This window comes from Sediminibacterium sp., assembly GCF_051861365.1.
Lineage (GTDB): Bacteria > Bacteroidota > Bacteroidia > Chitinophagales > Chitinophagaceae > Sediminibacterium.
In genome coordinates this window covers 1-108,573 of the sequence record NZ_JBHYCW010000010.1, presented here as the reverse complement: position 1 = coordinate 108,573, position 108,573 = coordinate 1, and the positions used below count along the sequence as shown (strand labels likewise).

105 protein-coding genes and 1 pseudogene are annotated in these 108,573 nt (G+C 39.8%); 75 read left to right on the top strand and 31 right to left on the bottom strand.

Going from position 1 to position 108,573, the window contains the following annotated elements; all coding sequences use genetic code 11:
- The 4 genes from ACTIEV_RS06690 to fusA form a co-directional block, all read left to right on the top strand.
- On the top strand, positions 1-2,446 hold a 2,446-nt coding region (locus ACTIEV_RS06690), incomplete at its 5' end, for a beta strand repeat-containing protein (protein ID WP_439516263.1).
- 118 nt (positions 2,447-2,564) lie between these two features.
- On the top strand, positions 2,565-3,260 hold the full coding sequence (locus tag ACTIEV_RS06685) for an FKBP-type peptidyl-prolyl cis-trans isomerase (RefSeq protein WP_322195708.1): 696 nt from the start codon (positions 2,565-2,567) through the stop codon (positions 3,258-3,260).
- Positions 3,261-3,329: 69 nt separating this feature from the next.
- The gene (locus ACTIEV_RS06680; protein WP_322195709.1) at positions 3,330-4,019 is read left to right on the top strand and encodes an FKBP-type peptidyl-prolyl cis-trans isomerase; all 690 of its coding nucleotides are present in this window, start codon (positions 3,330-3,332) and stop codon (positions 4,017-4,019) included.
- 211 nt (positions 4,020-4,230) lie between these two features.
- Positions 4,231-6,381, top strand: a complete 2,151-nt coding sequence (gene fusA / locus ACTIEV_RS06675) for an elongation factor G (RefSeq protein ID WP_250685056.1) — start codon at positions 4,231-4,233, stop codon at positions 6,379-6,381.
- An 86-nt stretch (positions 6,382-6,467) separates the two neighbouring features.
- On the opposite strand, the gene ACTIEV_RS06670 is transcribed toward fusA, so the two are convergent.
- Positions 6,468-8,960: an O-antigen ligase family protein gene (locus ACTIEV_RS06670; RefSeq protein WP_322195710.1), complete on the bottom strand. Its 2,493-nt coding sequence runs from the start codon at positions 8,958-8,960 to the stop codon at positions 6,468-6,470.
- Between the two features lie 424 nt (positions 8,961-9,384).
- Here ACTIEV_RS06670 and rpsJ point away from each other — a divergent pair, with 424 nt between their 5' ends.
- The 27 genes from rpsJ to ACTIEV_RS06535 all read left to right on the top strand — a co-directional run bounded on the left by rpsJ (position 9,385) and on the right by ACTIEV_RS06535 (position 28,704).
- A complete protein-coding gene (gene rpsJ / locus ACTIEV_RS06665) occupies positions 9,385-9,690 on the top strand; it encodes a 30S ribosomal protein S10 (RefSeq protein WP_026770720.1) in 306 nt (101 codons plus the stop codon).
- 383 nt (positions 9,691-10,073) lie between these two features.
- Positions 10,074-10,691, top strand: a complete 618-nt coding sequence (gene rplC, locus ACTIEV_RS06660) for a 50S ribosomal protein L3 (RefSeq protein WP_178889634.1) — start codon at positions 10,074-10,076, stop codon at positions 10,689-10,691.
- Positions 10,692-10,706: 15 nt separating this feature from the next.
- Positions 10,707-11,345, top strand: coding sequence for a 50S ribosomal protein L4 (gene rplD, locus ACTIEV_RS06655; protein WP_439516262.1), 639 nt, complete (start codon positions 10,707-10,709; stop codon positions 11,343-11,345).
- A 29-nt stretch (positions 11,346-11,374) separates the two neighbouring features.
- Entirely contained in the window at positions 11,375-11,674 is a 300-nt protein-coding gene (gene rplW, locus ACTIEV_RS06650) for a 50S ribosomal protein L23 (protein WP_322195711.1), read from the top strand.
- 124 nt (positions 11,675-11,798) lie between these two features.
- Positions 11,799-12,638, top strand: coding sequence for a 50S ribosomal protein L2 (rplB, locus tag ACTIEV_RS06645; RefSeq protein WP_178889635.1), 840 nt, complete (start codon positions 11,799-11,801; stop codon positions 12,636-12,638).
- A 112-nt stretch (positions 12,639-12,750) separates the two neighbouring features.
- The gene (rpsS, locus tag ACTIEV_RS06640; RefSeq protein WP_133475589.1) at positions 12,751-13,020 is read left to right on the top strand and encodes a 30S ribosomal protein S19; all 270 of its coding nucleotides are present in this window, start codon (positions 12,751-12,753) and stop codon (positions 13,018-13,020) included.
- A gap of 71 nt (positions 13,021-13,091) precedes the next feature.
- The gene (rplV, locus tag ACTIEV_RS06635; protein WP_133475588.1) at positions 13,092-13,436 is read left to right on the top strand and encodes a 50S ribosomal protein L22; all 345 of its coding nucleotides are present in this window, start codon (positions 13,092-13,094) and stop codon (positions 13,434-13,436) included.
- Between the two features lie 15 nt (positions 13,437-13,451).
- Complete coding sequence (rpsC, locus tag ACTIEV_RS06630) at positions 13,452-14,252, top strand: 30S ribosomal protein S3 (protein ID WP_322195712.1); 801 nt, start codon at positions 13,452-13,454, stop codon at positions 14,250-14,252.
- Between the two features lie 121 nt (positions 14,253-14,373).
- Positions 14,374-14,793, top strand: coding sequence for a 50S ribosomal protein L16 (gene rplP / locus ACTIEV_RS06625; protein ID WP_178889638.1), 420 nt, complete (start codon positions 14,374-14,376; stop codon positions 14,791-14,793).
- Between the two features lie 43 nt (positions 14,794-14,836).
- Positions 14,837-15,049: a 50S ribosomal protein L29 gene (rpmC, locus tag ACTIEV_RS06620; protein ID WP_178889639.1), complete on the top strand. Its 213-nt coding sequence runs from the start codon at positions 14,837-14,839 to the stop codon at positions 15,047-15,049.
- Between the two features lie 93 nt (positions 15,050-15,142).
- Positions 15,143-15,403: a 30S ribosomal protein S17 gene (gene rpsQ / locus ACTIEV_RS06615; protein ID WP_133475584.1), complete on the top strand. Its 261-nt coding sequence runs from the start codon at positions 15,143-15,145 to the stop codon at positions 15,401-15,403.
- A gap of 123 nt (positions 15,404-15,526) precedes the next feature.
- Positions 15,527-15,895 carry a 50S ribosomal protein L14 gene (gene rplN, locus ACTIEV_RS06610; RefSeq protein WP_133475583.1) on the top strand — a complete coding sequence of 123 codons (369 nt, stop codon included), beginning with the start codon at positions 15,527-15,529 and terminating at the stop codon, positions 15,893-15,895.
- Between the two features lie 122 nt (positions 15,896-16,017).
- Complete coding sequence (gene rplX, locus ACTIEV_RS06605) at positions 16,018-16,356, top strand: 50S ribosomal protein L24 (RefSeq protein ID WP_178889640.1); 339 nt, start codon at positions 16,018-16,020, stop codon at positions 16,354-16,356.
- Complete coding sequence (rplE, locus tag ACTIEV_RS06600; protein WP_178889641.1) at positions 16,356-16,931, top strand: 50S ribosomal protein L5; 576 nt, start codon at positions 16,356-16,358, stop codon at positions 16,929-16,931. Before rplX ends, rplE begins: the two co-directional genes overlap by 1 nt.
- 68 nt (positions 16,932-16,999) lie before the next feature.
- Positions 17,000-17,269 (top strand): 30S ribosomal protein S14, encoded by a 270-nt coding sequence (gene rpsN / locus ACTIEV_RS06595; protein ID WP_026770706.1) that lies wholly within the window; start codon positions 17,000-17,002, stop codon positions 17,267-17,269.
- A 69-nt stretch (positions 17,270-17,338) separates the two neighbouring features.
- On the top strand, positions 17,339-17,737 hold the full coding sequence (gene rpsH / locus ACTIEV_RS06590) for a 30S ribosomal protein S8 (protein ID WP_178889642.1): 399 nt from the start codon (positions 17,339-17,341) through the stop codon (positions 17,735-17,737).
- A gap of 88 nt (positions 17,738-17,825) precedes the next feature.
- A complete protein-coding gene (rplF, locus tag ACTIEV_RS06585) occupies positions 17,826-18,380 on the top strand; it encodes a 50S ribosomal protein L6 (RefSeq protein WP_322195714.1) in 555 nt (184 codons plus the stop codon).
- Between the two features lie 93 nt (positions 18,381-18,473).
- Positions 18,474-18,824, top strand: a complete 351-nt coding sequence (gene rplR, locus ACTIEV_RS06580; protein WP_178889644.1) for a 50S ribosomal protein L18 — start codon at positions 18,474-18,476, stop codon at positions 18,822-18,824.
- A 29-nt stretch (positions 18,825-18,853) separates the two neighbouring features.
- Positions 18,854-19,375: a 30S ribosomal protein S5 gene (rpsE, locus tag ACTIEV_RS06575; RefSeq protein ID WP_178889645.1), complete on the top strand. Its 522-nt coding sequence runs from the start codon at positions 18,854-18,856 to the stop codon at positions 19,373-19,375.
- Positions 19,376-19,444: 69 nt separating this feature from the next.
- Entirely contained in the window at positions 19,445-19,627 is a 183-nt protein-coding gene (rpmD, locus tag ACTIEV_RS06570) for a 50S ribosomal protein L30 (RefSeq protein ID WP_178889646.1), read from the top strand.
- Between the two features lie 167 nt (positions 19,628-19,794).
- Complete coding sequence (rplO, locus tag ACTIEV_RS06565; RefSeq protein ID WP_322195715.1) at positions 19,795-20,244, top strand: 50S ribosomal protein L15; 450 nt, start codon at positions 19,795-19,797, stop codon at positions 20,242-20,244.
- A gap of 77 nt (positions 20,245-20,321) precedes the next feature.
- Positions 20,322-21,671, top strand: coding sequence for a preprotein translocase subunit SecY (gene secY / locus ACTIEV_RS06560; RefSeq protein WP_322195716.1), 1,350 nt, complete (start codon positions 20,322-20,324; stop codon positions 21,669-21,671).
- Between the two features lie 102 nt (positions 21,672-21,773).
- A complete protein-coding gene (gene map, locus ACTIEV_RS06555) occupies positions 21,774-22,595 on the top strand; it encodes a type I methionyl aminopeptidase (RefSeq protein ID WP_322195717.1) in 822 nt (273 codons plus the stop codon).
- A gap of 30 nt (positions 22,596-22,625) precedes the next feature.
- A complete protein-coding gene (locus tag ACTIEV_RS06550; protein ID WP_322195718.1) occupies positions 22,626-24,158 on the top strand; it encodes a M20/M25/M40 family metallo-hydrolase in 1,533 nt (510 codons plus the stop codon).
- A 4-nt stretch (positions 24,159-24,162) separates the two neighbouring features.
- Entirely contained in the window at positions 24,163-25,389 is a 1,227-nt protein-coding gene (locus tag ACTIEV_RS06545) for an NAD(P)/FAD-dependent oxidoreductase (protein WP_322195719.1), read from the top strand.
- 131 nt (positions 25,390-25,520) lie between these two features.
- Positions 25,521-28,112, top strand: coding sequence for a zinc-dependent metalloprotease (locus ACTIEV_RS06540; RefSeq protein ID WP_322195720.1), 2,592 nt, complete (start codon positions 25,521-25,523; stop codon positions 28,110-28,112).
- Positions 28,113-28,275: 163 nt separating this feature from the next.
- Entirely contained in the window at positions 28,276-28,704 is a 429-nt protein-coding gene (locus tag ACTIEV_RS06535; protein WP_322195721.1) for a CBS domain-containing protein, read from the top strand.
- 13 nt (positions 28,705-28,717) lie between these two features.
- On the opposite strand, the gene ACTIEV_RS06530 is transcribed toward ACTIEV_RS06535, so the two are convergent.
- The 4 genes from ACTIEV_RS06530 to ACTIEV_RS06515 all read right to left on the bottom strand — a co-directional run bounded on the left by ACTIEV_RS06530 (position 28,718) and on the right by ACTIEV_RS06515 (position 31,254).
- Complete coding sequence (locus ACTIEV_RS06530; protein ID WP_322195722.1) at positions 28,718-29,353, bottom strand: Abi family protein; 636 nt, start codon at positions 29,351-29,353, stop codon at positions 28,718-28,720.
- 375 nt (positions 29,354-29,728) lie between these two features.
- Positions 29,729-30,064 (bottom strand): type II toxin-antitoxin system PemK/MazF family toxin, encoded by a 336-nt coding sequence (locus ACTIEV_RS06525; RefSeq protein WP_322195723.1) that lies wholly within the window; start codon positions 30,062-30,064, stop codon positions 29,729-29,731.
- Complete coding sequence (locus ACTIEV_RS06520) at positions 30,054-30,284, bottom strand: hypothetical protein (protein ID WP_322195724.1); 231 nt, start codon at positions 30,282-30,284, stop codon at positions 30,054-30,056. The genes ACTIEV_RS06525 and ACTIEV_RS06520 overlap by 11 nt, the downstream gene beginning before the upstream one ends.
- A 154-nt stretch (positions 30,285-30,438) precedes the next feature.
- Complete coding sequence (locus tag ACTIEV_RS06515; protein WP_322195725.1) at positions 30,439-31,254, bottom strand: KilA-N domain-containing protein; 816 nt, start codon at positions 31,252-31,254, stop codon at positions 30,439-30,441.
- A gap of 716 nt (positions 31,255-31,970) precedes the next feature.
- On the opposite strand from ACTIEV_RS06515, the gene ACTIEV_RS06510 reads away from it, so the two are divergent.
- Positions 31,971-32,393, top strand: coding sequence for a hypothetical protein (locus ACTIEV_RS06510; protein WP_439516261.1), 423 nt, complete (start codon positions 31,971-31,973; stop codon positions 32,391-32,393).
- Between the two features lie 140 nt (positions 32,394-32,533).
- Here ACTIEV_RS06510 and ACTIEV_RS06505 read toward each other — a convergent pair whose 3' ends face one another.
- Positions 32,534-33,301, bottom strand: a complete 768-nt coding sequence (locus ACTIEV_RS06505) for a hypothetical protein (RefSeq protein WP_439516260.1) — start codon at positions 33,299-33,301, stop codon at positions 32,534-32,536.
- A gap of 265 nt (positions 33,302-33,566) precedes the next feature.
- On the opposite strand from ACTIEV_RS06505, the gene rpsA reads away from it, so the two are divergent.
- Entirely contained in the window at positions 33,567-35,468 is a 1,902-nt protein-coding gene (gene rpsA / locus ACTIEV_RS06500) for a 30S ribosomal protein S1 (RefSeq protein ID WP_322195727.1), read from the top strand.
- 155 nt (positions 35,469-35,623) lie between these two features.
- Here the strand turns inward: rpsA and ACTIEV_RS06495 are convergent, their stop codons facing one another.
- Complete coding sequence (locus tag ACTIEV_RS06495) at positions 35,624-36,007, bottom strand: four helix bundle protein (protein ID WP_322195728.1); 384 nt, start codon at positions 36,005-36,007, stop codon at positions 35,624-35,626.
- 232 nt (positions 36,008-36,239) lie between these two features.
- Between ACTIEV_RS06495 and ACTIEV_RS06490 the strand changes: the two genes are divergently transcribed.
- The 10 genes from ACTIEV_RS06490 to ACTIEV_RS06445 all read left to right on the top strand — a co-directional run bounded on the left by ACTIEV_RS06490 (position 36,240) and on the right by ACTIEV_RS06445 (position 45,948).
- Positions 36,240-37,064, top strand: a complete 825-nt coding sequence (locus ACTIEV_RS06490) for an outer membrane protein assembly factor BamD (RefSeq protein ID WP_439516259.1) — start codon at positions 36,240-36,242, stop codon at positions 37,062-37,064.
- Entirely contained in the window at positions 37,033-37,377 is a 345-nt protein-coding gene (locus ACTIEV_RS06485; RefSeq protein WP_322195730.1) for a DNA-directed RNA polymerase subunit omega, read from the top strand. Before ACTIEV_RS06490 ends, ACTIEV_RS06485 begins: the two co-directional genes overlap by 32 nt.
- 228 nt (positions 37,378-37,605) lie before the next feature.
- Positions 37,606-38,802: a bifunctional phosphopantothenoylcysteine decarboxylase/phosphopantothenate--cysteine ligase CoaBC gene (gene coaBC / locus ACTIEV_RS06480; protein WP_322195731.1), complete on the top strand. Its 1,197-nt coding sequence runs from the start codon at positions 37,606-37,608 to the stop codon at positions 38,800-38,802.
- Positions 38,795-39,715, top strand: coding sequence for a DUF4835 family protein (locus ACTIEV_RS06475; protein ID WP_322195732.1), 921 nt, complete (start codon positions 38,795-38,797; stop codon positions 39,713-39,715). Before coaBC ends, ACTIEV_RS06475 begins: the two co-directional genes overlap by 8 nt.
- A complete protein-coding gene (locus tag ACTIEV_RS06470) occupies positions 39,712-40,071 on the top strand; it encodes a DUF4296 domain-containing protein (RefSeq protein ID WP_439516258.1) in 360 nt (119 codons plus the stop codon). The genes ACTIEV_RS06475 and ACTIEV_RS06470 overlap by 4 nt, the downstream gene beginning before the upstream one ends.
- 11 nt (positions 40,072-40,082) lie before the next feature.
- Entirely contained in the window at positions 40,083-40,784 is a 702-nt protein-coding gene (locus tag ACTIEV_RS06465) for a CoA transferase subunit A (RefSeq protein ID WP_322195734.1), read from the top strand.
- Positions 40,785-40,865: 81 nt separating this feature from the next.
- Complete coding sequence (locus ACTIEV_RS06460) at positions 40,866-41,522, top strand: 3-oxoacid CoA-transferase subunit B (protein ID WP_322195735.1); 657 nt, start codon at positions 40,866-40,868, stop codon at positions 41,520-41,522.
- Between the two features lie 81 nt (positions 41,523-41,603).
- Complete coding sequence (locus ACTIEV_RS06455) at positions 41,604-42,077, top strand: redoxin domain-containing protein (protein WP_439516257.1); 474 nt, start codon at positions 41,604-41,606, stop codon at positions 42,075-42,077.
- Positions 42,078-42,227: 150 nt separating this feature from the next.
- On the top strand, positions 42,228-42,590 hold the full coding sequence (locus tag ACTIEV_RS06450) for a T9SS type A sorting domain-containing protein (RefSeq protein ID WP_322194653.1): 363 nt from the start codon (positions 42,228-42,230) through the stop codon (positions 42,588-42,590).
- 79 nt (positions 42,591-42,669) lie between these two features.
- The gene (locus tag ACTIEV_RS06445; RefSeq protein ID WP_439516256.1) at positions 42,670-45,948 is read left to right on the top strand and encodes a WD40/YVTN/BNR-like repeat-containing protein; all 3,279 of its coding nucleotides are present in this window, start codon (positions 42,670-42,672) and stop codon (positions 45,946-45,948) included.
- 73 nt (positions 45,949-46,021) lie between these two features.
- Here ACTIEV_RS06445 and ACTIEV_RS06440 read toward each other — a convergent pair whose 3' ends face one another.
- Positions 46,022-47,197, bottom strand: coding sequence for a class I SAM-dependent rRNA methyltransferase (locus ACTIEV_RS06440; RefSeq protein ID WP_322194657.1), 1,176 nt, complete (start codon positions 47,195-47,197; stop codon positions 46,022-46,024).
- Positions 47,198-47,376: 179 nt separating this feature from the next.
- Here ACTIEV_RS06440 and ACTIEV_RS06435 point away from each other — a divergent pair, with 179 nt between their 5' ends.
- Together ACTIEV_RS06435 and dnaJ are read left to right on the top strand one after the other, a co-directional pair.
- Complete coding sequence (locus tag ACTIEV_RS06435) at positions 47,377-47,946, top strand: nucleotide exchange factor GrpE (RefSeq protein ID WP_178888018.1); 570 nt, start codon at positions 47,377-47,379, stop codon at positions 47,944-47,946.
- A 94-nt stretch (positions 47,947-48,040) separates the two neighbouring features.
- A complete protein-coding gene (gene dnaJ, locus ACTIEV_RS06430; RefSeq protein ID WP_322194660.1) occupies positions 48,041-49,204 on the top strand; it encodes a molecular chaperone DnaJ in 1,164 nt (387 codons plus the stop codon).
- Here dnaJ and ACTIEV_RS06425 read toward each other — a convergent pair.
- The 4 genes from ACTIEV_RS06425 to ACTIEV_RS06410 all read right to left on the bottom strand — a co-directional run bounded on the left by ACTIEV_RS06425 (position 49,201) and on the right by ACTIEV_RS06410 (position 53,406).
- Positions 49,201-50,961 (bottom strand): vWA domain-containing protein, encoded by a 1,761-nt coding sequence (locus tag ACTIEV_RS06425; RefSeq protein ID WP_322194662.1) that lies wholly within the window; start codon positions 50,959-50,961, stop codon positions 49,201-49,203. The two genes, dnaJ and ACTIEV_RS06425, sit on opposite strands and share 4 nt — an antisense overlap.
- A 72-nt stretch (positions 50,962-51,033) precedes the next feature.
- A complete protein-coding gene (gene hpt, locus ACTIEV_RS06420) occupies positions 51,034-51,576 on the bottom strand; it encodes a hypoxanthine phosphoribosyltransferase (RefSeq protein ID WP_322194664.1) in 543 nt (180 codons plus the stop codon).
- A gap of 7 nt (positions 51,577-51,583) precedes the next feature.
- Entirely contained in the window at positions 51,584-52,756 is a 1,173-nt protein-coding gene (locus ACTIEV_RS06415) for a glucosaminidase domain-containing protein (protein ID WP_322194667.1), read from the bottom strand.
- Positions 52,753-53,406 carry an O-methyltransferase gene (locus ACTIEV_RS06410; RefSeq protein WP_322194669.1) on the bottom strand — a complete coding sequence of 218 codons (654 nt, stop codon included), beginning with the start codon at positions 53,404-53,406 and terminating at the stop codon, positions 52,753-52,755. Before ACTIEV_RS06410 ends, ACTIEV_RS06415 begins: the two co-directional genes overlap by 4 nt.
- 348 nt (positions 53,407-53,754) lie before the next feature.
- Between ACTIEV_RS06410 and ACTIEV_RS06405 the strand changes: the two genes are divergently transcribed.
- Positions 53,755-54,312: a hypothetical protein gene (locus ACTIEV_RS06405; RefSeq protein WP_322194671.1), complete on the top strand. Its 558-nt coding sequence runs from the start codon at positions 53,755-53,757 to the stop codon at positions 54,310-54,312.
- A 38-nt stretch (positions 54,313-54,350) separates the two neighbouring features.
- Positions 54,351-55,775 carry an AAA family ATPase gene (locus ACTIEV_RS06400; RefSeq protein WP_322194674.1) on the top strand — a complete coding sequence of 475 codons (1,425 nt, stop codon included), beginning with the start codon at positions 54,351-54,353 and terminating at the stop codon, positions 55,773-55,775.
- A 36-nt stretch (positions 55,776-55,811) separates the two neighbouring features.
- Here the strand turns inward: ACTIEV_RS06400 and ACTIEV_RS06395 are convergent, their stop codons facing one another.
- Entirely contained in the window at positions 55,812-57,266 is a 1,455-nt protein-coding gene (locus ACTIEV_RS06395) for a sodium:solute symporter (RefSeq protein WP_439516255.1), read from the bottom strand.
- Between the two features lie 159 nt (positions 57,267-57,425).
- Between ACTIEV_RS06395 and ACTIEV_RS06390 the strand changes: the two genes are divergently transcribed.
- On the top strand, positions 57,426-57,965 hold the full coding sequence (locus ACTIEV_RS06390) for a TIGR00730 family Rossman fold protein (RefSeq protein WP_322194753.1): 540 nt from the start codon (positions 57,426-57,428) through the stop codon (positions 57,963-57,965).
- Here ACTIEV_RS06390 and ACTIEV_RS06385 read toward each other — a convergent pair.
- Positions 57,949-58,545: a hypothetical protein gene (locus ACTIEV_RS06385; protein ID WP_178888026.1), complete on the bottom strand. Its 597-nt coding sequence runs from the start codon at positions 58,543-58,545 to the stop codon at positions 57,949-57,951. The two genes, ACTIEV_RS06390 and ACTIEV_RS06385, sit on opposite strands and share 17 nt — an antisense overlap.
- Positions 58,546-58,575: 30 nt before the next feature.
- A complete protein-coding gene (locus tag ACTIEV_RS06380) occupies positions 58,576-59,997 on the bottom strand; it encodes an FAD-binding oxidoreductase (protein WP_322194677.1) in 1,422 nt (473 codons plus the stop codon).
- Positions 59,998-60,257: 260 nt separating this feature from the next.
- On the opposite strand from ACTIEV_RS06380, the gene pckA reads away from it, so the two are divergent.
- Positions 60,258-61,862: a phosphoenolpyruvate carboxykinase (ATP) gene (pckA, locus tag ACTIEV_RS06375; RefSeq protein ID WP_439516254.1), complete on the top strand. Its 1,605-nt coding sequence runs from the start codon at positions 60,258-60,260 to the stop codon at positions 61,860-61,862.
- Positions 61,863-62,072: 210 nt separating this feature from the next.
- On the opposite strand, the gene ACTIEV_RS06370 is transcribed toward pckA, so the two are convergent.
- The 3 genes from ACTIEV_RS06370 to trpS all read right to left on the bottom strand — a co-directional run bounded on the left by ACTIEV_RS06370 (position 62,073) and on the right by trpS (position 65,296).
- Positions 62,073-63,341 (bottom strand): hypothetical protein, encoded by a 1,269-nt coding sequence (locus tag ACTIEV_RS06370; RefSeq protein WP_439516253.1) that lies wholly within the window; start codon positions 63,339-63,341, stop codon positions 62,073-62,075.
- 211 nt (positions 63,342-63,552) lie between these two features.
- Complete coding sequence (locus ACTIEV_RS06365) at positions 63,553-64,275, bottom strand: deoxynucleoside kinase (RefSeq protein ID WP_439516252.1); 723 nt, start codon at positions 64,273-64,275, stop codon at positions 63,553-63,555.
- Positions 64,276-64,285: 10 nt separating this feature from the next.
- On the bottom strand, positions 64,286-65,296 hold the full coding sequence (gene trpS, locus ACTIEV_RS06360) for a tryptophan--tRNA ligase (RefSeq protein WP_439516251.1): 1,011 nt from the start codon (positions 65,294-65,296) through the stop codon (positions 64,286-64,288).
- Between the two features lie 255 nt (positions 65,297-65,551).
- On the opposite strand from trpS, the pseudogene recG reads away from it, so the two are divergent.
- The 3 genes and pseudogenes from recG to ACTIEV_RS06345 all read left to right on the top strand — a co-directional run.
- A pseudogene (recG, locus tag ACTIEV_RS06355) lies at positions 65,552-67,669 on the top strand (ATP-dependent DNA helicase RecG); the annotation flags it as partial.
- A 58-nt stretch (positions 67,670-67,727) separates the two neighbouring features.
- Positions 67,728-71,432 carry a PKD domain-containing protein gene (locus ACTIEV_RS06350; RefSeq protein ID WP_439516250.1) on the top strand — a complete coding sequence of 1,235 codons (3,705 nt, stop codon included), beginning with the start codon at positions 67,728-67,730 and terminating at the stop codon, positions 71,430-71,432.
- A gap of 8 nt (positions 71,433-71,440) precedes the next feature.
- Positions 71,441-72,463 (top strand): PorP/SprF family type IX secretion system membrane protein, encoded by a 1,023-nt coding sequence (locus tag ACTIEV_RS06345; RefSeq protein WP_439516249.1) that lies wholly within the window; start codon positions 71,441-71,443, stop codon positions 72,461-72,463.
- A gap of 82 nt (positions 72,464-72,545) precedes the next feature.
- Here the strand turns inward: ACTIEV_RS06345 and ACTIEV_RS06340 are convergent, their stop codons facing one another.
- Complete coding sequence (locus tag ACTIEV_RS06340; RefSeq protein ID WP_322194690.1) at positions 72,546-73,295, bottom strand: hypothetical protein; 750 nt, start codon at positions 73,293-73,295, stop codon at positions 72,546-72,548.
- Positions 73,296-73,468: 173 nt separating this feature from the next.
- Here ACTIEV_RS06340 and ACTIEV_RS06335 point away from each other — a divergent pair, with 173 nt between their 5' ends.
- From ACTIEV_RS06335 to ACTIEV_RS06315, 5 genes are all read left to right on the top strand, one after another.
- On the top strand, positions 73,469-74,764 hold the full coding sequence (locus ACTIEV_RS06335; RefSeq protein WP_322194692.1) for an aminopeptidase P family protein: 1,296 nt from the start codon (positions 73,469-73,471) through the stop codon (positions 74,762-74,764).
- Positions 74,765-74,829: 65 nt separating this feature from the next.
- Positions 74,830-75,594, top strand: a complete 765-nt coding sequence (locus ACTIEV_RS06330; RefSeq protein WP_322194694.1) for a CDP-alcohol phosphatidyltransferase family protein — start codon at positions 74,830-74,832, stop codon at positions 75,592-75,594.
- A complete protein-coding gene (purS, locus tag ACTIEV_RS06325; RefSeq protein WP_178888036.1) occupies positions 75,591-75,839 on the top strand; it encodes a phosphoribosylformylglycinamidine synthase subunit PurS in 249 nt (82 codons plus the stop codon). Before ACTIEV_RS06330 ends, purS begins: the two co-directional genes overlap by 4 nt.
- Positions 75,840-75,914: 75 nt before the next feature.
- Positions 75,915-76,586 carry a 16S rRNA (cytidine(1402)-2'-O)-methyltransferase gene (rsmI, locus tag ACTIEV_RS06320; protein ID WP_322194696.1) on the top strand — a complete coding sequence of 224 codons (672 nt, stop codon included), beginning with the start codon at positions 75,915-75,917 and terminating at the stop codon, positions 76,584-76,586.
- A gap of 134 nt (positions 76,587-76,720) precedes the next feature.
- The gene (locus ACTIEV_RS06315; protein WP_322194698.1) at positions 76,721-78,604 is read left to right on the top strand and encodes a M1 family metallopeptidase; all 1,884 of its coding nucleotides are present in this window, start codon (positions 76,721-76,723) and stop codon (positions 78,602-78,604) included.
- An 84-nt stretch (positions 78,605-78,688) separates the two neighbouring features.
- On the opposite strand, the gene ACTIEV_RS06310 is transcribed toward ACTIEV_RS06315, so the two are convergent.
- The 3 genes from ACTIEV_RS06310 to folK are packed head-to-tail and all read right to left on the bottom strand — an operon-like array spanning position 78,689 to position 81,111.
- Positions 78,689-79,930 carry an MFS transporter gene (locus ACTIEV_RS06310; RefSeq protein WP_322194700.1) on the bottom strand — a complete coding sequence of 414 codons (1,242 nt, stop codon included), beginning with the start codon at positions 79,928-79,930 and terminating at the stop codon, positions 78,689-78,691.
- A 19-nt stretch (positions 79,931-79,949) separates the two neighbouring features.
- The gene (locus ACTIEV_RS06305; RefSeq protein ID WP_178888041.1) at positions 79,950-80,582 is read right to left on the bottom strand and encodes a deoxynucleoside kinase; all 633 of its coding nucleotides are present in this window, start codon (positions 80,580-80,582) and stop codon (positions 79,950-79,952) included.
- Positions 80,583-80,631: 49 nt separating this feature from the next.
- The gene (gene folK, locus ACTIEV_RS06300; protein ID WP_322194702.1) at positions 80,632-81,111 is read right to left on the bottom strand and encodes a 2-amino-4-hydroxy-6-hydroxymethyldihydropteridine diphosphokinase; all 480 of its coding nucleotides are present in this window, start codon (positions 81,109-81,111) and stop codon (positions 80,632-80,634) included.
- Positions 81,112-81,220: 109 nt separating this feature from the next.
- Here folK and sppA point away from each other — a divergent pair, with 109 nt between their 5' ends.
- Positions 81,221-82,978 (top strand): signal peptide peptidase SppA, encoded by a 1,758-nt coding sequence (sppA, locus tag ACTIEV_RS06295; protein WP_322194704.1) that lies wholly within the window; start codon positions 81,221-81,223, stop codon positions 82,976-82,978.
- Here sppA and ACTIEV_RS06290 read toward each other — a convergent pair.
- Both ACTIEV_RS06290 and parS read right to left on the bottom strand, forming a co-directional pair.
- Complete coding sequence (locus tag ACTIEV_RS06290) at positions 82,964-83,428, bottom strand: RES family NAD+ phosphorylase (RefSeq protein WP_322194706.1); 465 nt, start codon at positions 83,426-83,428, stop codon at positions 82,964-82,966. The genes sppA and ACTIEV_RS06290 overlap by 15 nt on opposite strands.
- Positions 83,425-83,871, bottom strand: a complete 447-nt coding sequence (parS, locus tag ACTIEV_RS06285; protein ID WP_322194709.1) for a type II RES/Xre toxin-antitoxin system antitoxin — start codon at positions 83,869-83,871, stop codon at positions 83,425-83,427. The genes ACTIEV_RS06290 and parS overlap by 4 nt, the downstream gene beginning before the upstream one ends.
- 109 nt (positions 83,872-83,980) lie before the next feature.
- Between parS and ACTIEV_RS06280 the strand changes: the two genes are divergently transcribed.
- The gene (locus ACTIEV_RS06280) at positions 83,981-85,087 is read left to right on the top strand and encodes an ABC transporter permease (RefSeq protein ID WP_322194711.1); all 1,107 of its coding nucleotides are present in this window, start codon (positions 83,981-83,983) and stop codon (positions 85,085-85,087) included.
- 1 nt (position 85,088) lies between these two features.
- The gene (locus tag ACTIEV_RS06275; protein ID WP_322194713.1) at positions 85,089-85,592 is read left to right on the top strand and encodes a hypothetical protein; all 504 of its coding nucleotides are present in this window, start codon (positions 85,089-85,091) and stop codon (positions 85,590-85,592) included.
- Positions 85,593-85,824: 232 nt separating this feature from the next.
- On the opposite strand, the gene queA is transcribed toward ACTIEV_RS06275, so the two are convergent.
- Positions 85,825-86,874, bottom strand: a complete 1,050-nt coding sequence (gene queA, locus ACTIEV_RS06270; protein WP_178888048.1) for a tRNA preQ1(34) S-adenosylmethionine ribosyltransferase-isomerase QueA — start codon at positions 86,872-86,874, stop codon at positions 85,825-85,827.
- A gap of 187 nt (positions 86,875-87,061) precedes the next feature.
- On the opposite strand from queA, the gene ccsA reads away from it, so the two are divergent.
- The 3 genes from ccsA to ACTIEV_RS06255 all read left to right on the top strand — a co-directional run bounded on the left by ccsA (position 87,062) and on the right by ACTIEV_RS06255 (position 89,441).
- Positions 87,062-87,742 carry a cytochrome c biogenesis protein CcsA gene (gene ccsA / locus ACTIEV_RS06265; protein ID WP_250685111.1) on the top strand — a complete coding sequence of 227 codons (681 nt, stop codon included), beginning with the start codon at positions 87,062-87,064 and terminating at the stop codon, positions 87,740-87,742.
- A complete protein-coding gene (locus tag ACTIEV_RS06260) occupies positions 87,735-87,950 on the top strand; it encodes a CcmD family protein (RefSeq protein WP_322194717.1) in 216 nt (71 codons plus the stop codon). The genes ccsA and ACTIEV_RS06260 overlap by 8 nt, the downstream gene beginning before the upstream one ends.
- A gap of 69 nt (positions 87,951-88,019) precedes the next feature.
- Positions 88,020-89,441 carry a Glu/Leu/Phe/Val family dehydrogenase gene (locus tag ACTIEV_RS06255; protein ID WP_250685113.1) on the top strand — a complete coding sequence of 474 codons (1,422 nt, stop codon included), beginning with the start codon at positions 88,020-88,022 and terminating at the stop codon, positions 89,439-89,441.
- 84 nt (positions 89,442-89,525) lie between these two features.
- Here the strand turns inward: ACTIEV_RS06255 and ACTIEV_RS06250 are convergent, their stop codons facing one another.
- The gene (locus ACTIEV_RS06250) at positions 89,526-89,960 is read right to left on the bottom strand and encodes a type I restriction enzyme HsdR N-terminal domain-containing protein (RefSeq protein WP_322194721.1); all 435 of its coding nucleotides are present in this window, start codon (positions 89,958-89,960) and stop codon (positions 89,526-89,528) included.
- 86 nt (positions 89,961-90,046) lie between these two features.
- Between ACTIEV_RS06250 and ACTIEV_RS06245 the strand changes: the two genes are divergently transcribed.
- On the top strand, positions 90,047-90,817 hold the full coding sequence (locus tag ACTIEV_RS06245; protein WP_322194723.1) for an AMP nucleosidase: 771 nt from the start codon (positions 90,047-90,049) through the stop codon (positions 90,815-90,817).
- A gap of 70 nt (positions 90,818-90,887) precedes the next feature.
- Here the strand turns inward: ACTIEV_RS06245 and ACTIEV_RS06240 are convergent, their stop codons facing one another.
- Entirely contained in the window at positions 90,888-91,547 is a 660-nt protein-coding gene (locus ACTIEV_RS06240; RefSeq protein WP_178888052.1) for a heme exporter protein CcmB, read from the bottom strand.
- Complete coding sequence (locus tag ACTIEV_RS06235; protein WP_322194726.1) at positions 91,537-92,103, bottom strand: thymidine kinase; 567 nt, start codon at positions 92,101-92,103, stop codon at positions 91,537-91,539. The genes ACTIEV_RS06240 and ACTIEV_RS06235 overlap by 11 nt, the downstream gene beginning before the upstream one ends.
- 112 nt (positions 92,104-92,215) lie before the next feature.
- On the opposite strand from ACTIEV_RS06235, the gene ACTIEV_RS06230 reads away from it, so the two are divergent.
- From ACTIEV_RS06230 to ACTIEV_RS06210, 5 genes are all read left to right on the top strand, one after another.
- On the top strand, positions 92,216-92,626 hold the full coding sequence (locus ACTIEV_RS06230) for a hypothetical protein (RefSeq protein ID WP_322194728.1): 411 nt from the start codon (positions 92,216-92,218) through the stop codon (positions 92,624-92,626).
- An 88-nt stretch (positions 92,627-92,714) separates the two neighbouring features.
- Positions 92,715-93,833: an efflux RND transporter periplasmic adaptor subunit gene (locus ACTIEV_RS06225; RefSeq protein WP_322194730.1), complete on the top strand. Its 1,119-nt coding sequence runs from the start codon at positions 92,715-92,717 to the stop codon at positions 93,831-93,833.
- Positions 93,834-93,841: 8 nt separating this feature from the next.
- Complete coding sequence (locus ACTIEV_RS06220; protein WP_439516248.1) at positions 93,842-97,015, top strand: efflux RND transporter permease subunit; 3,174 nt, start codon at positions 93,842-93,844, stop codon at positions 97,013-97,015.
- A gap of 13 nt (positions 97,016-97,028) precedes the next feature.
- Positions 97,029-98,471, top strand: a complete 1,443-nt coding sequence (locus ACTIEV_RS06215; protein ID WP_322194735.1) for a TolC family protein — start codon at positions 97,029-97,031, stop codon at positions 98,469-98,471.
- A gap of 75 nt (positions 98,472-98,546) precedes the next feature.
- Positions 98,547-99,254 carry a hypothetical protein gene (locus tag ACTIEV_RS06210; protein WP_322194737.1) on the top strand — a complete coding sequence of 236 codons (708 nt, stop codon included), beginning with the start codon at positions 98,547-98,549 and terminating at the stop codon, positions 99,252-99,254.
- Here the strand turns inward: ACTIEV_RS06210 and ACTIEV_RS06205 are convergent.
- Positions 99,227-100,483 carry a 3-deoxy-D-manno-octulosonic acid transferase gene (locus tag ACTIEV_RS06205; RefSeq protein WP_322194739.1) on the bottom strand — a complete coding sequence of 419 codons (1,257 nt, stop codon included), beginning with the start codon at positions 100,481-100,483 and terminating at the stop codon, positions 99,227-99,229. The genes ACTIEV_RS06210 and ACTIEV_RS06205 overlap by 28 nt on opposite strands.
- A 111-nt stretch (positions 100,484-100,594) precedes the next feature.
- Here ACTIEV_RS06205 and ACTIEV_RS06200 point away from each other — a divergent pair, with 111 nt between their 5' ends.
- The 5 genes from ACTIEV_RS06200 to ACTIEV_RS06180 all read left to right on the top strand — a co-directional run bounded on the left by ACTIEV_RS06200 (position 100,595) and on the right by ACTIEV_RS06180 (position 105,657).
- Positions 100,595-101,725 (top strand): DegT/DnrJ/EryC1/StrS family aminotransferase, encoded by a 1,131-nt coding sequence (locus tag ACTIEV_RS06200; RefSeq protein WP_322194742.1) that lies wholly within the window; start codon positions 100,595-100,597, stop codon positions 101,723-101,725.
- A 3-nt stretch (positions 101,726-101,728) separates the two neighbouring features.
- A complete protein-coding gene (locus ACTIEV_RS06195) occupies positions 101,729-103,030 on the top strand; it encodes a UDP-glucose dehydrogenase family protein (protein WP_322194745.1) in 1,302 nt (433 codons plus the stop codon).
- A gap of 97 nt (positions 103,031-103,127) precedes the next feature.
- A complete protein-coding gene (locus ACTIEV_RS06190) occupies positions 103,128-104,105 on the top strand; it encodes a UDP-glucuronic acid decarboxylase family protein (RefSeq protein WP_322194747.1) in 978 nt (325 codons plus the stop codon).
- Positions 104,106-104,110: 5 nt separating this feature from the next.
- Complete coding sequence (rfbD, locus tag ACTIEV_RS06185) at positions 104,111-104,998, top strand: dTDP-4-dehydrorhamnose reductase (protein ID WP_322194749.1); 888 nt, start codon at positions 104,111-104,113, stop codon at positions 104,996-104,998.
- A 149-nt stretch (positions 104,999-105,147) separates the two neighbouring features.
- Entirely contained in the window at positions 105,148-105,657 is a 510-nt protein-coding gene (locus ACTIEV_RS06180; protein ID WP_322195548.1) for a GNAT family N-acetyltransferase, read from the top strand.
- Between the two features lie 3 nt (positions 105,658-105,660).
- Here ACTIEV_RS06180 and ACTIEV_RS06175 read toward each other — a convergent pair whose 3' ends face one another.
- Both ACTIEV_RS06175 and ACTIEV_RS06170 read right to left on the bottom strand, forming a co-directional pair.
- Entirely contained in the window at positions 105,661-106,122 is a 462-nt protein-coding gene (locus ACTIEV_RS06175; protein WP_322195547.1) for a nuclear transport factor 2 family protein, read from the bottom strand.
- 68 nt (positions 106,123-106,190) lie between these two features.
- Positions 106,191-106,751 (bottom strand): DUF4256 domain-containing protein, encoded by a 561-nt coding sequence (locus ACTIEV_RS06170; RefSeq protein ID WP_322195546.1) that lies wholly within the window; start codon positions 106,749-106,751, stop codon positions 106,191-106,193.
- A gap of 366 nt (positions 106,752-107,117) precedes the next feature.
- On the opposite strand from ACTIEV_RS06170, the gene ACTIEV_RS06165 reads away from it, so the two are divergent.
- Positions 107,118-108,317, top strand: a complete 1,200-nt coding sequence (locus ACTIEV_RS06165; protein ID WP_322195545.1) for an exo-beta-N-acetylmuramidase NamZ family protein — start codon at positions 107,118-107,120, stop codon at positions 108,315-108,317.
- Positions 108,318-108,573: the final 256 nt, after the last annotated feature.

The following is a 108,573-nucleotide window of genomic DNA, read 5'->3' as shown; positions in this document are numbered from 1 at the left end:
CACAGCGAACATTACAAACCTAGCTGGACTGACCAACTTGAGTGTAACGAATACGATTCAAGCTGCGACCGTAAGTGGAACGACGGGTAACTTTACGAATATCAATGCAACGGGTACGATCACCGGAGGAACCTTCAGTGGTACTTTAAGTGCAAGTGCGCAGAACTCTATTACGAGTCTGGCGAATATCAGTTCGATTACAGCAACTGGTACCATCAGTGCAGCAACGCTGAGTGCAACGACTGGTAACTTCACAACAGCGAACATTACGAACCTAGCTGGTTTAACCAACTTAAGTGTTACGAATACGATTCAAGCTGCGACCGTAAGTGCAACGACGGGTAACTTTACGAATATCAATGCAACGGGTACGATCACTGGAGGAACCTTCAGTGGTACTTTAAGTGCAGGAACATTGAATAGTATCACTAGTCTTGCAAATCTGTCTAGTATCACTGTTACAACAGCAGCAATTACAAACGGTACTATTACTAACGCGAATATTACTAACCTAACTGGTTTAACTAATTTAAGTGTAACTGGTACTTTACAGGCAGGTACAGTAAGTGCTACGACCGGTAATTTTACTACAGTAAATGCTTCTTCTATTGCAGGTTTAACAAATTTGAGTGTAACAGGTACTTTACAGGCAGGTACAGTAAGTGCAACGACCGGTAATTTTAGTAATGCAACAGTTACCGGAACTATTAGTGCAAATACATTGAGTGGTGCATTGGCAAACGCATTGAGTGTTTCGAATGGTTTATTGGCTAATAACCTTACCAGCACCACTTATAATGGATCAGCAGCTGTTACCCTACGAGTAGATACTTCAATAGTGGGCACAAGGGCTAGAATGGATAGTGTTGCCATGAGGAAATTCAATATTTCCGATACCCTTCAGTTTAGTAGCCGAATTAAAACATCCGATACTGCGGCTATGCTGGGAGGTAGCGCATATTATGCTGGTCTGGATCCAAATACAGGCTATGCCCGTTACGGACAAGTATTGAAATACAAAGACGTCGACTCTGTCATGTCTCCGATCTATCTGAAAAAAATAGATACTAGTGCAATGCTGACGCCTTATCTTGATAGGCTGAATACCTTTCAAGCAGATTCATTCCCGGCAGTACAAAGTCGTATACAAACCAAATCTCCTTTGGCTGGCTCGAGTGCCTTGATAACAGTGGGCACCATCACTACGGGTACATGGAGTGCTACTATAATAGACCCATCCAAAGGGGGTACCGGTGTGAATAATGGTTCCAGAACCATAACTTTAGGAGGTAATCTGACAACTCTTGGTGCATTCAATACCACATTCAATGTTTCCGGTGCGACCAATATAACCTTGCCAACTGCTGGTACGCTAGCTACATTAACAGGTACGGAAATATTGACCAATAAAACCATCAGTGGAGCCTCGAATACATTGACCAATATCGCTACATCATCTTTAACAGGTACATTGGCGGCTGGTCAGTTCCCTGCATTGACAGGTGATGTTACTACTACTGCAGGAAGCCTTGCTACTACCTTGGCAACAGTGAACAGTAATGTGGGCACATTCGGATCATCCACGGCTATTCCAACGATCACTGTCAATGGTAAAGGCTTGGTAACAGGTGTAACAACCAATGCAGTAGTTGCTCCGGCGGGCACCCTAACAGGTACTACTTTAGCTTCGGGAGTTGTAAACTCTTCATTGACGTCAGTAGGTACCTTAGGTAGCTTGAATGTATCAGGAACAGGAACTTTTGGAACAGTGAGTGCAACCACTTTTAATGGTGTTGCGGCAGCTCAAAATATTCAAATTTATACCTCAGGCTCAGGTAATTACATTGTCCCAGCAGGCATTTACTCGATTATAGTAGAAGTTGTGGGTGGTGGTGGTGCTGGAGGCGGAACTATTAGTTCAGGTACAAGTGGTATTCAAGCTTCTAGTGGTGGTGGTGCTGGTGGTTACGCACGTTCAGTTATTGCAGTTACTCCTGGACAAAGCATAAGTTACTCAGTAGGTGCTGCAGGTACTCCAGCAAGTGGAGCAGCTGGGGGAGCGGGAGGTAATACTACTTTCGGCGCACTAACAGCTAATGGAGGCGGAGGAGGGGCTGTCCAAGCAAACGGTGCAACCGTACTTAGAACTGCAGGTGGCACAGGTGGTACAGCTTCAGGTGGAAATTTGAATATTCAAGGTGGTGATGGAGATCCGGGTATGAGGTTTTCCGCAACTGTAGGCTACTCTGGTAAAGGAGGTAATTCTAGACTTGGTTTTGGAGGCCAATCAGTAATTATAGCTAACTCTTCTATTGCCGGTTTGGTAGGTGATGGATTCGGAGCGGGAGGTAGTGGCGCATTCTTCCTACGCACTGGAGGTACACCGGCAGCACAATCTGGTGGTGCAGGTCTTGCCGGTGTTATTATCATTCACGAGTTTAAATAATGGTTGTTTTATTTATTGACGAAAAATAATACTTATTAGTGTCAATTGGTTACTGATATCATTAACTTTATCGACATTTTTTTAAATATGAAGCGTTTACTTTAGACTATTTCAATAGATGAGAAAATTACTCAGCATACTATCTGTTTTTTTTACAACCATCTGTTTTGGACAAAAAGCTACTACAAAAACGCCCGTTACAAATAATACGATAAAATTGGTTTCCATCAATGATTCCATTCAATACGCTATCGGCGCATTTGTAGCACAATGGATCAATAACAATAGTTTTATTATCAGCAATCCTACATTGTATATCAAGGGTATGGATGATGTATTTCAAAATAAACCCCGTTTGATTCCTGATTCTGTAGTGCCTGTAATGATCACCGCTTATCAGCAGGTTACTCAAAAAGATCGTTCCTTAAAACTAGAACAACAACTCTTTACCAATATCAAACAAAGACCGGGTTTGGGAATACTACCCAATGGCGTACATTATTTTATTTTGAAATCTGCTCAAGGACAACGACCCTTGCCCTCTGATACGGTTACCATTCAATTGAGAGGTACATTAGCAGATGGTACCGTTTTTGAAGATACTTATCGTAAGTCGCCGGTGAAAATAACACCTGCTGAAATGGTTCCCGGTGTGAGTGAGGCCATACAAATGATGCCGGTAGGATCTAAATGGCAGATTTATGTACCCGCCATGTTAGCTTACGCTGATAAAGGAACTGCTGTAATTCCCCCAAACAGTGCATTAGTAGTAGAAATAGAATTATTGAATATCACCAGTCCCAAAAAAGATTAATTGAACATTGTTCGTGTAATATACATTCTATATATTTATAATATCTTATCGCTTAATAAATCACAAAACATGAAAACTTTATTACTCTTTGTTCTTTCCGCTGTAATGAGTGTGAGTCTACTTGCTCAAACCAAAACTCCTGCACAAATCGCTAAAGAAAAAGCAGATGCAGATACACTTCAGTATGCTTTGGGTGTATACATGGTAAAATCATTGCAAAAAAACGGAGTGATCATTACTAACCCGACCATGTTCCAAAAAGCAGTAGATGATGTACTGGCCAAAAAGAAACTCATGATCAGTGAAGCAAGTGCTGAGTCCAAAATCAATAACTTTCAAAATGCCATCAATTCAGAAAAAGGATTGTTGATGGAACAAATGCTCTTTGCAGAACTCAATAAACAATCAGGTGTTGTTCGCATGCCCAGTGGTGTGAACTATGCAGTGATCACAAAAGGAACCGGAAGAAATCCGGAGCCTGAAGATACCGTTGTAATTAACATCGTTGGTAAATTACCCGACGGTACTGTATTTATCGACTCAGACAAAAACAAAGAATCTTTTCTAATTCTAGTGAAAGACCTGGTGTTAGGATTACAAGACGCAGTACTGAGAATGAAAGAAGGTTCTGTTTGGCGCGTATTTATTCCCGCAACATTGGGTTTTGGCGCATCCGGTAATGGTTCTTCAGTTCCTCCTTACACACCATTGATATATGATATTGGATTGATTTCTGTACGTTCGGCCAAAGCTAAGTAAGCTATCCTTGATTCTTATGATGGCAAAAATCCATCTAATAATTTGATTATCAATTTTTTAAGAAAAGCCTTGGGATTTTACCCAAGGCTTTTTTTTCGGGGATAATTTAATCTGACTGCTATTATTAGGGAATTGGTATTATTCCTACCTTTGCCGCCTTGAAAATGGGAGCGTATGCTTCCTGCAAAAAAATATTTAAACAAGCACTTTTATGGCTGACTTGAAATTTCAACGCAACTTTGGTATTGCCGCACACATCGATGCCGGTAAAACCACTACTACCGAGCGTATCCTGCGCTACACCGGTATGATTCACAAAATTGGTGAGGTACATGATGGTGCCGCTACTACTGACTGGATGGAGCAGGAAAAAGAAAGAGGTATCACCATTACTTCTGCTGCTGTTAGCTGTCAGTGGAATTTCCCAACTGTAAAAGGGAAAGCTGATGCCAATACAAAGAGCTATTACTTTAATATCATTGATACTCCGGGTCACGTGGATTTTACCGTAGAGGTAGAACGTTCTATGCGTGTACTGGATGGCTTGATTGCCCTTTTCTCTGCTGTGGATGGTGTTGAGCCTCAATCTGAGACAGTATGGCGTCAGGCGAACCGTTACAAAGTTCCTCGTATCGGTTTCGTAAATAAAATGGACCGTTCCGGTGCCGACTTCCTGAATGTAGTCAATCAGGTAAAGGAAATGTTGGGTGCAAAAGCTGTTCCTTTACAATTACCGATTGGTGCTGAAGATAATTTCAAAGGTGTAGTTGACCTGATCAAAATGAAAGGGATCATCTGGCACATGGAAACAGAAGGAATGACTTTCGATGAGATCGATGTTCCGGCTGATATGAAAGAAGATGTAGAATTCTGGAGACAGAATTTAATTGAAGCAGTAGCTGAATATGATGATACATTGATGGAGAAATTCTTCGATGATCCAAACAGCATTTCTGAAGATGAAGTTCATGAAGCAATTCGTAAAGCTTGTATCGATTTGAGCATCGTTCCTATGATGTGCGGATCCTCATTCAAGAATAAGGGTGTACAAACTGCACTGGATGCTGTTTGTCGCTACCTGCCTTCTCCCGTTGATATCGAAGATACCGTAGGTACTGATCCTGACACAGGTGAAACCATTACTCGTAAACCTAGTGCAAAAGAACCATTTGCGGCACTGGCATTTAAGATCATGACAGATCCTTTCGTAGGTCGTCTGGCCTTCTTCCGTTGTTACAGTGGTCACCTCGATGCGGGTTCTTATGTGTTGAACGTAAGAAGTGGAAAGAAAGAGCGTATCAGCCGTATCATGAAGATGTTTGCCAACAAACAAAACCCAATCGACTTCATCGAAGCGGGTGATATTGCAGCAGCTGTAGGGTTCAAAGAAATTAAAACCGGTGATACCCTTTGTGATGAGAATCATCCAATTACTCTTGAGAACATGTTCATCCCTGAGCCTGTAATCGCGATCGCTGTTGAGCCTAAAACACAGGCCGATGTAGATAAAATGGGTATGGCTATCGCTAAACTGGTAGAAGAAGATCCAACACTGCGTGTAAATACGGATGAAGATACAGGTCAAACCATCCTTCGTGGCATGGGTGAATTGCACCTTGAGATCATCGTAGATCGTATGCGTCGTGAATTCAAAGTAGAAGTAAACCAGGGTGCGCCTCAGGTTGCTTATAAAGAAGCATTCGGAACCACTATCGAACACCGTGAAGTGCTGAAGAAGCAGTCTGGTGGTCGTGGTAAGTTCGCGGATATCCAATTCTCAATCGGTCCTGCTGATGAAGAATGGCTGAAAGAAAACGAAGGAAAGCATTTCCAATTCGTGAATGATATCTTCGGTGGATCGATCCCCAAAGAATTCATCCCTGCTATTCAGAAAGGTTTTGAAACCGCAATGACTACAGGTGTTCTGGCAGGTTATCCGGTGAACAATATGAAGGTTCGTGTATTCGACGGTAGCTACCATGATGTGGATTCTGATTCAATGTCATTTGAATTGTGTGCGAAGTCTGGTTTCCGTGAAGCAGGACGTAAGGCAAAACCAACATTGTTGGAGCCGATCATGAAAGTAGAAGTATTGACTCCGGATCAGTACATGGGTGATGTAACAGGTGACTTGAACCGTCGTCGTGGTATGTTGGAAGGTATGGATAGCCGTGCTAACCTGCAAGTGATCAAGGCGAAAGTTCCTTTGAGCGAAATGTTTGGTTATGTAACCCAACTGCGTTCATTGTCTTCTGGTCGTGCCACTTCAACCATGGAGTTCTCACACTATTCTCCTGCACCCAACAATATTGCAGAAGAAGTGATGGCAAAGAACAAAGGAAAAGTAAAGATCGAGGAATAAGATTCCTTGCTCACATAGAAAAAGCCCCGGCAGTGATGTTGGGGCTTTTTAGTATAGTCCATAGACCATGGTCCATGGGCTATGGTCTACTTACAATACTGCACAATGATATTATTCGCATCCGCATAGTTTTTGGATTTAGAAATCTGAAGGGTTTGACAACCCACTTCTTTTTCTCCGAGGTTGATATGACTCACGCCTTTAAAAAATTCAGATTTGCCATCATTGGTGATTTTTAAAGCGATTACTTTATCAAAATAGTAGATGGCTCTTCTATATTGTTTCATGTTAAAATAACTGACACCTGCGTTCTCATAAATAGCATAGTTGAATGCATTGATCTCTGCTGCACGAACAAATTTTGCAGCGGCTGTTTGATAATCTTGTTTAGCAAAAGCAGCAACGCCTTCATTATAGATCTGAGTTGCTTTTTGTAGGGCGGCGGCATTTTGTTCTACACTATTCCCAACTGCACCCGAAAAATTCAGGTTGCTGGTGATCTCCTGTTTTCTTTTCAGTAAATTGGCATAATCAGCTTCACTGGCAGGTCTGTTTCCTTTTCGATCAAACAGCGTGAGTGCACTGTCAGCCAGTTTCAATAATTCAGGAGTAGCTCTTTGTTGCGCGTTTAACATGCCCATCAAATATAAATTCCAGGCAAAGGGCTCATTGCGGTATTTTGTATAGGTTCTGAATGCTTTGGCAACACCGGCAGTATCTCTTCTTTTTGCATGCACAGCCACCAATGTTTGATAATAGGTATTAGCCCTTGGTTTATTATAGTAGGCCAGCTCCGCGTAATACTTGGCACTATCCATTTGATTGGTGTTGAAAAATACATTCGCCATCAAAAACTGACTATAATAAATATGCGGATTATGGGGAATAGATTTCCTCAGCAAACGAAGCGCTTCATCATACTGTTGGTTTTCAGAATAATACCTTCCTAAAATGGCTTCAATGGGTTGAGAAGAAGAAGTAAGATTGGGAATAGGAGGAAACATGGTTTTTACTTCTGCCAGCGGAATGCTCATTGGCTCATTCTTTAGATCAGGAACCACGCGAAGTTGTCCTTTCAATGAAATGTAGGTGAGATAGGTAATGTAAGTGGCAGGCAATAACATTAATATCGTGATCATTCCATATAAGGGATGGGCAAGGGTAAAGGTTTTATTAGCAGGTTTTGTATCGCCAACCTGTACTTCTTCTCGCCCTTTGATATAAGTACCAAGATTGATGGCTGTTACACAAGCAAAAAATACCTGCATGATGGCTCTTTCAATAGGAAAGTTGAATCCTGCATCCACAGCATATACAATCAATGCCATGAAGGAAAACAAAGCGATCAGTTTTGTTTCTTCGGAAGCAGCAGATCGTAAGGTTTTAATTGTGCAAAAGAAAAGACAGACATACAGTGATAAGTATAATAATCCACCCAGCAAACCTAATTCAGCTGCATGTTCTAAAAAATCATTGTGAGCATGTGCAGGTACATTCAGGTCATCAATGTATTCTTTCTCATAAGGAATAGAAGCCAGTTTCCAATTACCATAACCGCAACCCATTAAGGGGTTTTCAGCAATATAATCGAATGCATGTTCCCATAATTTAAAACGATAACTCGAAGCGTCGTTTGTAAGTGCAATGGAACTGATATTTGCAATCACACTACCATAACGACCACTGTTGCTTTCTTGTAAGGTAGTTACTTGTGTATTGATAGCTTGGGTAATAAAAAAAGCAGATACCAGGGGTAATAACAAATAAGCTGATTGCAATAACAATTGATCTGCTTTTTTATGTTGACGGAATTTCACCAACACAAATCCTAAGAATACAATCGATACTAAAATTAAGCTAACATAAGAAGCACGTGCACTGGCCATGAAAATGGTGGCGATACCCAGTGTTAGGGCGAGAATATGGAAAATACGTTCTGCCAGTTTTGCATGATAGAGCGCATACAGTACAAACGGTATTTTAATAACCAGACTAGCCGCGAAAATATTTTTATTACCCGTATTGCCATTGAGTGAGTTGACCAAGGCGCCTAGTGAGGTTTCGGCGATACCATCAAAAAATTTATCAAAGTATTGGATGGATTCTACCAATAAAACAGCAGATAATAGTCGACATATCAGGGTGAAGGATCCTTGTTGATGAACAAACAGTACTGCCAGATTAAAAAAGGCAATGATGGTAATGATAAACCTTACGAAGCAAACCCAGGCTTCCACCTGATTCATGGCAAAGAAAATCGACAAACCCGCGAGTAAGAAAAGCGATAAATAGAGTTTTGAATAAAGTTGTCTGAAAATGGTAATGATTACATCCTTGTACAGGTCTTTTCTGGCCCAGGTATACACCACCACAAGAATGTCTAATAAAGCTAAATACAGCCATTGAGGTCCCATTACATCAATGGAGTTCATATTATTGATAAAATGAACAGCCATATACAGCCCCATGATGACCATGGGTATCCAGGAACTCTTATGCTCAGTTTTAAAATTTGTAGAACCTTGTTTATCAGCAATTTGCTTATCAGAAAAGGGGGAAACGGGTTTCTTTCTGGCCATAGTTGGGTTATTGCCGTGAAATTAAGGATTTTGCTATGAGTTCACTATGGATTCACTATGGTTTCTCTATGGTTTTCCTATCATTTCACTATGATTCTCTTATGACTCTCTTATGAAGCTCTTATCACTGTCGTATCTCTGCCATAACCCTTACTTAACCCATTACCGACCTTCTCAGTTATCTGTCAATATCCGGTCAGTTCCCTGTCATAAGACTATCTATACATTCCAATAACCCTCAAAAAACGCGCTCTAACCATCGAAAATTCGTATAACCCAGTACCTCGTACCCAGTACCTAGCACCCAATTGCTTCAAAATCCCGTAGAACTTCCGTTTTTTCTTAAAAATATTTACAAATTTCTTGACCATTCCATTACAGTCCCTTACCTTTGCAACCCCAATCAGAAAATTGGGTTTCGACTATGTCTCAACGTATCAGAATCAAATTACAATCTTACGATCACAATCTGGTAGATAAATCTGCTGAGAAAATCGTAAAAACAGTGCGCAGCACTGGTGCCGTAGTAACTGGTCCAATTCCCTTGCCTACACACAAGAGAATCTTCACTGTACTGCGTTCACCACACGTGAATAAGAAGAGTCGTGAGCAGTTTCAACTGGCTACTCACAAGCGTTTGCTGGATATCTATACTTCTTCTTCTAGAACAGTAGATGCCCTAAGCAAATTGGATCTGCCTTCTGGTGTTGAGGTAGAGATCAAAGCCTGATAAATAGGCTACAAGTTTCAAGCTACAAGCTGCAATTGAAACAAAAGTTCTTAAAAATAAATTACTCATCTGCCAACTCTCTACTCAAAATAGAGAAGAAAGCAGCTCTGAATAAATAAACGGTCTCAGATTTTTGATTTTCAATCAAGAAATCAAAAAATCAAAGATCATACATATAAACAGGCCCTTCGAGGTTTGTTTACTTCCGGTACTTCCTCGATCACCATAGCTTTAGCAACGGTGATCCAGCTTAGAAAAAGCATCCACTTTCGCCAAGGCTACGGTGGATAGAAAAGGGAAAAGGTCGGCAGCGAACAAGGATTGAATCCCGCTTCATCGGTGGGATGTCCTCTTTAACCTTGCGGGGCATAAACCGCAAAACGATGAAAGGTATTATTGGTAAAAAAATCGGGATGACCAGCATCTTCTCGGCAGATGGTAAGCAAACAGCTTGCACCATCATCGAAGCTGGTCCATGTACCGTAACACAGGTGAAGACCCAGGATACTGATGGTTACACCGCACTACAATTGGCATTTGGCGACAAAAAAGAAAAGCACTCCACGAAAGCTGAGCTGAATCACTTCGCAAAAGCTCAAACAGCCGCCAAAAAATTCGTAAAAGAATTCCGTAATTATTCCATAGAGAAAGCATTGGGAGAAACTGTTACTGTTGACATTTTCGCTGAAGGCGAAAGCGTTGAAGTAGTAGGTACTACCAAGGGTAAGGGTTTCCAGGGTGTTGTAAAGCGCCACGGTTTCTCCGGTGTGGGTGAGCAATCACACGGTCAACACGATCGTCAGCGTGCTCCGGGTTCTATCGGTGGTTCTTCTTATCCTTCACGCGTATTCAAGGGCATGAGAATGGCCGGACGTATGGGTGGTGACAGAGTAAAAATGAAGGGATTGAAAGTAGTGAAGATCTTCCCTGAAAAGAACTATATCCTGATCAGCGGTTCTGTTCCTGGTCATAACGGTTCAATCGTTTTAATCCAGAAGTAATCACAACTTAATTGAATGACCATGCAAGTAGATGTATTAAATATAAAAGGACAGAAAACCGGCAGAACGGTTGAATTACCGGCTGAGGTTTTCGGTATCGAGCCAAATGATCATGTGATCTACCTGGCTGTAAAACAGTACCTGGCTGCAGGCCGTCAGGGTACACACAAAGTAAAAACCCGTGCTGAAGTGCAGGGTGCTAGCCGTAAGCTGCACAAGCAAAAAGGTACCGGTGGTTCTCGTAAAGGTAATATCCGTAACCCTTTGTACAAGGGTGGTGGTACGATCTTCGGACCAAAACCTCACGCTTACGATTTCAAATTGAATCGTAAAGTGAAAGACCTCGCTAAGATCTCTGCACTGAGCTATAAAGCAAAGGAAAGCGCGATCGTAGTGGTGGAAGATATTCAGATGGACGCACCTAAAACCAAACAATTGGTGGAAGTGATGAAGAACCTGAACATCGCCGATAAGAAAACACTGGTTGTATTACCGGAGTACAATGATAATCTGTACCTGAGCACTCGTAACGTGCCAAATGTTGCCAGCACTTTATTGGCCGACATCAACACTTATGAGATCATGAATGCAGATGTACTCGTAATCACAGAAAACACTGCTAAAATCTTCGCAGAAGAAGAGGCAGTAGCTTAACCAATTAGAAACGTTTCAACCGAAATACAATGAAACTGAGTGAAGTATTAGTAAAGCCTATTTTAACGGAGAAAGCAAATGCTCAACAAGAAAAGTTGAGAAGATATGCTTTCAAAGTAAATCGTAAGGCGAACAAACTCGAGATCAAAAAAGCAGTAGAAGAATTTTATGGTGTGAATGTGATCGATGTGAACACTGCTGTTGCTCCCGGTAAAAACAAAACCCGCTATACCAAAGCCGGTTTTATTCAGGGTGCGAAACCTGCTTATAAAAAAGCATTCGTAACCGTAGCCGAAGGAGAAACCATTGATCTGTACGCTAACATTTAATTCCCCCGCCCTGAAGGGAGCCGGAGGAAACAGAATGATAAAGTATGGTAGTTCAACTACCGCAAAAGTTGATTAAAAAACAAGACCTAGCACCCCTTTAGGGGCTGGGGGTAAAACAAAGAAAATGGCACTGAAGAAGTACAAACCGATGACAGCAGGAACACGCTGGAGAATCGGAAATGCTTATGCTGAGATCACTACCAACAAGCCTGAAAAAAGCCTGTTGGAGCCACAAAAGAAAACCGCAGGTCGTAACTCACAAGGTCGTCGTGCAATGCGTTATATGGGTGGTGGTAGCAAGCAGCATTATCGTATCATCGATTTCAAAAGAAACAAGAGAGATATTGCTGCAACAGTAGTATCTATCGAATACGATCCGAACCGTACTGCGTTTATCGCATTGGTTCAATATACGGATGGAGAGAAAAGATACATCATCGCTCCTCAAGGAATTCAGGTGGGTGCAAACATCATCGCTGGTGATGAAGTAGCTCCTGAGATCGGAAATGCCTTGATGATGAAAAATATGCCATTGGGTACTATGATTCACAACATTGAATTGCAGCCCGGACAAGGTGGTAAAATGGTAAGAAGTGCCGGTGCATCTGCTCAGCTGGCGAACAAAGAAGAGAAATACGCAGTATTGAAAATGCCTTCTGGCGAATTGCGTAAAGTATTGATCAATTGTTACGCAACTGTAGGTGTGGTTTCTAATAGCGACCATAACTTGGAAACAGCAGGTAAAGCAGGTAAGAATCGTTGGAAAGGTATTCGTCCACGTGTGCGTGGTGTTGCGATGAACCCGGTAGATCACCCAATGGGTGGTGGTGAAGGTAAAGCTTCAGGTGGTCACCCACGTAGCAGAACCGGTAAGTATGCAAAAGGTGAGAAAACACGTACAAAAGGAAAAGGCAGTGATAAACTGATCATCCAGAGAAGAGACGGTAAAAAATTAGCAAAGTAATTTGAAAGTGTGGCGATTTGAAAATTTGAAAATGAAAACCTCAAATTCTCAAAGCCCCGAAACAAACACTTTCAATTTTCAAATTTTCAAATTTTCAAATTAACTCATTACTATGGGTCGTTCGATTAAAAAAGGTCCTTACGTTGATGCCAACTTAGAAGGTAAAGTTGAAGGTATGAATGATGGCAAAACCAAGAAAGGTGTGATCAAAACTTGGAGCCGTCGCAGTACAATCACTCCTGATTTTGTTGGACACACTTTTGCAGTGCACAACGGTAACAAGTTCATCCCAGTTTATGTAACCGAATTCATGGTAGGTCACAAACTTGGTGAATTTGCTCCAACTCGCAACTTCAGAGGACACGCAGGAACTAAAAAGTAATCACTTGGCGTATGGTTGATGGTTGATAGCGAATAGCAGAACCGGATGCAATACCCTAAACAAATAAAGAAATGGAAGCAGTAGCTAAACTGAACAATTATCCTACAGGGCCACGCAAAATGCGTTTGCTGGCTGATGTGATCCGTGGAATGGAGGTAGAGAAGGCATTGGCTATTCTCGAGCACCACCCACAGCACAATGCAGTGCCTTTGGCAAAATTGCTGAAGAGTGCGATCAGCAACTGGGAGCAAAAAAATAATGGCGCCAGTGCTGCAGACAGCAGTCTGGTGGTAAAAACTGTATTCGTTGACGGAGGTCGTGTACTGAAGCGTATGCGCCCTGCACCTCAAGGCCGTGGCTACAGGGTACGTAAGCGCAGTAACCATGTAACATTAATCGTAGATTCTAAAAACTAATTGTAAAACCACTATATGGGTCAGAAAGCAAATCCAATTGGTAACAGGTTAGGTATCATCCGCGGATGGGAAAGTAACTGGTATGGTAGTAAGAAAGACTATGCTACCAAGTTAATCGAGGATCATAAGATCCGTACTTACCTGAACGCCCGTATCAACAAGGGCGGTATTGCCAAAATTGTAATAGAGCGTACCCTGGGTAAGCTGATCGTTACAATCCACACCTCTAAACCAGGTATCATCATCGGTAAAGGTGGCGGAGAAGTAGACCGTATCAAAGAAGAGTTGAAAAAATTAACCGGTAAGGATGATGTTCAGATCAATATTCTCGAGATCCGTCGTCCTGAACTGGATGCCAATATTGTAGGCGATACCATCGCTCGTCAGATCGAGAACCGTATCAACTTCAAACGTGCTACTAAAATGGCGATCGCTTCTACACTCAGAATGGGTGCTGAAGGTATCAAGATCAAGTTAAGTGGTCGTTTGGGTGGTGCTGAGATCGCTCGTAGCGAAGAGTTCAAACAGGGTCGTGTGCCTTTGCATACTTTCCGTATGGACATCGACTATGCGAACGTATACGCTCAAACCGTTTACGGTAAGATCGGTATTAAAGTATGGATCTGTAAAGGTGAAGTACTTGGAAAGCGTGAACTGAATCCAAACTTCGTAGGTGGTAAGAATGATATGAGTGAAAGAAGAGGTGGTGAAGAAAGAGGTGGCGGACGCGGAGACAGAAGAGATGATCGCGGCGGCGGTCGTGGTGGAGATAGAAGAGATAACCGCGGCGGAGGCGGAAGAGACAATAGAAGATAATTTGAAAATGTGGCAATTTGAAAATTTGAAAATGTAAAAAACAAATTTTCACTACGCCAGGAATAAACTACTTCCACTCATTTTCAAATTTTCAAATTTTCAAATTTTCAAATTGTAATAAATGTTACAGCCTAAAAGAAGTAAACACAGGAAACAGCAGAAAGGCCGCATTCGTGAAGTGGCTAAGCGTGGTACTTCCATTTCATTTGGTTCATTTGCTTTGAAAGCGATGGAACCCATCTGGTTAACCAACCGCCAGATCGAGTCTGCCCGTCAGGCAATGACCCGTGCCATGAAGCGTGAAGGTAATGTGTGGATCCGTGTATTTCCTGATAAGATCATTACCCGTAAGCCTCTTGAGGTAAGGATGGGTAAAGGTAAAGGTAACCCTGAATTCTGGGCTGCTGTAGTAGAACCAGGACGTATCATCTTCGAATGCGATGGTGTATCTCAGCAGGTAGCTCAGGAAGCGATGGAACTCGCTGCTCAGAAATTACCGATCAAAACCAAATTCATCGTAAGAAGAGACTTACAAGCATAATTTTATCTCGCCTTAGGCGAGACAAATTTTCAAATTGAAGAAAATGGCAAATAAAAAAGTTGAATTCAATAAAGGTCTGAAAGACATGAATGTCGCAGATCTGCAGGCAAGAATTCAGGAAGATCAGTTAAGACTGAAAAAATTAGAATTCGCACATGCAATTTCTCCATTGGAGAACCCGATGACTGTTCGTGGTTTGCGCAGAGATATTGCTCGTCTGAAGACTGAGTTGAAGAAAAAACAATTAGGAATTTAAAGCTTCAAGCTTCAAGTTCCAAGCGACAAGCTTATCAAAAAAAACTTTGCTCACAGCTCATAGCTCGGAGCTCATAGCTTAAAAAAATAAACAATGGCTGAAGTAAGAAATTTACGCAAAACAAGGATCGGGGTTGTTACCAGCGATAAGATGGACAAGACCATCACTGTTGCGGTTGAAAGAAAAGTAAAACACCCTATCTACGGAAAGTTCGTAAAGAAAACCACGAAGTTCCATGCTCATGATGAAAAAAGTGAGTGCGGTATCGGTGATGTGGTAAAGATCATGGAAACTCGTCCGCTGAGCAAAACAAAGCGTTGGAGACTGGTTGAGATCGTAGAAAAAGCAAAATAATAATCGTCCGCCTCAGGCGGACACAAGCTGCAAGCTGCAAGAATTTGAGCTGTAGCCTCTGTAAAAATTGATAAAATTTAACGAAGAGAGAAATCTCTAAGTTATAAGCTAAAAGCTAAAACAATGATTCAGCAAGAAAGTAGATTGAATGTAGCTGATAACAGTGGTGCTAAGGAAGTGCTTTGTATCAAAGTACTCGGTAATAGCGGTCAGGATTATGCCAAAATTGGTGACAAGATCGTTGTAACTGTTAAAGATGCGATTCCTGCAGGCGGTATCAAAAAAGGTACTGTATCAAAAGCGGTAATCGTTCGTACCAAAAACAAATTGCGTCGTAAGGATGGTTCTTATATCCGTTTCGATGACAACGCAGTGGTATTACTGAACAACTCTGATGAGCCTCGTGGTACCCGTATCTTCGGACCAGTAGCAAGAGAACTTCGTGATAAAGGTTACATGAAGATCATCTCTTTGGCTCCGGAAGTATTATAAGCCCCTGCCCCTAAAGGGGTATGGTTTAGCAATAAACGACTTAGAAAATCACAACCGAACCTATAAGTTAGGTTAAAACATAAAAAACAAAACTCTCCCTTCAGGGAGACGGAGGGACAAAAATGAGTACAAGATTTAAACCCAAATTCAACATCAAAAAAGGAGACACCGTAGTGGTGATCGCCGGTGATGATAAGGACTTGAAAAAGCCCCGCAAGGTGTTGGAAGTTATCGTGGATAAAGGTCGTGTGGTAGTAGAAGGTGTTAATATCGTAACAAAACATACCAAGCCTTCTGCACAGAATACAAAGGGTGGTATCGTTAAGATCGAAGCACCAATCAACATCAGCAATGTGATGTTATGGGATGCTAAAACGAGCAGCGCTACCAAAGTAAAGCGTAATCGTGAAGAAGGTAAATTAGTTCGTATATCTAAAAAATCAGGGGAGGTAATCAAGTAATGAGTACTACAAAATACACTCCGAGATTAGCAGACAAGTACACCAAAGAGGTAGTACCTGCTTTAATGAAAAAGTTTGCTTACAAAACTGTAATGCAAGCTCCTAAGTTGGAAAAAATCTGTATCAACCGTGGCGTGAATGGCGCGGTGAATGATAAGAAATTGGTAGACATCGCTGTTGATGAGCTGAACATGATCACAGGTCAGAAGGCAGTTCCTACTATGTCTAAAAAAGATATCTCCAACTTCAAACTACGTAAAGGAATGCCAATTGGTGCGCGTGTAACACTGAGAGGAGAGAAGATGTATGAATTCTTAGACAGATTGGTATCTGTTGCGTTACCTCGTGTACGTGACTTCAAAGGTATCAGCGATAAGGCTTTCGATGGTCGTGGTAACTACACATTAGGTGTTACCGAGCAGATCATCTTCCCTGAGATCGATATCGATAAAGTGAACAAGATCACCGGTATGGATATTACTTTCGTAACTACTGCTCAAACCAATGAAGAAGCATATGAGTTACTGAAAGAACTGGGAATGCCTTTCAAAGGAGCAAAAAAAGACAATAACTAAAAAGTAACTGGTAGCAGCCGGTTTGTAAACATCAAATCCGGAACCTACTCAAATCTAAACATAAAACAATGGCAAAAGAATCAGTAAAAGCCAGACAAAGAAAGCGTGAAGCCCTGGTAGCCCAGTATGCAGAGAAGCGTGCAGCCCTAAAAGCAGCAGGTGATTATGCAGCATTGGATAAACTTCCTAAGAATGCGTCACCTGTTCGTTTAAAGAACCGTTGTCAGCTTACCGGACGTCCGAAAGGTTATATGAGATACTTTGGTCTCTCAAGGGTAATCTTCCGTGATATGGCCCTGAATGGTAAAATTCCAGGTGTTAAAAAAGCAAGCTGGTAAAACTACCCTGCCCCGATCAAGATCGGGAAATTGGTACAAAATTTTGAACACGAATTAATTCTAATAAAAATGGTAACTGATCCTATAGCAGACTTCTTAACCAGAATCCGTAACGCACAGATGGCTGGTCACAGACTGGTAGAAATTCCTGCTTCTAATCTGAAAAAGCGTATGACAGAGATCCTGTACGAACAGGGTTATATCCTGAAATACAAATTTGAAGATGATAACAAACAAGGACTGATCAAGATCGCGTTGAAATACGATCCTTCTACTAAACAACCTGCGATCCGCTCTCTGGAAAGAGTGAGCCGTCCGGGTCTGCGTCAATATGCTAAACCTGCTGAAATCAAAAGAGTAATCAATGGTTTGGGTGTGGCTATCTTAAGTACTTCTAAAGGTGTACTGACTGATAAGCAAGCAAAAGCGCAGAATGTAGGTGGTGAAGTTCTTTGCTACATCTCTTAATTAAGTTATTGTCCTGTCTGACAATTAAGCTTTTAGTCGGAGCTGAACACGGTCAGGATTTTAGTTGAACAATAAAAAAGAAACGACTATGTCTCGTATTGGAAAAAAACCGGTAACCATTCCAGCAGGTGTAACCATCACTGTTAGCAAGGAGAATGAAATTACTGTAAAAGGCCCTAAGGGTGAATTGAAGCAGCAGATCGATAGAGATATCACTGTTACTATCAAAGACAATGAAGTAGTATTTGAACGTCCTACTGATCAGATCCGTCACCGCGCTATGCATGGCTTATACCGTGCATTGGTAAGTAACATGGTAAAAGGTGTTACAGAAGGTATCAAAAGAGAATTGGAACTGGTGGGTGTGGGTTTTAAAGCCGCTAATACCGGAAACATTTTGGATCTGGCATTGGGTTACTCTCACAATATCATTTTCGAAGTTCCTAAAGAACTGAAAGTAGCAACTGTTACTGAAAAAGGTCAGAACCCAAAGATCCTGTTAGAAGGTATCGACAAACAATTGATCGGTCAGGTAGCTGCTAAATTGAGAAGCTTACGTAAGCCAGAACCATACAAAGGTAAGGGTGTGAAATACGCCGGTGAGATCCTGAGAAGAAAAGCAGGTAAAGCAGCAGGTAAATAAGCCCCTAGCCCCTAAAGGGGTATAAAGTGGGTGTTTAAATATTTTAAAAATTTCCCTAGCCCCCTTCAGGGGGTTGGGGGTAAATAAAGCAAAATGGGTAAATTAATTCAAAGGCAAAAAATCAGATACCGCATTCGTAAGAAAGTGGCTGGTACAGCTGTTAAGCCACGCTTATCTGTATTCAGAAGCAATGCTGATATTTATGCACAGTTAATCGATGATGATAATGGTCAAACACTGGCAGCAGCTTCATCTCGCGATAAAGATATCGCTGCTCAGAAAGTAACCAAGATCGAAAAAGCGAAACTGGTTGGTGCGGCAATCGCACGTAAAGCCACTGAACTGGGATTGAATACCGTAGTATTCGATCGTGGTGGTAACCTGTATCACGGCCGTGTTAAATCCGTAGCCGACGGTGCAAGAGAAGGTGGTCTGCAATTCTAATCTGCTAACAACAATTAATCGTTAGATAAATGTCTAAAGTAAACGTAAATAAGGTAAAAGCCGGTGGCGACATGGAACTGAAAGAGAAAGTAGTTGCCATTAACCGTGTGGTGAAAACCACTAAAGGTGGACGTACCTTCAGCTTCTCAGCACTGGTAGTAGTGGGTAATGAAAGTGGTGTGGTTGGACAAGGTCTGGGTAAAGCAAAAGAAGTTCAGGAAGCTATCACAAAAGGTATCGAAGATGCCAAGAAGAACCTGGTAAAAGTACCTGTAATGCATGGAACCGTTCCTCACGAGCAGTGGGCGAAAGATGGTGCTGCGAAAGTCTTGATCAAACCAGCCGCTCATGGTGCGGGTGTGATCGCGGGAGGTAGCATGCGTGCCGTTCTGGAAAGTGCAGGTGTAACAGATGTACTGGCGAAAAGCCTGGGTTCTGCCAACCCTCACAACGTGGTAAAAGCTACTATCAAGGCCTTGAGCCTGTTGCGTGAACCCGTTCAGGTGGCTAAAACCCGTACGATCAAGCTGAGCAAAGTATTTAATGGATAATCATTGGTTGTTAGTCCATAGTCCATGGTCCATGGTCTATGGACTATAGACTAACTCAATAAAGTAGTTATGAAAAAGATCAAGATCACACAGATTAAAAGCGGTATCGACAGATCTGAGCGTCAAAAACAAACTTTGATCGCTTTAGGTTTGAAGAAGTTAAATGCTTCAAGAGAAGTAGAAGCTACTCCTCAGATCCTGGGTATGGTGAATAAAGTAAGCCACCTGGTGAAGGTTGAAGAGATCGCTTAATCCAATCAGATAAGATAGAATTTGTTCCGTGTCATACGGGATGAAAATGAGTCAATTTACTTGATTCATTTTCTGTTTATAAAAATCAAAATTCTCTCTGTCACTGACAACACATTTTCAAATCATTTGCGAGGGGTGATTCCCCGAAAGTTCAAAATCAATACAACATGAAACTACACAATCTGAAACCTGCAGAAGGTTCTACACACAAGCAAAAACGTTTAGGTCGTGGTGAAGCATCCGGTAAGGGTGGTACATCTACAAAAGGTAACAAGGGTGGACAAAGCCGCGCCGGTTACAAGAGCAAGATGGCTCACGAAGGTGGTCAGATGCCTATTCAGCGTCGTATCCCTAAGCGTGGATTCAAGAACAACAACCGTGTTGAATTCGTCGTATTTAACCTGGGTCAAATCGACCAATTGGTAGAGAAATATGGCTTCACTGAATTCAGCCTTGAGAATTTATACATCAATGGTTTGATCAGCCGTACCGATAAAGTAAAAGTATTGGCCAACGGTGAACTGAAAGCCAAAGTAACTTTCAAAGTGAATGCAGCCAGCGAAAAAGCAAAAACTGCTATCGAAGCTGCAGGTGGTAGCGTTGAAATTATCAAGTAATTTTATCGTAACTTGCCAGACGCACAACGTGCGTCTTTTTTTGGTTTAAGACTATTAACGCTTACAATTGCATTCAAGTGAAAAAACTAGTTCAGACATTAAGGAATATTTGGACGATAGAGGAGCTTCGTAACAAGATCATTATTACACTTGCACTGGTTCTTACGTATCGTTTTGGTACCCACATCGTATTACCGGGTATCGATCCTAATAAAATTGAAGAAGCACAGAAATCTGCCCAAAGTGGTGGAGGTCTCTTAGGCATCTTCGATATGTTCGCAGGTGGAGCCTTTTCTCAGGCTTCTATCCTTGCATTGGGTATCATGCCCTATATCTCTGCTTCTATCTTCATGCAGCTGATGACCATCTTGGTTCCTCAGTTACAGAAAGTACAAAAAGAAGGAGATAGCGGACGTAAAAAAATCAATCAGTGGACACGTTACCTCACCGTAATCGTTACTGCGTTTCAGGCGGGTGCATATGTTGCCTACCTGAACAGTCCGGGTTATGCTGAAGCAATTATGCCTGCTTATGCACCTTACTTCTGGTTCTCTACTGTTATTACATTAACAGCAGGTACCATGTTTGTTATGTGGTTGGGTGAAAAGATCCAAGACAAAGGATTGGGTAATGGTACATCTATCATCATCATGGTAGGTATCTTGGCTCGTCTTCCTCAATCATTGATCCAGGAATTCAGTGCGAAAGGTGAAAGAGCCGGTGGTGGTTTGTTGATCTTCTTGATCGAGATCGCTATCCTGATTGCTATCATCCTTGGATTGATCGTGCTGGTACAAGGTGTTCGTAAAATACCTGTTAACTATGCAAAGCAGATCATTGGCAACCGTCAGTTTGGTGGTGCTCGTCAGTTCTTGCCGATCAAAGTAAACAGCGCCGGTGTAATGCCGATCATCTTCGCTCAAGCGATCATGTTCCTGCCTACACTCGTATCATTTACCAATCTTGATTCTGCTCAAGGTATCGTAAAGATCTTCAATGATCATAGCAATACCTGGTATATGGTGATTTACTCAATCATGGTAATCGGATTTACTTTCCTTTACACTGCATTGATATTTAACCCTAAACAAATTGCAGAAGACCTGAAACGTAACAACGGTTTTATTCCAGGTGTAAAGCCCGGACAACCCACTGCTGATTATATCGGATCTGTAATGGACAGAATTACTTTACCGGGTGCTATCTTCTTAGCATTGGTAGGTATTATGCCAGGATTCGCTCAGCGTTTGGGTGTTACACAAGGATTCAGCACTTTCTTTGGTGGTACTTCATTACTCATCATGGTAGGTGTGGTATTGGATACACTACAGCAAATTGAAACTTACCTGTTGATGCGTCAATACGATGGATTGATGAAAGGTGGTCGTATACAAGGCAGACAGACTGTTTCTACTTCAACAATTTAGTCGATTAGTCCATAGACCATGGTCCATGGACTATGGACAGAAAATACGATATTTGCAAACCTGTCGTCTCGCTGATAGCGACGACAGGTTTCTTTTTTTATCATGTCGAGAAGAATAAATATGATCATCTATAAAACAGAAGCGGAAATAGCCCTGATGAAAGAAGCGGCGCTTTTAGTAAGTAAAACACTTACCGAAGTGGCCAAGGTATTGAAACCGGGTATGACAACGATCCAAATCGATAAACTTTGTGGTGACTTTGTCAAAGACCATAAAGCAGTTCCTTCTTTTTATAATTATAGAGGATATCCTTTCAATGTATGTGCTTCTGTGAATGATGTGGTTGTTCATGGATTTCCCAATGATATCCCTCTCAAAGATGGTGATGTGGTTTCTATTGATATGGGAGTGATTCTCAATGGATGGCATGGTGATCATGCTTATACATTTATGATAGGTGAAACTGATCCGGAGATCATTCAATTAGTAAAAGTTACGAAAGAGTCTTTGTACAAAGGCATTGAGAAAGCCATCGTAAATAATAGAGTCGGAGACATCTCTTTTGCCATTCAAGAGCATGCTGAAAAAAAACATGGCTATGGAGTAGTAAGAGAGTTGGTTGGGCATGGGTTAGGTCGCAGCTTACATGAAGACCCGCAGGTTCCCAATTATGGTAAACGTGGAAATGGTCCGAAGATGAAAGAAAATTTGGTGTTAGCTATTGAACCCATGATGAATCTGGGTGCAAGGGAAGTATATACCGATGATGATGGATGGACAGTGCGTACACAAGACGGGAAAGCAGCTTGCCACTTTGAACATGATGTATGCGTAAAGCGTGGACAAGCATTGGTACTTTCTGATTATAGCATTATTGAGGCAGCGGAGAAAGCGAACGCAAACCTCAATACCTCTTATTATTAGACAATTCAGTCTACTATAAAACTGCTGTCGATGAAAACATTATTGTTGCTTCTCGCGCTGTGTACACAGCCTTTTTTGTTGCTATCACAGGTAACTGATATCGAAAAAGTGAGAACGCTCAGACAGCAAAAAGAACACGCATGGTTACAAGAATTCATGCAGTTATTGTCTATTCCCAATGTAGCTTCCGATACCTACAATATTCAACGCAATGCATCGATGATTATGGAATTGATGCGTAAGCGTAATATCCAAGATGTAAAACTACTCACACCTGAAACTAAAAATGCGCCACCGGCTATTTATGGAGAGATTAAAGTGCCCGGTGCTGTTAAAACCATCATCTTTTATGCGCATTATGATGGACAACCGGTAGATCCTTCCAAATGGGCAAAAGGCTTTCAGCCCTTTGTACCGGTATTGGTGAATGGAACAACTGCTGATGCAGAAAAAATCATTCCGCTTCCTTCATCTAGTAATAATATCAACGAAGACTGGAGAATTTTTGCCAGAGGTGCTTCTGATGATAAGGGTGGTGTAATGGCTATTTTATGGGCGTATGAAGCCATTGTGCAGTCAGGACAGTTACCGAAGTGTAACATCAAATTCTTTTTCGAAGGTGAAGAAGAAGCGGGTTCACCACATTTGCAGGAAATTTTACTCAAGTATCCAACGGAATTACAATCAGATATCTGGGTTATCTGTGATGGCCCTGTTCATCAGTCGGGAAATAAACTGGTTTGTTTCGGCGTAAGAGGGGATGCGAATATGGATGTAACGGTATATGGTCCTTTGAGACCATTACACAGTGGTCATTATGGTAACTGGGTACCGAACCCCGCATTAATGATGGCGAAGTTATTGGCATCTATGAAAGATGAAAATGGTAAAGTAACCATTAAGGGTTTTTATGATGATGTAACACCTTTATCACCCACAGAGAAAGCCGCTATTGCCAGTATACCCATGGCAGATGAACAGATGAAAAAAGAATTGGGATTCATCAAGCCGGAAATGGATGGGTATACTTTACAGGAGTCGTTGATGTTGCCATCGCTCAATATCAATGGTATACAAAGTGCCAATGCCGGTAAATTGGCTGCCAACGTAATTCCTACTACTGCCATTGCAACACTGGATCTTCGTTTGGTGAAAGGAAACGATTATCAGCTTCAGCAGCAACGTGTAGTAGATCATATCAAAGCTCAGGGTTATTATGTAATAGATAGAGATCCGACCATCGAAGAGAGAAATCAATATCAAAAAATAGCTAAAGTCATAAAACACGATGGTTACAACGCGCAACGTACACCGATGGATTTGCCCATTGCACAGGAAATAGTAGCCGCTGTTAAAAAAACAACCAATGGGACATTGGTAATAGTTCCTTCTCTTGGGGGTAGTTTACCACTGTATAAGTTTGAGAAATTTTTAAAAGCCAATACCATCAGTGTACCTATTGCTAATCATGATAATAACCAACACGCAGAAAATGAAAATATCCGTATCCGTAATTTATGGAATGGGGTAGAAACAATGGCTGCGATTATGTTGATGAAATAAGTGTATGCAAAAAACACTCGTTGTAATAGGAGGTGGGGCTGCCGGATTTTTCTGCGCAGTGAATGCATCAAGAATAAACTCTTCGTTAAAGGTATTGTTGCTCGAGAAATCCAATAAACTGCTATCGAAAGTAAAAGTAAGCGGTGGCGGGAGATGCAATACAACACATGCATGTTTTGAGATTCCGGAGTTGGTGAAAAAATATCCACGCGGACAAAACTTTTTAAAAAAATCATTTCATCAGTTTTATACGCAGGATACGATTCAATGGTTTGAAGAAAGAGGAGTGCAGTTGAAAACAGAAGAAGATGGTAGAATGTTTCCGGTTACAGATAATTCTCAAACCATCATTGATTGTTTATTGAAAGAAGCAGACAAATATAAAGTAGCAGTACAATTACAAACAGGTGTTACTTCCATTCAGAAAAAAGAAAACAAATTTGAACTTCAATTAAGCAATGGTGATATTATTTCGGCAGACTTTGTATGCGTTGCTACAGGAGGTTTCCCCAAAGCCAATATGTTTGATTGGCTGACTACCACAGGACATACCATTGCTACACCGGTGCCATCACTTTTCACATTCAATATGCCGGGTAATCCTATCACTTCTTTGATGGGGGTTAGTGTGGAACGTGCGATCGTTAAAGTAGCAGGTACCAAACTGCAAGAAGAAGGTCCGTTACTGATTACGCATTGGGGTATGAGTGGTCCGGTGATTTTAAGAACTTCTGCATGGGGGGCAAGAGAATTGGCAGATAAAAATTATCATTTCAGCATTCTTGTGAACTGGATACCCCATTACACTGAACATATGTTACGAGATGAGTGGCAAGAGATCCGAGAACGATCAGGCGCTCAAAAAATAAGCAATAAAAATCCGTTTGCATTACCCAATCGTTTATGGTCATACCTCTTACAAGTATCAGAGATCGATCCGGAATGCAGGTGGTCAGATCTTCCGGCAAAGCAACAAAACAAACTTATCAAACATCTAACAGCGCAGGAGTTTATTGTACAAGGTAAAACAACATTCAAAGATGAGTTTGTGACGGCAGGCGGTATTCTGCTTAGTGAAATTGACCCCCAAACCATGCAAAGCAGAAAGCTGCCCGGATTGTTCTTTGTGGGGGAAGTCATGGATGTGGATGGCATTACCGGTGGGTTTAATTTTCAGCATGCATGGACCAGTGGGTTTATTGCTGCGAAAGCCATTGCCGCCATCGTATAAAGACGAGGTTTTTTACCATCTATTTTATCGCTAAGTCAAGACCGGTTGTTAAAAAATTGCCACTTATCCATTCTGCTGTAAAATCCTGATACAGATTAGCTATTTTGATCGTCAACTAAATGAAACGCTCTATGAGAAGACTCTTGCTTGCCGCATCTGCGTGTGCGGTATTTATGGGCTCAGCCCTATATGCCCAACAACCTCCGGCCGGAATGCCAGCCGGTACTCGTCCACCGGGCGATTCCTCTAAAACGCCTCCAGCACCCAAAAAACCGACAGTTGCTGAAAAAACAAAAGGCAATAAAAAGATCGAAGGCTTATTTACCCTGTATCAGGATACTGCTACCGGTAGTCTTCAGATGTATATCAGAAAAGACCAGCTTGATAAAGAATTCATTTATCAGAGTTTTTCCATCAATGGACTTACTTCATTGTTCTTACATCAAAGTATGCACCGTGCAACAGCCGTGTTTAAAATGAAGAGAGCATTTGATAAAATCGAATTCTCTCAAGTGAATACCGGCTTTTTCTATGATAAGAATAATCCTGTGAGTAAGACCGCAGATGTAGATAAACCCGAGGCGGTTTTTTACAACGATAAATTCAGTATCGAAGATTCATTGGGTTATTTGGTGAGTGTAGATCAGTTATTCCTGAGTGAAAAACTGGATCCTGTAAAACCCATCATACCACCAAGCCCATTGGCAATGTTCACTTTTAATTTGGGTGGATTGAATCCTACCAAATCGAAATATGCCAATATCCGTTCCTTCCCGAATAATACGGATGTGGTAGTGGATCTATCTTATGATAATCCAAGTACACTTGCAAGCGGAGGCCCTGATGTAACAGATCCTCGTTATGTACGTGTACGTATGCAACATAGCTTTATTGAAATGCCTAAGAACGATTTCCGTTCACGCAGAGACGATCAGCGTGTGGGATATTTCTTGGATCAGCGTAATAACCAAACCAGTACCAGTCCTGTTCCGTATAAGGACATGATCAATCGCTGGAATTTGGTGAAGAAAGATCCATCTGCAGCCATCAGCGAACCTGTTGAGCCAATTGTATTCTGGGTAGAAAATACCACTCCACATGAGTATCGTCAAACCATTATCGACGCTGGAGTGAAATGGAATGAAGCATTTGAAAAAGCAGGATTTAGAAATGCTGTTCAAATGAAGATCATGCCCGATGATGCAACCTGGGATCCCGCAGATATTCGTTACAATGTAATTCGTTGGGTATCTTCTGCAAACCCTCCTTATGGAGCCATTGGACCCAGTTTTACCAATCCACGTACCGGACAAATACTCGGAGCTGATATTACTGTAGAATGGTTCTCAGGAAGTGCTACGCCACTTTTTGATGAGTTGGTTAACGGTCCGTCTATGCAAAGTGCAGCGGATTTACAGTTCCCGGGCATGCCAATGAAAAATCATACTGCTTGTACATTGGCAGGAGAGTTGAAAGCTCAGTTCATGACCGGACATACCACCCTCGAAGCCATGGATGCACCGGAAGGAGAGATCAAAGAAATGCATAAGCAATTCCTGATTTATTTGATCATGCATGAAATGGGACATACACTCGGATTGAACCACAATATGAAAGCCAGTCAGATGTTATCGCCTGCAGATATCAACAACACTTCGATTACACGTTCTATCGGATTGATTGGTTCTGTAATGGATTATCCTGCGATCAATGTGTCATCAGACAGAAGCAAGCAAGGTGATTATTATACTACCAAAGCAGGTCCTTATGATCTGTGGGCAATTGAATATGGTTACACACCATTCTCTGAATCACAGGAAGAAGCAGGACTTACCAAAATATTATCACGCAGTACGGATCCTAAATTAGCATTCGGTAATGATGGTGATGATATGAGAGCTCCGGGTAAAGCCATCGATCCTCGTGTGAATGTGAATGATCTTACCAATGATGCTATTGGTTATGCAGAAGATCGTTTCAAACTGGTAAATAATTTGATGGGTAAATTGGTACAGAAATATACCAAGCCCGGACAATCCTATGTAGAAGTACGTGCACGTTATGGGGTGTTGAATGGACAACGTAATAGCATGATCAATGCCGTAAGCCGTTATGTAGGTGGCGTGTATATTGATAGAAGCAATCCGGAGCAAAACTCAGGTAACAAGCCTTACACACCTGTACCGTTGGCTACTCAAAAGAAGGCAATGGATGTGTTGAGTAAATATGTATTTGCACCGAATGCTTTTGATGCAGATGCACAAGTATATCCATATCTCGCATTCCAGCGTAGAGGATTTAATCAGCCGGGTAATGGTGAGGATTTTAAACTTACCAATAATGTACTGGGTCTTCAGGCAGGTGGTGCATTGGGACATATCCTGCATCCGATAACCTTACAGCGTATTACCAATACTCGTTTGTATGGTAATCAGTATAGTGTAGCCGATGTAATGGGTGATTTGGTGAAAGGAATTTTTGATGCTGATATCAACGGTAATGTGAATGTTCACAGACAATACCTGCAAACTACCTTTGTAAAGGGTGCTGCTAATTTGTTGAACCCACAAGCACCGATTGATGATGTATCTAAAGCTGCAGCGTTGTACACCATCAAGAAATTGAAAACCAAACTGGCAGCTGCCGTTTCAACCAACGAAGAAACCAAAGCGCATAGAGCCAATCTGATTTTCTTGATTGATAAGGCGCTGAAAACAGACTAAGGAAGAGGAACAGAGAAATAAGAAACAGAGGAATAAGGAATGAGAAAGTAGTGGTGAGAATCAACTACTTTCTCATTCCTTATTTTTTATTCGATATTTCTTATTCTCCTCCACTTGCACAATTCAAAACCAAGTATTATATTAAGGAATTAAAACGCTTGTCATGAGAAAAGTAAGTAATGTATTGCAACGCAAAGGAAACAGAGTAGCTACCGTTCCACCTGAAATGACGGTGATTGATGCCTTGAAGTTGATGGCTGAACAGAATATTGGTTCAGTAGTGGTGATGAAAGATGAAAAATTTGCCGGTATTATGACAGAGCGCGATTATTCGCGAAAAGTGATATTGAAAGGACGCCATTCCAGTGAAACAAAAGTAGGAGAGATCATGTCTACCGATTTTCCTTATGTATCCATGAATGATACCGTAGAATCTTGCATGCAATTAATGACTTCTCATCGTTTGAGATATTTACCGGTGATTGAAAATGAACAATTGGTGGGCATTATTTCCATCAATGATCTGGTTACAGAAACCATATTAACACAGGCAGAAACCATTAGTCAGTTGCAGAGTTATATACAGTCCTGATAATTTTGTTTGTTTACCAATGGGTTTTCACTTTCATTAGAATATATTCAAATCGATCTATTTTGTTTAAAATAGAGGGTAGCAAATGGTGTAACCAGAAAAGGAATGATCTGATTTCTTTGTAAACGGATTCTAAATAGTTGAAGTTGCGAAAGATGGGTTCGTAGTGGTACACTCGGTTACGAATGTTTCGAATGCGATGGAGAGATTCGTCGATGTTTTTTCTTTGTTTTTCTTGTTTGGGAAGATGTACAAAAATGGTACGCAAAGGTTTCCAAAGTAATTTGGCATGATACCGATTAAAGAGCCGATTCCAAAAGCCAAAGTTTAATTCTGCTATAATGCCATCTGCAGTAACAGTTTTTTGCTGAAACTGAATTTTTTGTTCAGCCCTTTGTATGGCAGTTTGAAATTCTTTAGGAAGCTTATTTTTAAACCAAAAATCATCTTTGAAATATGCTTTCAGCTTTTGATGAATAGCATTTCTCAATGAAATTTCCAACAAAGACAAAGCCGGATACAACGCTTCGGATAGTTCGATGTTTGTCAGGTATAATTGATATGCAGCGTTGGTATTATAATTGGCTTCTTCTAAATAAATATTGAATCGGGGATGTGAAATAAATGACTTAATTTCTTCCGTAATCATTTTTTTTGTTTTAAGTTAAAAATAATTATACCTTTACCTCATGATGCCAGTTACTCCTCTCCCGGCTCTTTTACCGGTGATGAAACTGGTTTTTTTATTTTTAGGGCTACCTTATTTTTTTTTCTTTAGCAAGTATTGATCCTAAAATTGCACAGTTCTACAATCGTATTTCCCGCAAATTTGATGAACAGTTAATTGACTTCGTTTCAAGTGAAATGAGAGGAGCATTGATCACGCAACTGATCATCTGCGACGAAGGATCTGACTATTAGTGTGAGTTTTATGGTATAAGAGAGAAGCAAAACAAAATGTTACATCTCAGCTGTGCAACATGCAGAGTTCCCTCATATCTAGGGAGACATCTGCGACGAATTTTTACAGATCCAAAACGATCAGTAAATTCTTTTTTAGTAATTGGATTTGATCTTGATTGAGTTTGCCAATTCTTTGTATCAGTCTTTTATTATCAATGGCCCTAATTTGGTCAATGAGAATGTCACTCTGTTGATCCAATTGCGATTTTTTTAAATGCACACGTAGAATATTCATGTCAGGTTGAATATTGGTAGTAATGGGACAAACAATCGTTGACAAATGGGTATCATTCAATAGATCCGTTTGTACAATAACAACAGGTCTGGTTTTACCCGGCTCAGTTCCTTTACCGGGATTCAGATTGGCTAGCCATATATCATACTGCTTAATCTTCATCAGCCAATTTTTCAAACTCACGTAAGATGTTCATGGACTCTCTTCTCGTAAGGGCAGATTCTTTTGCGAGAGCATGCTTCAATAACTTTCTCTGATGATAACGATTGTAGAGATCTACCGCTTCATTGATATAGCGATTACGGGCTATGTTCAATTGAGCTGTTATAGACTCAGCCTCTTCAAATGTATGATCATCCAGTTTGAGTGATAAAGTTTTCATACCATTACTTTTTGTAAAGGTATATACTTTTGGTGTATACTCTGAGAAAATTGGCTCTTGCATAGCTTTTTTTTAAGCGTGACATTCAGTAGTTCCGAAAATAGTAATATGCCACATCGTATTTCCCGCAAATTTGATGTGCGTATTATAAATGTTACTGGAGTGCTTTTGTGGCTTTCCTGTTTAACAAAGTTTGCATTTGCTGAATCGCCACTTTATTTAATAATAGTAGTCTCTCGCTGAATGAGATTCCTTGATGTATAAGAACGGCATTCAAGCTTTCTAAATTGGAAAGTATGACCAGTTGCTCTAGTGTGGCATAGTCTCTGATATTACCGGTAGTATTTGGGTTTTCTTTTCTCCATTGTGTTGCTGTTTTGCCGAACAATGCCATATTCAATAAGTCGGCTTCTGTTGCATATTGTCTAACACTTTCAGTAGCGGATAATAATTTGGGTATCAGGGTTTCTTTAATGGCATCTGTAAGAATATGATAATTGATTTTTGATAAAGTCCCTTGTAGACTCCATCCGGATTGTAAATGTTTTTCATCGGCTGACTTTAGTCGCTGAAATTCTTTGATAAGGTAGACTTTGAACTCCGGTGAAATCCACATGCCAAATTCAAGAGCTATATCCACATGTGCAAAAGTGCCGCCATATCGACCTGCTCTAGATCTGATACCAATTGCATTGGTTTTTTCTATCCATTCTTTGGCACTCAGTTTATAGCTATTTAAACCGGCCTGTGTTTTAATTATGGCGAATTCGCCATAATTAAAATGGGGGTTATTAACGGTTTCCCAAATGCCAAGAAATTCAATGGTATTTCTGTTTCTAAGCCAATCGGAAATAAAGAAATCACCGTCTTTTGCTTTGAGCATATCTGTTAATGAGATATAGTCAGCCTCTTGTTCTTTGAACATGGAAATGGCAACGCCCTTTACCTCGATACTTGTATTCTTTTTCATGCAAGCAACATCGTAAAGAATACAATCGTATTTCCCGCAAATATGATGAACAACTGTTTGACTTCGTTTCAAGTGAAGTGAGAGAAAAGTGAACCGTCTTATCACCTCCTTCGTCGTAATGCTTCCTTCATTACATTCAGGATAAACCTCAGAATGACGGAGCAAGTCGACAAAAAAGCAGTGTTGGCAAAGCCAACACTGCTTGAACACCACACCACGAAAATGTCATCCTGTCCCAAGGACTCCCACGGAGAGGAGCATTGATCACGCAAGTGATCATCTGCGACGAAGGATCTGACCATTATGGGGAGTTTTATGTCTATCGTAGAGAAACAAAACGAACTAGTACACCTTAGCTGTGTAACAAGCAGAGTACCCTGTACTTCGGACTATATCTGTGGTAAGCTTTTTATTATCAACTCTATAGAAAAGAACAAGATAAAGCAGTAAGTATGAGATGTCTAGTACTTCTATTAACCGGAGATATGCTCGTATGGTATGGGGAGTATAGAAGGGGGGCTGAAAGAAAGGAAAAAGGATACTAAATGAGACTAGGATCTACAACGCACTTGAAACGGACTTATAACGGACTTATAACGGAGTTGAAACGCAGATAAACCTTTTCCTGAGGAGTTGTATGGCTATAGGGAGAAGTAAAATTCTAAGAGATGCAATTATTGTTTTTTCGTATGTTTAATGACATCAAATATTTCAATATGAAGTTTTTGTTTTCATTGTTACTTGCATTTACTATGGTGAATGGAGTAGCAGCTCAGGATTCTATACCGTATTGTACAATTTATATCTATCGGCCTCAAAGGTTTGAAGGATCATTACTCGGCTATGATCTTAATTTTTCAAATGCAATCATTAAAGAGGGTATACTAGTTGCTAAAATCAGGAATAACACCAAAACAATTCTAAAACTCAATCAGGAAGGAGAAGGAGAATTTTGGGCAAACATTGGGGTAACTAGATCAGTAAAAGTAAAACTAGAATATGGTAAATCATATTATCTTAAATGTGAACTAGAACCTGGAATTTCTATTGGTCGTCCTGTTCTGACATTAATGACTGAGGAGCAAGGAAAGAATGAATTTGAGCAGGTTAAGAAAGTTAAAAAACCAGAAGTTGAATAACACAGTTAAAAGAATTAGTAATCATTTTATGATTAAATATTGCTCATTAAATCACTTTCATAAAGAATTGATTAGCAAAATAGCTCACATCCGGTAATTTATTATATAGATATAAGAGAAGCCCCCCAGGGAGAATGTAATTATCTTTGCTTGTTGTTGCTATTACTAGTTGTGCTATCCTTTTTTTGTACTTGTTGTTGGAAATTTTCCTTTATCATCTGGGGACTAGACGGCTTTACATCATTAACATTTACTCCCGGTAACTGCGATGTTGTTTGTTGTGGCGTTGTTGTCGATGTATTATCATCCTTCGGCATGATCGGAATTTTATTAAAGGTACTGATTTTATTATAATTGATTATTTCTACTTTTTGGGTATCTTCCGCTTTGTATGAAAAATGAAAAATAAGGCAGATAACATATGGTACACAACAAATTAGGCCACTAATTAAGGCGCGATAATAGAAAAACCCTTTTCGTTTAAACAGCGAATTATTTATTGATACCGCTTTTTCTAGTTCATTTATATAAGAAGCTTTAACTAAAAGATCAGCTTCATTCTTATTTTTCCCTTCAGCCTCATACTCAAGTCTAAAATCTACGTAATACGTTTTAGGCTCAATTAAATATGCGACTTCAACTGGGATTAAAAGTTTTATAGTATAGAATAAAGAATAAAGGAAAAGTGATGTAAAAAGTGAAAAGCAAACATAATTTAACCAAATTCTTTCACTACCAAAAAAGAGAGACTGTGTAAGTGGAACTATAAAAACAGCAATTGCGGAATAAATAATTAAGATATTAGTAAACTTGTTTAAGTTCTTTTGATATGCGTCTGAAAATTGCGATAAGCGTTTTTCGTTAAGTTCTATTATATAATCTAGATTGTAAAATGAATTTTTGTCCATTAATGTGAATTTTATTACATGGTATTTAAAAATATTACCCTATAAAGTCGTCAGCTTATTTAACTAAATAAAGAGAATGAACTCAGTTAAATACAGATAAGTAAACCTACAAAATCATTGTCATATGTAAAAATATTCTAACTTAATAGCATTATGTCTACTACAAAATAGAATTCTCCTAATTCTTCCTATTACAAAAAGACCAAATTCCCCCAATTTTCCCTACTTTTGCACCCCCGATTCATTAAACCATCGGGACTATTTTATGAACATTTTTCGTAAACAATTAAACGCAGATGCTCAGGACAACGCGGGTACACCCGAAGTTGCTACTGCGACAACAAAAGCACCTGAAGCAGTCTCGCCTAAGGTCGAGATTGTAGAAACTGCGCATGATGATTTTGACTGGAGCATTGACAAGCGTAATGTGAGTCACTATGCAGAAGCTGAAAGAGTGAAGTATGACAAAGTGTATGATAACACTTTCGTACAGATCGAAGACGGCGAGATCGTTCGTGGTGGTGTGGTTGCCCTCACCAAAACAGATGTGGTTGTAAACATCGGTTTCAAAAGCGATGGTCTGGTTTCACTGAACGAATTCCGTGATGTACAGGGATTGAAAATTGGTGACGAAGTAGAAGTAATGGTTGTTGAGAAAGAAGACCGCAATGGTAATCTGCACCTCAGCCGTAAGTCTGCCCGCATCTTCCGTGCATGGGAGCGTATCGTGGAAGTACACAAAACTGGTGAAGTGATCACCGGTACTGTTACCAGCAAAACAAAAGGTGGTTTGATCGTGGATGTATTCGGTATGGAAACATTCTTACCGGGTTCTCAAATCGACGTGAAGCCTGTAACTGATTACGATCAGTTCGTAGGTAAGACCATGGAATTTAAAGTTGTGAAGATCAACGAAGCCATCAAGAATGCCGTTGTATCTCACAAAGCACTGATCGAAAGCGATATCGAAGCACAGCGTGCAGAGATCATGAGCAAACTCGAGAAGGGCCAGGTATTGGAAGGTGTGGTGAAAAACATCACAGATTTCGGTGCTTTCATGGACCTCGGTGGTTTGGATGGTCTGTTGTACATCACCGATATTTCATGGGGTCGTATCTCTCACCCAAGCGAAGTGGTGAAGATGGATCAGAAATTGCAAGTGGTGGTATTGGATTTCGACGACGACAAAAAGCGTATCAGCTTAGGTCTCAAGCAACTGACGCCACATCCATGGGATGTGCTGCCTGAAGGTTTATCTGAAGGATCAGTTGTGAAAGGTAAAGTAGTAAATATTGAAGATTACGGTGCATTCCTGGAAATTCAGCCGGGTGTTGAAGGACTGGTACACGTATCTGAGATCACTTGGGCAAATACTCCGATCAACGCGAAGGAATTCTTCAAGTTGGGCGATGAGTACGAAGCAAAAGTGGTAACCTTAGATAAAGATGCACGTAAGATGAGTCTGAGCATCAAACAAATGAGCGAAGACCCATGGAGCACCATCGAGAACAAGTTCCCTGAAAACAGTAAGCACAAAGGTTTGGTGAAAAACATCACTCCATATGGCGTATTCGTTGAATTGGAGCCGGGTATCGGTGGTATGATCCACATCAGCGATCTGAGCTGGTTGAAGCGTTTCAATCACCCAACTGATTATACCAAAGTAGGTGAGCACATCGATATCATCATCCTCAGCATCGACAAAGAAAACCGTAAACTGCAATTAGGACACAAACAGTTGGAAGAAGATCCTTGGAATGCCCTGGAAGAAACTTTCGCTATTGGTAGTCTGCACGAAGGAACCGTTACCCGTAAGGATGACAAAGGTGCCTTGGTACAATTGCCTTATGGTTTAGAAGGTTTTGCACCTAACCGTCACCTGAACAAGGAAGATGGTTCTCAGGTGAAAGCTGATGAAACTGCACAGTTCATGGTGATCGAATTCGATCGCAATGAAAAGCGCATTGTTCTGAGCCATGCCCGTATCTGGGAGAAAGTAGTTGCTGAAGAAAAGGAAATTGCGAAGAAAGAAGCGAAAGCAGAATCTGACAATACCAAGAAAGCAGTGAAAAACATCCAGGCGAAGGTAGAAAAAGCAACCTTGGGTGACCTGGGAGCTTTAGCTGAGATCAAAGCCAAACTGAAGGAAGGAGAAGGCGAGAACTAATAACGCCTTCGTTTGAATAGGTAAAGAAAAAAGCTGTTCTGCTCCGCAGGGCAGCTTTTTCTTTAACAGAGGAATAAGAAATAGGAAATAGGAAATAAGAAATAAGGAAATAAGAAATAGGAAATGAAAATGAAAAATGAGGAGGAAGTAGGGGGTTAGTCAGAGGATGAGGGGCGTTTATTATTTTTTCTGGCAGTATCGATGCTTTTGAGGAAAATATAGATAAGCTCTGTACACTCTTTTCTAATTTCTGATAGATTGATAGAAATATCCCAATTCAATTTTTCAATGATAGCTAAACAATTCCTGGTTTCACGTAACTCTTTGAGTGCTATTTTCATTTTATGGATAAAGTCTGTTCTGGATTCTGCCGATTGAGCTTCACCATATTGTAAAGCTGGTGAAGATCCGCTTCTTGTTAATTGACCTCCTAAATGGTTTCCGGCAAATGTTCTGGGAAGTTTCTCAGCTATCTGAATACAGTTCACCGCAAATAGTATAAGTCTTTCTTCAAGATAAAATTTTTGTTTAGGCTCCATGTCATTTCTTTATGCTACAAATTAAAACCTTACAATAATCTAAAAATCAGGTATTTATACCAGCTATTTATACGCGTTTTTGAACCTTTTTATAGTTTCAATTCTCTTCATTTCCTATTTCTTGTTTCTTATTTCTTATTTCTCTGTTTTATGCTTTTCTTAACTCCCTGATAATCAATTCCTCAATTCAAGTTTCTAAATTGCCCATAATTAACTAATTTTGCCAACTTGTATGAAGAGGATCGTTGTCTTTTTATTGGCTGCTGTTTTACTGGTATCGTGCTCGAATAAGTTCTCAAAGGTTTTGAAGAGCAAGGATTACGAGTACAAATACAAAATGGCAGAACAGTATTATGCTAAGAAAGATTATACGAAAGCACAAGTGCTCTTTGAAGACATTTTTCCTTATGTAAAAGGTACTGCTCGTTACGAAGACATGTATTACAAGTTCGCCTATTCCTACTATTACCAGAACGATTTCATGAATGCTGAGAATCTGTTCAAGAGTTTTGTAGAGAATTTTCCGAACAGTACCAAAGGTGAGGAGTGCGATTACATGCGAGCGTATTGTTATTTCAGACAATCGCCCAAGATTGATTTGGATCAGACCAGTACGAATAAGACCATGCAGTTGATGCAGGCTTTTATCAATACACACCCTACTTCTACTCGTGTACAGGAAGCAACGGATATTATTGATAAGTGCAGAGAGAAACTGGAAGCAAAAGAATTCAAAAGCGCGCAATTGTACTACAACTTAGGTTTTTACAAAGCTGCGGCCATTGCTTTTGGAAATGTATCCGATAATTTTCCGGATTCAAAGAAAGCAGATGAATACAAACTGCAGGTGATCAAATCATATTTCCGTTATGCGGAGATGAGTTATGAAGAAAAGCAGATCGAACGTTTCCAGAAAGTGATCGAAGAATGTCAGGATTTTTCAGACCGATATGCAGATAGTAAGTATCTGGAAGAAGTCAATAAATTGAAATTACAATCAACAAATTATATTAAAAACCAGAAAAATGAGCAAGCTAAGAAGGCAAATGAGCGCTAATACCGCTAGTGTGGTTGAAACCAAAAGCCTGATTTCTATTAAAGGAAAAACAGGTAACCTGTATGAATCAATCGCCATTATTGCGCGCAGAGCTAATCAAATCAATGTTTCATTGAGAGAAGAGCTGCACAATAAACTGGAAGAGTTTGCAAGTCATACAGACAGTCTGGAAGAAATCCATGAGAACAAAGAGCAGATCGAGATCTCAAGAGCTTACGAGAAAATGCCAAACCCGGCTATCCTCGCTACGCAGGAATTCATGGAAGACAAAATCTACCACAGAAAGAACAACGATAACGATCTGTTCAGATAAGATCGTATCCCCGTATAATTTTATGAAAAACGACAGTTATTGAACTGTCGTTTTTTGTTACTTTGAGGGGAGATAGGTGAAATGTCAATGGTGAATTGTGAATTGTGAATGGTGAATGAGGGGAGAGATTCATAAATCCCAATCATCATTGGTAAGGCAGTATAATTTTTGCCGTCATTATGTATGAAATAAAAAACATTCACCATTCACAATTGACCATTCACAAACATGCTTAAAGGAAAAAAAATACTCGTTGGCATCACTGGAAGTATCGCTGCTTATAAGACCATCACATTGGTTCGCTTACTCATCAAAGCAGGTGCTGAAGTAAAAGTGGTGATGACCAACGCCGCACGTGAGTTTGCTTCACCGGTTGTACTCTCTACACTATCTAAAAATAAAGTCATCAATGACCTGGTAGAAGGCGATGAATGGTCTAACCATGTCATGCTCGGACGTTGGGCAGATGTATTTGTCATCGCTCCACTCAGTTGCAATACCATGGCTAAAATGGCGAATGGATTATGTGATAATGTTTTATTGGCTGTGTATTTATCTGCTACTTGTCCGGTAGTGATAGCACCCGCCATGGATGAAGACATGTGGCACCATCCTTCCACCAAAAGAAACCTTGATCAGTTGGAGAAAGATGGTAATCAAGTCATCAGGGTAGGGAATGGTGAACTGGCGAGTGGCTTATTTGGAGAAGGAAGAATGGCAGAGCCGGAAGAAATTTGTCAGTACCTGATCGAACATTTTTTTCGTACCGAAGAATTGAAAGGTAAAAAAGCCATTGTTACTGCCGGACCCACTTATGAAGCGATAGATCCCGTTCGATTTATTGGTAATCACTCTTCCGGTAAAATGGGTTTTGCTATTGCGGAAGAATTATACCTGCGTGGTGCGGAAGTACTGTTGATCGCAGGCCCTACCCATCAAAAGACCAATTACAAAGGAATACAAGTACGCGCAGTGGTATCGGGTGATCAGATGTATGAAGTAGCTACCCAAGAGTTTAGTGATGCGCATATCGCAGTGATGTCTGCAGCAGTTGCAGATTATAAACCTGTTAGTGCAGCAACCGATAAGATCAAAAAGAAACAAGATGCATGGGAAATTGCATTGGTGAAGAATAAAGACATCTTATTGCAACTGGGGAAAGATAAAAAGCAAGGTCAGTTTTTAATGGGCTTTGCATTGGAAACAAGCAATGAAAAAGAAAATGCATTGAGTAAGCTGCAGTCTAAGAATGCAGATGCTATTGTGCTCAATTCACTGAATGATAAAGATGCCGGATTTGGTATTGATACCAATGACGTCACTATTTTTCATAGCAATGGAATCGAAGTAAAGACCGGCATAAAATCAAAGAAAGCAGTAGCAACCGATATTGTTTCATTCATCATAAAACACCTACATGCGTAAGAATTGGATGATCATGATTTTGTTTGCTTGTTTGGGTCTTGGCGTAAAAGCGCAGGAACTGCAGGCAAGGGTTACTGTATTATCAAATAGAGTAACCACGAATATTGATCGTAAAATATTCACCACGTTGCAAAATCAATTAACCAATCTGTTGAATAATCGTAAGTGGACAACGGATGCATACAAGCAAAATGAAAAAATTGAATGTAGTTTTATCTTGAATATTGAGAGTGTAGTGGACCCCAATATTTATAAAGCAACTTTGAATATTCAAGCAGCCCGTCCGGTGTATCATTCTTCCTACCAGGCAGCTTTGGTGAATTTTCAAGATCCGGATGTCACATTCAAGTACCTAGAATTTCAGCCGGTAGAATTCAATGAAAACAGAGTGCAGGGCACTGATGCAACAGTGGCAAATCTGACAGCTGTCTTCGCTTTTTATGTGTATACAATTCTAGGATTGGATTATGATTCTTTTTCACCCAAGGCCGGAGATTCTTATTTCAGAAAAGCACAAAATATTGTTGTCAATGCACCGGAGGGAAGGGGTATTTCCGGATGGAGAATTTTTGATGGATTGCGCAACCGATATTGGTTGAATGAAAACTTAATTAATACTCGCTATAACAGAATACATGATGTGATTTATGGTTATTATAGAAATGGGTTGGATAATTTGTATGATAAAGAAGCCGAGGCTAGAAAAGGTATTTTAGATGCATTGATTCAATTGCAGTCTTTTGGCAAAGAGAATCCGAATACCATGATCCAACAGTTTTTTATGCAGGGGAAGTATCAGGAATTGGTAGGTATCTTTAAAAAAGCACCATCAGTAGAAAAAGCAAAAGCTGTAGAACTATTGAGTGAGTTGGATGTGATCAATGCGGCAAAATATAAAGAGGAGTTGAGATGATGAAGAAATTATTGCTTTGTTGTTTAATGGGTACTATCATCGGATGCTCAAATGATGTTGATGGTCGTATTATTCCCATGGATAGCATGCAGGTGATCATGTGGGATATGATGAAGGCAGACGAAGTTTTTATTAGAAAGTTAGTTGCTGATACCAATGCAACAAAAAATAAAGAAGATGTGAAGCTGTATGAAACCGTTTTTCGTATTCATAAAATAAGCAAGGATCGTTTTTTTGAGAGTTATCGGTATTATGAAGCGCATCCAATCTTAATGAAAGAGATCATTGATTCAATTGATTCCAAGTCAAATCGTGAGCGTATTGAACGCTACAGTGGTAAAAGAAACAAACTTTAATATTGCAAGCTATGAATAAAGTATTTGCAAGTGCAGAAGCAGCGATACAAGATATACATGATGGAGCAACGCTGATGCTGGGCGGATTTGGATTGAATGGGATCCCTGAAAATACCATTGCTGCATTGGTAAAAAAAGGTGTGAAAGACCTTACTTGTATTTCCAATAATGCAGGTGTGGATGATTTTGGTCTGGGTTTACTCTTGAAGACCCGACAGATCAAAAAAATGATGAGTAGTTATGTGGGAGAGAATGCAGAGTTTGAGAGACAGCTCTTAAGTGGAGAATTGGAAGTTGATCTGATTCCACAAGGCACTTTGGCAACACGTATTCAGATGGCGGGAATGGGTATCCCTGCATTTTTTACACCCGCAGGCTATGGAACGGAGATCGCAGAAGGAAAAGAAGTACGTGTATTCAACGGGAAGCCGCATCTCATGGAAATGGCATTACATGCAGATTTCGCCATTGTGAAAGCATGGAAGGGCGATACTTTAGGAAATCTGGTATTCAGAAAAACGACCAGAAATTTTTCTACTTCCATGGCAAAAGCAGGAAACATCACCATTGCAGAAGTAGAACAGCTCGTTCAACCCGGAGAATTAGATCCTGATGAAATTCATGTTGGAGGTGTATACGTGCATCGCATCTTTGAAGGCAAGGGATATGAGAAGCGAGTAGAAAGAAAAACAGTTAAATTAAGTGAAAAGTGAAAGGTGAAAAGTGAAACGGTTGTAAAAGATAATTTCTTCTTTTCACCTTTCACTTTTCACGTTTCACAAAAAAAATCTCCTATGGCTTTAGATAAATTCGGAATTGCGAAAAGAATCGCGCAAGAATTGCGGGATGGTATGTATGTGAATTTGGGGATCGGTATTCCTACCTTGGTATCCAATTTTATACCCGAGGGAATGACAGTGATTTTTCAGAGTGAGAATGGTATTCTTGGCATGGGACCTTATCCCACAGATGATCAAGTAGATGCAGATCTGATCAATGCCGGTAAAGAAACAGTAACCGTGATACCCGGCGGTGCATTTTTTGATAGTGCAGAAAGTTTTGGAATGATACGTGCAGGCAAAATTGATTTAACAGTATTGGGTGCCATGGAAGTGAGTGAGAAAGGCGATATCGCCAATTGGAAAATACCCGGTAAAATGGTGAAAGGAATGGGTGGAGCCATGGATCTGGTCGCCAGTGCCAGGAATATCATTGTTGCCATGATGCATACCAATCCGAAAGGAGAAAGTAAACTACTTCCTGCTTGTTCACTTCCTTTAACGGGTGTGGGTTGTGTTAAAAAAGTAGTGACAGAACTGGCAGTACTGGATATCACAGGGGAGGGATTTGTCTTATTGGAAAGAGCGCCGGGTGTTACCGTTGAGGAAATCATCGCTAAAACAGCCGGAAAACTTATCGTACCTGATCATGTACCGGAGATGCAATTATAATAACGGTTTATTTGTCTTGCAACTTTTATCTTTGAATCTTGTTTGTCTATTTATCTAATCATCATCAATAAAATACAACTTATGAGTATTCAGGCTGGTGCAGTAGCACCTCAGTTCTCTCTTTTTGATACCGATAAAAACAAAGTATCACTGGCTGATCAGAAAGGAAAAAATGTAGTCGTGCTGTTTTTCCCGTTAGCATTCACCGGTGTGTGTACAGCGGAACTTTGTAATGTAAGGGATAATATCGCTCTTTATAACAATACCAACGCCATTGTATTTGGTATATCAGTGGATTCATTGTTCTCTTTGGGTAAATTCCGTGATGAGCAAAAATTGAATTTCCGGTTGCTGAGTGATTTCAACAAAGAAGCTGCGAGTGCTTATGGTGTGCTTTATGAAACTTTCCCTGCTTTTGATATGCTAGGTGTAAGCAAACGTGCGGCATTTGTGATTGATAAAGAAGGAGTGGTTCGCTATGCAGAAGTATGTCCAACCCCTGGTGATCTTCCCAATTTCGAAGCCATCCAGCAAACACTCAATAGTCTGAATTAAGCTGTTTTGATCTGTTGATAAGTCCGCTGTCTATGAAGTTTAGCTTAAAAAAGTAGCTTCCAGACAGCGGATTTTGTATTTCCGGGGTCATTTTAACGTAGGTTTTTGCATAAATCGACGTCTTTGACTATTTTAGAGTATTATTAACCTATGGGAAATCGTTACACAGTCATCTTATTGATTTGTATGATCCTCGGAAGCAGTTATGCTCCCGACACAGTTTCCTATACCAACAACGAAATTCCTTTCGGAGAAACCGCTTCAAAAGTTACCCGTTTCTATCCCAACCCCGCTACTACTGTCATTAATTTTGAGTTTGACAAAACTGTTGATAGAACCTATACTTTATTGATCACCAATTTTCTAGGAAAGCGTATGACCGAGCTGAGGATCAATGAGTCAAAAATCACGGTGTCTTTGGATGATCAGTACTATCGTGGACTGTATATCTATCAACTAAGAGACCAAAGCAATCGCATTATTGAATCCGGACGTTTTCAAGTGGTGAAATAACCACTTCGGGCTTCTCTTTTTATTTTCCTTATATTTAATCTTAACCTACGGGTTATTTTTTTATTAATACCAAAGCCATATGAAAATGCTGCTACGTAGCGTACTGCTATCGCTTACTTATTTTCTGTTCTTATCTGCATTTGCACAAAACAAAACTTCAGGAGTGGAGTGGAATGCAGGAACCTTTTCCAATCTAAAATTCAGATCCATCGGTCCGGCAGTGACTTCCGGACGAATTGCTGATTTTGCTGTAAATCCTGCCAATACCAGTGAGTATTATGTTGCTACGGCAGCCGGCGGTGTTTGGAAAACAACCAATCACGGTGTTACTTTTCAACCTGTATTTGATGCACAAGGATCTTATTCTATTGGTTGTGTTACCATTGATCCTAATAATAGTAATGTGGTGTGGGTGGGTTCAGGAGAAAATAATAACCAGCGCTCCGTTTCTTATGGCGATGGCGTTTATAAGTCTGAAGATGGCGGTAAGACCTGGAAAAATATGGGTTTGAAAAACGCTGAGCATATTGCTGAAATCATTGTAGATCCTACGAATTCCAACATCATTTATGTGGCCGCTTATGGACCGGTTTGGAATGAAGGAGGAGATCGCGGTGTGTATAAATCAGTGGATGGCGGACAAACATGGAACCTCATCAAATCAATCAGTGCTTATACCGGTTGTAATGATTTGGTAATGGATCCTCGTAATCCGAATGTGTTGTATGCTGCTTTTCATCAGCGAATGAGAAAAGTGTTCACGTATATCGGTGGTGGACCTGAATCAGCACTCTATAAAACAACAGATGGTGGTACTACCTGGAAAAAAATGGAAGGTGGATTTCCGGGTGGAGAACTGGGGAGAATCGGATTGGCGATCAGTCCTGTGAATCCGGATGTATTGTATACTGTTATAGAAGCAAAAGACAACAAAGGCGGTATTTATTTATCAAGAGATAAAGGTGTGAGTTGGGAAAAAAGAAGTGGTTATGCAACTTCAGGTAATTACTATCAAGAAATTACTTGCGATCCTGTGGATGTAAATCGCATTTTTATTACAGACGTATATTATAAAGTGAGTGATGATGCAGGTAAATCTGTATACAATCTCGGAGAAATCAATAAACATATCGATAACCATGCTATCTGGATCGATCCTACTGATACCGATCATTTGATGGTAGGTTGTGATGGGGGTATTTATGAAACCTGGGATTTTGCGAAGAGTTGGGATTTCAAATCAAATTTACCGGTTACACAGTTTTATAAAGTAGCTACTGATAATGCATATCCATTTTATAGTGTACATGGCGGTACACAAGATAATTTGAGTTTAGGTGGACCCAGTCGCACCACATCTGCAAATGGTATTGTAAATGCAGATTGGTATATCACGTCTATTGGTGATGGTTTTGAAACACAGGTAGATCAATCCAATCCTGATATCATCTATGCCCAAAGTCAATATGGTGGACTCGTTCGTTTTGATCGTAAAAGTGGAGAATATCTTTCCATCAAACCATCGGAAGGAGAGAATGAACCTGCGTATCGTTGGAATTGGGATGCACCATTACTCATTAGTCAGCACGACAATGCTCGCTTATACTTTGGAGCCAATAAATTATTCAGAACAGATGATAGAGGCAATAGCTGGAAAGTGATCAGTCCTGATCTTACACGTCAGGTAGATAGAAATAAATTTGAAGTGATGGGCAAAGTATGGTCGGTAGATGCCATCGCAAAAAACGGTAGTACAGATATATACGGACAGCTCACGACTGTTGCAGAATCCAAATTGAATCAGAATATGATCTGGGTGGGTACTGATGATGGCTTGATTCAACTGACGACAGATGGTGGTGCCAATTGGACAAAATTTGATAATCTTCCGGGTGTACCACCGATGAGTTATGTACACCAGATCATCGCATCATTGCATGATGTGAATACGGCATATGTTTGTTTCAATCAGCATCGTAATGGTGATTTTAAACCTTATGTACTCAAGACGACCGATGCAGGTAAGACATGGAAACCCATTCAATCGAATTTGCCACAAAGAGGAAGTGTATATACCATTGCAGAAGATCATGTTGATCGCGATCTGTTATTTGTAGGAACTGAATTTGGTGTATTCTTCTCAAATAATGGCGGACAAGAATGGACGCAATTAAAAGGCGGCTTACCGGTAGCGGCTGTACGTGATATGGAAATTCAGCGTCGAGAGAATGACCTGGTGATTGCAACATTTGGTCGTGGGTTTTATATTTTGGATGATTATAGTGTATTGAGAAATTTCAAAAAAGAAACACTCAATAAAGACGCTGTGATTTTCCCTGTGAAAGAAAGCTTGATGTTCATTGAAAGATATCCATTAGGCTTACGTGATAAGGGACATTTGGGTAGTAGTTATTTCAGTACACCCAATCCCTCTGTAGGTGCAGTATTTACTTACTACGTAAAAGAAGACAGTAAAAAGTTACGTGATCTTCGATTGGAACAAGAAAAGGCGAAAGGAGAGAAGGGAGAGAAAATATATTATCCATCCATGGATAGTTTACGAATGGAAGACAATCAACCTGAACCCTATTTGTTATTTACGATTCGAGATAAAGCCGGAGATGTGGTTCGTCATTTAAAAGCACCGGCGAAAAAAGGGTTACAAAAAATTGTTTGGGATTTCCGTTACGCTACACCGGCACCTGTACTGGGTAGAGTAACACTTGCTCCTGATCAATTATTTGGGGGAGAAGAAAAGGGACATCTGGCTATGCCGGGAGAATACACTGTTTCATTATCAAAGTATGAAGACGGCAAACTCACTGAACTTACAAGTCCGGTAAGCTTCACTTGCAAATTGTTACAGCAAAGCAGCTTACCGGTGAATATGGAAGAGAATGTGAAGTTCTATAAACAAGTTGCTGCACTCAGAAAAGCTGCAAGTGCTACGTCAGATCTCTTTAATAATATGCGTAATCGATTGAACAATATCAATACTGCTACGAATGATATGTTAGCAGCGCCAAAATCAATACTGGAAAGAGCGTATGCATTGACGCAAGAATTGAATACGATTGGTATTCAGCTCAATGGTGATCAATCAGTTGCAAGAAGAGAATTTGAAACCGCTCCATCTATCAATGGAAGAATAGGTGATGTTGAGGGGGGTATTTGGAATTCTACGTCTGTGATTACAGAAACATTTAAAAAAGATTATGCAATTGCTTCTAAAGGATTAACCGCTGTGCTTACAGCCATGCGTAAACTTGATACGGCCATAACAGCATTGGAAAAAGAACTGGACCTGAATAAAGCACCTTACACACCGGGCAGATGGCCTGAGTGGGGGGAGAGGTGAAAAGTGAAAAGTGAAAACTCTGTGGTAAAATAAACCACAGAGTTTTTTATAAATCAGACATCCGACATTCTCTCTATCTATCCGTAACCTCCACAATCAAAAATTTCAAATAGTTGGTGTTCTCCAACCCCCAAATGATCGGATGATCACTGGCTTGTGCTTGGAATGTAACCTGTCTAATCTTTTTACGGGCATCTTTCGCGGCCATTTCGATGGTCTGTAAAAACAGTTCGGGTTGAACGAGATTGGTACAACTGGAAGTCACTAAAAATCCTCCATTGCGAATCAGTTTCATACCTCTGAGGTTGATCTCTTTATAACCTGTAATGGCTTTTTGAATATTTTCCCTGCTCTTGGTAAAGGCAGGTGGGTCTAACATTACCACATCATATTGTCTGCCATCCTTACCCCATTGTTTCAATACATCAAATGCATTCATGGCTTCAAACTTGCAAATGTTTTCAAGTCCGTTGAGTGCTGCATTTCTATTAGCTTGAGTCACTGCATTTTCAGAAATATCCAAACCTAAAACAGATTTTGCTCCGTAATGTGCGGCATGAATTTCAAAAGTGCCGGTATAGGTGAAAGCACCTAATACTTCTGCACCTTTTACAATATGCTGAATGGCTCTTCTGTTATCTTGTTGATCTAAGAAGTAACCTGTTTTTTGTCCGTTCTCAATATCTACATGAAACTTTAATCCATTTTCTTGGATGATGATATTGGTATCGAATGATGCAGATAAAAATCCTTTCTGCTGTGTTAATCCCTCCAGTTCACGAACGGGTACATCATTTCTTTCATAGATGCCTTTTGGGGAGAATATAGATTCCAGCGCTTTTACAATGGCAGGTTTCCATTGATCCATTCCATATGACAAGGTTTGTAAAACAAAATAGTCATTGAATTTATCGATGATGAGTGCAGGCATTTGATCGGCTTCTCCAAAAATCAAACGGCAATTTTCTGTATACCCGATTTTTTGTCGGTACTGCCAAGCATTGGCAATACGGTCATGAAAAAACTGGTCATTGATCTCTTCCTGTTTGCGGGTGAGCAGCCTGACCATGATCTGCGATTTTGGGTTTGCATATCCTCTGCCGGCGTATTTCCCATCTGCATAATAGACATCCACAATCTCTCCGGCTTCAACAGGTCCGGTTACCCTCTCTACCTCATTTCCAAATATCCAAGGGTGCCCGTTGGCAATACGCTGGGCGATTTTTTTTCTAAGATATACTTTCGTCATGCCGCGAAGATAATCCACACCCTCCAAGCCCTGTTCTTTGGCAGCTAAAAACCTGAAAAACAGGGCATTTGACTGACAGGAAGCCTTGATTTATCAGGCAGACTGTCAATTTTTCCCGTTTCTTTGCATCGGCAAAATTTTTGACAGTCTTGCCCCGAAAAGTATTCAACAAAATAATTATGGAAGAGCAGGCAACAACACAGACACCCGTGAACGAAGAAACACAAGCCAATATTGATATCAATGCGGATGAGAATGCAGCTGGTACTTCTCATTTGAATGAGCCGGTAGCAGAGGAAAATCAGTTGGAAAAACTGCAGGCTGAGTTACAAGAGCAGAAGGATAAATACCTCCGTCTCATGGCTGAGTTCGATAATTTCAGACGTCGTACTGCCAAAGAGCGTATTGAATTGATTCAAACAGCTGGGAAAGATGTGATTGTTTCATTGCTGGATGTGTTGGATGATTGTGATCGTGCAGAGAAACAATTGCAAAGCAATGATGATATTGCCGTACAAAAAGAAGGCATTCAATTGGTCTTTAATAAACTTCGTTCTAACCTTCAATCAAAAGGAGTGAAAGCCATGGAAAGTATCCATGCAGAGTTTGATGTAGAGAAACACGAAGCCATCACAGAAATTCCGGCTCCCACTGAAGAGTTAAAAGGAAAAGTACTGGATGAAGTCATGAAAGGATACTACCTCAATGATAAGATCATTCGTTTTGCAAAAGTGGTGGTAGGGAAATAAAGTTTGAATTTTTGATTTCTTGATTTTTCGATTCAATTAGTTAGGTCAAGAAAAACAAATCAAAAAATCAAACATCAAAAAATCAAAGATCAAAATGGCTAAAAGAGATTTTTACGAAATATTGGGTGTGGGCAAATCAGCTTCTGCCGATGAGATTAAAAAAGCTTATCGTAAGGTAGCTATGCAATACCATCCTGATCGTAACCCGAATGATAAAGAGGCAGAAGAAAAATTTAAGGAAGCTGCCGAAGCCTATGAAGTGCTGAGTGATGCGGATAAGAAAGCCAAATATGACCGATATGGACATGCAGCTTTTGGTCCGGGTACCGGCGGTGGTGCAGGTGGTTATAGTAATATGGATGATATCTTCAGCCAGTTTGGAGATATTTTCGGTGATGATATGTTCGGAAGTTTCTTTGGTGGCGGCGGAAGAAGAAGTAGTGGTGGTGGTGGAAGAGCCCGTGGACAAAGAGGAAGCAACCTGCGCATCAAACTGAAATTGAATTTTGAAGAAATTGCGAAAGGAGTCACCAAGAATGTAAAAGTGAAAAAACATGTCTTGTGCAATACCTGTGGCGGTAATGGTGCAAAAGATAAAAATAGTGTTCAGAATTGTGGAACCTGTGGTGGTAGCGGACAAGTGAGAAGAGTGACCAATACTTTTCTTGGACAAATGCAAACCGTAACTACCTGTCCAACTTGTAATGGTGAAGGTTCCACTGTAACTGCTAAATGTGGTGCTTGTAAAGGAGAGGGTAGAATGTATGGAGAAGAAACTATTGGCATTGATATTCCGGCAGGTGTTTCTGAAGGAATGCAGTTAAGTATGAGTGGAAAAGGAAATGCAGGAGAGCGCGGTGGATTTGCAGGAGATTTAATCATTCAAATTGAAGAAGAAACACATCCTGAATTACAGCGCGACGGATTGAATGTTGCTTATGACCTTCATATCTCTTTTCCGGATGCTGTTTTCGGAACACAAGTAGAAGTGCCTACCATTGATGGGAGAGCAAAAATTAAAATTCCTGCTGGTACACAGAGTGGTAAAATATTTAGACTCAAAGGCAAAGGATTTCCGGAAGTACAAGGGTACAATAAAGGAGATCAATTGATTTATGTCAATGTTTGGACACCACAGCAAGTGAGCGATGAAGAGAAACAGATATTGGAGAAACTAAGTCATAGTCCTAATTTTAAACCTCAACCTACGAAGAGCGATAAGAGTTTTTTTGATCGTGTAAAAGAAGCATTCAGTTAGTCTGATTTTCTTTTTTTCTTTGATGGGTTGTAAAGTTGCATGGCTTTCTCCAGCAGATGTTGAAATTCCTGTTGGAGGATATTGTTGGGTGAGACAGTATGTTTACTGAATAAAGCCACATCTTCCAACTGGAATCCCTGCGTGAACTTTGATTTTCGTAAAATATTGCCAAACATTGCAACAGCGGCGGCAAAACGATAGATACTATCTGTTTGTTCAATTTTTCGTCCGCGATACGGTGCTGTAAAATATTGTTCTTTTTGATTACCACTGAAAGGATCTTTAAAACGTAGTATTACTTCCGCTAAAGGTGAATTCGCGGAAGTACTGCTGTCTTTTGCAGGAATGATTTCAGCAATCGCCATGATGGCGTGTCCGCTGCCTATTTCTCCCCCTTCTAATGTACTACTGCTATCTTCTAATGCAGTTTTTTTATTGTCAAATCCTACCAGCCGATATGCTGCAACAGTTTCCGGATTGAATTGAAGTGTAATGGATGCATCATTGGCAACAGTAAAAATATTTTTGGTAAACTCTGTTACCAATACTTTTTCTGCCTCTCTGATTTGATCGATATATGCAAAATTACCATTGCCTTTTTTAGATAATGTTTCCAATTTGCTGTCTTTGTAATTACCCATTCCTACACCTAAGCAGGTAAGATATATACCACTCATTTGATAACGCGTAATGAGTTCTTCCAGTTCCTTTTCTGATGATTGTCCCACATTGAAATCTCCATCAGTCGCCAGTATCACCCTATTGTTTCCCCCTTTGATAAAATTTTTCTTCGCAGTTTCATAAGCCAACTGAATGGCTCCAGCGCCTGGTGTATCACCTCCGGCAGATAAGGAATCAATGACTTTTTTGATCAGATCTTTATGTTGTCCACCCGTAGGTGCCAATACCATCGCTACGCCGCCACCATATGTAATAATAGAAACAGTGTCGATAGGTCTCAGATTATTAATGAGTAAACGAAATCCGGATTGTAATAAGGGCAATCGATTGGGCTTATCCATCGAGCCGGAAATATCAATTAGAAAAACCAGATTGGAAGGCGGGACTTCATGGAGTGGAATGGTAGGTGCTTGTAATTGTAAGAACAATAGTTGGTGTTGAGGGTTCCATGGACAACTACTATGTTCATACGCATATGAAAATCTTTTTTCTGTCTGTAGGCTATTGGGTGGAAGTGGTAAACTGAAATAGTTCAGCATTTCTTCAATACGTACTGCATCTTGTGGAATCATCATTCCATTATTGATGAATCTTCTGATATTGCTGTAAGAGGCATTGTCGATATTCAAAGAAAATCCTGTTTCAGGAAATGTTTTAGTTTTCATCAACTCATTCTCGATGATGCTGGTATAACTTTCTCCCAAACCCAGACTATTGATGACAGCGCCTGTAGAGAAATTTTTTACAATAGAAGTTTTATAGTTTTTATACACTTTCGAAGTGCCCGAACTTGATTTCATCTGTAGTAGTTGAAACTGTCGGCTGTCAACATATATACTTAATGGATCATAGCCTTCAAAGCTTAAGTGGATACTATCTTTCACAGAAGGTATCGGGATACCAAAGGATCCACTTCCTCCCGAAAAAAAAATGAGACTGGGTTTGGAACTGATTTTTATTTTGACACCACTCAATAAAACACCTTGCTCATTTCTGATCTCACCGCGTAAATAATATTGAGCGTGTGCAGCATGGGTCAGCGATAGCAATAGCAATATCCAAATGAATGAGCGCATTTGGCAGGGGTTTACATAACAAGTTAACGTAAAAATGCTGCTACTCTGTATGTATAAGGCGTTAAAGCCTTGTTATGCTTCGTCTTTGAGCTGATAGATTTCTCGAATATTCCTACCCAAACCATCATAATCCAGTCCGTAGCCAAGTACAAAACGGTTGGGGATGGTAAAACAGCAATAATCAATCTGTACCGGATACTTCATGGCATCGGGCTTATGTAGTAGTACCGCCACTTTTAAAGAGAGTGGTTGTTGATTGACAAGTTGCGGCAGAAATTCACTGAGTGTTTTACCGGTATCAATAATGTCTTCCAATATTACAACATGTCGGTTATTGATCTCTGTATCTAATCCAATGGCAGTAATAACATGTCCGGTAGATTTGGTACCCTTGTATGAAGCCAATTTAATAAAGCAAATTTCAGCTTCAATCGATAACTCTTTGAACAAATCAGCAGAAAACATGAACGATCCATTCAAGATAGAAATGAACAAAGGTTTTTTACCCTGATAATCTTTATCTAATTGAGCTGCCAGTTCTTTGATCTTTTTATGGATCAATGTTTCCGGTAAATAGGGAATGAATTCTTTGTCATGAACTTTGATTACCTGCATGGATCTATTATTTTGTAGATTTCTTTTTTGTTCCTTTATTGATCTCAGTAGGGGAGCGTAAAAATAATTTTTGTCCGGCAGAAAGCTGACTGTCTTTCTTTAACTTATTATACTCTAATAAACTCTCCATTCTAATACCTTCTTTCTGACAAACATCATGTAAGTTTTCACCCGCGGTTACTTCATGAAAATCAGAAGCACCTCTTTTTTGTTTTTTCTCAATGAAGAGTACCCGATCGATATCGAGTATGTCGATCTCAGATAATTCATTGAACTCAAAAAGTTTGCTTAAGCTAATATCATATTGATGTGCCAATGCTAACAAAGAAGTGCCCTCTTTAGCATGTACAGCTTTTGTATGATTGATGGTAAATACGCCTTCCGGATAAGCAACTATTTTCTTTTCTTCAGCAACAGTGCTTGTTTTTTTATCTGTCTCTTCTGTTGGTTTTATTTTTTTAACACTTGTATTAGCTGTTTGAAGCTCTGTTTGCGGGGCATCTGTTTCCTCTTTTACTACAGCTGTTTTTTGGGTATCATTTTTAATGGCAGCTTCATTTTTGATGGCAGGTACAGATACTTGCTCTGTAGTTACATGGGGGGCCGTTGTATTTTGTACTGATACTGTAATGGGAGCAGTTTTATTTTCCATCATAGCAATGCCCTGAATCGTATATTGATTCAAATGATAGTCTTCAATGACGCGTAATAATTTTTCAGGATAGGTTTTATTCGTGGCATAACCTGCTCTTTTTAATCCGTATGCCCAACCTGTAATATCGGTTAGTTCTAATTTAAAGAGGAAAGAATAGTGTGGACGTGTCTTTAAAAAATCAGAATGATCGCGGTAAGATTCTTCCGGTGATTTATATACACGGAAACATTCTCCTTTTGCATCATCATCCTGGAATATTTTATCTCCGGTCCATTCAGTTTTACATTTTATACCGAAATGATTATTGGCATTTTTTGCCAGTGTGCTTTCTCCAAACTGTGATTCCAGAATACCTTGCGCCAACTTGATGGAAGCAGGTACGCCTGTGCGTATCATTTCCTGAATGGCAAGGTCTTTATAGCTATTGATATAAGCTTCTGTTCTTTCTTTCACACTGTTACTCTGTGCAACTGAAGTTATCAGTGCAGCGTTGAGTAGTGTGATCAATAAGAAGATTTTTTTCATGTCGTTTTCTTTTTTACCATCAGTAATCCGTCTCTGATGGTGAGTAAAACCTGTTCAGTTCTAGGGTCTTGTTTCACATGTTCATTGAATGCATGTATGGCTTTGGCATTCTTTCCACTAATAGGGTCTTCCAATACCTGTCCGTGAAACAGCACATTGTCTGCAAGAATGATACCATTTTCGGCTATACGTGGAATCAATTGTTCATAGTAGCCTATATACCCCGTCTTATCCGCATCAATGAAAACCAGATCCCATGGATGATTCAGCGTAGGAATGATTTCCCCCGCATTTCCGATGTGCAAATGTATTTGATCCTTTCTGTAGCTTTTGCTAAAATAGTTCCGGGCTATTTGGGCATCTTCCTCCCTGCATTCGATGGTATGAAGTTCTCCATCGTTCTGTAGACCTTCTACCAGACAAAGCGCACTGTATCCGGTAAAAGTTCCTATTTCTAAAACGTATTTTGGACGTAGAATAGTACTTAGGAAAGCAAGGAATTTTCCCTGAACCTGTCCACTCAGCATATGGGCATGGGGGTGATGGGCTTTTGTATACTCCTCAATCTCGGTCAACAACGCATCATCAGCCGAGGTAAATAGCTGTGCATAGGCTTCTGCCTCAGGGGAAACGATCAGGGGGGTAGACATGGGGCAAAGATAGGGATAGGTGGTGGTTCATGGCTAATGGTTCATAGTCCATGGTTTTAGTGAGTAGGTAATAAAAAATTTTAAAATTATTTGTGAAACTGACTATGATTTACGATTTATCAATGTGTATGAAAAATTATTTTCTCTACATATTGATTACTTGAATTGCGGCAAATTATATCCAATGATAATAGTGTCTTTTGCGATTTTTTAAATCTCATATAATTACTTGTCTAATCATGAAGATAATTTATTGATTTGAAATGATTTATAAATATTTTATATATATTCCAATAGTTATCTATATTGCATATAGATAATAAAATATTCATAAATAAAATATGAAAGATGTTGCTTAAAATAGCTTTTGCTTTGATATCATGTAGTTTCTTATATACCTCCTTTTCTCAGGATGTGAAAAAGGATTCACAAAAGACTGAAACTAAAATGGATGTATTGGCATCTAAAACTGGTGTAATAGTTAAGTTTATTGATTATAAATTACCTGACTTAAAATTGTCTTATGGTTCGGTAGCTGAAACAAGAATAAGAAAGATTATAAGTGGTACTGAGATAAAATTTTTTTATCAAATCGAAAGTCAAGGAAAATATAGTAGCAGTACTGCATCTATCGACTATACCGATTTAATTGATATTATTAATGCTTTAAAAGCTTTAAAAAGTGAAGTTGATAAAGATGTTTTACTTAACCCAGACTATTTAGAAAATAAATTTTCTACGCTTGATGGATTTCAAGTTGGCTATTATGTAAGTAAAAATAAGGTTAGCTGGTATTTAAGACTTGAAAAGTATGGATCTGACGCAACGATTTTTATTAAAGACGGTGAAGTCATTGAAAATGCTTTTAATGACGCGAGAATAAAAATAGAAGAATTGAAGAAATGAGTTTTTATTTCAGATTACAACTCTAAAAAAAATCTATAATGAGTTTTCATTCACAATCATCAGCTTTAAAAAGGTATATTAAAGATACTTTTGAACAGTTTGTTTCACCAATAGAAACTGTGCAATGGTCAACATGGGAAACCAATGATGATATGCCTGACGGGAAACATATCATTTGGGTAGGTTTTTATACTCTTTCTATGGCATTATCAAATATTGACAATCATTTTTCTATAGATGAAGTTGACTTTTTTCGTGATATAAAAAATATATTCGATGTAGAAGATTCTAACGTCGCAGCTTTACCATCAGAAAAGCTTTTACATATTTACAAAGATAATTTTGAAGAAAATCGTCATTTGTTTGGAGAGATTAAGGTGCCAATTGCAGTAGAATATTTGGATATCTACGATAATGCTTACGGAACTGACTTTGGACAAAGTGCAAGAACTATGTATTTCCGATTTGCTAATGCCTTTGTAAAAGCTGACGGGACTGTGAATGAAGCTGAAGTTGAAGCGCTTGAAAAATTAAAAAGTTTATTATATCCATTAGAAAATGATACAGTTGAAGTTTCAAGTATTTCGTTTGGTTCCCCAAAAAATGAAGAAACAAGCCCTCGTTCTTTTGATGAATTAATGGCTGAGCTAGATAACTTAATCGGATTAAATAATGTGAAGAGAGATGTTCTTGAAATGATTAACTTTCTCAAAGTTCAACAATTAAGGGAAGCTAAAGGGTTGTCGGTTACGCCTACTACAAAACATCTAGTTTTTTATGGAAATCCCGGAACAGGGAAAACTATGATAGCAAGACTTTTAGCAGAAATTTACAAAGAGTTGAATGTCATAAATAAAGGACATTTAGTGGAAACAGATAGAGCTGGTTTAGTAGCAGGTTATGTAGGTCAAACTGCTTTAAAAGTTCATGAAGTTGTTAATAGGGCATTAGGAGGGGTTTTATTTATTGATGAAGCTTATACTTTGAAAAGTGATAGTGGTGATTTTGGAGCAGAAGCAATTGATACTTTATTGAAACTAATGGAAGATAATAGAAATAATCTTATTGTTATTGTAGCGGGTTATACTGAAAAAATGAAGGCGTTTCTTTCAGCAAATCCTGGATTAAAATCGAGATTTAATAAATATCTTTTTTTTGAAGATTATTCTCCTGAAGAGTTAAAAAATATTTTTCTTAAGCTGTGCCAAGATGCTAGTTTTCATGTAACAGACACTGCTAAAGAAAAAATATTTGGAATATTTAATATTCTCTCCAAACATAAAGATGAATCTTTTGGAAATGCACGATTGGCAAGAAATATCTTTGAAAAAGCAGTGAATAATCAGGCTAATCGAATTATTGTTATTAGTGAAATAACAGAAACGATCTTATCAACAATAGAAGTATCAGATATTCCTGACGAATTAGAGATTCAGTTGTCTATATCATCAATTTACAAGTAAAAAAATAGTATGTGAATTTGTCGTAGTTCAGAAAAGCTAATTGTGTAAATTTTTTTTCTTCGAAATCAGCATCAATCCTGAGAAAGTAATAGCTCCATTGATAATCAGGAGTTCCAATCCAATTTCGAAGGAGCCGAATATTTGTTTTTGGAATTTATCCAACATCAGACAGATCAATGGCGAGGCAATACAAACGATGGGAACCAGTGTATCATTTACTGAACGTTTCAATAAAATACCAAAAGTAAAAAGACCTAATAATGGTCCATAAGTATAAGCAGCCACTTTCAATATAACACCGATCATACTGCTGCTATCGATCCATTTATACACCATTACAAATAACAAGAATATTCCGGCAAATACGAGGTGTACTCTTTGTCTGATTTTTTTCTTTTGTGCGTCTGTCCAGTCATCTCTTCTTTGTAAACCAATGATATCAATACAAAATGATGAGGTCAATGCTGTAATGGCCCCATCGGCACTCGGGAATAATGCGGAGATCAGGGCGATGATGAATATCACAGATACCAAACTTGGCATATGGTTGAGTGCAATCGTAGGGAAGAGTTTATCGCCTGTTGCAGCTATTCCTTGTGCATCGGCATACAAGTGTAAGAGTCCACCTAGGAATAAGAACAAACCGATTACCGCCAACATGATAAATCCTAAAGTCACTACATTCTTTTGTGAGTCTTTCAAAGTCTTCACAGAAATGTTTTTTTGCATCATCTCCTGATCCATTCCTGTCATGGTGATGGTTACAAAAGCACCTGCAAGAATTTGTTTCAGGAAAAAGAAACGGCTTTCAGGTTCAGTAAAGAATATTTTGGAATATCCTTTATCACCCATGGCAGCAAAGCTTTCAGAGATACCCATATCCAGCTGACTCAAAATATACACCACGCAAATCACTAGTCCAATTAACATACAGGAAGTCTGTAATGTATCGGTCCATACGATTGTTTTTACACCTCCTTCATACGTATACAATAAGATCATCGCCAGAATGATGAGTGTGGTTGCCCAGAAAGGCACATGAAAACTTTCCAGGATTGCATCTTGTAAAATACGCACCACCAAATAAAGACGTGCAGTGGCACCCAGTGTTCGGGATAAGATAAAAAAGGATGAGCCCGTTTTATAGGAGTTCACTCCCAAGCGAGAGCTTAGATAGTTGTAGATGGAAGTGAGGTTCAATTTATAATACAGAGGTAATAATACAAATGCAATTACCATATAACCAATCAGGTATCCCAATGTAATTTGCATGTACGCAAATGATTCTTTGGCAACAGCTCCCGGCACACTTACAAAAGTGACACCACTCAATGAAGTGCCGATCATACCAAATGCCACCAGCATCCAGTTACTATTTCTGTTACCGATAAAGAAAGAATCGTTGTTACTGTTTCTTCCGGTATACCAGGCAACTACCAATAAGATTAAAAAGTAAATGATCACAAAGGAGAACAACAGGAGTGGAGACATATCCAAAGGGTTTATGGCGTTAATACGATCGTTCCCGATAAAGATAGGGGTTGTTTGCGTTTTATTGCAGGTTTTAGTTTTTAAAATTCATAAATAAAATACATCCTCTAATATTCTGCAAACATATTCATGCTTACATTGCGACGTAAATTCAAATCAATGCAGGTAAAGCATGTTGCAGTTTTTTGCGGTTCAAAAAATGGGAATAACCCTCTTTTCGTGGCAGATGCCTCGAGATTGGGCAGGTTAATGGCTGAAAAGAAAGTAACACTGATCTATGGCGGTGGTAATAAAGGATTGATGGGTGCTATTGCCAATGCAGTGATGGAACATGGCGGAAAGGCCATTGGTGTGATACCGGAAGTGTTATTGGAATGGGAACATCAACATGAGGGTATTACAGAATTACATGTGGTGAAGGATATGCATATTCGAAAAAAAATGATGTATGAATTATGCGATGCTGCGATTGTATTGCCCGGTGGTAACGGTACATTGGATGAATTGTTTGAAATGCTTACCTGGAATACATTGAATATCCACAATAAAAAAATTATCCTGCTGAATTCAGCAGGATATTATGAGTCATTGATTGATCATATTGAAAAAATGACCGCAGAAGGTTTTCTATATGAAGACTGGCGGAAACGTTTGATTGTGGCCGACAGTGTTGATGAAGCACTTACTTCTTTCGATTGAGATACATACCAAATCCTGCTCTGAAAACCGGTAATGGATCATTGAACTGATCACGATAAGGGGAATTGATATTTTGTAACACATCAATCATCAATGTTACATAAGAATATTGAGAGCCAACCATTCTGGAACCATAACCAATACCTACCAATAAACTTTCTGCGCTATAGTTGTATTTAAATGTTTGTCCCGATATCACATTCTTTTGTGAGGAGTTAATCCAGTTATATTCCGGTTGTACTTGGACATGTAAAAAATTCACCGGCCAGATACGCAGAAAAGTACCCGCCCCATAATTAAAATTCCGAAAACGTGTATTGCTGAAATCAGAAGCATTTTGTGAAAAATAATTCACGTTCAGTGCTACTCCAGCATCTAACCAGTTATTGAAACTGTATCCAATTTCCGGGTTGACACCTACATTAAAAAAGCGATTACCCAAAGAAAGATTGACGGCGGCACCCAAAAAAGTATTTTCTCTTTTAAACTTTCCTTTCTTTTCATCTGCCTCATTGTTTTGTGCCATAGAAGACAAGCAAAGCAACAAACAAAGAGAGGTTAACAGTATACTGTTTTTCATAGTTGCAGGTGTTTCATCAAAAATACGTTACTAGTTCAGGTCAAAAATCTTTCCGGCATTTAAAATATTGTTAGGATCAAATGCTTTTTTGATTTCTCTCATCAAATACATATTGGCATCACGGAAAACAGTAGATAGATACGGTTTCTGGATCAAACCAATACCATGTTCACCACTAATGGTTCCGCCTAATTTTTGTACCAATTCGAATAACGCCCTTAATGCTTGCGTCATTTCTTCGTTACCATGACTATTCTTAATGGTAGGGTGATTGATTCTGATATGCAGATTACCATCACCGGCATGTCCATAACAAACAGCATGGAAACCATATTGTTTACCCAATTCTTTGACTCCTTTGATTAGTGCGGGTAATTCAGCACGAGGTACTACCGTGTCTTCTTCAATGGTATAACCACTGGTTTTCACCGCTTCTGCCACACGGCGACGTAGTTTCCAGAGTTCTGCTTTTTGTTGTGCGTCATCTGCAAAGAATATTTCTCCTGCATCAAATTGCGTCAAGAGTTCTGCAATGGATTCCATCTCACTCATCAATACATCCATATTGTTGCCATCTACTTCAATGATGAGATGTGCTGCAATAGAATCATCAACAGGAACAGCGGTACTATCTACCATTTGACTTACAATCTTCAATGCATCTATCTCTACCAATTCCAATGCACTTGGTACAAAACCCGCACGGAATATAGCACTTACGGCTTCACTTGCTTTTTCCAAAGAAGCGAATGGTACCAACATCAGCAGATCATATTTTGGGAAAGGAATTAGTTTCAACACAATTTTGGTGACAATTCCCAACGTGCCTTCACTACCTACCATTAACTGGGTTAGATTATAACCTGTTGAATTTTTTAAAACATTCGCTCCTGTCCAAATGATTTCTCCGTTGGGTAAAACCACTTCAAGATTCAATACATAGTCTTTTACTACACCATATTTTACAGCTTTCGGTCCGCCACTGTTTTCTGCGATATTTCCACCGATAAAACAACTGCCTCTGCTACTCGGATCGGGAGGGTAGAATAACCCCTTTTCTTTTACAGCATTTTGTAATACTTCTGTAATCACACCCGGTTCAGTGATGACTTGTAGATTTCTTTCATCGATCGATAGAATACTGTTCATTCTTTCTGTCGATAATAGTACTCCACCCAAATGTGGCAAAGCACCACCACTTAAACCTGTACCTGCACCTCTAGGAGTTACAGGAATACGGTCTTGGTTACAGATCGACATGATGGCAGCAATTTCTTCGGCCGTTCTAGGTTTTAATACCACTTCCGGTAGGAACAAGAGTCTTTCTGTTTCATCGTGCCCATAATGATTCAAATTTTCTTCATCTACTAACACATAGGCGTCCCCAACAATAGATTTGAATTTTTCTACATGTGCAGTTGTAATCAATCCCTTTCCGGCTATAACCCCCATATCTGAATAATTTTGGTAAAAATAATTCCTGTCAGGCACAAGTGTGCAGGAATCTGCGCTTTTACGCTGAATTTTTTATAAAAACTTCAATTTTTTCATGATCAGAGCATAAAATTCACCTGAGTCTGTTGGATTTTTTGAATATCCTACAATGATTTCCGCAAACGATTGATAAACTATAACGTGTAGATATTACATAAAAGAATTGGTGAAATGATTAAACGGTTAATTTTGCCCAACTAACTAACGATTGTTCGTATATGACTGAATCTATGACCCAATTGAATCTGCAACAAATCACAGCATTAGGTTTAACCGGTACCCATCAGCTTCATTATCAATTAAGTCCGGAAGTATTGACTGAGCAAGCCGTATTGAGAAACCAAGGAACGCTGAATGACACAGGCGCTCTTTGTATCAATACCGGAGAGTTTACCGGTCGTTCTCCTCAGGACAAATTCATTGTGAAGGACAGTATCACTGAAAACACTGTTCATTGGAATAATTTCAACATTGCCATTGAAGAGCGATACTTTTTTCAGTTGAAAGAAAAAATGATGCAATACCTCAATGGTAAAGAAGAACTATGGGTTCGTGATGCTTATGCTTGTGCTGATCCGGCTTATCGCATGAATATCCGTGTGATCAATGAAAATCCATGGAGTAATTTATTTGCTTATAACATGTTCCTTCGTCCAACAGAACAGGAACTGGACAATTTCCAACCTGAATGGCACATCATTCAGGCACCTGGCTTCAAAGCTGATCCTGCGGTGGATGGAACACGTCAGCATAATTTTGCGGTTGTTTCATTTACACACAAAACCATCCTAATTGGTGGCACTGGTTATACCGGTGAAATGAAGAAAGGCATTTTTACCATCTTGAATTATGTATTACCCCAACAGAAAAATGTATTGAGCATGCATTGCAGTGCCAATATGGGTAAGGATGGTGATGTGGCTATTTTCTTTGGTTTGAGCGGAACCGGAAAAACAACCTTAAGTGCAGATCCTAATCGCAAACTGATTGGTGATGATGAACATGGTTGGACTGCCAACAGCGTTTTCAATTTTGAAGGCGGTTGTTATGCAAAGACCATTGACTTAAGTGAAGAAAAAGAACCGGAGATTTATCATGCTATTCGTCCGGGTGCATTGGTGGAGAATGTAGGTTTTGAAAATGGCAGCAATAAAATTGATTTTGCGAGTAAAAAGATTACTGAAAATACACGTGTAAGTTATCCGCTTCATTTTATCAGCAATGCTGCTGAACCCAGCATTGGAGGCTTACCAAAAAATATTTTCTTCCTGACTTGTGATGCCTATGGTGTTTTACCTCCAATCAGTAAACTAACGCCCGGACAGGCAATGTATCAATTTATCAGTGGATACACAGCCAAAGTTGCAGGAACGGAAGCAGGTGTTACCGAGCCTAAGTCTACTTTCAGTGCATGTTTTGGCGCACCTTTCTTGCCTTTACATCCCGGTAAATATGCTGAGATGTTGGGTAACAAAATGAGAGAACATGAAGTGAATGTATGGATGATCAATACCGGATGGAGTGGTGGATCTTATGGTGTTGGTAGCAGAATGAAACTCAGCTATACCAGGGCTATGATTACAGCAGCTCTGAATGGTGATTTAGATCATGTGCAATTTGAAGCACACCCGGTATTTGGTATGATGATGCCAGTTACTTGTCCGAACGTGCCTTCAGAAATGTTGAACCCACGTAATACCTGGGCTGATACGAATGCCTATGATGCAAAGGCTAAAGATCTGGCACAACAATTCATCAATAATTTCTCTAAATATGCAGCCGGCGTAAGCGATGAAATTTTACAAGCAGCCCCTAATGCTTAACTGCTGAAGGGTACTCTATAAAGATACTAAACTCGGTCTCTTCGATTGCTTTGTCTGTTTGAGTGAAATCCCGTCCTCGTGGCGGGATTTCTGTTTTGGTCGATGGTCCATGGTCAATGGTTGGGTTATTGCTTATGGTTCATAGCGTATGATTGATGGTCAATAGTATATAAAATAATAACTATAAACCATACGCCATGGACCATCAACTTATTTTTTAAACTCAATAATATACTCAGACATGTACTTCCCCAAATCCGAGTACTTGAAAAATAAGCGAGCTTTTTTTCCTAGTCGCATACTGGTTCGCTTGGCTGCAATATCTTCCGGCGTGTTCAATGGTTGTAAAGAGGGATACCACAATACATGTCCGGGTTTCTGTAATAATAATTGTGGGGTACTCCATTGTTGTGAATGATCATCTTTACCTAGGTCTTTGTGTGGATTGAATGAGATATAGAGTTTATCACCCACCCATGATTGTCCTTCTACACGTCCCATTAACATCACCCAACATTCCAAGTATTCATTCCAGCTAACAGAAGGTCCCCAGTGAAAGCCGCCTTTAGGCGATGAAGCGGCACCTCCTCCTTTTTCTATCGGTATCTGAAGTGATGCGATGGGTTTGCCTGTTCCATCCCAAGGAGCATGGAAGCCTTTACCATCCCAACGTTTCGCTTTTCCTTGTGGATGATCTAAATCCGTTAAAGCGATTTTCGCAATACTGATACATTGTCCACCCCATTCTTGTTTTGCATCATAGCTGAGCGAATCATAAGCATCCGGATAACCATATTCACCATAAAATAAATAAAGATGATCACCTACAGCTACTGCCGAAGGATCGCCCACGCCACCTGCAAAAGTTTTTGAAGTATTGTGTGGTTTCAGAATCATACGTGGTTGTTTATCTTCAAGAAACAATCCTTTATTCTCCCAACTCCATCCACCATTGGTAGATTTCATGATACCAATTCTACAAACAGCAGCGGGGGTGATTCTTTCTGTTAATCCTAATGGCCATTTATGATCTATATATCCTTCATTTGTTGCACTATCATAGGGTAATGTTTCCGGATAATTTTCATTGTGATAAACAGCATACAATGTTTTGCCGGTTTGGTCTTTTGTATCCTGATAGACGGTTTCAAACCAAACAGCACCATGTAATCCGGGTGTTCCTTTGGCTGCATTTAGGGGCATGCTTGGTGCGATATAAGCTGATGCAGGACTCGCAAATACTTCATCTGCATTTTTCCCGGAAGCGAATTTCAGATCATGTGCTTCACCCCAAACCGGGTCTTCACCATATTTACCTGGAAAGATGCGGAGTGTATCACCAATCCATGCCTCAGCCATATTGCAATCCACGAAATTATTGAAGTGAAAAGTGTCGGTGGCTTTTAATGTAAACTCAGGAAGTTTCGTGGAGGTTAATTGACAAGAGATGAGGAATAAAAAAGGAAGCAGACGTTTCATCTTTCGCATTTTGCTTCCCAAGTTATTTATTTATTGCCACTGTCTGTCGGACTCCTTTGGAGAAGGCACAGAAATACACAGAATCATTCAGTGGATTGCTGTGCCTTCAGTGGCATTTTTAATAACCAAAGTACAGTATCCCGCAAAAGAAAAAGCCCCAGATACTTTTGCCGGGCAAGTGTATCTGTGGCTTTATGAAAAAGAGTAGCTTTTAAAATAAGCCAAATAGCATACCATCTACTTTGCTAATGATCTCTCCAAAATGCTCCTCACTTTCTGCGAATTTATTTTTATCGCAATCGATCACCAGCAACTGACCTTCTTTATAACCATCAATCCATTTGTTATAGTACTCATTCAATCGTTTCAAATAATCCAAACGAATATTCTCTTCATATTCTCTCCCTCTTTTTTGGATTTGTGCTACCAGCGTAGGTACGGATGCTTTCAAATAGATCAAAAGATCCGGAGGTTGTACCATGGTTTTCAAAGTCTGAAAGAATTGATAGTAGTTATCAAAGTCTCGTTTACTCATCAGTCCCATTTCATGCAGATTGGGAGCAAAGATGTTGGCATCTTCATAAATGGTTCTGTCTTGTATGACAGTCTCAGTTCCATGATGAATATCCAATAGTTGATTCAGTCTGCTATTCAAAAAATAGATCTGCAGATTGAAGCTCCAGCGAGGCATATCCTCATAAAAATCCATCAGATAAGGGTTGTGATCAACATCTTCAAACTGAGGAATCCAGCGGTAGTGCTTACTCAACATCTCCGTAAGCGTCGTTTTACCCGCACCGATATTTCCGGCTACGGCTACATGTTTTGGTTTCTTAGGTTTCGCCATAAAAATGAAAATACGAAAGTTGAGAGAATTGAGGGGAGAATTTTGGGGAGTCAGTCCATAGTTTACAGTCCATAGACCATGGTCCATGGACTATGGTCTAATAATCCATCCCCACCGCCGTCCTCACCAAGCTGAGTGTCTTACTGGCACTATCTCGAGCTTTATCGGCACCTTGTTGGATGATTTTTTTCAGTAAGTCCTGGTTTTTTTGAATATCTGCAGCTTGGGTTCTGATTGGCTGGATAAAACGGATCATATCTTCTGCCAGTTGTTTTTTCATATCCCCATAACGAATGATACAGTTCCCGGCACTACTGTGATTAAAATCGTCTTCAAATTTTTGAACAGTATCAGACGTACTTACAAGCTTCATCAGGGTAAAAAGATTTTCGATATAATCGGGTTTTACTGCATTAGGTTCGGCCGGACCTTGATCGGTCTTTGCTTTCATGATTTTTTTACGAATATTTTCATCCTCATCAGCCAGGTATAGTGTGTTCATTTGGTTTTCACTCTTACTCATTTTGCCGACACCATCCAGACTTAAAATTTTCACCAATTCTCCGCCGTAGTTGAATGCATAAGGCAGTGGGAGTACATCACCATACCTATGATTAAAACGCTCAGCATAATTACGAGCCATTTCAAGGTGTTGTTCCTGGTCTTTTCCAACCGGTACTTTCACCGCACGATGAATCAGGATATCGGCAGCTTGTAATACCGGATACGTCAATAAACCTGCATTAACATTATCGGGTTGTAGTCTGACCTTCTCTTTGAAAGTGACGGTTTTTTCCAACTCGCCTTTATAAGCCATCATGTTCAAATAGAGATACAGTTCAGCTATTTCAGGAACATCACTTTGAATGTACAATGCAACTTTTTCAGGATCGAGTCCACAGGCAATGTTTTCTGCGATCACACGATGCACACTATTCTTCAATTCTTTTGTATCGGGATGCGTGGTCAGGCTATGCCAGTTTGCGACAAAAAAATAACAATTGTATTCGTCCTGCATGCGCACATAGTTGCGCATCGCCCCAAAATAGTTTCCCAAGTGCAGAAATCCGGTTGGACGGATACCGCTTAAAACAACCTCTTTATTCATGGGACGAAGATAAGGAAGAGAAGCTACAAGCTGCACGCTGCAAGCCGCAAGGCTTTTTTAGTTAGTTGTATTCAAATAATCTCACCTGAAGCTAGTAGCGTGAAGCTTGTGGCTGAAAACCTTCGGTTTTCCCAAGATTGAATTTTCTATATGCCTCCCAGAAAGGATATTTGTAATGGAAGGTAACAGCAAGTCCCGGAAGAAGTATCTTCCCTCGAATCAAGAAATCCCCGAAGGGGTCCTTCGGACAAAGATCAAAAAATCAAAGATCTCTCAACGATATTATCCTCACCCATCGAATACCTCAAAGGCGTCGGTCCGTTGAGGGGCGACTTGTTGAAAAAAGAGCTGCAGATTTTCACGTTCGATGATCTTTTGCATCATTTTCCGCATCGGCATATTGATAAAACAAAAGTGAGTAAAATCAATATGATCAACTATCAAACCGACTTCATCCAAGTAGCAGGTATACTGCAACAATTTGAGATTGTTGGGGAGAAAAGAGCAAAGAGATTGGTTGCTTATTTGAGGGATGATACAGGCGTATTGGAATTAGCCTGGTTTCAGGGAATTAGTTGGGTGCAAAAAAATTTAGTGCCCGGACAAAAATACCTGGTGTTTGGTCGAACAGGATTTTTTAATGGCAGACCCCAGATGGTACATCCCGAAATAGAGCCTTATGTATTAGCCAAAGCAGATGGAAAAGATTATCTGGAACCGGTATATCCTGCAACCGAGAAACTCAAGGCAAGGGGTTTGAATGGCAGGCAATTGGCTAAGTTAACTTTTCAGCTTTTCTCACAAATCAAACCCACAGATATTCCTGAAAATATTCCGGAAACTATTTTCAAAAAGCTGCAATTGATGAATCGGTATGAGGCTTTTTCGAATCTGCATTTCCCGGTATCACAAGAAGCTTATCAATTGGCTCTGCGGCGATTAAAATTTGAAGAGTTTTTTATCGCCCAAATTCGTTTGAATCTGGTTCGTTTACAAAGACATCATAGCAGCAGGGGCGTTGTTTTTGAAAAAGTAGGCGAGTTATTCAATGATTTTTATAATCATCACCTGCCGTTTGAATTAACAGGTGCACAAAAACGAGTGATTCGGGAAATTAGAACCGATACAGGTAGAGGTCATCAAATGAATCGATTATTACAGGGGGATGTAGGCAGCGGTAAAACCATCGTAGCGCTCCTTAGTATGTTATTGGCAGCCGATAACGGCTACCAAAGTTGTATGATGGCACCCACAGAGATATTGGCACAACAACACTACAATGGGTTAAAGGAATTACTTAAGAATATGCCTGTTGAAATTGCATTGTTAACGGGCAGTATAAAGGGAAAAGAGCGAAAGCGAATATTAAGTGGGTTATTGGATGATACCATTCATTTTGTGGTAGGTACCCATGCTGTGATTGAAGATGTAGTTCAGTTTAAAAATCTCGGATTGGTCATAGTGGATGAACAACACCGTTTTGGAGTTGCACAAAGAGCCAGATTGTGGGAGAAAGCTACCGTACCACCGCATGTATTGGTGATGACAGCTACGCCCATTCCCAGAACATTGGCCATGACGGCCTATGGTGACTTGGATTATAGTGTAATGGATGAATTACCACCCGGTAGACAACCCATTACCACCGTTCATCGTAATGAGATGGCAAGGGCCAGTGTGATGGAGTTTGTACGAACAGAAATCAATAAAGGCAGACAAGCCTACTTTATATATCCGTTGATTGAAGAGAGTGAAAAGTTGAGTTATGAAGACCTGAAGCAAGGATATGAACAGGTAAAAAGTTTTTTCCCGGAACCTTCCTATCGTATCAGTATGGTGCATGGAAGACAGTCTGCAGAAGAAAAAGAGACCAATATGCAGCGCTTTGTGCAACATGACACACATATCATGGTGAGTACAACTGTGATAGAAGTGGGGGTGAATGTGCCCAATGCCACTGTAATGGTGATTGAAAGTGCTGAAAAGTTTGGCTTATCTCAATTGCATCAGCTTAGGGGAAGGGTAGGAAGAGGTAGCGAAAAAAGTTTTTGCATTTTATTAACGGGGTCCAAAGTAAGCAAAGATGCCAAAGAACGCATCAATACCATGTGCGCTACCAACGATGGTTTCAAGATTGCTGAGAAAGACTTGGAGCTACGAGGTCCGGGTGATATTGAAGGTACCAGACAAAGTGGGGAACTGAACTTTAAAGTTGCCAGCATTGTTAATGACAAAGATCTATTGGAACTTGCCAAAACAACTGCTGAGCAATGCTGTGAAGAAGATCCAACGCTGGATATGGCAAAGAATTTGCTTTTAAAGAATTACCTAAGGTCACATAAAGGTAAAAATGCTTGGAGTCGCATATCCTGAGAACAACTTTAACACGGTACGGAACGTATATTATAGTAACTTATTAAAAATTTACAGCTTGGCAGCACTGAAGAAAATAGCAGGATTGGTTTTGATACTCATGATGGGTTTCCAAGTAGTGGCGCAGAATTATCTGGAATTTGTAGAGAATAAAGGGCAGTGGGACAAAAAGATTCTTTTTCTTGCCAACACGGGTGTTGGTTCTATCGCTTTACAATCGGATGGCTATCGTGTGTTGCTGCACAATGAAGACGATCTTAAAAAGCTCAATCCACATCCGGAAAATCATCAACATAAAACAGATGTTGTTAAACAAAGTACCGCATTAGATCCTTCTCGTGGTGGTGAGGGTGGAAACGGTACAGATGGTAATTTGGTTCTTCGATCACATACTTATCAAGTTCGTTTTTTGAATGCCAATCCCAATCCACAGATTGTTCCGGATAAAGCTTTACCGACTTACAATAATTATTTCTTAGGGAATGATTCAACGAAATGGGCAACCCATGTCAAGATATATCAAGGGGTTACATTCAAAAATGTATATCCCAATATTGATATCAGGTATTATACCACATCCGGCAAATTAAAGTATGATGTGATTGTTCATCCAGGTGGTGATATTAACAATGTAGCACTCTATTTCGATGGGGTGGATGGATTGAAAATCAAAGAAGGTAAGCTTAGTATCAAGACTTCTGTTATAGAAGTACAGGAGGAGTCACCATATACTTATCAATTATTGCGCAATACTAAAAATGAAATTCCTTGCAGTTTTGAAGTGCGTGGAAATATCGTAAGATTCAAATTGAATGGCATTTATAATAAAGATGCTATGTTGGTTGTAGATCCATCCATTGTTTTTTATGGATATACAGGTAGTACTGCTGACAACTGGGGTTTTACTGCTACTTATGATGGACAGGGAAATTTTTATGGGGGTGGAATAGTATTTAGTAGCGGACGGTTCCCAACGAATAATGGAGCTTTTCAAACTAGTTTTCAGGGTGGTATTACGGAGGGATTAATTTCAGGTACTGATATTGGTATTATTAAGTTTGACCCCTCAGGTGTAAACCGTATTTACGCAACCTATCTAGGCGGATCAGGTAATGAACAACCACATAGTTTAGTAGCGGATGGTGCAGGTAATTTGTTCATTGCAGGAAGAACATCATCAGGTTCAAATTATCCTGTACGCGGGGTAGGTTTGTATGGTACCGGTGGGGGGTTGTTTGATATCATCATATCAAAATTGAGCGCGAATGGTGCTACACTATTAAGCTCGGTAAGAATTGGTGGATCCGGTAATGATGGTGTCAATATACAAGCAAATTATGCTGGAGAATTAACACCTATTAGTATCAGGAGAAATTATGGTGATGATGCAAGAAGTGAAATTATTTTAGATCGAGGAGGTAATCCAATCCTTGCCTCGGCAACCCAATCTAGCAATTTCCCGGTTACTGCCGGCGTATTCCAATCACAACCTGCACAAGCCGTTAATAATCGTTATCAGGATGGAGTGGTCATGAAACTGACGCCTGATTTAAATACCATGTTGTTCAGCTCTTATTTAGGCGGTGATGGAGATGATGCTGCTTTTGTACTAGCAACCCATCCTCAGAATGGTAATATATATGTTGCCGGAGCTACTGCCAGCAATAATTTCCCGGGTAACAAAACAGGTGTTCGATTCCCTACCAATCAGGGTAATATAGATGGCTATGTTGCGATCATTAGTCCTGATGGCTCTCAATTAATACGAAGTAGTTATTTTGGAACTACAGGGCTTGATTTAATCTATGGTGTTCAGTTTGATCGTAATGGATTCCCTTACATTATGGGTACCACCACAGTTGCATGGCCTGTCATCAATGCACCTGTAAATGCGAATGGAAGTCAAACAACCGGAAAACAGTTCATTGCCAAACTTCAACCGGATTTATCAAATTTTATTTATTCAACAAATTTTGGAACAAATAGTGCCAACATCCCAAATATATCACCTACTGCCTTTTTAGTGGATAGATGCGAGAATGTATATGTATCAGGCTGGGGAGGGGATCTGGGATATCCAAGTGCCGGTACACGTGGATTAATCGTTACTCCTGATGCGATTAAAACGGATTCAGATGGGGCTGATCTTTATTTTTATGTGATTGAAAGAGATGCCCAACGTATCTTATTTGGCTCCTTTTTTGGTGCTACAACAGGAACAAGCGGTATCCCAACACCGGATCATGTTGATGGGGGAACGAGTCGATTTGATGCGAATGGCACCATCTATCAATCTATTTGTTCTTGTAAAGGAACAGGTGATGGATCAACTCCAACCGGTTATTTGAGGGGTACAGCAGGTGTTTGGTCACAGACCAATGCAACGAATACCTCATCCGCAGGAACTTGTAACCTCATGGCCATCAAAATTGCTTTCAATCTTGCAGGTGTGGGTGCTGGTCTGAGTGCATCTATCAATGGGGTAAGAGATACGGCTGGCTGTGTGCCAATGACCGTTCAGTTTACAGATACATTGGCTCAGGGACGTGCTTACTATTGGAATTTCAATGATGGCTCGCCTGAAGTAAGAACCACTACACCTACTTTTTCTCATACTTTCAATACAATTGGTGTGTATCGTGTTCGATTGGTTTCGGTAGATTCTACTACCTGTAACCAAACGGATACGGCCTATCTTACATTGCGAGTAAGAGGTGATGAAGCCACTGTAGGTTTTACATCCACCAAATTACCTCCATGCGAATCTTTGGCATTTCAATTCAATAATACCTCTATCGCACCTGCCGGTAAACCATTCACCAATCAAAGTTTCCGTTGGGATTTTGGAGATGGTAATACCAGAATAGCCGGGCCCGGACTGGTTACCCATACCTATGCGGCAGGTGGTACTTATGATGTGAAACTTGTGTTGATTGATACTAATTATTGTAATCATCCGGATAGTGTAGTACAGCAAATCAGAATTGCTCCGAATGTAGATGCACGTTTTGTTACACCGGCAGTGGGTTGTGCGCCTTATAATGCCGTGTTTAATAATACTTCTTTGGCCGGACAACAATTTCTGTGGGATTTTGGTGATGGCAGTACTTCTACTGCTACCAATCCAACTCATCTATATCCCAATCCAGGTACCTATACAGTTCGTTTGATTGCTATTGATAATGCCACCTGTAATATTCGAGATACGGCATTTCAAACCATAACGGTCAGTGGAAGTCCGACTGCAGCATTTACCTATTCTCCCAATCCAACAGAACCAAATACAGCGATTAGTTTTACCAATAATTCGATTGGAGCTACATCTTTCAAATGGTTATTTGGTGATGGAGATAGTACGGTCGGAAATAATATTGACGCACCGGTTCGACATTTGTACAACCAAACCGGAACCTTTAATGCCTGTTTGATTGCTTTCAATGCTGCCGGTTGTAGCGATACTACTTGCCAGTCTATTAGTGTAGTCATTAATGTTGCAGCCAATGTGCCCAATGCATTCTCACCCAATGGAGATGGGAATAATGATCGAATATTTGTACGCGGATTTGGTATTGCAAAAATGACCTGGCGTATTTATAATAGATGGGGTGTACAAGTATACGTGAGTAACAACCCTGCAGAAGGATGGGATGGAACGTATAAAGGAAAATTACAACCACAGGAAGTGTATCACTATACTTTACAGATAGAATTTACCAATGGTGATAAACTTTCCAAGAAAGGAGATATTACTTTACTTAGATAATAGTGTGTATGCGTATTCGTGTTCAGATGATATTGATGGGTTTTGTGTTTTGTTGGCTTGCTGTGCATGTGAGTGGACAAGGATTGAATTTTTCTCAATACTTCAATACACCCATGTTGGTGAATCCCGCGAATACCGGATTTAATCCTGACTTTGATTATCGATTTGGCGGTAATTATCGCAACCAATGGGCCAACGTAGGAACTCCTTTTCGAACCATGAGTTTGTGGGGGGATACCAAATTATTTGGTAACCGTTTTGAAAACGGATGGATGGGAGTAGGGGCTGCTTTATACAGTGATAGAGCGGGTAATGGTAATTTAATAGCTACCAATGGTTATGCCAGTGTGGCTTATCATCAGATGCTCGGATACAATAGTTTACTGAGTGGTGGATTTTCAGTTGGATTCATCAATAAACGAATTGATATCAGCAAACTCAATTTTGATAACCAATGGAATGGACAATTTTTTGATATTGCCATTCCTTCTAATGAGCCATTCTTGTTCAGTCAAACCACCTTTGTTGATCTGCAGGTAGGCATGAACTATGCTTATTTTGCCTCAGATAATTTTTATTTCAATTTAGGTGTAAGTGCACAACATGTGAATCGTCCGCGTGAAAGTTTCTTATCACCTACAGCTGTTGATGCCAGATTGAATCCACGCTATACCGGTTTTGTAAATGCCAGTATCAAGTTTGAAGATCTATGGATCGTGAATCCCAATATCTATGTCAGTAAAATGGGCAATGCCTGGGAAACCGTACTGGGTTTTAACGCCAATCGAAACCTGAGTGGCGATGGTGAACAACAAATGATTTTAGGCTTATACTATCGTCATAAAGATGCAGTGATCCCAATGGTGGGTTATCAGGTGAATGATACACGATTTACCTTCAATTATGATGCTACCATTTCTAATTTAGGCAACATCAATGGATACCGAGGCGCCTATGAAATCTCCATCATTAAAAGCGGCATCTTCTCCAACAGCAGTAATGCAGTGAAATGTCCGACAGTGAGGTTTTAGTGAGTAGTGAGTAGTGAGTAGAAAGGAAATGTTTTTCCACTCACTACTCACTGTTCACTAATAATTGACAATTCACCATTCACTATTCCTCATCTCTCTCAATCGAATAATCTTCCTTATCCAAGTACTTACTATACTTTTTATTCACTTCAGCTGATTGTTCTTTTCCGTTAATATAGAGCTTTTTGTTTGTGATCTGGATCTTGTAGGATTTGTCTTTATCAATCAATCCATCTTTATCTAGCTCGTCTACAAATGCCTTCAATTCGGCAATCTGTTTTTTGGCTTCGCGAATACCTTCTTTGGCTTCAGCCATTCCTTTCTCTACATCTTTTCTGATCCCTTCAAAGTCAATATGCTGTTTGAGCTTTTCACCTTTGAGTTCTTCTTTCACTTTACCCATTTCTTTTTCTACCTCTTTATGTACTTCTTTGAAATCGATCTCGCGTAAAGCAGATTGTACCTCTCTCATCGCATTTTCTACTTCTTTTCTGATACCTTCCACATCAATTTTTTTGATTTCTTCCATGACCTTTTTCATTTCCTTTTCCATTTTGGTGAAATCAATTTTAAGTTCACGATCTAGTTCAATGGTCGCTTTGTCGAGTTCTTTCAAAGCTTTGTCCAGATCTCCCACTTTGTATTCTCTGTCATGATCTCCATACACTTTGAATTTCTTTTTGCTTTTGGTGGTATCCTCATCTTTATATGTGAAGGAAAAGGGTTTGGGAGGGTTTACAGATCCATCCGCAACTTTCCAGGCACTAAAGCCAATCACTGAAAGTGCCAATATTGCTGCTCCGATCCATTTGCTGTTGATAAACGTTTTCATGTTGTTTGTTTTATTGAACGAATAATTTCGTAGTAAATATACGAGCGTGTTCGTAAATAAGAAATATTTCGTGGATATTGATGCTTTTTTAACAATTGCCTCCTGAGATATGGGCAAGTTTTGAGATCAACTGCACCATAAAGTTTTATATTGCAAACTTCAAATACGCACCGATGAAATACTTGCCGCTGGATCCCAATCTATTCATAATCAATCGTAAGCGTTTTATAAAAGCCATGTTACCCAACAGCATTGCCATCTTTGTGAGCAATGATGAATGGCCGATGAATGGCGACGCCTTACACAAGTTCAAACAGAACAGTAATTTGTATTGGCTAAGCGGCATTACCCAAGAAGACTCCATGGTGATTCTCTTTCCCGATTGTCCGGATCCGAAATACAGAGAAGTATTGGTACTGGTTCGGCCCAATGAACTGAAAGAAAAATGGGATGGCAAACGACTCCGTAAACAGGAAGCCACGGCTATTTCCGGCATCGCAACAATTGTTTGGCTTGACAGCATTGATGCTTTTTTACAAACATGGGTTCATTTAGCCGATAATGTGTATTTAGATACCAATGAAAACGATCGTAAAGCATCATTGATCAGAAGCAGGGATTATCGTTTTGTAGATGAGATGAAAGAACGTTATCCATTGCATGTATATCATCGTACTGCCAAGATCATGAAGTCTTTACGGGCTATTAAGACCAAAGAGGAAGTGGCAGTATTGCAACAAGCGATCAATATCACGGATAAGACTTTCCGTAGATTATTAGGGTTTATCAAACCCGGTGTTTTTGAATATGAAATCGAGGCAGAGATCTTTCACAGTTTTTATAGTCAACGCGCTACCGGTCCCGCCTACGGAAGTATTATTGCGAGTGGCGACAGGGCCAGAACCCTTCACTATGTTTCCAATAACCAAGAATGTAAGGATGGCGAAATGGTACTGATGGATTTTGGTGCAGAGTATGGCGGATATTGCGCGGATCTCACCAGAACAGTGCCGGTTAACGGTAAATTCACACGAAGGCAAAAAACAGTTTACAATGCTTGTTTACATTTACACAATTATGCAAAGAGCATTTTAAAGCCGGGTATTTCTATTGTAGACTATACCGAGAAAGTAGGAGAAGAAGCTACACAGCAATTCTTAAAAATCGGATTATTGCGAAAAACAGAAGTGAAGAATGAAGATCCGGAGAACAGAGCGTATCGCAAATATTTATACCATGGTATATCCCATCATCTCGGTATTGATGTGCACGATGTAGGAACAAGAACAGCACCTATTCAAGCAGGAATGGTCTTTACCATTGAACCCGGTATTTATATTGAAGAAGAACAAATGGGTGTAAGAATCGAGAATAATTTCTGGATTACTAAAAACGGCAATATCGACCTCATGAAAAATATTCCTATTACCGTGGAAGAGATTGAGGGGTTGATGAAGAAAAATAAGTGAGTAGTCCATAGTCAATAGTCCATAGACCATGGTCCATGGACTATTGACTATCAACCATAAATATCATGAAACAAATCCCCAACCTCTTTACCCTTTTGAACCTGTTATGTGGATGTTTTGCCATTGTGATGGTGATGCAGACCGGTTTAACGATGGCCTATTCATCTAACGGGGAAACCATTGTAGAAATACCGGAGCAAATGCAATGGGCAAGTGTACTGTTGGCTGTGGCTGCGATCATTGACTTTTGTGATGGTTTTTTTGCACGTTTACTGAAAGTTCCCTCAGATATGGGAAAGCAATTGGATTCTTTAGCAGATGTAGTAAGCTTTGGGGTAGTTCCCGGATTGATTGCCTGGCAATTTCTCAGATTATCTGTAGCACAAGAAGCAGACGGATTGGATACATCAATGGGTTGGTTATTACCCGCTTTTATCTTGCCATGTGCGGGTGCTTACAGACTAGCAAGATTCAATATCGATACCACCCAACAGCATGGATTTAAAGGGGTGCCCATACCGGCTGCAGGCTTGTTGCTGGCTTCTTTTCCATTGATCTATTGGAATACCCAAGAAACATGGGTGATTACGCTATTGCTCAATAAATGGATTTGGTATGCCATCATTGTGTTGGTGAGTTATTTGATGGTATCAACACTGCCCATGCTGGCACTCAAATTCACACAGTTGAGCTTCCGGAAATTATTTCCCTTTCTGCTAATGGCTGTTATTGCTGTAATTACAGCTTTCTTGTGGGGATGGTTATCAGTTCCTGTCACTTTTATTGCTTATGTAGTTCTATCTTTGCTCCTTAAACAAAAAGAATCATGACCTATAACGTGCAGATCAAAGTAATGCCATTAAAAGACCTTCTCGATCCACAAGGTAAAGCGGTGTTGGGTGGACTCCAAAACCTCGGTTTAGGAGCCGTGAGTGATGTGCGAGTTGGAAAACACATTACGCTGCAGATAGAAGCCGCTTCTGAAGCAGAAGCCCGTCAAATAGCCGAAGACGCCTCCAAAAAACTACTCGCCAATCCGGTGATGGAGTTTTATGAGATTGAAATGATAAACTAATGCTGATTTCTTGATTTTTTGATCTTTGATTTATGATTTAAAATCAAAGATCAAAAAATCAAAGATCAAAGATATATGCTGTATCTCGTCCCCACACCCATCGGTAACCTCAAGGATGTAACACTTCGCTCTTTGGAAGTATTACAGCAGGTGGATGTGATCTTATGTGAGGATACACGTACCTCCTCAAAGTTTTTGAATCACTATCAGATACAGAAACCGCTTTCTCCCTATCACCAACACAATGAACATAAAGTAGTGGCTCATTTGACAGATCAGATGAAAGCCGGAAAAAACTTTGCATTGATTACAGATGCAGGCACACCGGGAATTTCTGATCCGGCTTTTTTATTGGTAAGAGCCTGTGTACAGGAAGGTATCAAGGTAGAATGTTTGCCAGGAACCACTGCATTTGTTCCTGCATTGGTGAATAGTGGAATACCTTCTAATCGTTTTGTGTTTGAAGGATTTTTACCATTGAAAAAAGGTAGACAAACACTTTTTAAACAATTGGCTACCGAGGAGCGAACCATGGTGTTTTATGAAAGTCCGATGCGACTCGTGAAAACCTTGGAAGAAATGGCCGGTTATTTCGGTGCTGATCGATATTGTAGTGTTAGCAGAGAACTCACGAAAATGTTTGAAGAAAATTATCGGGGTACATTACAAGAAGTAGCAGAGCACTTTCGCCTAAAAACGGTCAAGGGAGAAATAGTAATTGTTGTAGCAGGAGACAAACACCAGTAGGTATATTCTTATAGGTATTTCATCTGTATTCCATTATTGATAGTCATCTCAAGATGTTTTTAATTCCATCATAAAATAGCATTATTGCTCGGTTTTTTTTCTGAAATTAGCCACTCATAAACGATTAGCACGACATGAAAAAATCACTACTGAAATTTCTCTTCCTGTCAACTGTTACCTGTCAACTGTCAACTATTACCTCCGCACAATCTGACCGTTGGCAACAAAAGATCAAATACCAGATCAATGTAAACATGGATGTAAATACCAACCGGTTTACAGGAACAGAGAAAATAGATTATTGGAATAATTCTCCGGATACGTTAACAAGGGTTTTCTTTCACTTGTATTGGAATGCATTCCAACCCAACAGCAGCATGGATGTTCGTAGTCGTGAACTTGGTAAAACGGTTTTGCGCGAACCTTCCAGAGGAAGTGATGGATTGGATTGGGATGCAAGAGTAAAAGACAGAATCAGTAAACTGACTCCGGATCAAATCGGATTTCAGCGCGTGGCATCTGTCAAAATCAATGGTGCTGCGCAGGAGTTAATAGAGCATGAAACCATACTGGAAGTGGTGTTGGCAAAACCCATCATGCCCAAATCCAAAATTCAAATGGATGTTCAATTTGAAGCACAAGTGCCTTTGCAAATACGCAGAAGCGGAAGAGATAATGCAGAAGGGGTTCGCTATAGTATGAGTCAGTGGTATCCTAAGTTGGTAGAATATGATTACCAAGGTTGGAATGCCAACCCCTATATCGCTCGTGAATTTTATGGTGTATGGGGAGATTTTGATGTCAATATCACGATTGATAAAAACTATTTCGTTACTGCAGGTGGAGATTTAATCAATGCGAATGAAATTGGACGGGGTTATGAAACTGCAGGCAGTAAACCTGTAACACCTTCAGGAAACACTGTTACATGGAAATGGCAAGCTTATAACGTACATGATTTTATGTGGGCAGCCGATCCGAAATATAAAATGATCACTAAAGCAGTTACAAACGGACCATTGATCCGTGTTGTGTATAAAGGAATGGATTCATCATCAGCTATTAATGATGCTCGTTGGCAGCGTGTTTTAGATACAGCTGTGTTAGCATATCCAATCATCGCCAAAACTTTTGGTCCTTATCCTTATAAAACCTACACTTTTGTACAAGGTGGAGATGGTGGTATGGAATACCCAATGGCTACCTTGATGAAAAACGCCAGTATCGGAACAGCGATACATGAGTGGATGCATAGTTGGTATCAAATGATGATGGGTTCCAATGAAGCTTTATATCCTTGGATGGACGAAGGGTTTACAGATTATGCAACATCCAGAGTCATGGCTGAAATGAGAGGTAGTAAAGCCTTTGCAGCCGAAGGATCTTATCGCAGTTATCTCAATTTGGCAAGAAGTGGATTTGAGGAACCGGCAAGTACACATGCTGATCATTACAATACCAATTTTGCTTATGGAGCAGCATCTTACAGTAAAGGCGCTGTATTCATGGAACAACTCGGATATATCGTAGGTGCAAAAGTGCGCGACCAAATATTATTGGATTATTATTACCAATGGCGTTTCAAACATCCCAATCCCAATGATTTCATTCGTGTTGCCGAAAAGAGAAGTGGGATGGAATTGGATTGGTACAAAGAATATTTTATCAACTCTACCAAAACCATTGATTATGCAGTTGGTGATATCAATGTAGTAGAAGGTAAGGCAACATTGACCATGAAACGTATAGGTAAAATGCCGATGCCTTTGGATGTATTGGTAACCTACAAAGATGGTAAACAAGAAATACACAATATTCCACTCAATCTCATGTATGGCGTAAAACCTGCAGAAGATGCAACCGAGAGAATAGTAGAAAAACCATGGCGCTGGACGCACCCCGAATACAAATTCACGATCAGCAGAGGTATACAGGATATTAAATCCATCGAGATTGATCCATCTATGCGATTAGCCGATATCAACCGAAACAACAATAAACTGATTATACCCGATTAATAATAAAAGGAGGCTGTATCAAAAATCTGATACAGCCTCTTTTTTTATACTATAGTCCATGGACTATTGGCCATAAGCTATCCCTCAATATTCCATCTTTCGCAGACTAGGCGCCTTGAACCAGGTAGTTGCTACCACAAGTAGCGTCATGCATCCACCGAAAACAACAGATGGAACAACGCCCAGCAACTTCGCTGCAACACCGCTTTCAAATTGTCCCAATTCATTACTGCTGTTGATGAACATAGAGTTCACACTCATCACTCTTCCCCGCATTTGGTCAGGTGTTTTCAATTGAACAATGGTTCCGCGAATGATCATACTGATACCGTCTAACATGCCGCTTAAAAGTAGTACGGCAAAAGACAACCAAAATAATCTTGAGAAAGCGAATATGATGATACAAATACCAAAACCCGCTACCGCCAATAACAATTTCTTGCCTTGTTGTTTTTTTAGCGGGAATAGCGTCAATAAAATTACAATGAGGATAGAGCCGATATCAGATGCCGCATTCAACCAACCAAATCCAATGGGACCGGTTTTGAGAATGTCTTTGGCAAAGACCGGAATCATAGCTACAGCACCGCCAAATAAAACAGCAAACAGATCAAGACTTAGCGCGCCCAGTAATTCTTTCGTTTTAAAAACAAAACTCAATCCCTCTTTTACACTGTCTAAAGTTTTTTTCTCACCAGGCTCGTTGAGAGAGGGTTTGGGCTTGATCTGAAACATGAAAAGAAAACCGATTGACACCAGCGAACAGATCACCGCAAGCGAACCCGTATTTCCCATGAAGGCAATTAAGAAACCTACCGTTGCATGACCGGTTACGGAAGCAGAAAGCCAGATCCCCTGATTCCAGGTAGTGGCATTTTGGAGTAGCTCCCTAGGTACAATGGATGCCACCATCGTTCCAAAAGTAGGACCGGTAAATGCACGAATGATACCGGTAAAAAATATGATGATATAAATGGAAAAAGCAATCCAGTGTTTACTGAACTGGGCTGTTGTGTAGGAGGTAGACAATAACAATAAAAACAAGGCACAAACAAAATACAACGTAACCCCTCTCAGCAATAATTTTCTTTTTTCACTGATATCAATCACATGTCCGGCATACAAGGAAAGTGATACAGCAGGAATGACTTCAGAAAGACCAATCAGTCCAATGGCAAAAGGGTCATTGGTGAGTTCGTAGATCCACCAGCCTACTAGGGTTCCCATCATACGCAATCCCATGATGAACAGGAACCTTCCCATCATCAGATTTCTGTATTCTGGAATTCGCATGGCTGCGAATGGATCATATACTGGTTTATCCATGTACTGATATTATACTTTCTCAGGGTAAACTGAAATAATGTTGTCCGCCATCATACTCTTTTTCCAGTGCATCTAAAACAATATCCAGGTGCTTTTCATTACCTAAAAAATCGGCATTGCTGGCATCAATAAAGATAGTTTTAATATTATGTTGTTTGATATAGCTGGTATAAGTCTCTTGTATATTGAATAAATATTCATCCGGAATAGACTGCTCATATTCGCGGTTTCGTTTTCTGATATTCTGTTGAAGTTTATTAACAGGTGCATGCAGATAGATCAAAATATCAGGAAATACCAATTGCTGATGAATGATGTCAAACAATTTCTGATACAACCTAAACTCTTCTTCGGGTAAATTAACCTTAGCGAATAACAAACATTTTGTAAAGAGATAATCAGAGACAGTTACATGTTGAAACATGTCCTTGGTATGTAACATGTCCTTCAATTGCTTATATCGCTCAGCCATAAAGAACAACTCTAAAGGAAAAGCATATTGTTGAGGGTTATCATAGAATTTTGGCAGGAATGGATTGTCGGCAAATTCTTCCAAGATCAACCTGGCATTTAACTTTTTGGATAATAAATGAGCCAATGTTGTTTTACCCGCGCCGATATTTCCTTCAACTGTAATATATTGATACTTCATGTCCGATAGCAATAGCGTCCAAAATTAACCGCGCAACAGTCGCGATCCTTTATTTTTTTTGCACATTTAAAGTATCCGGACAGATTTCAAGTAATTCCAGAATCGATTTCTTTTCGAGGGGATGCATGAGCAGTGGGGCAATTTCGGCCAATGGTAACAATGCAAATTTACGCAGGGTAAGTGCCGGATGGGGGATGGTGAGTAGTGCAGATGTTTGTATCAAGTCATCAATCAATAAAATATCCAGATCAATGATCCGAGGCCCCATTTTGATGGTTCTGGTACGTCCCATTACAGTTTCTATATCCAGCAATGCTTGCATCAGTGCATCCGGGGATAGGTCTGTTTCTACTTGTAAAGCCTGGTTCAAAAAAGCGGGCTGGTCTGTTTTACCCCAGGCTTCCGTTTCATATACAGACGATTGGGCAAGTATTTTTCCGCATTTTTGTTGAATCCATTCAGCCGCTTGCCGCAAATGGTTCAACCGGTTTCCCATATTACCGCCTGTCAGCAAATACGCTGTATTCATAAATTGAAGATATTTACAGCTCCAAATATCTTTAAATTCACAAAGTCATACAGGATTATTTCATTGAAACGATAAGTGTATCTGTGGACGGTCATTAAACAAAGGCATTATGCGTAATTTCTTCAAAATATTCTTTGCATCCTTACTCGCATTGATTGTATTTACAGTGATAGGATTGTTTTTATTGATTGGATTTATTTCAAGTGCAGCAACACCTGAAGTACCGGTAGTAGGTACTAAAGCGGTATTGGTACTTGACTTGTCTGTCAATTTCAGGGAACAAGCGCAGGAAAACCCCTTGGGAGCTTTTATCTCCGATGCAGAAGCAGAAATTCCATCACTTTTTGAAGTGGTGAGATTATTGAACGAAGCAAAATCTGATTCATCTGTAAAAGGCTTATACATTCTAGCGGCAGACAATGCCAATGGATTTTCGGCTAGTGAAGAGTTGCGTAAGGCTGTATTGGATTTCAAAAAATCAAGAAAGTTTGTATTGGCTTATGGAGAAACCATGACACAAAAAGCCTACTATGTAGCCAATGCTGCTGAGAGAGTATATGTGCATCCGCAGGGTGGATTGGAGTGGTCTGGTTTTTCTTCCAATCTTTTTTTTCTGAAAGGGATGCTGGATAAGCTGCAAATCGAACCGCAAATATTTTATGCAGGGAAGTTTAAGAGTGCTACCGAGCCACTGAGAGAAACTAAAATGACAGAAGCCAATCGTTTACAGACTGCAGTGTGGTTGGGTGATCTGTATGCTTCTTTTTTACGTTCTACCGCTGCATCCAGAAATATTGATTCTGCTATATTGCATCAATTGGCCATCAACGGTACCATTCAAACAGCAGTTGATGCGCAACAGTATAAACTGGTAGATGGATTGAAATATGATGATGAAGTAAAAGGAGAAATGCTCAAATGGTTAAAAAAAGATCCCAAATCATCCATCAATTTTGTAACCATCAATGAATATGCAAAAGCAACATCACTTGATAACTATGTCAGTGGCGGCAAAATAGCAGTGGTGTTTGCACAAGGCGATATTGTTAGCGGTGAAGGGGATGAAGAACAGGTAGGCAGCGATGTATTCAAAAATGTATTGCGCAAAGTAAGATTGGATAAAGATGTAAAAGCCATCGTACTTCGAGTGAACTCACCCGGAGGAAGTGCATTGGCAAGTGATGTGATTTGGCGAGAAATTTCTTTGGCTAAAAAAGTGAAACCTGTTGTGGTCAGTATGGGAGATGTGGCGGCTTCTGGGGGTTATTACATCGCATGTAATGCCAATGCTGTTTTCGCCAATGAAACAACCATTACGGGTTCTATTGGCGTATTCAGTATTGTTCCCAACTTTGAATCCTTCTTAAAAAATAAATTGGGTATTACCACAGATCGCGTACGAACAGCGCCTTTTGCGGATATGGGAGCAGGTGATCGTCCACTCACAGAACCTGAAAAAAATTTTTTCCAATCAGCCACCGATTCTATCTATCATACTTTTAAAAGCAGGGTATCTGAAGGTCGAGATAGAAGCATGGAATATGTAGATAGTATTGCACAGGGAAGGGTATGGACGGGTTCCAGAGCCATACAAATAGGGTTGGTAGATAAAATTGGAACATTGCAAGACGCAATTGAACATGCAGCTGATCTGGCTAAAGTAGATGACTATAGGATCAGGGAATATCCTGAGAAAAAAGATTTTTTTCAACAGATCATGGGTAACTATAAAAAATCCATCAAATCATCATTAGTTAGTGAAGAAATTGGTTTAGAACAATGGAATTTATTGAAGCAGTTGAAGCAAGTGAAACAAATGGTGGGAGAGCCGCAGACAAGAATGCCCTATTTTCTAACGGTTCACTAAGGGGAATAGTCGCTCATCAAAATAAAAATCAAGCACTTCCTTCATGCGTATTTTCGGATAATCTTTGTGTAAAGGATTCAATAAAAAATTGGATTCCTGCGGAATGATGGCAGATGGACATTCAATCACCAATGCTTTTTTCTCTTGCAGTATCTCAGTACCCATCCATTGGGTATAACCGATATCTTGGTGCCAGTTCTTTTTCAAATTTTTAATATTGATCTGATATTTGATGGCGGTCTCCGGAAGCGTTAATTGGATTAATTTGAATGGCTGAAGTGCTTCAAAACTTCCTGCATTCACCAGAATTTCTAATAAGGCTAAAGATATGCTACCGCTGGTGTACAATACATTTGTGCCAATATTGTTCCAACGCCCGCCGTGCAATTTGGCTCCGGTGCCGGTTAAATCATCCGCAAATAAATGATGGGCAAAACGATAGAGGATCATGCGTAAATACCTTGCTGAATACGTACGAGTTGATGAATGGTTTCCTGAATACCCCGGGCAGAAGCCAGCGATTGAAAATTGAGTACTTGCCCCATCACGAGTTTATCCTTTTTTAACCATTGATAAAAGTTATCAGGAGAGGTAAAGGTTGAAAGACCTATATCAATGAGTTCTTGTAGTTGTAAAATACGATCAGTATAAATACCCTCAAAAGAGCCATTGTTTTTAGCATAACGCTGCAGTGTACGTTCAGATAAGTGTAGAATAGCAGCCCATTCACTTTGTGTAAAAGGAACCTTATCAGCAATTTTTTTGAATTTGCGGTAGGTAAATTCCGCCACTAATGGAACTGGCAGTTTACTAGAAGGAATATACGGCATAGCAAACTCCTCCACTATACGGTTGGAGGTGTTGGGTGGAACTACTTTTTTTGCTTTTGCCATAGCGTAACATTTGTCATTCAAATATACGACATTTGTCTTAATATCTACTTGATTTCAACTTTTTTTGGATTGTTTCAGAAAAGGATAGATTTGTAGCCAATTGAAGGATATGTCAGCACACTACAATCAATTTAAGGCGATGTTAGCCATTACCCGGGCTAGTCTAAAAGCGGTGTTCAGAAGTCCGTCGGCAGTTATTTTCAGTATTGCATTTCCTTTGATATTCATCTTGGTATTCGGATTTGTGGGCAGTGGGGGGAAGGTTTCGCTGAGTATTGCTTTTGCACAGCAGACAGATACCCTTAATCCCATTTATCCTTCATTAAAAAAGATACCCAGTATACGCATCATTGAAAAATCGGCACAGGAATTAAAAGAAGACCTTGAAAAAGGAAGATTGACCGCTATCGTCAACATACAAAAGTCGGGGTTGGAGAATCCGCCTTATACTATTCAATTATCGAGTTCCGAAGCAGTAAACCCTCAAAACTTACAAGTACTTCGTTCTATATTAAATGCGGTGATAGCCGGTATCAATCAACAAACATTTGCGAATACACCCACCATCGCACTGGTGAATAGTGAAGTTGAAAAGATCCCGGGTCGTGTCTATCGTACGATTGATTTTATTTTACCCGGACAGTTAGGTTTTTCTTTATTGAGCGCCGGTGTATTTGGGGTAGCTTTTTTGTTTTTCAATTTGCGTCAACAATTGGTGTTGAAGCGGTTTTATGCCACGCCAATCAGAAGACCTTATATTGTATTAGGTGAGGCATTGAGCAGGGTTATCTTTCAAATGATGACCGCAGTGATCATTATTGGGGTGGGACATTTTGCTTTTAAATTCACACTCGTCAACGGTATGGAAACCTTTTTGACGATTATGTTGCTGAGTTTTATCGCGCTGATACTTTTTATGGGATTTGGATTTATTGTGAGTAGTCTGGCAAAAAATGAAAGCAGTATTCCCCCATTTGCTAATCTTATCACACTTCCTCAGTTTTTGTTAGCAGGAACTTTTTTTTCCATTGATGCATTTCCTTCTTGGTTACAGCCACTTTGTAAAATATTGCCATTGACTCATTTCAATAACGCCATGCGGAATATTGCATTTGAAGGAGCAGGGTTGGCGGCTTGTGGACAAGAGTTGTTGATATTGGGAGCGTGGACCATTGTGGTGTATGCCGTTGCTTTTAAGACCTTTAAATGGGAATAATATGAAACTGCTCAAATTAGGATTGATAAGCCTGGTGATTTTGTTTTTGTTAGCTACCATCATGGGAACGATGCTTCCTTCCAAAGTATTGGTATCAAGAGCAATTAATATCAAAGCCCCCATTGATTCCGTACGAAGTCAAATAGAAGATATCCGTCAATGGTCGAATTGGGTAGAGGGGATGAATGATCCATCCGTCCATATTCAATCTTCCGTTAATGCACAGATCGGTAAAAGTGAAGTAACCATCGCAGAAAAAAATGATAGCACCGTTATCAGTACCTGGATAACGGCAAAGGGTAAGCCTCAAATCAGTACCATGCGTGTCATTTACCAACCCCAGCAGGGAGTCACCATTGTACAGTGGCAATTTGAGCAATCCATCGGTTGGTTGCCATGGGAAAAGCTAGGATCTATTATGAATGATAAGATCCTAGGTCCGATGATGGAGAAGAATTTAGACCAGCTTAGACGACTGATAGAGGCAGAAACTAGCAGTTTGTAGAATTTTTTTGCTGATTTATCCCCATTTTATAAAATTTATTTGCGTTTATTTGCGTTTTTAGAAAAAAAGTTGCAGTTTTATACAAGGGTTACAACTAATGTTTGTTAGTTTTAGGCGAGTTCAAGATTCAGTTAAACAACTTCTTATTTAGGGTATATGGGAGTTGTTGGTTGTTAAATGAAAAAAGCCATCCGCCTCAGGCGGATGGCTTTCTCTTTGAAAGTATAGGATGTTAGATGATTAACAATGCATCACCATAACTAAAGAATCGATACTTATCTTTTATCGCTTTTTTATAAGCTTCCATCGCCAAATCATAACCCGCAAAAGCGCAAGTCATAATCAGCAGACTGGTTTTTGGTAAATGGAAATTGGTTACCAAACTATCTGCAACATTGAAATTGTAGGGAGGATGGATGAAGTGATTGGTCCAGCCTTCACTGGGTTTCAACAATTTCTGCGCAGTGAAGCTACTCTCCATTGCACGCATGGTTGTGGTGCCGATAGAGCAGATGCGATGTCCGCCTTCTTTTGCTTTGTTAACAATCTTACATGCTTCCTCTGAAATAGCATAATATTCAGCATCCATTTTGTGTTTGCTGAGATCTTCCACTTCAATCGGACGGAAAGTTCCCAATCCGGTATGTAAGGTTACTTCTGCAAAACGAATTCCAAGAATTTCGCAACGCTTGATCAGTTCTTTACTGAAATGCAAACCTGCAGTAGGGGCTGCAACAGCGCCTTCATGCTTGGCATATACAGTCTGGTAGCGTTCCTTATCTTCTTCATCAGGTTTGCGCTTGATGTATTTCGGAAGTGGGGTTTCGCCTAAAAACTCCAACATTTTCTTGAAGCTTTCATCATCATCATCCCACAGAAAACGAATGGTACGTCCACGGCTGGTGGTATTGTCAATCACTTCAGCAACCAGTTCTTCATTGTCGCCGAAATACAATTTATTACCCACACGAATCTTTCTTGCGGGATCAACGATTACATCCCAAAGACGGTTGGGTTTGTTAAGTTCACGCAGTAAGAATACTTCGATCTTGGCGCCGGTTTTTTCCTTGCGGCCATACATACGTGCAGGGAACACTTTGGTATTGTTCACTACAAAAACGTCTTTGTCGTCGTAGTACTCCAGAATATCACGGAAATGTCTGTTTTCCATGTGACCACTTTTACGATCAACAACCATCAATCGGCTGTCTTCTCTTTTCTTGGTCGGGTGCTGCGCAATAAGATTAAGGGGTAAATCGAACTTAAATTGAGATAATTTCATGTTACGGCATGATTTTTTTATGAAGTCGGCAAAGGTATGGAATTTTCCTTGCTTTAAAAACTGTTGTTAGAGATTTAGGGGGATAATATTTTCAAATTCCGTAGACATATTGAAGGGCTTTCACCTAATTTTGCGCCAACAGTTGTTAGTTTGACTGGTGTTAAGGGAAAACTGTAAAAACCCGATCATGATTCGAAAAGTCTGGTGGAAGATATTAGCTATTGTCTTATTGCTCTACACCTGTTCCTATGGGTTTCTGGTGAAAATACCCAAGTTGGATGACCGATTACAGGAGTCTATCCGCAATTTCTTTTTCCATGTACCCATGTGGTTTGCCATGATGATTCTGTTGGGTGTTTCTGTTGTATACGCTATCAAGTATCTACGCAGCAGGAATCAGGTCCATGATTTTTATTCTTCTGCTTTTGCGGTTACAGGTACCATTTTTGGTTTCTTAGGGCTTACCACGGGAGCCATCTGGGCCAATTACCAGTGGGGAAGTCCATGGAGTGGTGATCCCAAACAAAATGGAGCTGCTATTGCCATGCTCATCTACCTGGCCTATTTCGTTTTGCGTGGAAGTATGAATGAGGAAGAAAAGAAAGCAAGAATTGGAGCGGTCTATAATATTTTCGCATTTTTTATGTTGTTTCCTACACTTTGGATTTTACCCAGACTTACCGAATCATTGCATCCGGGGGGAGAAGGTAGTGAAGGCAATCCGGGTTTGAATGGAAAAGATATGGATGCGAATATGCGTTCTGTTTTTTATCCGGCAGTGATTGGCTGGACATTACTCGGTGTTTGGATCAGTACTTTACGTATTCGATATGAAATTTTAAAAGAACAACAACTCATTCATGAATAAACTACTGAAAACCATTTATACATTCGCAGCCATATTGCTGTTCAATGTTGTTGCAACAGCACAAGAAGTTGCAGCTGAAAATGATGTGATGAGAAGTAATGGAAAGATATACGTAGTGATGGCTGTAGTGCTGACGATCATCATTGGATTATTCATCTACGTAGCATCGTTAGATAAAAAGATCAGTAAACTAGAGAAGAAAAGCTAATAGACCATAGACCATGGTCCATGGTCTATTAGCTAAACCATAAAAGTCAAAAACAAAAACGATTAGCTCATGTCAGATCACAAACCGTATAGCTTCTTTCAAAGTGTTGAGAGAAGTTTTGATAAAGCGGCCAAGTTTACCAAATGGGAGAAGGGTTTGCTCGAACAGATCAAAGCCTGTAACAGCATTTACAGTATGCGTTTCCCGGTAAAAATGGATGATGGCCGTATTGAAGTTATTGAAGCATACCGTGTGCAACATTCGCAGCATAAATCGCCTTGTAAAGGTGGTATCCGTTTCAGTGAAGAAGTGAATCAGGATGAAGTGATGGCACTGGCATCTTTGATGACCTACAAATGTGCGATTGTAAACGTACCATTCGGTGGTGGTAAAGGAGGTATTAAAATCAACCCTCGTAACCACAGTGCGTATGAATTAGAAAAAATCACGCGTCGTTACACTGCTGAACTGGTGAAGAAAAATTTCATTGGTCCCGGTATTGACGTACCTGCTCCGGATTACGGAACTGGCGAACGTGAAATGGCATGGATTGTAGATACCTATGCTTCTTTGAAACCGGGTGAAATTGATGCAGCAGGCTGTGTTACCGGTAAACCTGTTACACAAGGTGGTGTACGCGGAAGAAAAGAAGCTACCGGTTTAGGTGTTTTTTATGGTATCCGTGAAGTATGTAACATGCCTGATGTGATGAAAAAACTCGGGTTGGCTATTGGTGTGGAAGGAAAAACTGTGGTAGTACAAGGTTTGGGTAATGTGGGGTATCATTCAGCCAAATTCTTCCGTGAAGCAGGTTCTAAAGTGGTATCTATTGCGGAATATGAAGGTGCAATTTTCAATGCAGATGGATTGAATGAAGAAGAAGTATTCCAGCACAGAAAGAAAACAGGCTCTATCTTAAATTTCCCCGGTGCAACCAATTTGGCAAAGAGTACAGATGCATTAGAATTGGAATGCGATATTTTAATTCCTGCTGCTTTAGAGAATGTCATCAACGGCGATAATGCTCCTCGTGTAAAAGCAAAGATCATTGGAGAAGCCGCAAACGGACCATTAACTCCGGAAGCTGATGAAATATTTGCTGCCAAAGGAACATTGGTAGTTCCTGATATGTACTTGAATGCAGGTGGTGTAACTGTATCTTATTTTGAGTGGTTAAAGAACCTGAGTCACGTTCGTTATGGTCGTATGGAAAAACGTTTTACTGAAAACATGAATAACCATATCCTCGGACAAATTGAGGAGCTTACCGGTAAGCAGGTTTCAGGGAAAGAGCGTTCTTTCATTTTACATGGACCTGAAGAAGTAGACCTGGTACATAGTGGATTGGAAGAAACCATGATTACAGCTACACGTGAGATCATGGAAATTTGGAAGAATAATCCTGAAATTCCTGATATGCGTACTGCAGCATATGTATGTGCCATCAATAAAGTAGGCACTTCATACGCTGAGTTGGGTATCTTCCCATAATAGTATTCACATATTTTAGATGTCGGATATCGGATGTCTGATTTGAATTTTACTTTCAATCAGACATTAGATATCCGACATTTTTTATTCGTAAGAGGGAATGGTATTCAAAGTAGTAAACTTATTATTTTCTTTTCCGATACCTCGGGTTTCATTTCCGTTGGTAACAATCAAGTAATCTGCTTGAACAGTGATTTGATAACGAAGTAATTGTTGCATAACAGATTCATTGATAGGGACATTCATTTCCTTGCATTCAATCAATAGCCAAGGGTGATCATTTTTATATACAAGAATATCAAAGCGCTTTTTTAAATCTCCGATTTGTATTTCTTTCTCGATGGCGATCAATGATGCAGGATAATGCATCACTTGCAGCAGGTACTGAAGAAAATTTTGTCGCACCCATTCTTCCGGTGTTAACCGCACCCATTTCTTCCTCAAAGGATCAAAAATATACTCCTTGTATTCTCTGGTTTCTATTTTGAAAGGATAGGAGGGATAGCTTATTTTAATCATACTACTTGCAAATAGAATTGATTTTTTGTATTTTAGCCAATTAACCTGATCAAAGATAATCGGCAGGTCATCAAAATAGTCATGTTATGAAAACGAAAGCGGAAATCGTCAACAATTGGCTCCCACGATATACCGGAGAGAAATTAGAGAACTTTGGTAAATACATTTTGCTGACCAATTTCAGCAATTATGTTACCATGTTTGCGAAATGGAATAAAGTAAAAGTGATTGGGGCTGATAGACCTATGCAATGTGCAACTGCCAACGGTATCACCATTATTAATTTTGGTATGGGTAGTCCGGGTGCAGCTACCATCATGGATCTCTTAACAGCTATTGCTCCTGAAGCTGTACTCTTCTTGGGTAAATGCGGCGGGTTAAAAAGAAGAAATAAACTCGGCGATCTGATTTTACCCATTGCAGCTATTCGAGGAGAAGGTACTTCCAATGATTATTTTCCTCCTGAAGTTCCGGCAATGCCTGCTTTTGCACTTCAAAAAGCCATTTCAACAACCATCAGAGATTACAAGGTAGATTATTGGACAGGTACCGTATACACCACCAACAGAAGGGTATGGGAACATGATGATGCATTCAAAGCCTATCTTACCAAAGTGCGTGCTTATGCGATTGATATGGAAACAGCGACCATTTTTACGGTAGGATTCTTTAATAAAATTCCAACAGGTGCATTGTTATTGGTCAGTGATCAACCCATGATACCTGACGGAGTGAAAACAGAAGCCAGCGATAAAAAAGTAACAGCCGACTACGTAGAAAAACACCTCAAAATCGGTATCGATTCCCTCAAACAACTCATCAATAAAGGACAAACAGTGAGACACCTGAGGTTTTGATCTTTGATCTTTGATTTCTTGATTTTTTGAATTTAAATCAAGAAATCAAAGATCAAAAAATCAAAAATGTCTAGTCTTTCCACAAAAAAGGAAACAGAATCACCGCCAGTGCAACTACCAGGATATCTAGTCCTACCAGCATCAGTACCATCTGCCACCAGCCGGCTTGAATTACATCTGAAAATCCGGTGCCCGCAATTTTCATGAGTAATAATAATTGTGGAATAATCAAGGGAAATCCCATGATGGCCATCAATGCAGCTTGCTGTTGCGCTTTGGCAGCGATTGCGGCTAAGAAAGTAAATACAAGACTCAGGCTCATACCACCCAGACAGGCAATGGCAGTAAAAGTGATAAAGTTTTCAAGTGGATTGCCCAATAAAACAGCAAAGATTCCCAAACTGAGTAAACTCATCAATACCATGAGTAGCAGATTGAAGATCAGTTTGGAGAGTACAAAGTCTATAGGTCCGGCAATCGAATAGAAGTACAACATACGACCTCTACTTTCTTGTAGAAAACTTTTAGCAACTGCGTTTACACAAACGAATAATTGAATAACCCAGAAAAGTCCATTCCATACGGTATCATCGGGCTGTCCCATCGAGAGGTACACAACAAAAATGGTGGACGCTACGTACAAGAGGATGCCATACAATGTGTACTGCTGTCGCATTTCCAACAACAAGTCTTTTTTGACCAATGATAATATTGTGTGGCTACTTTTCATGGAAACATTTTCGACAACGGGGTTCATAGGTTTCTTTTTCGCCTAATAATACCTGTCCATCACCCTCTATTTTTCTGTAAGACACATTGGCAATATTGCCACATTTCATACAGATGGCATGTAATTTCGTGATATAATCTGCCACCGCCAGCAAATTAGGCATTTGACCAAAGGGACGTCCTAAATAATCCATATCCAGTCCGGCAACAATCACCCTGGTACCTCTTAATGCAAGTGTTTCGCATACATGCATGATCTCGGCATCAAAAAATTGAGCTTCATCAATGCCTACCACATCAACATCCTGTGCCATCAATAAGATGGTCTGTGAATTTTCAATGGGCGTACTTTGTATACTATTGGCATCATGACTCACCACTTGTGTTTCATCGTAACGAATATCAATAGCGGGTTTGTATATTTCTACTTTCAGGTTAGCGATTTTTGCTCTTTTCAAGCGACGGATCAATTCTTCAGTCTTACCGCTAAACATACTTCCGCAGATCACTTCGATCCAACCCCTGCGTTCACCTGTTAAATTTGGTTCAATAAACATATAAATAACGAATCAAGGCGGGCAAATTAGTCTAAACGACACTTATTTTCATATTTTTGCCTCGCATTTTACAAACAAACTAAGCCCGGAAAAAGCAAGTAGGTATTTAAGCATGAAAACTATCTTACAAAAGTTTCTTGTATTGCTGCTGTTGATCTCCTTCGCTAATATAGTGACAGCGAGACCCGGGTGCCATTTGAGAACGGTAGAGACTTCTGCCGATGCCGAAGACCTTAAATTTAATAAGACAGAATCATTTACACTCATCGAGTTTCTACTGGAACGGGTTCATGGTCTTTCAGACAATATACCCAATAATGAGGAAACCGGTGTTCATTACAGTGTTTTTAGGAGCCACGGTAAAATTACCTCTACTCCGCGTATTAAATCTACACAACAGCCAAAGAATGTGATTTCATTGGTATCTGTTCCTGCTGTCGATTTGGAGCACCATACTATTCGATATAGTTCACCTATTACCGGTATCTTTCATAACTTTCTTTTTAGGCTAACACCATTTTGATCTCTACTCGTTTTCGGCTTTTTTCTTTGCTTCCAATTTGGTGAAGCATGCACATGATTCGTACTATTCATCAATTTAAACGAGTGAAATGAGATCAATTTTACCTGTAATGGGCGTATGCATATTAGTATTCTTTTCTTGTACATCTGAAAATAAGGAAGGACAAAAAGAACAGGAAATGATTTTGCCTGTTCTTGAAATCACAAAGACCGATACACAACTGCTGGTTGATTATGTATCAGATATTCAAGCGGTAAAAAATGTAGAGATACGTGCACGTGTCAATGGTTTCTTAGAGAAAATTTTTGTCGATGAAGGTCAAAGCGTAAAAAAGGGACAACTCCTTTTTCAAATCAATGATTTAGAATATACCACTGATTTGGCAAGAGCAAAAGCCAATGTATCCAATGCACAAGCGGAAGCAAAAGCTGCTGAATTGGAAGTGTCAAGGACAAAGCTCTTGGTGGAAAAGAAAGTGATATCCTCTACAGAATATGAGTTAGCGTCAGCCAGACTCAGGGCAGCTAATGCAAAGGTAGAAGAAGCATTGTCGTTACAGGCGAGTGCTCAAAACAAGTTATCATTAACAAATATCAAGTCTCCCTTTGATGGTATCATTGATCGTATCCCATTGAAGATCGGAAGTATGATTGATCCGGGCGCTTTGTTGACAACCATTTCAGATATTCATGATGTATTTGCTTACTTCCACATTTCTGAGAGTGAGTACTTGCGAATCAAAAAAGGGATGAGTGATACACGTCAAAATGTTCCTGTTCAATTGATTTTGGCTGATGGAACAAAATACCGTCAGGAAGGAAGAATTGAAACGGTTGATGGAGAAATCAATGAAAATACCGGAGCGATTGCTTTCAGAGCAAGATTCCCCAATCCTGAAAAATTATTGCGACATGGTGCTTCCGGGAAAGTGCGTTTGGTTAGCGAAGTGAAAGATGCCATGTTAATACCACAGAAATCAGTATTTGAAATACAGGATAAGAACTATGTTTTTGTGGTTGGTTCAGACAATATCGTAAAAATGCGTGGCTTTACTTATAGCAAACGCGTTGCAGATTTTTATATAGCAGAACAGGGTTTAATGGCCGGAGAGAAAATTGTATATGAAGGTGTACAAAATATTCGCGACGGCATTAAAATCAAACCCAAAATGATCACTGCTGCTAATATGATTGCTTACAAAAAATAATCCATCCCATGTTTGATATATTCATCAAGCGACCCATCTTGTCGCTTGTCATTTCGTTATTAATTACGTTGTTGGGATTACTGGCTTTGTTTACTCTTCCGGTAACTCAGTTTCCTGATATTGTTCCTCCATCTGTTACAGTAACTGCTAAATATACTGGTGCTAACGCTGAAGTATGTGCAAAGGCAGTAGCTACTCCATTGGAAAGAGCCATTAATGGTGTTCCCGGTATGACCTATATGTCGTCTGTATCTAGTAATAATGGTATTACATTAATTACGGTTTCATTTAAAGTAGGTACTGATCCTGATCAAGCAGCAGTGAATGTACAAAACCGTGTTACCACAGTATTGGATGAACTGCCCGAGGAAGTAATCAAAGCGGGTGTTACTACTGAGAAGGAAGTGAATAGTATGTTGTTGTACCTGAATATCATGAGTGATGACAGTACGGCAGATGAAAAATTCATTTACAATTTCGCAGATATCAATATCCTGCAAGAGCTCAAGAGAATTGATGGAGTTGGTTTTGCTGAGATCATGGGTTCGAAAGAGTATGCAATGCGTGTTTGGCTGAAACCAGATAAAATGCTTACCTATAATATTTCAGCTAATGAAGTGGTTGATATTCTTCGTAATCAAAATGTGGAAGCCGCACCAGGCAAAACCGGGGAGAGTTCCGGAATGGATGCCGGCTCTATGCAATATGTACTTCGTTATACCGGTAAAAAAGCCAGTGCTCCTGAATATGAAAATATTGTCATCAGATCTGAACAGAATGGTTCTGTTCTTCGACTAAAAGATATTGCCGATGTTGAATTTGGGTCGATGACTTATAGTATGGTCTCTGAAACAGATGGTAAGCCATCTGCATCTATCATGTTAAAACAAAGACCGGGATCGAATGCTAGAGATGTGATTAAGAATGTAAAGCAACGGATGGCAGAGCTTCAGGAAAGTTCTTTTCCTCCGGGTATGAAATACAATTTCGCTTATGATGTCTCCCGCTTTTTGGATGCATCTATTAAAGAAGTACTTAAAACCTTAGTCGAAGCATTCATCTTAGTGTTTATTGTGGTATTTATTTTCCTGCAGGATTTTCGCTCTACTTTGATTCCTGCATTAGCAGTACCCGTGGCACTGATCGGTACGCTGGCTTTTATGCAGATGCTTGGATTCTCGATTAACCTCCTTACATTATTTGCATTGGTACTGGCTATTGGTATTGTGGTAGATAATGCCATTGTTGTGGTTGAAGCCGTGCATGTCAAAATGAATGAGCATCATATGACTCCTATGAGTGCTACAATTGCTGCCATGAAAGAGATCAGTGGCGCATTGGTTGCTATCACATTGGTAATGTCTGCGGTGTTTGTGCCGGTAGCGTTTCTTTCGGGTCCCGTAGGTGTATTTTATCGTCAATTTTCTCTAACACTGGCTATCTCTATAGTGATATCTGGTATCAATGCTGTTACGCTTACACCTGCCTTATGTGCTTTGATGTTAAAACATGAACCAGCTCGAGTAAAAAAGAATCTGTTAGCCAAATTCTTTGATGGGTTCAATAAAAGGTATGATCAGACATCCTCAAAATATCAGCGGCTGATTGGAGCGATTGTTACTAAACGAATGGTTACCATGGCACTTCTGGTTACTTTTTTTGTAGCAACATGGGGGGTATCAACGATTCTACCAAGTGGCTTTATACCAACAGAAGATCAGGGAATGGTATATGTGAATGTAACAACGCCACCTGGATCTACTGTTGAAAGAACGGAAACAGTGATGCAGCAAATGCAGGAAGCTATAAAGGATATTGAATCAATTGAGAATATTTCAATATTGGCAGGGTATAGTCTAGTGACAGAAGTTGCCGGGGCGTCATATGGAATGGCAATGATCAATCTGAAGCCGTGGAACGAGAGATCTGTATCCGTTAATCAACTGATTAAAGAACTCAGGGAAAAAACTGCTTTTATCAAAGATGCAGATATTGAATTCTTTCCACCACCTACAGTACCCGGTCTTGGTAATGCGAGTGGATTTGAAATGCGAATATTAGATAAAACAGGAACCGGTAATCTTCAACAAACTGCTGCAGTTGCTAATGATCTGATTGACTCACTAGAAAAAACAAAAGAGATCGGATCGGCTTTTACCAGTTTTAACCCCGACTTTCCACAATACCTCATACATGTGGATCAGGACATGGCAGCAAAAAAAGGGGTCACTGTGGAGAATGCAATGAGTACACTGCAAACTTTAATTGGAAGTTACTATGCTACCAACTTTATTCGATTTGGACAGATGTATAAAGTAATGGTACAAGCATATCCGGAATATCGCAATAAGCCGGAAGACCTGCTAAATCTGTATGTAAAGAATGATAAGGGCAATATGATTCCTTATTCCACTTTCATCAGATTAGAAAGAGTATTTGGTCCTGAACAGCTCACCCGTTATAATATGTATACCTCCGCATTGATTACAGGAGATGCAGCTGCCGGTTACAGTAGTGGAGAAGCCATTGAAACATTAAAAGTAAAAGCAGGTGAATTATTGCCTAAAGGGTTTAGTTATGAATGGTCGGGCATGACAAGAGAACAGATTCTTTCAGGTAATCAGGCTGTTTTCATATTTGGGATCTGTTTATTATTCGTATACCTGTTACTAGCGGCACAATATGAAAGTTTCTTACTGCCATTGTCTGTGATCTTATCATTACCTGCAGGTATTTTCGGTGCTTTCTTGAGTTTGAAATTATTTGGATTAGAAAACAATATCTATGCTCAAGTAGCCTTGGTGATGTTGATCGGATTATTAGGGAAGAATGCGATCTTAATTGTTGAGTTTGCAATTCTCAGACGCAAACAGGGGCATCGTATCGCAGATGCCGCCATTGAAGGAGCGGTATCCAGACTGCGTCCGATTCTGATGACTTCTTTCGCCTTTATTGCCGGATTGATACCATTGTGTATTGCTTCCGGTGCAGGAGCGATGGGAAACAGATCTATTGGTACAGCCGCCGCCGGAGGTATGTTGATAGGAACCATTTTCGGGGTACTCGTAATTCCGGGTTTGTACTACTTATTTGCAGTTTTATCTGAACGTACCAAACCAAAGTCAGTAACGGAATCAGTCGCAATAGCAGACGAGAATACAGAACAATTCAGTGATCAATAAAAGTTTGTCAACTATGAATCTACATACTTTGAATAATAAGGTCATTATGATGATCATCATCATTTTGCTGGGAAGCTGTGCAGTACCTAAAGATGCCAATCAGTTTAAAGAAATAGAACTACCTGCTTCATTCACGGATAAAAAAGACACAGTAAGTCTTGCGCAATTAGATCTAAAAACATTTTTCAGTGATACTACTTTGTACGGATTAATTGAAATAGCTATTGAAAACAATCCCGACATACAGAAAGCTTTAAGAAGAATCATGATGGCACAGGCTCAGTTGCAAATGGCACATAATGCAAGGCTTCCTGTATTAGATGCCGTTGCATCCGCAGGCTTCAATAAGTTTGGAAAATATACCATTGATGGTGTGGGTAATTTTGATACCAATCTATCACCCAATATTAAAAAGGATCAACGTATACCTGTATTGACGCCTGATCTATTTCTTGGCTTTAGAAGCAACTGGGAAGTAGATATATGGGGCAAATTAAATGATAAAAAGAAAGCGGCTTTATCAAGGTCCTTTGCTTCAGAAAAAGAACGTCAATGGCTTACTACTCAATTAGCAGCACAAGTAGCATCAATGTATTATGAGTTGTTGGCATTAGACAGTGAGTTGGATATTTTGTATAAGAATTTACGTCTGCAAGAAGATGCATTGGAAGTAGTTAAAATTCAAAAGATCGGTGGAAGGGCAACGGAACTTGCAGTACAGCAATTTGAATCACAATTATTTACTACCCGAAGTTATATAGTGAGTTTGAAGCAGGGTGTTATTAAAACTGAAAATGAACTGAATCTTTTATTAGGTAGGTTACCACAGCCGATTAAAAGGTCTAAAAATATTTTTTCCGAATCGGTATTACCGGAGATTCACACAGGAATACCTGCACATTTGCTGGCAAGAAGACCGGATATCCAAGCTTCGCAGATGAAGCTGATGGCGGCAGGATTTGATGTGCGTGCCGCAAGAAAATCTTTTCTGCCTTCATTGAATATCACACCCTACACCGCATTCAATTCTTTCAATGCATCTATGATGTTAACGCCTGCATCTATTGCTTATGGATTGATAGGGAGTATCAGTGGTCCGGTGTGGAATCGAGGCAGATTAAAAGGAATGTTAAAAGAAGCGGTGGCTTCAGAGGGGGAAGCCTGGTATGATTACCAACAATCTGTATTCAGGGCATACCAAGAAGTTGTAACCTGTATGAATGCCATCACTAATAATACTGATTTGTTTGAGCTAAAAAAGAAACAGGTGTCTGTGTTGGAATCAGCTGTAAAAACAGCGCGGGAGCTGTATGTTACGGGGTATGCCTCCTATTTAGAAGTGATTACTGCCCAAAAAGGAGCACTGGAAACGCAGTTGGAATCAGTAGCTACTTATAGGAATCTGCTGTTATCACAGGTAGATCTTTACAGGGCTTTAGGCGGCGGCTGGCAATAAAATGGTTGCTGACATAATAATGGCGTTTGGAATACGTTTTGTAACTTGAGCAGGCCTTAATGCCATCAACCCCCCATGTCTGTTATGGAAAGAGTAGGCACATTAATCAATAAGCTCAAAGAGCAATTGGAGCAGGGAGCGGATGCTGCCTCTTTATTAATGAATACACGCTTATTACTGGCTGAGTTACAAACTCAGTTGCAGCAGAACCCTGTGCCATTAAAGGGTAAAGTATCTGTAGTCATGCCCGGATCTTTCGAAACAAAGCTATGTGCGGAGGAGCCAGAAAAGGTGGTTGCAACTGAAGTATCATCGCCTGCACAAGAAAAAGTAATTACAAAACATCAGGAACCCTTAGTTGTGGATACCAACTGGGCTATGAATATACCTGTTGAAATTCCCACTTTAGCTCATCAGGCTTCCATAAATGGAACCAAGGAAGTATATGAATTGAATCAAATGCTGGTTGCAAAATTTGAACAACCTGAGATCAATGAAAGATTAAGAGAAGATAAAACAGAAGTAGCCGCCGTATTACAAGCAGCACCGGTTCGCGATCTGAAAAAAGCAGTAGGTATTAATGACCGCTATTTATTCGTGAATGAACTATTCCGCGGTGATGAAAGTATGTATGAGCGAAGCATGAAAACCATCAACGGGTTTTCAATTTATCCCGAAGCACAATATTGGATCGAACGCGAATTAAAAGTAAAAATGGGCTGGGATGAAGGATGTGAGACGGTTAAACTGTTTGATCAATTGGTAAGAAGACGATTCGCTTGAATATAATCCATGATCTTATCACAAGCTCCCGACTTTTCTTTTACATAGGCTCCGGCTGCTTTTCCTGCCTGTTCAAATAAAGCTGAATCATTCAATAAAGATGTGAATAGTTCTTCCAACTCCAATGCATCTTCAATACTATAAGCAGCTTCTCTTTCAATTAATTCAATCGCTTCGGTATACTTATCATATACAGGTCCAAATACCAACGGCTTATCAAATACAGCAGCTTCTAAGGCATTGTGAATGCCATCATCTCCAAATCCTCCTCCAATATAAGCGATGCTGGCATAACGGTACAAGCTGCTAAGCATCCCCATATTATCCATAATCAAAACATGTACACCATCGGGTACTTGTTTCTTTTCTTTAAGTAATGAATACCGAATGGTATGGGTATACAGTTGCTCACATTCTTTCAATCGATCTTCATCAATATCATGTGGTGCAATGATGAAACGGATATTCGGATGATGATTCACAAAATGATCTAACGCTTCATCATCTTCTGTCCAGGTACTACCCGCAATGATCACCGGATAATTACTACAGAACTGTTCAATGAGTTCAAAGGAAGCTGATGCATCCGCAATCTGAATCACGCGATCAAAACGGGTATCTCCACTGATCGAAGCTTTATGGGCGTATCCAATTTGTGCTAACCTTGACAGTGAAGCTTCGTTTTGAACAAACAAATGTGAAAAGCATTGCAGCATTTTTCTATAAAAAGCGCCATACCATTTAAAAAAAGGCTGATCTTCTCTGAATACTCCAGAGATCAATAGAAGTGGAATATCTCTTTCTTTGATTTCATTCAGGTAATAAAACCAATATTCATACTTTACGAAAAGCACCAATGATGGCTGTACGATATTTAAAAATTTCTGAGCTGTATAGGGACGATCCATCGGTAAATAACAAATATGGTCTGCAATCGGATCATTCTTTCTGACCTCATATCCCGATGGAGAAAAAAAAGTCAGCAAAATAAAATAATGAGGATAACGATGTCGAATGGATTCCAGCACAGGTTTGCCCTGTTCAAATTCACCCAATGAAGAACAGTGCATCCATACGACGGGTCGATCATTCTTATGGAATACCACATGCAGTTTCCTGAATTGATCCTTTCTTCCACTGACCCATAGACCTGCTTTTGGGTTGTAAAAAGAGAGCAACCAGGCTGCTTTTGGATAAAGCCATACAAACAAACGATAGAGTAGACGCAAATCAATGATTTATGGGCACAAATTAAGAACTTAAACCGATTTGGATGATGTAGAATGCGAAACCTATTTCAGGCATTTTTGCAGTAGTTTTGCAGCGAAAGGAATGAATATATGAGACCTATACAAATGGTGGATACCCGTACGCAGTACGAACATATCAAAACAGAAGTAGATGCTGCCATACAAGAGGTATTGAATAGCGCAGCTTATATCAATGGTAAAGCCGTACAGGATTTTGCCTCATCACTCAGTCAATATTTAGGTGTAAAACATGTAATTCCCTGCGCGAATGGTACAGATGCCTTACAAATAGCCATGATGGCTTTAGGACTACAACCGGGCGATGAAGTCATTACACCCTCTTTTACTTATATCGCCACTACAGAAGTAGTAGCTTTATTAAAGCTCACACCTGTTTTTGTAGAAGTAAATCCAAAAACATTTTGTATCGATCCGGAAGCCGTACGCAAAGCCATTACTCCTAAGACCAAAGCAATTGTTCCGGTTCATTTGTACGGACATGCAGCTCCTATGGAAGAAATATTGGCGATAGCCAAAGAATTCAATCTCTATGTAATTGAAGACAATGCACAGGCCATTGGGTGCGATTATACTTTTTCTGATGGAACAGTCAAAAAAACGGGTACCATGGGCACCATTGGGGCCACTTCATTTTATCCCAGTAAGAATTTGGGTGCATACGGTGATGGTGGGGCCATTTTTACCAATGATGATGCCTTGGCGAAACAACTGAAAATGGTGGCGAACCATGGACAGCAAAAAAGGTATTATCATGAAGTGGTAGGATGTAATTCTCGATTAGATACCATTCAGGCAGCTATTCTGAATATTAAATTGGGGAAACTGGATGCTTACAATGCAGCGAGACAATCTGTTGCTGATTTTTATAACAAAGCTTTTGCCGGAAATGCAAAGATCATTACACCATTTGTAGCAGCATACAGTAATCATGTCTATCATCAGTACACTTTGGTACTTAATGACGTGAATAGAGATGAATTAGTGGCTTACCTGACTGCGCAAAATATACCTTCTATGATTTATTATCCGGTACCCGGACATAAGCAGGATATGTTCAAATCATTTGCTTTGCCAAGTTATCAGTTAGATACTACGGATTGGTTAACAGCACGTGTAATATCATTGCCAATTCATACTGAAATGGAAACAGAACAATTGGAATACATTACCAAACACGTTTTAAATTTTGTAAACAGATAAGGAATGAAAATAGCTGTTGTAGGAACCGGATATGTTGGATTGGTTACAGGCACCTGCTTTGCTGAAACAGGCAATAAAGTTACTTGTGTGGATATTGATCAATCAAAAGTTGAGAAATTATCAAATGGAGAGATTACGATTTACGAACCCGGATTGGAGAAAATATTTCTTCGTAACCTGAAAGAAGGGCGCTTGAAATTCACGACTAGTCTGGAAGAAGGCATTCGAGAAACTGATATTATTTTTTTAGCATTGCCTACACCGCCCGGTGCTGATGGCGCTGCTGATCTTAAATATATTTTATCGGTTGCAGATCATTTAGGTAAGATACTTACCGGATATAAAGTAATTGTTGATAAGAGCACCGTTCCTGTTGGCACAGCTGATAAAGTGAAACAAGCCATTGCTGCTCATTACAAAGGAGAGTTTGATGTGGTGAGTAATCCTGAATTTTTACGTGAAGGAGTTGCAGTGGATGACTTTATGAAACCTGATAGAGTGGTGGTAGGTACAGAATCAGAAAGAGCCAGAAAAATCATGGGGGATCTGTTTGCTCCATTTGTGAGACAGGGCAATCCGATCATTTATATGGATGAGCGCTCAGCTGAGCTTACAAAATATGCAGCCAATTCTTTCTTAGCCATGAAGATTTCCTTTATGAATGAAATTGCACAGCTATGTGAAAGAATGGGAGCAGATGTTGATATGGTGCGTAAAGGAATTGGAAGTGATGAACGAATTGGTAAACGCTTTTTATTTCCGGGTATTGGGTACGGAGGAAGTTGCTTTCCTAAAGATGTACAAGCTTTGATCAAATCTTCGGCTGAAGCCGGGTATCAATTTAATATCTTGGAGGCTGTTGAAAAGGTCAATGCCAATCAAAAGCTTTACTTGGTTCATAAAATTATGAAATATTATGGTGATCAGTTGGCCGGAAAACATTTTGCAGTGTGGGGTTTATCCTTCAAACCGAATACCGACGATATCAGAGAAGCACCATCATTGGAAATGATTCAAGCTTTATTGGAAAGAGGCGCTACTATTACTGCTTTTGATCCGGAAGCCATGCCCAATGTGCGTAAGCAATTGGGAGATCGCATTCAATTGGCTTCGAATCAGTATGATACACTGCATCAAGCAGATGCATTAATTATAGCTACAGAGTGGAGCGAGTTTCGTACCCCTGATTTTGAAATGATTGAAAATAAACTCAAGCAAAAAGTTATTTTCGACGGACGAAACTTATTTGATGTGAAGCAGATGGATGAATTGGGGTATCATTATGAAAGTATTGGAAGATCGTGAATATAGTTGACGGTTGATAGTTGACAGTAGACAGAAAAGCGTACTTTATTTCCTCCTGTCAACTATCAACTGTCAACTGTCAACCCAAAATAAAGGGATGGAAAAAAAACGCATACTCATCACCGGTGCAGCCGGGTTTCTTGGATCGCATCTTTGTGATCGATTCATTCGTGAAGGTTATCATGTTATTGGTATGGATAACCTGATTACAGGCGATATGATGAATATCGAACACTTACTTAAGTTGCCGGATTTTGATTTTCATCATCATGATGTTACCAAATTCATACATGTATCCGGACATCTGGATTATATCCTTCATTTTGCATCTCCTGCCAGTCCGATTGATTATTTGAAAATTCCGATTCAGACTTTGAAAGTAGGCGCACTGGGTACCCATAATTGTTTGGGTTTAGCCAAAGCTAAAAAAGCCAGAATCCTGGTAGCATCTACCAGTGAAGTCTATGGTGATCCATTGGTGCATCCACAAACAGAAGAGTATTGGGGGAATGTAAATCCTGTTGGTCCAAGAGGTGTATATGATGAAGCCAAACGTTTTATGGAGTCCATCACCATGGCCTATCATACCTATCATGGTGTTGAAACCAGAATTGTTCGCATTTTCAATACCTATGGCCCACGTATGCGATTGAATGATGGGCGGGCATTGCCTGCTTTTATCGGACAAGCATTACGTGGAGAAGATATTACAGTGTTTGGTGATGGTAGTCAAACCCGCTCTTTCTGTTATGTAGATGATCTGGTAGAAGGTATTTACCGGTTACTCATGAGTGATTATAGTATGCCGGTTAACATCGGTAATCCGAATGAAATCAGTTTATTGGATTTTGCAAAAGAAGTGCTCAAATTAACAGGGGCAGGAGTAAAGATTATTCATAAACCACTACCTGTTGATGATCCAAAACAACGCAGACCAGATATCACAAAAGCGAAAGAGATATTAGGATGGGAGCCTACTGTTGATAGGGCAGAGGGATTGAAAATGACATACGCATATTTTAAAAATCTTCCCAAAGAAGAATGGACCAAGCAGCCCAAAGAATTCACGAATTAGTAAATATGCAAAAGCCACTCATTGTTGTTACAGGAAAGAATGGTCAGTTGGGATGGGAGCTGATGCAATTAGCGCAACATTATGCCAATGATTTTGAGTTTCTTTTTACGGATAGAGATCAATTGAATCTTGCGGATGAAGCATCCATTTCTCAATTCTTTCAAACGCATCAACCAGCTTATTTTATTAATTGCGCGGCTTATACAGCAGTAGATAAAGCTGAATCTGAACAAGATATTGCGTATCGTATCAACGCACAGGCAGTTGCCGAGATCGCTCATCACTGCAGTTTTTCTAATACCATCTTGATACATTTTTCAACGGATTATGTTTTTGATGGAAAAGGAACTACTCCTTATGCAATCAATACGCCTACCAGTCCTGTAAATTATTATGGATATACCAAAAGAGTAGGCGAGCAATTGGCTTTGGAAAATCACTCGTCTACCATCATCATCCGAACATCATGGGTATACAGTTCTCACGGACATAATTTTGTAAAGACCATGTTGCGTTTGATGAAAGAACGTGATTCGATAAAAGTAGTGGCTGATCAAAAAGGTTGTCCTACTTATGCGGCTGATTTGGCAGCAGCAACGATGAACATCATAACAGCTTCTCAAAACGGGAATTTTCATCCCGGAATTTTTCATTACAGCAATGCCGGAGAAACCAACTGGTATGAATTTGCAAAAGCCATTCGTGATGCTGCCGGATTGACTTGTACAGTTGAACCGATTACGACATCTGAATATCCTACACCGGCCAAGCGTCCGGGGTACTCAGTAATGGACCTGTCTGCCATTACTGAACAATATCATATTCAAACAAAAGTATGGCAGGAAAGCCTGAGCAATTGTTTGGCCGTGTTGAAAGAAGAGGGGGTAAAATAATGTGAAATAAGAAATCAGGAATAAGAAATAAGAAAGTGATTCTTGAGTCTTGTTTCTTATTTCTTATTCCTTATTTCTCTGTTCTCCTTTCTTTCGCCATTCATCATTTCGGGTATTTCCATCACAGATTGGCAACTTATTTTTGAAATATGGAGATCAAGAATAGTACGATTGTGGATATTGAAACCATTTTCGGCTTGTATCGAATGGCTGCGCAATATATGAAAGAGCGCTTCCCTGTGCACTTTCCTGAATTTGATCGGGAATTGGTGGTGAAGGAAATTGAAGAGGGAAGACAATGGAAAATGCTGATCAATGGAGAGCTGGCATGTATATGGGCTATTACCTGGAATGATCCGCAAATATGGGAAGAGAAAGACAGTGATCCTTCTATTTATATTCATCGAATCACAACCGTACCCGCTTTTCGTGGCAGACATTTGGTGAAAGAGATCGTACGATGGGCCATACAATATGCAAAAGAGAATAATCGAAGCTATGTTCGCCTAGATACGGTTGGAGAGAATCAAAAACTGATTCAACACTATCAAGAAAGTGGATTTACATTTTTAGGAATGGTACAGTTGAAAGATACCAGTGGATTACCGGATCATTATAAACTAGATAAAGTGAGCTTATTTGAGTTAAAAGTAGATTGATATTTATTTTCTCTCAGAACAAACTGATGGCTCCACAGAATAGTCTAAAGAAACAATCTTCCAGCCCTCTTGGGTTTTAAAGAAAGTGAATACATCAATTCCGCAATGATTGAAATTTTGATTGATACTTAGGGTATAGGGCACCCAAGCCATTGCAATTCTTCCATGAATCTTCACTTCTGCGGAAAGCATTTTTTCATAGATCACAGCCTGAGGATTTACAAAGCTCTTCATCCTGTCTTTGAATAAAGCTGTTCTGATCCGCAAACTGTCATTTTGGGTACGGATGGAAGTCGTTTGTCCATCCAATACTACAATACTTTTTAATAGAAGAGTATCCTGCCTCGCCAATGCTTCAAAGAATTGATTCACTTTTTGGAGGATTAGTTTTTCTTCAGAAGGTATGGATTGTCCGTACAGTTGTAGGGAACACAACAAGGCAAATATGAACAGAATTTGTTTCATGTGATGATCATTTGAATACATCTTTGCAGGAACCCAGATTTGTAAGTTAGTAAAAGGATTTAACTTACTTATACTTTTAACGCAGCTCTAAATCCTCTGGCGGCATAATAGGATTGGGCACCATTGTGGTAAATGAATACTTGTCCGTACCGATGATCGCCAAAAATGGCACCTCCTTCTTTTCTAATGGCAAGAGGCGTTAATAACCAGCTGGATGTTTTACGGTCAACCGGTTCAAGTGATTGGAGTAATCGGTACTGTTCTTCATTCAACAAATCAATACCCATTTCTTTGGCCATATCCATTGCTGAATTTTTGGGAGCATGTTCTTTTCTGGATTCAAGTCCTTCGCGATCATAACAAACACTTCTTCTTCCGGTTGGACTCTCTGCAGAACAGTCAACAAATAAATAGCTGTCTGTTTTTTTATCATATGCAATTACATCAGGTTCGCCACCGGATTGTTCCATTGCATGTAATGACCATAATTTTTGCGGTTGTGCTTCTAATTTGGGTTGTACTTTTTTCCAATCAATTCCTTTGTGACGATATTCATTTGCTTGGAAACGTGTATTAAGTTGTGTTAACAGTTCTTTTATTTGCGAAGAGGATAATTTATTTTTTGACATGCTATATGTTTTAAAGATGTTAGTTAATGCAGAGTAGGAAACAAGTTATTGATAAAACTGCTTATAATCGTGCTTGATGGATACGTTATCAGTTTTGTTGACTCCTTGATCTTTTGGCAGCTTTTTAAGCTCATGTTTCCATATGGGGAAATTACTAACTTAAAATAGTTTATAGAAATAAGGCAAAGGGTGTGTTACATTTTTTGGGATGCTTCAAAAATTTACTTTTCTACTCCTTAATATGTTCAAAAAGAGCAATTCTCTGATTCCTTCCTGAGGTATTAACGTGTATAGAACTTTGGAGAAGGAATGATTGCTGGTTTTAAGTATCGGGTTGTACTTATATTTAAGCTTCAAAACAACCTTATGAAGAGATCCTTTCTTTGCTTTTTCATAGTCTTTGGTATTTCCTTGTTAGTAACGGCTAACGATCAGCCTGCTCAACCTATTCTTACCGGTGCAGAACAAACACAATTGTATTTGCCACTATTAAAAGGAAAGAGGGTTGCTATATTGGCAAATCCTACCACGGTAATCGGTAAAACACATCTGGTAGATAGCCTGCAAAAACTCGGAGTGAATATTGTAAAAGTATTTGGTCCGGAACATGGGTTTAGAGGTAATGCCAGTGCGGGTGTAGTAGTATCTGATGAAACAGATATATTAACAGGTATCCCTATTATTTCATTGTTTGGTCGAAAAAATAAACCGAGCAAAGAAGATCTCGCAGATGTGGATCTTATGATCTATGATGTACAGGATGTAGGGGTACGTTTTTATACCAATATCAATGCACTCGCTCGTTTAATGGAAGCCTGTGCAGAGAATGGAAAAGAACTATTGATACTGGATCGTCCCAATCCGAATGGATATCTGGTGGACGGTCCTGTATTGGATATGAAATATAGATCAGGTATAGGGATGTTTCCAATACCGATGTCACATGGATTAACCGTTGGTGAATTTGCATTGATGGCGAATGGAGAAGGGTGGCTCACGAATAAAGTGAAGTGCAATGTCCGTATTATACCTATTGCCAATTATAATCATGACATGCCTTACACATTACCTGTAAAACCTTCACCTAATTTGAATACACAACAGGCTATTATGTTGTACCCTTCCACTTGTATGTTTGAAGGGGTATACCTGAATCATGGTAGAGGCACCTATTATCCGTTTACGGTTTTGGGTAGTCCTGAGTTAAAAGGGATCTATTCATTTTCTTATACACCCACCAGTATCAAAGGCATGGCAGAAACGCCGCTCTTCATGGATCAGGTATGTTATGGGTTGGATCTTCGGAATTATGATGTAGAGCAATTGAGGAAAAGTAAAAAGATCAATATCAGTTGGATCATTGAATTGTACAAAGCACATCCCTACAAAGAAAAATTCTTTGAAAGACTCAGTGATCAGATGAATTCTATAGAAGTACAAATAGGTGTAGGTGAATTCAGGCAACAAATCATCAATGGCGTTTCTGAAGAAGAGATTCGTAAAACTTGGGAACCGGGGTTGAGTGCGTATAAGGAGATGCGGAAGAAGTATTTATTGTATCCGTAGTGTGGATATTGATTACTTATCTGATCACCCATATTACAACTTTTAGAAAATTTCGAAACTTTCCAAAAGTTAGCATCAACCTTTGGTCTTTCGTCTAAGACTGGGAAGGCAAATACACGCTCAATATCTTTCCTGCTCCCACATATTTATTGGTTTTAACAAGTTGATCTGTGATAGGAGTGCCAAAAGTGATGCCTACAGCTATGGCTAGCGTATCTGAAGTATTTGTAAGTTCTTTTGTTGTTGTTTTATTGAT

Bases quoted from the DNA above. Each gene is read 5' to 3' on its own strand.
- ACTIEV_RS06225 (WP_322194730.1), top strand. From the start codon at position 92,715: ATGAGATCAATTTTACCTGTAATGGGCGTATGCATATTAGTATTCTTT.
- ACTIEV_RS06475 (WP_322195732.1), top strand. From the start codon at position 38,795: ATGCGTAAGAATTGGATGATCATGATTTTGTTTGCTTGTTTGGGTCTT.
- ACTIEV_RS06410 (WP_322194669.1), bottom strand. From the start codon at position 53,406: ATGTCTACCCCCCTGATCGTTTCCCCTGAGGCAGAAGCCTATGCACAG.
- ACTIEV_RS06220 (WP_439516248.1), top strand. From the start codon at position 93,842: ATGTTTGATATATTCATCAAGCGACCCATCTTGTCGCTTGTCATTTCG.
- rplO (WP_322195715.1), top strand. From the start codon at position 19,795: ATGAAACTACACAATCTGAAACCTGCAGAAGGTTCTACACACAAGCAA.
- rplX (WP_178889640.1), top strand. From the start codon at position 16,018: ATGAGTACAAGATTTAAACCCAAATTCAACATCAAAAAAGGAGACACC.
- hpt (WP_322194664.1), bottom strand. From the start codon at position 51,576: ATGCAGGTAATCAAAGTTCATGACAAAGAATTCATTCCCTATTTACCG.
- ACTIEV_RS06290 (WP_322194706.1), bottom strand. From the start codon at position 83,428: ATGATCCTCTATCGTTTTGCCCATCATTTATTTGCGGATGATTTAACC.
- ACTIEV_RS06545 (WP_322195719.1), top strand. From the start codon at position 24,163: ATGCAAAAAACACTCGTTGTAATAGGAGGTGGGGCTGCCGGATTTTTC.
- ACTIEV_RS06485 (WP_322195730.1), top strand. From the start codon at position 37,033: ATGAGCAAGCTAAGAAGGCAAATGAGCGCTAATACCGCTAGTGTGGTT.
- ACTIEV_RS06670 (WP_322195710.1), bottom strand. From the start codon at position 8,960: ATGGCCAGAAAGAAACCCGTTTCCCCCTTTTCTGATAAGCAAATTGCT.
- ACTIEV_RS06240 (WP_178888052.1), bottom strand. From the start codon at position 91,547: ATGAAAAGTAGCCACACAATATTATCATTGGTCAAAAAAGACTTGTTG.
- ACTIEV_RS06230 (WP_322194728.1), top strand. From the start codon at position 92,216: ATGAAAACTATCTTACAAAAGTTTCTTGTATTGCTGCTGTTGATCTCC.
- ACTIEV_RS06530 (WP_322195722.1), bottom strand. From the start codon at position 29,353: ATGATTACGGAAGAAATTAAGTCATTTATTTCACATCCCCGATTCAAT.
- ACTIEV_RS06450 (WP_322194653.1), top strand. From the start codon at position 42,228: ATGGGAAATCGTTACACAGTCATCTTATTGATTTGTATGATCCTCGGA.
- ACTIEV_RS06455 (WP_439516257.1), top strand. From the start codon at position 41,604: ATGAGTATTCAGGCTGGTGCAGTAGCACCTCAGTTCTCTCTTTTTGAT.
- rfbD (WP_322194749.1), top strand. From the start codon at position 104,111: ATGCAAAAGCCACTCATTGTTGTTACAGGAAAGAATGGTCAGTTGGGA.
- ACTIEV_RS06505 (WP_439516260.1), bottom strand. From the start codon at position 33,301: ATGGACAAAAATTCATTTTACAATCTAGATTATATAATAGAACTTAAC.
- ACTIEV_RS06465 (WP_322195734.1), top strand. From the start codon at position 40,083: ATGAATAAAGTATTTGCAAGTGCAGAAGCAGCGATACAAGATATACAT.
- dnaJ (WP_322194660.1), top strand. From the start codon at position 48,041: ATGGCTAAAAGAGATTTTTACGAAATATTGGGTGTGGGCAAATCAGCT.
- ACTIEV_RS06395 (WP_439516255.1), bottom strand. From the start codon at position 57,266: ATGTCTCCACTCCTGTTGTTCTCCTTTGTGATCATTTACTTTTTAATC.
- ACTIEV_RS06400 (WP_322194674.1), top strand. From the start codon at position 54,351: ATGAGTTTTCATTCACAATCATCAGCTTTAAAAAGGTATATTAAAGAT.
- ACTIEV_RS06315 (WP_322194698.1), top strand. From the start codon at position 76,721: ATGAAAAAATCACTACTGAAATTTCTCTTCCTGTCAACTGTTACCTGT.
- rpsS (WP_133475589.1), top strand. From the start codon at position 12,751: ATGGGTCGTTCGATTAAAAAAGGTCCTTACGTTGATGCCAACTTAGAA.
- ACTIEV_RS06260 (WP_322194717.1), top strand. From the start codon at position 87,735: ATGAATAAACTACTGAAAACCATTTATACATTCGCAGCCATATTGCTG.
- ACTIEV_RS06385 (WP_178888026.1), bottom strand. From the start codon at position 58,545: ATGAAAAACAGTATACTGTTAACCTCTCTTTGTTTGTTGCTTTGCTTG.
- ACTIEV_RS06495 (WP_322195728.1), bottom strand. From the start codon at position 36,007: ATGGAGCCTAAACAAAAATTTTATCTTGAAGAAAGACTTATACTATTT.
- ACTIEV_RS06540 (WP_322195720.1), top strand. From the start codon at position 25,521: ATGAGAAGACTCTTGCTTGCCGCATCTGCGTGTGCGGTATTTATGGGC.
- rpsC (WP_322195712.1), top strand. From the start codon at position 13,452: ATGGGTCAGAAAGCAAATCCAATTGGTAACAGGTTAGGTATCATCCGC.
- ACTIEV_RS06165 (WP_322195545.1), top strand. From the start codon at position 107,118: ATGAAGAGATCCTTTCTTTGCTTTTTCATAGTCTTTGGTATTTCCTTG.
- ACTIEV_RS06190 (WP_322194747.1), top strand. From the start codon at position 103,128: ATGGAAAAAAAACGCATACTCATCACCGGTGCAGCCGGGTTTCTTGGA.
- ACTIEV_RS06305 (WP_178888041.1), bottom strand. From the start codon at position 80,582: ATGAAGTATCAATATATTACAGTTGAAGGAAATATCGGCGCGGGTAAA.
- ACTIEV_RS06380 (WP_322194677.1), bottom strand. From the start codon at position 59,997: ATGGGGGTTATAGCCGGAAAGGGATTGATTACAACTGCACATGTAGAA.
- ACTIEV_RS06235 (WP_322194726.1), bottom strand. From the start codon at position 92,103: ATGTTTATTGAACCAAATTTAACAGGTGAACGCAGGGGTTGGATCGAA.
- rplW (WP_322195711.1), top strand. From the start codon at position 11,375: ATGAAACTGAGTGAAGTATTAGTAAAGCCTATTTTAACGGAGAAAGCA.
- ACTIEV_RS06525 (WP_322195723.1), bottom strand. From the start codon at position 30,064: ATGAAGATTAAGCAGTATGATATATGGCTAGCCAATCTGAATCCCGGT.
- ACTIEV_RS06440 (WP_322194657.1), bottom strand. From the start codon at position 47,197: ATGACGAAAGTATATCTTAGAAAAAAAATCGCCCAGCGTATTGCCAAC.
- ACTIEV_RS06215 (WP_322194735.1), top strand. From the start codon at position 97,029: ATGAATCTACATACTTTGAATAATAAGGTCATTATGATGATCATCATC.
- queA (WP_178888048.1), bottom strand. From the start codon at position 86,874: ATGAAATTATCTCAATTTAAGTTCGATTTACCCCTTAATCTTATTGCG.
- trpS (WP_439516251.1), bottom strand. From the start codon at position 65,296: ATGAATAAAGAGGTTGTTTTAAGCGGTATCCGTCCAACCGGATTTCTG.
- sppA (WP_322194704.1), top strand. From the start codon at position 81,221: ATGCGTAATTTCTTCAAAATATTCTTTGCATCCTTACTCGCATTGATT.
- rplP (WP_178889638.1), top strand. From the start codon at position 14,374: ATGTTACAGCCTAAAAGAAGTAAACACAGGAAACAGCAGAAAGGCCGC.
- ACTIEV_RS06550 (WP_322195718.1), top strand. From the start codon at position 22,626: ATGAAAACATTATTGTTGCTTCTCGCGCTGTGTACACAGCCTTTTTTG.
- ACTIEV_RS06510 (WP_439516261.1), top strand. From the start codon at position 31,971: ATGAAGTTTTTGTTTTCATTGTTACTTGCATTTACTATGGTGAATGGA.
- coaBC (WP_322195731.1), top strand. From the start codon at position 37,606: ATGCTTAAAGGAAAAAAAATACTCGTTGGCATCACTGGAAGTATCGCT.
- ACTIEV_RS06415 (WP_322194667.1), bottom strand. From the start codon at position 52,756: ATGAAAAAAATCTTCTTATTGATCACACTACTCAACGCTGCACTGATA.
- rpsH (WP_178889642.1), top strand. From the start codon at position 17,339: ATGGTAACTGATCCTATAGCAGACTTCTTAACCAGAATCCGTAACGCA.
- ACTIEV_RS06310 (WP_322194700.1), bottom strand. From the start codon at position 79,930: ATGGATAAACCAGTATATGATCCATTCGCAGCCATGCGAATTCCAGAA.
- rsmI (WP_322194696.1), top strand. From the start codon at position 75,915: ATGCTGTATCTCGTCCCCACACCCATCGGTAACCTCAAGGATGTAACA.
- rplR (WP_178889644.1), top strand. From the start codon at position 18,474: ATGGGTAAATTAATTCAAAGGCAAAAAATCAGATACCGCATTCGTAAG.
- rplD (WP_439516262.1), top strand. From the start codon at position 10,707: ATGACCATGCAAGTAGATGTATTAAATATAAAAGGACAGAAAACCGGC.
- rpsE (WP_178889645.1), top strand. From the start codon at position 18,854: ATGTCTAAAGTAAACGTAAATAAGGTAAAAGCCGGTGGCGACATGGAA.
- ACTIEV_RS06170 (WP_322195546.1), bottom strand. From the start codon at position 106,751: ATGTCAAAAAATAAATTATCCTCTTCGCAAATAAAAGAACTGTTAACA.
- ACTIEV_RS06195 (WP_322194745.1), top strand. From the start codon at position 101,729: ATGAAAATAGCTGTTGTAGGAACCGGATATGTTGGATTGGTTACAGGC.
- fusA (WP_250685056.1), top strand. From the start codon at position 4,231: ATGGCTGACTTGAAATTTCAACGCAACTTTGGTATTGCCGCACACATC.
- pckA (WP_439516254.1), top strand. From the start codon at position 60,258: ATGACTGAATCTATGACCCAATTGAATCTGCAACAAATCACAGCATTA.
- rpsA (WP_322195727.1), top strand. From the start codon at position 33,567: ATGAACATTTTTCGTAAACAATTAAACGCAGATGCTCAGGACAACGCG.
- rplN (WP_133475583.1), top strand. From the start codon at position 15,527: ATGATTCAGCAAGAAAGTAGATTGAATGTAGCTGATAACAGTGGTGCT.
- ACTIEV_RS06370 (WP_439516253.1), bottom strand. From the start codon at position 63,341: ATGAAACGTCTGCTTCCTTTTTTATTCCTCATCTCTTGTCAATTAACC.
- parS (WP_322194709.1), bottom strand. From the start codon at position 83,871: ATGGCAAAAGCAAAAAAAGTAGTTCCACCCAACACCTCCAACCGTATA.
- ACTIEV_RS06275 (WP_322194713.1), top strand. From the start codon at position 85,089: ATGAAACTGCTCAAATTAGGATTGATAAGCCTGGTGATTTTGTTTTTG.
- ACTIEV_RS06180 (WP_322195548.1), top strand. From the start codon at position 105,148: ATGGAGATCAAGAATAGTACGATTGTGGATATTGAAACCATTTTCGGC.
- rplF (WP_322195714.1), top strand. From the start codon at position 17,826: ATGTCTCGTATTGGAAAAAAACCGGTAACCATTCCAGCAGGTGTAACC.
- rplC (WP_178889634.1), top strand. From the start codon at position 10,074: ATGAAAGGTATTATTGGTAAAAAAATCGGGATGACCAGCATCTTCTCG.
- ACTIEV_RS06460 (WP_322195735.1), top strand. From the start codon at position 40,866: ATGGCTTTAGATAAATTCGGAATTGCGAAAAGAATCGCGCAAGAATTG.
- rpmD (WP_178889646.1), top strand. From the start codon at position 19,445: ATGAAAAAGATCAAGATCACACAGATTAAAAGCGGTATCGACAGATCT.
- ACTIEV_RS06390 (WP_322194753.1), top strand. From the start codon at position 57,426: ATGCAGGTAAAGCATGTTGCAGTTTTTTGCGGTTCAAAAAATGGGAAT.
- ACTIEV_RS06175 (WP_322195547.1), bottom strand. From the start codon at position 106,122: ATGAAACAAATTCTGTTCATATTTGCCTTGTTGTGTTCCCTACAACTG.
- ACTIEV_RS06280 (WP_322194711.1), top strand. From the start codon at position 83,981: ATGTCAGCACACTACAATCAATTTAAGGCGATGTTAGCCATTACCCGG.
- ACTIEV_RS06255 (WP_250685113.1), top strand. From the start codon at position 88,020: ATGTCAGATCACAAACCGTATAGCTTCTTTCAAAGTGTTGAGAGAAGT.
- ACTIEV_RS06335 (WP_322194692.1), top strand. From the start codon at position 73,469: ATGAAATACTTGCCGCTGGATCCCAATCTATTCATAATCAATCGTAAG.
- map (WP_322195717.1), top strand. From the start codon at position 21,774: ATGTCGAGAAGAATAAATATGATCATCTATAAAACAGAAGCGGAAATA.
- rplB (WP_178889635.1), top strand. From the start codon at position 11,799: ATGGCACTGAAGAAGTACAAACCGATGACAGCAGGAACACGCTGGAGA.
- rplE (WP_178889641.1), top strand. From the start codon at position 16,356: ATGAGTACTACAAAATACACTCCGAGATTAGCAGACAAGTACACCAAA.
- ACTIEV_RS06470 (WP_439516258.1), top strand. From the start codon at position 39,712: ATGATGAAGAAATTATTGCTTTGTTGTTTAATGGGTACTATCATCGGA.
- ACTIEV_RS06685 (WP_322195708.1), top strand. From the start codon at position 2,565: ATGAGAAAATTACTCAGCATACTATCTGTTTTTTTTACAACCATCTGT.
- ACTIEV_RS06245 (WP_322194723.1), top strand. From the start codon at position 90,047: ATGAAAACGAAAGCGGAAATCGTCAACAATTGGCTCCCACGATATACC.
- folK (WP_322194702.1), bottom strand. From the start codon at position 81,111: ATGAATACAGCGTATTTGCTGACAGGCGGTAATATGGGAAACCGGTTG.
- ACTIEV_RS06445 (WP_439516256.1), top strand. From the start codon at position 42,670: ATGAAAATGCTGCTACGTAGCGTACTGCTATCGCTTACTTATTTTCTG.
- purS (WP_178888036.1), top strand. From the start codon at position 75,591: ATGACCTATAACGTGCAGATCAAAGTAATGCCATTAAAAGACCTTCTC.
- ACTIEV_RS06405 (WP_322194671.1), top strand. From the start codon at position 53,755: ATGTTGCTTAAAATAGCTTTTGCTTTGATATCATGTAGTTTCTTATAT.
- ACTIEV_RS06535 (WP_322195721.1), top strand. From the start codon at position 28,276: ATGAGAAAAGTAAGTAATGTATTGCAACGCAAAGGAAACAGAGTAGCT.
- ACTIEV_RS06210 (WP_322194737.1), top strand. From the start codon at position 98,547: ATGTCTGTTATGGAAAGAGTAGGCACATTAATCAATAAGCTCAAAGAG.
- rpsN (WP_026770706.1), top strand. From the start codon at position 17,000: ATGGCAAAAGAATCAGTAAAAGCCAGACAAAGAAAGCGTGAAGCCCTG.
- rpmC (WP_178889639.1), top strand. From the start codon at position 14,837: ATGGCAAATAAAAAAGTTGAATTCAATAAAGGTCTGAAAGACATGAAT.
- ACTIEV_RS06515 (WP_322195725.1), bottom strand. From the start codon at position 31,254: ATGAAAAAGAATACAAGTATCGAGGTAAAGGGCGTTGCCATTTCCATG.
- ACTIEV_RS06330 (WP_322194694.1), top strand. From the start codon at position 74,830: ATGAAACAAATCCCCAACCTCTTTACCCTTTTGAACCTGTTATGTGGA.
- ACTIEV_RS06200 (WP_322194742.1), top strand. From the start codon at position 100,595: ATGAGACCTATACAAATGGTGGATACCCGTACGCAGTACGAACATATC.
- ACTIEV_RS06520 (WP_322195724.1), bottom strand. From the start codon at position 30,284: ATGAAAACTTTATCACTCAAACTGGATGATCATACATTTGAAGAGGCT.
- rpsQ (WP_133475584.1), top strand. From the start codon at position 15,143: ATGGCTGAAGTAAGAAATTTACGCAAAACAAGGATCGGGGTTGTTACC.
- ACTIEV_RS06435 (WP_178888018.1), top strand. From the start codon at position 47,377: ATGGAAGAGCAGGCAACAACACAGACACCCGTGAACGAAGAAACACAA.
- ACTIEV_RS06680 (WP_322195709.1), top strand. From the start codon at position 3,330: ATGAAAACTTTATTACTCTTTGTTCTTTCCGCTGTAATGAGTGTGAGT.
- ACTIEV_RS06340 (WP_322194690.1), bottom strand. From the start codon at position 73,295: ATGAAAACGTTTATCAACAGCAAATGGATCGGAGCAGCAATATTGGCA.
- ccsA (WP_250685111.1), top strand. From the start codon at position 87,062: ATGATTCGAAAAGTCTGGTGGAAGATATTAGCTATTGTCTTATTGCTC.
- ACTIEV_RS06365 (WP_439516252.1), bottom strand. From the start codon at position 64,275: ATGGACCATGGTCTATGGACTGTAAACTATGGACTGACTCCCCAAAAT.
- ACTIEV_RS06345 (WP_439516249.1), top strand. From the start codon at position 71,441: ATGCGTATTCGTGTTCAGATGATATTGATGGGTTTTGTGTTTTGTTGG.
- rpsJ (WP_026770720.1), top strand. From the start codon at position 9,385: ATGTCTCAACGTATCAGAATCAAATTACAATCTTACGATCACAATCTG.
- ACTIEV_RS06250 (WP_322194721.1), bottom strand. From the start codon at position 89,960: ATGATTAAAATAAGCTATCCCTCCTATCCTTTCAAAATAGAAACCAGA.
- ACTIEV_RS06490 (WP_439516259.1), top strand. From the start codon at position 36,240: ATGAAGAGGATCGTTGTCTTTTTATTGGCTGCTGTTTTACTGGTATCG.
- rplV (WP_133475588.1), top strand. From the start codon at position 13,092: ATGGAAGCAGTAGCTAAACTGAACAATTATCCTACAGGGCCACGCAAA.
- ACTIEV_RS06425 (WP_322194662.1), bottom strand. From the start codon at position 50,961: ATGCGCTCATTCATTTGGATATTGCTATTGCTATCGCTGACCCATGCT.